Source organism: Arthrobacter sp. 147(2020), assembly GCF_013116715.1.
Taxonomy (GTDB): domain Bacteria; phylum Actinomycetota; class Actinomycetes; order Actinomycetales; family Micrococcaceae; genus Arthrobacter_D.
On record NZ_JABFOM010000007.1, the window covers coordinates 1 to 113,882 of the forward strand.

A 113,882-nucleotide genomic window follows, 5' to 3' on the forward strand; every position below is an offset into this window, starting at 1 on the left:
GGGTCGGCACCGGTGTGGTCTCGGTTGGTGTGGGAACGGGCGTCGTGAGCGTCGGCGTAGGGACTGGGGTGGTGACCGTAGGGCTGGGCACCGGGGTGGTCAACGTTGGTGTAGGCACCGGGGTGGTCACCGTAGATGTAGGCACCGGGGTGGTCACCGTAGGAGTGGGAACCGGCGTCGTCACCGTAGGGGTGGTCACCGTAGGAGTGGGAACCGGCGTCGTCACTGTAGGGGAAGGCACCGGCGTCGTCGTCGTCGGTGATGGGACGGGCGTCGTAGTCGGCGGGACGGTCGCCGTGATGCATTCCGAGCTGGTGAAGACGTTGTTGTTCAGGGTTACAGCGCCATCGCGGGCAAGTGCACGCCCGTCGATAGTCGAAGCACTATTCACAGTGATCGAGGTCTGCGCCAGAATGGTCCCCGCAAAAGCTGAGCCGGAGCCCAGGGTCGCCGAGCTACCGACCTGCCAATAGACGTTGCAGGCCTGGGCCCCGTTGATGAACTGGACGCTGCTGCTCGAACCGGTGGTGAGGGTCGATCCGGCCTGGAAGATAAATACAGCGTTGGGGTTGCCCTGGCCATTCAAGGTCAGCGCCCCGTTGAGTCCGAGTCCCGTAGCGTTGGTATATACGCCTTCCACCAGGGTGAGCCCACCCAATTCCGCCGCCACGCTGGCGGTACTCGGTTCAAGGGCAGCGTTGTTGTAGGCGGTGTCAAGGTCCGATTTTGCCTGAACTGCCGCGGGGTTCGCGATGTCTTCTCCGGCTGAAACTGGGGCACCGGTGACTGACATTCCCGGGCTCAGCCCGAGCCTGCGATTAAGGGTCGTTGCCCCGGTATTGGTGACTGTGGTGCCGGCAAGTACCGAATAGTTTGCCGCGGTGCTCAGCAGAGGAGCGTCGGCCGCAAAAGCAGCTGGCTGTCCGGTAAGTGCCCCCAGGAGCACCATGAACCCAGCGGTGGTGGCTGCGACGACGCCGACCACAGCCCGCGTTTGTGGATTGGCAAAGTTGCCATTTTTTCTGTGGGAATGACTGGTGCTCATGTGGATGCCTTTCAGCAGCGAGAGTGCGCCCAAGAGCGCGACCCTCGCCATGGCCCGATCCACAGCGAACGATCTCGATTTAGGTCACGAGAGAGAGTAGACACAATGCGAGATGATCAAGCGAGACTAGTAACCGAAGGGTACTTAGCTCTTCGGTTCCTTCTGTCAGAGTAACCCCTACGAGCGTAAAAAGATCCTCAATCGCGAACAATTAATTTATTTGTCAACCCCCTGTTCTCTTTTCACCGCTACTTCCGGAATTATGCCTTCATATTCGCCGGACCTGGCAGTAGTATTCCGGCATGGCAATTGCCCGCTACCCCAGTGTGGTCATCGACTGTCCCGACGCCTCGTCGCTCGCAGCGTTCTACGGCGAAATCCTTGGTTGGCGCTCTGACGTCAATGACGGATGGGTGGATATCCGCCCGGACGACGGAAGCAACTGCATCTCGTTCCAGTCGGTGGAGAACTACCGTGCGCCGGAGTGGCCCGGGCAGGACGCGCCGCAGCAGATGCACCTCGACCTGATGGTGCAGGACCTCGATCATGGCGAGTCAGTGGTGCTGGGGCTGGGTGGTACCAAGGCCGCCGTCCAGCCCGGAGAGACCTTCCGTGTCTACCTCGACCCCGCCGGGCATCCGTTCTGCCTGTGCCTGAGCTGACCCGGTGGAAGCGATCACCGATGGCTGATTCCCCCACTGGCCCGACGGGCGCAGAATCCACCGAGTTTGTCGCGGCCGTTGCACATCCCGTCCGGCGCAAGGACGCGGAGACCCTGCTGACGCTGATGGAGTCAGCAACCGGTGAGGTTCCCGTCATGTGGGGACCCACAATGGTGGGCTTTGGGCACTACCACTACCGGTATGACTCGGGCCGGACCGGTGATGCGTTCGCCGTCGGATTCTCGCCGCGCTCAGCAAACCTGATGCTGTACGGGCTCAGCTATGGCGATGACTCAGAACGATTGCTCGCCGAACTTGGCAAACACAAGCGGGGAAGTTCGTGCATCTATATCAACAAACTTGCCGACGTTGATCTGGACATTCTGGCCCGCCTGGTCCGGGAGGGCTACGAATATTCGACGACTGTCAGGGACAGTTCCTCAGCTGACTGATCGGTGAAATCCGGCCTCGAACCGGACGCCGTTTGAATCGCTGTATAACGGTTCGACCACGTAACCAAGTTGTGCTGTCAGATGGCGCGTCGCGTCTGTAATGTCCAAGACATCTACTCACCGTCTCACTGAAAGCACCGCCCGTGAAGAAGCTCTCGCCCTTTTTTGCCCTGTCTATCTCCGCCCTCCTCCTGACGGGGTGCGCCGCCAACGTTGGACCCGCGGCCGAGGCAACTGACTCAGACGCGAGCGCGTCCCCGGCAGCGACGGCGACGGTGTCGCCCAGCCCCGCCTCGAGTCCAGCAGGCTCCGCCGTTGCCGCACCGACCGCTGAGCCCGCGGCAGCTTCTCCCGCACCAACTACTGAGCCGACCACACCAGAACCGACAGCTGAGGCTACTCCTGCTCCAACCACCGAGCCGACCATGGAGGCTGAGCCAACCGAGGAGCCTAGCGAGGAGCCGATCACTGAAACCTCAGAGCCTCCGATTCCCGGGCTGTCGGGTAGCTATGACGACCTGGAACTGGTTTCCACCTGGGATGGCCAGCGGGTTGTCCGCCATGTGGGTACCACCTGGAACATCGCCGGCTCGGGCTACGCGCCGGGAGCAGAGATCCAGGTGATCTTCACACCCGTTCAAAGTGACTATTCGCTGATTGGTTACCCGGTCACCTACGCCGACGCCAACGGCAATTACACCTTCGAAATCAGCCTCGGACCCGATCTCGAACCCGGGGACTACGGGGTGATGGCTGTCCCCTTGGGGCTGAGCTCCGAGGAGACCGAGGCAGCCAAGCGGTTCTCCATTATCGAAGTGGTCTCCACCTGGGCACCCTAGCCGACCCGGCAAAGACCACCTCGATGGCTGCTACTGTTCCAGCTTCATCGCCTTCCGTAGGCTCAGCGCTCCGCCACCCTGCATGACTGCCCGGCGGTAGATCTTCTCGCCGAGGTGGAGCAGTGCGACGGCCGCGGCCAGTGCGATCACCAGTGACAGCAAAGGCTCCCACAGTGCCACGGGAGAGTTCAGCACCCGGATCGGCATTGCGACTGAAGACACCACCGGGATGTAGGAGGCGATCACCAGGAACTGGCCCGAGGCGAACAACCCGACAAAGAGTGCACCAAAGATCAGTGCCATCACCGGAGTCGAATTGTTGTTCAGGTCCTCGGGCCGGCTCGCCAGGGACCCGAGTACTGCCCAGATGGCGGCGAGGATCAGGAACCCAAAGAGGAAGAACACGAGGAACCAGCCGGAGGCAGGGATAATGCTGCCGACCAGGTCAGCGGTGTCCGTGAGGTTGAGCGCCAGCAACGCGGCGCCGCCGTAGAGGGCCAGCTGGACCATGGCCAGGATCGTGTTGCCCAATACCTTTCCATACAGCAGCTGACGGATCGGGATGGCGGTGGCCAGGATCTCCACGACCCGGTTCTGCTTCTCCTCGACCACCGAGTTGGCGATCGCCATGCCGAAGATGATCGACGCCATGTAGAACAGGAAACTGAAAACGAAGCCGGCGATGGTGGCAAGCAACTGGTTTTCGGCGCTGCCCTCCAGCAGTATCTGTTCCAGCTCGGCGCCGGAGAGCAGTTGCTCGGCTGTCGTGCCGACAGCTGCGGCATTGCTTTCCAGGACAAACGCGTTCAGCGCCTCGCCCACAAGCTGGGTGATTCCCGAGTCGATCTCGGTTTTCCCGGTGAGCTGCCAGGCGCCGTCGGACCCCTGCAGCAGCGCCGCATCGGCTTCCTCGGCCCGCACCAGTTCTACTGCGGCGTCATCGGAGTCCGCCTCGACGGCGGTGAAGGTGACGTTGCCGTCGTTGGCCTGACCCGCCTCATCGGCGAGCTGGACCACTGCTGTGGCGGAATCCGACTGGACCGCAACAGAGAAGTCGTCGCCACGGTTCATCATGAAGGCGTTGAAGACCACACCGCCAACAATCAACACCAGGGTGACCAGGGTGCTGATCGCATAACTGCGGTCCCTGACCTTGATCATGACTTCCCGCAGGGTCACGATCAGCCAGGGCGGCTGCGTCCCCGTGGACCGGGGGCGCGCATCCTGCGATGAAGGTGCGCTCCCCTCACGATCCTTGACACGTGTTTCGGTGCTCATTGGGAAACCTCCCGGTAGATTTCGCTCAGGCTTGGCCTGATCCGGCTAAATTCGTGCACGCTGCCGCGGGTCATTGCTGTGGCGAGCAGGCGTTGCGCGGTGTCATCATTGTCGAGTTCCACCACGGCGTCCTGGCCGGCGACGTCGATGACCCGCACTCCAGCTTCCTCGCGGACCCACCCGGCGTCGGGGGTGACCGTCAGCCGGTGACGACGGGGTGCCGACGCCCGGAGCTCCTCGCCCGAGCCTGATGCGACAAGCCGGCCCTGCTGCAGGACCACCAGGTTGTCGCACAACCGGTCGACGAGATCCAGCTGGTGGCTGGAGAACAACACGGGGACGCCCTGGGCGGTGCGATCGCGGAGGAGCTCGACCATCGAGTCCACCGCGACCGGATCAAGTCCGGAGAACGGCTCATCGAGGATCAGGACTGTCGGCCGGTGCAGCAGCGATGCGGCAATCTGGACGCGCTGCTGGTTGCCGAGGGAGAGGGACTCAAGCTTGTCCTTCCCGCGGCCGCCGAGCTGAAACCGGTCCAGCAGGTCCTGCGCCTGGGCACGGGCGTCAGAGGGGGTCATCCGGTGCAACTGGCCGAGGTAGACCAGCTGGTCGAGGATCGGCTGTTTGGGATAGAGTCCGCGTTCTTCAGGCATGTAGCCAAAGGTGGACCGGTCACTGGCGGTGATGGGCTTGCCGTCCATCAGGACTTCGCCGCCGTGGGCGGTGAGCACCCCCATGATCATCCTCATGGTGGTGGTCTTGCCGGCCCCGTTGGCGCCGACGAAGCCGGTCATCTTTCCGGACGGGATAGTGAAGCTCACGTCGTCGACGGCGAGGTTCTCGCCGAAGCGCCGCGTGAGGTTCTGGACCTGCAGCATTGTTTCCTCCTGGTTGTCTTCCTGGAGTCAAGCCTAGGCAGCAGGGCCGGGCACCGGATGAGCCAAAAGGCGGAACCTGTTACTCCCCCGGACGGATGAGTCCGCTCTCGTAGGCGAAGACCACTGCCTGCACCCTGTCCCGCACCTGGACCTTCGCGAGGAGTGAGGAGACGTGGGACTTCACTGTGGCCTCAGCGAGGAAGAACTTGCTGGCGAGTTCGGCGTTGCTGAGGCCGGTGGCCAGGCTGGCGAGGATTTCTTTCTCCCGCTGGGTGAGGGAATCGAGGCGTTTACGGTGTTCGCTGCTCGGCTGGGCTGCCGGCGTCGTTCCTGCAGCCTCAAGGGATTTGGCGAAGCGCTCGATCACCCGGACTGTGACCTCGGGGGCGAGCAGCGCGTACCCTCCGGCGACAGCCTGCACGGCGGCGATCAGGTCATCAGGGTCGGCGTTCTTCAGGAGGAAACCACTGGCACCGCCGCGGATCGCGTCGAACAGATAGTCCTCACGCTCGAAAGTAGTCAGGATGATGACCCTGCCCCGGTGCGCCCGGGTGATCAGCTCAGTAGCCTGGATGCCGTCCATCACCGGCATCTGGACGTCCATCAGGATGACATCGACGTCGTGCTGGCTGGCGAAGTCCACGGCTTCCTGACCGTTGGTGACCTGTCCCACCACCTCAATGTCGTCCTCGATGGAGAGCATGGTGGCGAACCCTGCCCGGACCAGGGCCTGGTCGTCGGCGAGCAGCACGCGGATGGAATCCATGGGTGTCCTTCAGCAGTTGGTTCAGCAGGTGGTCCAGATGGTCAGTGGAGCAGGAATCTGGCGCGAACCCGCCAGCCGCCCTCCGAGCGCGGCCCGATTTCTGCGGTGCCCCGGTGGAGGGCCACCCGCTCACGGATTCCCTGCAGGCCATACCCGGACCCGGTGTCGGAAGTTGCGCGTGGCATCCCATTGTCCACTGTTTCGAGCTCAACCCACCGCTGCTCCCCGGCGCGTCCGGTCCGCAGGGTCATCACCGCAGACCCGGCGGTTGAATGCCGCCGCACATTGGTCAGGGATTCCTGGGCCGTGCGGAACAGCGAGAGTGCCAGCGGCGCCGAGATTTCGGCGAGCGCGCCGGGAATGTCCTCCACCCGGCCGAAGCTGACGGTGAGCCCCAGCTCCCGGTGCTGGCGGGCCAACTCCTCAAGGTCGTCGAGTCCGGGCTCGGGTCGCCGGCCCCCGTCATTCGCTGCGCCGGCCTCTGAGCTTTCAGCACGGAGCACACCCAGAAGGTTCCGCATATCGGTCACCGCCTGACGGCTGGCTTGTTCGATGGTGCGCAGTGACTCGACTGCGACGTCGGGGCGTTTGTCGATTACCCGGCGGGCGGCACCAGCCTGCACCCCGATCACCGAGACGTGGTGCGCGACGACGTCGTGCAGTTCACGGGCGATGCGCAGGCGCTCCTCCACAACGGCCCGCCGTGCCAGTTCTTCCGCCTGGTCGCTGAGTAGCACTGCCTGTTCTGCCAGCTGGGTGCGCTGCAGCGCGTTGCGCCAGGAGGACATGCCCGCGAGGATGGCGCCGCCAAAATAGGCAAAGTTCACAACGAAGTTGTACAGCGCCACCGAGGTGAGTGGCTCGAAGATTCCGCCGGTGAACTCGGGGTTGTCCTCGTACTGGGCGAGGATGCCATCGAACGTGTTCGCCACCGTGAGGCCGAGGATAATCCACAGGGTCATCGCAACCACCACTACGGTGGTGCAGATCCATAAGGTTCTCCGATCTCTGGCCCAGGCGACGGCTGAGTAGAGGGACGCAAAGTAGGCCACCTGATAGGAGAGCTGGAGCGACACCAGGGGCGAGAGCAGGCTTAGGAGGATGAACAGGGTGGACATCACCAGCATGACGATCACCGGGTACTTCCGGCGAAGCACCAGCGGCAGGATCATACCCGCGAGCACCAGGTGCTGAACCCAGACCGGGTGGCTGTCCTCGGTGACCATCCCGAATCCACGGGTCAGTTCGAGCGTGAAGGCGCTGACCAAAGCAAAGACGAGCACCCCGAGGACATCTCTGCGCAGCTCCTCCCGGGTGGGGCCGGGACGTTCCCACCGGTTGTCGTCACTGTCGACGGTGTGGAGCCTGAGCCATGCGAGGAGGTTCACCGGTCGCGCCTTCGCGGTACTGGGCGCACGGAATCGATCATGGATGCCAGTGTAGTCAGCGGGCACGGGGGTCCGACTCCCCCGCCCGGTCTAGTCCGATCGGATGAGGCTTAGCCAGACCGGCCCGCCTCCCCCTTCGGATCGGGGCGAGGCGGGCTGCCGGACGGACGGATCAGAGGGTTGGCGCCTGCTTCGCGTAACCAGTGGCCTGCTCGAACCCGTACGCCACCTGCAAGAGGTCAACATCCCTTCCGTGGGGCATCGTCAGCTGCAGACCAACCGGGAGCCCGGTGGTGCTGAAACCGGCGGGGACCGAGACCGCGGGAAGTCCCGTCGCCGAGATGAGGCAGGCGGACCGCATCCAGTCGAGGTAGGTTTCACACTCGACGCCCTCAACCGCTGTGGGGTAGCGCAGCGTGGCATCGAAGGGCAACACCTGGGCCACCGGGCTGACGAAGACATCGAACCTTGTGAAGAAGTCGGCCACCTTCCCGGCCAACCGGGTCCGGGCAAGCGCGGCAGCGACCAGATCGCGGCCGGTCAACGCCTTGCCCTGTTCAACGTTCCACTGCACCTCGGGTTTGATTACCTCCCCGTGCTTCTCAAGGAGCGTCCCATAGGCCAGGAGGAAATCGAACGCCCGTGTGATGCCGAAGACCTGGTCAGCGTCCCGCAGGTCGGGCGCCGCCTCCTCGACGGTCGCGCCCAGGTCCACGAAGACCTGCAGCTGGGATTCCAGAACGCGCAGCACCTCTTTCTCCACGGGGACCCCCAACCCAAAGTCGGGCGACCAGCCGATCCTCAGGCCGGTGAGATCCCTGTGCAACGGGTCGCTGAACCGCTTGCTGCCCAGCGGATAGGGGTAGGGAACATCAGGATGCGCGCCGGCGACCGCGCTCATCCCCAGGGCGATATCCTCGACGTCGCGGGCCATCAGCCCGGTCCGCCCCAGCCAGGCCCACGCGTTGCGGGTGGGCGACATCGGCAGGACGCCCACTGACGGCCTGAAGCCCACAATGTTGCAGAACGACGCCGGGATGCGCAGTGACCCGCCCATGTCGCTGCCGTCGCTCAGCGGCTGGATGCGGGCCGCGATCGCGGCGGCGGCTCCCCCGCTGCTCCCTCCGGCGCTCACAGTGGCGTCATATGGGTTGGTGGTGGTCCCGAAGATCTCGTTGAACGTGTGCGATCCGGCGGCGAACTCCGGTACGTTCGTCTTCCCTGTGGTCACCACCCCGGCAGTCTTCAGCCGGCCGATCACCAGATCGTCGAACGTCGGCACATGGTCCTTGAAGATCACTGACCCCTGGGTGGTCCGCATCCCCTTGGTGTTGTTGGTGTCCTTGTGGGTCATCGGCAGACCGTGCAGTGGTGGCAGGTCGACCCCCGACGCCGTCAGCTCATCAGCTGCCGCAGCCAGCCGCTGTGCGCCGTCCCGGTCCTGGGTGATGACCGCATTGATCTTCGCGTTTACCGCGTCGATCCGGACGAAGTGCGCCTCGAGCGCCTCCCGGGCAGAGATGTCACGACGGCGGATCGCGCCGGTGAGCGCCGTCGCCGAGAGATCCATAGGTCCGCCGGTCATCGCGCAACTTTCGAGAGGATGGCTGTCATGGCGGCACGGACGCCGGTGGTGAGGGTCGGTTCGATGTCGGGGGCGAAGTGCGGCGAGTGGTTGCCGGGAAGGGGCGTGTCGGCGTCGAGCCGTTCCTGGTTGTAGGCGCCGAACATCCAGTACACGGACGGCACCCCGATGGCCGTCGCGAACAAGCCGAAGTCCTCGCTGCCCATGACCGGCGGAACCTCGTTGACTGAGTCCTCGCCCAGCGTCAGGTGGAACTCCTTGATCAGCGCATCAGTGGTGTCGGGGTCGTTGTAGCACTCCGGGAAGCTGGAGATTTCCTCGATCGACGGCGCCGGGGCGCCGGATGCGTCGGCCTCCGCCTTGATGATGCGGCGGAGGGAATCAAGCACCCGCTCCCGCACCTCGGGGTCGAAGGTGCGCACGTTGACCGAGAACTCGGCGGTGTCAGGGATGATGTTCTCCTTCAGCCCGGCGTGGAAGGTGCCGATCGTGACGACCGCCGACTTCATCGGGTGCACTTCCCGGGCGACGATCGTCTGGATCCGCACCACCATGTGGGCGCCGAGCACGATCGGGTCGATCGACTGATCCGGCTGGGACCCGTGCGCCTGCCGGCCCTGGACGGTGATTTTCCAGGAGTCCGCCATGGCCATCGCGGTGCCGCGGCTGATGTTCACCGTCCCGGCGAGGCCCGGCCAGACGTGCTGGCCGTAGATCACCTCGGGTTTAGGTGCCTTGTCCCAGATTCCGTCCTCCACCATGGCTTTGGCCCCGGCGGCTGTTTCCTCACCCGGCTGGAAGATGAACACCACAGTGCCCGACCAGGTCTGAAGCCCCTCGCTGAGCAGCCTCGCCGCCGTCAGTGCTGCGGTGATGTGCGTGTCATGACCGCACCCGTGCATCACCGGCACCTCGGTCCCGTCGGCGAGGTGCCCCCTCGCCTGGCTGGCGTAGTCAAGGCCGGTGTCCTCCTGCATGGGCAGGCCATCAGTATCGGCGCGGAAGCCGACCACCGGGCCTTCACCATTGCGGAGGACTCCGACGACGCCGGTTCCGCCGCACAGGTACGCTTCGATTCCCAGGTCGGTGAGTGCCTTCAGGATGAAATCGGCGGTCTGGGTTTCCTGCATGGACAGTTCCGGGTGGGCGTGCAGATGACGGTACAGCTCGTGCATGGCCGTGCGGTGATCGGCGGACAGTTCGAGCGAGGTGGTCTCGGTGGTCATGGGGTTCCTATCGTGGAGGTGGTGGTGAGGACGGCGGACTAGATGCCGGGGTGTTCCTGGACGGCGGCGGCGTCGGAGTTCCTGGACCGCAGGAACCAGGCGAGCACCGCGGTCAGCAGCACCACGATGCCAGTGGCTGGCTTCGCGAGGGCGGGAACGGCGGGCACCAGGACAAACAGGACGACGACGGCAACGACGACGGCGATCACCGTCACCCGGGGCTGCTTCATCGTCACGATGAGCTGCACCAGGACGGCGCCGATGATGCTCGGGAAGATGTAGAGCCGCGCGACGTCGACAATATCGGTGGGAATGATACTGACCAGCCAGGTGCCAAGCACTCCGACGAACAGGAGCATCGAGAAGACATGGACCATAGCGGCCCCACAGATGGCCATCAGAGCCGAGAACTCTCCGCGCTTGGTTCCTGCCTTTGCACCCACTGCGGCCTGGGCCACCAGGGCTGAGGGAAGCAGCTTGTTGGCGATATTGCCGATCATGAACGCCTGGTACATGGCGGCCGGGCCGAGGACCGGGTAGTAGGTGATCGGCTCGACGAACCAGAGGACGAAGAACGCGGCAGCGACGGCGAAGAACGCCGTCCAGATCATCCCGGAGGTGATGCCCAGGTCGGTGAACAGGACCAGGTAGATGGGGGCGGCAAGGGAGAACACGAGCGCGATGATCATGGTGATGCGTCCCCAGCGGGACGTGGTGCGGTCAAACTGGTCGACGGCGGCGGTCTGTTCAGCAATGGCTGTAAAGCTCATGGCATGTTCCTTTCGTGGAGGGTGCTGCTCAGGCCGCTGCGGGAGCGAGGCCGGCGGTGTGGGCGAAATAGGCGACCGCGAGGCCCACCAGGATGGCGATGCCGAGGCCCCATTCCCGGAGCCAGGCGGCGGACAGCGTCTTGGCGAGGAAGAGGCAGATACCCATCACCAGGGCCGACACGATCACTGTGATGATGTGCACCGGGGTTTTCCCGAGCTCGGCGATGCCCAGGCTGGCGAAGGCACCGATGAGCGCGGCGGCGGGCACGATGGCCATCAGTGCCGGGTTGACATGCCGCAGTTTGGAGTCTCCCCGCTTCAGCAGCGGGGTGAGGGCGAGGGTGGCGATCATCCACATGGCGCCGGACATGCTCATGGCCATGAAAGCGACAACGAAGACCGCCTGCGTGTAGTCCGGACCGCCCAGCGTGGCATCCATGGTGGCCGCGGCGAGCGATGCCGACGCCGACTCGGTGGCAGCGGATCCCACCAGGCCGATCCGGACCAGCACTGCAGGGGTTCCGAACAGGGTCAGGAGCGCGACGCTGACCAGGACCACCGCGAGGGAGGGTCCGATCGCTGCCACGGCGCCAGCCCTGAACGAGGTCTTCAGCTCGGCCTGCGAGATGTTGGCCGAGGGACCAGCCTTCTGGGCTGCGCGCATGTAGATCACTGATTGAAGGATGATCGCTCCGAAAACACCGATCGCCAGGATCCACAGGATGGGAATGTTGGCGATGGCGAGGATATCGGTGGATCCTCCGGGCATGACTGCGGTTTTCATGACTGCTCCAGGGGGAAAGGGGGACGGATCATTGGCGGGGATGGTCTAGGAATGGCCGGTGAGTGTTGTCTGGTCGAGGGCGATGAGTGTTTGGGTCAGGGCTGTCACACCCGTCGCGACATCGGCGAAGTCTGTCCATTCCTCGGGACAGTGGCTCTTGCCGGCTTTGGAGGGGATGAAGATCATGCCCATCGGCGCGAGGGTCGCCATGTGGACTGCGTCGTGAGTGGCGCCGCTGGGAACCGGCATCCAGGGGACGCCCAGGGTGTCGGCGACCCGCGCTGCGGTGTCGTGGACACCCGGGTGGGTGTGGACCACCTCGTTGTCAGTTGACCAGGTGAAGTCGACGTCCACACCGTGGTGGCTGGCCTGGCCGAGAATTTCCTGGGCGAGGCGGCCCTTCACGCCGGAGAGCCAGTCGGCGTCGACGCTTCGCACCTCGCTGGTCATCCTGACCAGTGAGGGAACCACGTTGGGTGAGCGGGACTCGGATTCGAGGCGGGTGGTGGTGGCTACGCCGTGGGTGGGCGCTCCGCATCCTTCCCGTCGGACGGCAAGGACCGCTTCGGCAGCGGCAACCATGGCGTCGGCGCGGTCGGTCATCGGCCTGGTCCCGGCGTGGTCGGGTGAACCGGTGAAGACCGCGAGGAGCCGCTGGATTCCCGCGATGCCCGTCACTATCCCGAGGGGAAGCCCACGCTGCTCGAGGGTGGGGCCCTGTTCGATGTGCAGTTCGAGGAACGCGTGCAATCCGGTCCTGCGGGCCCAGTGGGAGTTCAGGGTGGCCGCCGGGTCGAGACCGAAGCGTGAATAGCTTTCACCGAGGGTGACTCCCCGGTAGTCGGTACGGTCCAGGTCCTGGGCGGTCAGCTCGCCGGCCGCAGCCCGGCTGCCGAGGCAGCTCAGTCCATAGGGGTTGGATTCCTCGCCGAAGAAATCGACCACCAGGAGGTCCCGGGTGAGTGAGGTGCCACCTTCCCGCAGCTGCCGTACCGCGTCGAGCGCCCCCAGGACTCCGACAATTCCATCAAACCGGCCGCCGCCGTCGACCGTGTCCGTGTGGGAACCGGTGACGAGAGCGGGGGCATTGGGGTTGGTTCCGGGAAGCCGGCCCACGATGTTGCCGGCACCATCGGTGTGCACTTCGAGTCCGGCATCTTTCATGCGGTGAACTGTCCACTGCCGGGACTCGCGGTAGGCCTCGCTGAACACATCCCGGGTCCACCCCGGCCGTGAGGCCTCACGGTAGCCGGAGATCTCGGTAATTCCCGCTCCCAGCCGCTCGGCTGCCTCGATCGTGTGGCTCGAAGTGTGCAAAGGAAGGCCTTTCGTCGATCTTGGTCGGTGGAATACGAACTGCTTGTGCAATCGTTTGCATGCCGTTGCGAACACATAACGCTCGTACGAATATGGTCTACATCACACTACTCAGGCCTCGTTACGTCAAGGTTTCGAGGGAATTAACTTCTCGCCCCTGATCCCTCCCGGCGCGCGTAGGGACAGGTTCGCGCAAACCATTGCGCTGACGACTGCACGTGGCCGTAGACTGCGCTATAGAAGTGAAAGGGGCAAAGCTATCGCTGATCTGACAGGCGTTGAGCGCCAGAGACCGGTAACGCTGGCGACCGTTGCCCGGCATGCCCAGGTCCATGTATCAACCGTTTCGCGCGCCCTCAGCGAGGATCCCTCAGGGGTGGGGTCAGACACCGTCCGTCGGGTCCGGGAGCTGGCAGCCATGCTGGGGTACCACCGCGACGTCGGAGCGGCAGCGCTCCGCACCGGAAGTTCCCGACTTATCGGGGTTCTGGTGCCCCGCCTGACCGACCTTGTCCTGGCCACCATCTACGAGAGCATTGACGCCGCGGCGGGCACTGCCGGGTACACCACTGTCGTCTCCAATACTCTTGACGACCCGGCTCGTCGGCGCGGCCGGCTGGATGCCCTGCTGTCCCGCCGGCTCGATGGCGTGATCATCGGAGACTCGCACATCGGAGACACCGCTGCCTTCGAGTTGCAGCAGCGAGGTGTGCCGTACGTCCTGGTGATGCGTAAACTCGAGGGCCATCTGTCAGTGACCACCGACGACCACCTCGGTGGCCGCCTTGCGGCCGAACACCTGCTGTCGCTGGGACACCAACGGGTGGGAGTGATCGCCGGTGACCTCCTGGCCAGCACCGGCTTGCAGCGGACCCAAGGCTTCCGGACCGCTTTCGAGGCTGCTGGGTACCCGATCGAGGACCACTACGTGGTGAACTCCGGTTTCGGTGCCCGGGCGGGGAGGCTCGCCGGGGACCAGCTCATGAGCCTTCAGCACCCGCCGTCGGCAATCTTCGCTGTGGACGACCTGACAGCGGTTGGCGCCATGGGGGCCATTCGCGCCGTCGGGAAACACCTGCGGGAGGATGTGGCCCTGGTGGGCTACAACGACGTCGATCTGGCCGCCAACCTGCCGGTTCCGTTGACCTCCGTCCGCTCGGCGCTCACCGAGATGGGAGAGCTCAGCTTCGCCGCGCTGCAACGGCGGATCAATGGTGAGGAGACCGAATCGGTCCTCCTGAAGCCGGTGCTCATCCCCCGCGCAACGACTGTGGAACGGTGGGAGTAGGGTCTGTCGCGACGGTGTTCGCGGGAATTGCTGCGGCCATCACACCGTCTGCGGGCGCCCGGCGCACCCTGGTGGGCATCGACGGGGTGGACGGTGCGGGAAAGACCACCTTCGCCGATGCGCTTGCGGAGTACCTGCGATTGCAGGGCCAGACCGTCGCGCGGGTCAGTCTGGACAACTTCCACCACCGCCGGGGTCTTCGGTATCGGCTCGGACCCTCGTCCCCTGACGGGTTCTGGCTCGATTCCTATGACTACCGGAGCCTCCACGAGCGTGTGCTTGACCCTTTGGCCCCCGGCGGCTCGGGATGGTTCCGTCCCGCCGCCCACGACCTTCTCTCCGATGCACCGGTCACCCCGCCCTGCGAGTTCGCCCCACCGGGTTCCATCGTCATCCTGGATGGTCTGTTCCTGCACCGCGATGAGGTGATGCGCTCCTGGGACTTTTCGGTGTTCCTTGATGTCCCCTTCCAGGTAACGGCCCGGCGGATGGCAGTCCGCGATGGCTCCCCTGCCGATCCCGGCACCCGGGGATGCGCCGATACGTAGGGGGCCAGGAGATCTATTTCGCGCTGTGCAATCCCGCGGCCAGGGCAACCCTCGTGATCGACAACACCGATCCGGAATCACCGGCGGTGATCACCGCCGACGCCGCTTCCTACGTCCTACCGTCAGGGCTCACCCCTGACGGGTGAGCCTTGACCTGACCAGCCCGTGGTGAGATGAGGCCGGAAAGGTGGACTCATGTGCCGTTGGATTGCCTACTCCGGAACACCCGTCAATCTGGAGGACCTGCTGTACAAACCCGAGCGTTCCCTGGTGATGCAGAGCAAGCATTCGCGACTGGGAGCGGAAGCGATCAACGGGAACGGCTTCGGCATCGGTTGGTATTCAACGCTCCCCCGCCCAGGCCTCTTCCACAGCACCGATCCCGCGTGGAACAACATCAACCTGCGCGAACTCTCAGCTCTTGCGTGGTCGGGCCGGGTTTTTGCGCACATCCGGGCCTCAACCGGTACCGCGGTCCAGCAGACCAACTGCCACCCGTTCCGCTACGACCGGTGGCTGTGGATGCACAACGGGCTGATCAACGACTTCCCGAAGATCAAGCGTGACATGACCCTGGACATCGCTCCGGAGCTGTTCCCCCTGATCGAGGGGTCCACCGATTCCGAGCTGTTCTTCTACCTTGCGCTGACCTTCGGGCTCACTGACGACCCTCCCCGGGCTGTGGCACGCGCGGTCCACCGGATCGAGGAGATCGGCCGGCGCTACGGCGTTGAGCATCCCCTGCAGATGACGGTCGCGGTGACGGACGGCGAAACGACGTGGGCTTTCCGGTATTCCACCGAGGGAAGGTCGCGTTCGCTCTTCAGAAGCACCGACATGTCGGCGCTCCGCGCACTCCATCCGACCCACGAACTGCTGCAAGGCCTGTCCGACGACGCCCGCCTGATAGTGTCCGAACCGTTGGGAGACCTTGAGGGCGCGTGGCAGGAGGTCCCTGAATCCTCCTACCTTGTGGTGCACGGTGCCGACGCCGACATTTACCCGTTCTCGCCTGCTCCCGCCTAGCGGGCGTTTTGCCGCGGAACCACCACGCGGCGAACGATCAGGGTGATCGCCGCTGCCACTGGGGTCGCGATGAGCGCCCCGATGAACCCCATCAGCACGGCCCCGGCGGTAGCCGAGATGAGCACGGTAGCCCCTGGAATGTGCAGCGCCTTACCCATCGCCTTCGGCGTCAGGATGTACGCCTCGACCTGCATGTACACCAGCATCGCCACCAGCACGATCAGGCCCGAGACGGGCGAACTGAGGAACGCGAAGATGCTCATGAAAACGGTTGTCACCACCGTGCCGATCAGGGGAATCAGCGTGATGAAGAACGCCGCAAACGAGATGAGACCTGCGTAGGGAACCCTGGTGAGGGTCAGGATGATCAGGCTGAACCCGGCGTTGATCGCAGCGAGCACCACCATGCCGCCTAGGTAGCGTCCGATGGAGTCGGTGATCTGTTCAGTGAGGTAGATGGTGGTATGGCGTTTGGACCGGCTGACCAGCGAGTAGAAACCCCGCTTCATACTTTTGAGCGAGGCCAGGAAGTACAGGGTAAGCACGGCGGTGAAGAACGCGGAAGACACCCCGCCGGCAATGCCTCCGCCGATCGCCAGGGCGCCGCCGGCGACGACGGCCCAGAACGAGGGATGACCGACCAGCTCGTTGAGCCAGTCAATCGCAGCATCGGCACCACCGTTGGTCAAGGTATTCAGGCTCTGTACCACGGGCTGGTCCGCCAACCTGTCGATACTGCCCGGCAGTGCACGGGCCAGCGCGAGTGCCTGCCGGATCAACGGGGGCAGCACGAGGACCAGCGTGGTGCCGGCAAGCAGGGCAAATCCCAGGGCGACGACGAAGATCGCCCTGCCCCTCGATTGGCCCGCCCGCGTCAGCAGGTTGACCAGCGGGTTGAGGGCCAGTGCGATGAACAGTGCGGCGAAGACGGTGAACACCACTGACGACATCGCCACCAGCGACATCACCAGACCCAGCGCAACAATTGCGCCGAGGGTTACCGAAAACCCCAGCGCGAACGGCGACAGGGGCTGACGGTTCCGGCGCTGCGCGTCCCGCCGTGTGGAAGGCACCTCCCCCGTCGACGGTGGGACGGGCGTGCTGAGGTTGGGGCGACCCGGCTCGCCGACAAGATCCTTACGTGGTTGCGCGTTCATCATGACTCGATCCGTTGCCGGTGCGTCCTACGCCTACTGTCCCTCCCCTGCTTCAGGCACGGGATCACCCGCGCAGGGTGATTTGGCCTCCAACGCCCTGAGGAGAATGGCAGATGTGGACGGACAAGGGGAACCAGCAATCCGGACGCTCCTGGGCCTCTCACTCCCCGCGGCCGCAGTAGGTGTCGTCGCAGCCCTCGGACTATTCCTCGTCGAGGAAGCCGCCCACCTGCTCGAACACGTCCTCTGGGTTGACCTTCCGGGCGCCTGGGGCCTCTCCCCCGATTCCGGCTGGTGGATTTTCACCGTCCTCACCGCAACCGGGCTGGCGATCGGACTCATCCTGTCCTTTGTCCCCGGTCACGGCGGTCGGGATACGGCGACGGTCGAGCTCATCGCGCCGCCGCTGGCGCTCGCCGTCGTTCCCGGGCTTCTCCTGGTGACGGTCCTGATGCTGGCGGGCGGAGTCAGCCTGGGCCCCGAGTCCCCGATCATCGCAATCAATACCGCTGTCATCGTGGCCCTCGTCGGAAGGCTATGGCCACAGATCGGCGTGGAACTGGTGGTCTTGGTGACAGCAGCGGGAACCATCGGGGCGCTCTTCGGTACGCCCGTTGCCGCGGCCCTGGTGTTCACCGGGGTGGTCGCCGCAGCGAAGTCCGGCGGCGCGCTGTGGGACCGGCTTTTCCTCCCCCTCCTTGCGGCGGCCGCCGGATCACTGACGATGAGGGTGATCGATGGGCCCCAGTTTGGCGCGACGGGCATTCCCGCACTGGGGGCACCACGGTTGTCGGATCTGCTGGCCGCCGGTGTTGTGGCCAGCGTTGCGGCGCTAATCATCCTGCTGGGCGCGATCATTTTCCGGCCGCTCCATGCCGTCTTCAGGAAATGGGGGAAACCATGGATCTACACCACCGTTGGCGGGATGATCCTCGGCGTGCTGGGAGCGGTCGGAGGCTCGGTCACGCTGTTCAAGGGTGGTCAACAGATGGCGGACCTGATCCGGGGCGCGGAGGACTACTCAGCGACCCAGCTGGTCTTCATTATCGCTGTCAAGCTCGCAGCGTTGCTGGTGGCCGCTACTGCCGGCTTCCGGGGTGGACGGATCTTCCCCGCAGTCTTCATCGGGGCTGCGGTGGGTCTCCTGGCTCAGTCCCTCCTCCCCGGCATCCCTCTCGGTCTGGCCCTTGCCAGCGGAATTCTTGGGGCTGTGCTGGCGGAATGCCGGGACGGGTGGATTGCCCTGTTCATCGCGATCATCGTGGTCGGTGATATCTCCCTGCTTGCCGTCTTGTGCCTGGCTGTGCTGCCCGTGTGGCTTCTGGTGGCCCGCGCACCGAAGATGATGGTGTATTCGGCGGACCGTGGCCACGTCCCGGGGGCAAGCGTCTAATCCACCGCGACTCTGTCGGTCGGTCAGGGCGCGATCAGGGACTCTCGGTGCAGCCGTCCGGTTCCGAGTTCCCACTCACGGTAAAGTCCTCACAGGTAAGGAAGACCGAATGGTTTACCCCGAGGGCGTAGGCGGTAGCGGCGATGGAGGCCACCGCGGCGATCACCAGGGCCCGTCGTACCAGGGGCAGGTCGGAGCCCAATGCGGGCCAGACAACCCTGGCCAGCACCCACATGGTCGCCGGTATACCCACGATGGCGATGGCATTCCCCAGGAGGTCGGTCAGTACATCCAGCGGGCTCCCGTCGTCCCTGCCGACAATGACGAGGATCAGCCACACCGTGGGCAGGAAGAGGGCGATCGCCCGGCGCAACCGATACCGTTCTCCATCCCTGCGGAAGATGACAACGAGGAGGGCCGCGGTCGCCGCAGCCCAGACCGTCAGGACCTGATCAAAAAACAGCCGGCCCCAGGCCCCGAGGGTGAACGAGGGCCACCAGACCGCAACACACATGCCGACTGCGATCACGCCCTGGGTATGCGCGGGTGCGGTCGCGGCCGGTCCCTGGCCGTCTGGTGTTTCCATGCCCGGTGACGCCTTCTGCCCGCCGAAGCAGTTCCCTCCTAGGCGCTGAGGGCCTTCTGCTTGATCAGGGTGTACTCCTCATCAGTGATGGTGCCGGCGTCGAGCAGTGCCCGTGCCTTATTGATTTCGTCGCTGAGGCTGACACCTGAGACCGACCGGATGTACGCCGATTGGGCGTCCTGACGGGCGATCGCCTGCTCCTGGTTCCGGGTTGCCATTCCATCGCCCCGAACAATCAAGTACACGAGGATTGACAGGAAAGGAAGGAAAACCAGGCCGATGAGCCACACCGCCTTGTGCCAGCCCTTGAGGGCCTTGTCGCGGAAGAGATCGGCGATGACTGAGAAGAGGATCGTAACGAAGGCCAGTACCGCGTAGATCCAGAAGAGGAACCAGAAGATGTTCCAAAAACTGGTCCAGAAATCCATTGCTACTCCTAAGTGAGTGAAACTTGGTGGGTGAATTCCCCGGGTGGGGTCATTCCTGGGGTCATTTGGCTGACTACTGTGCGAGCGTCTGCCGCTTGATCAGCTCGTACTCTTCCGAACTGATGGTCCCGGCGTCGAGCAGAGCCCGGGCCTTTGCAATCTCATCGCTGAGGCTCGCCCCCGAGACGGACCTGATGTAGGCGGCTTGCTCCTCGCGACGTTCGTCGGCAAACCGCTGCCCGCGCGTCGCCATGCCATCGCCCCGGGCGATGAGATACACGAGAATCGATAGGAAGGGGACGAAGACGAGGAAGACCAGCCAGACTGCCTTAAGCCAGCCGCTCAGATTCCCATCCCGGAACAGGTCGGTGATGACCGAAAAGAGCAGGGTCAGGAACGCGATCAGGGCGTAGATCCAGATCAGTAGCCAGAAGAAATCCCAGACTCTCGACAGAATTTCCATTTTTCACTCCTTTGGGCGACATGCACTGGTGGTCGGGGACGTGGGTTAGCACGTCAGGTCGGACTCAAGATCGTCAAGGGATGATCCGACGTCGGATGCTTCGCTGCGCAGGTCCTCGACGGCGTCCGGCAGCGCCGTATCTTCGGGCACGTCGTCGACCGCCGATCGGAATTCCATGACACTGGCCTCCAGGTCGTCCATCCGGTCCTGGGCCACATCCTGTGCCTCTGCCATGAGCGTTTCATAGGCATCGACGACGGCGTCCCGTGCCGACCGGACTTCCTCGACCGTGGATTCGGCCGTCAGCGCTGTACGGAAGTCCTCGACCGCCGTGGCCAAGGCTTCGGCCTCGGTGCAGGCCTGCGACACATTTTCTTCAGGGGTGGGGGAACTGCACCCGGTCAGGGCCAGAGAAATCGCTATAACTCCGGCGGCTGCGAAACCCCCGAACCGGAGAGATCTGCGCTCCATGATGCTCCTTCATCGAACGACTCCCAACACCGCAGGCGGCGATGGATGCTTATACTCCGCCAGTGTCCTGCGGCAAGATTCCTGTCGCATCACCCAGACAGGATGAACCCTGACCGGGGATCTGCTGTAGGTTGTCCATAAGTCGTGCCAAGAAGCGTATTGGTTGGCTTCCGAACAGCAAGGTCAACATGTCATCAACCCGAGGTAGTGCCTCGCCGGGCAGCGTTGCCAGCTTCCTGAAGTGGATGCAGCGGACCCGTCCCTTCCCGTACTCGCGGGAAGTTTCGGCTGCCGCGATGGCCCTGTTCTATTTGGTCGGGGGCGTGACGATGTTGCTGGTGCTGTTGTTCCCCCCATCCGCCGACTCTCAATAACGCACTCCTGGCGGGCCTGGGAGTGCCGCTCGTCCTCGCTGGCATCACTATTTTCCTCCTGCGTCATCGGATTCCCGCGGCGGCTCAACCCTGGCTACTGGCGACCGGCACGGTCGTCGTCACTATCTTCACGGCTACCGGGGGAAGTACCTCGGCGGTGGTTTCTTTCAGCTTCTTCTACCTATGGATCGTCATCTACGCCCTGCTGTTCCTGAATCCCCTGGTCGCGGCACTCCAGATAGGGTTTGCCGCCGTCACCTATCTGGGGGTGGCTGTCCTCTTGGTCCGGGATGAAGCCACTCACCTGACGGTTTTCGAACCGATTGCACTGATCACCGTGATCTCGACGACTGGCGGCGTCATCATGTGGCTGTCCCAAGCCCGCGAACAGAGCGAAATCGACCCGTTGACCCTGATCATCAATCGTCGGGGCCTGGACCGAATTCTTCACGCCGCGCTGAGCGGGGATGGCACGCCGCGCCGTTCCCTGGTGGCGGGGCTGATCGACGTCGACCATTTCAAGGAGGTGAACGATCTTCAGGGCCACGCAGCTGGAGATCAGCTTCTTGAGGAACTCACCAGTAAGTGGCAGCAGGCGCTGCGGGCGGAAGACACCCTCGGCAGGCTCGGAGGCGACGAGTTCGTGGTTCTGCTGCCCGGTTGCGCCCCCGCAGACGCGGACCTGATCCTGGAGCGCCTCCGTTCCGTTGCCTTGCAATTCAAAGTCTCCTGCTCAGTGGGGGCAGCGCTGGCCGAACCCGGCGATAGCGCGTCAATGCTTCTTGGCCGGGCGGATACCGCCCTCTACCAGGCGAAGAACCTTGGTCGTAACCAGGTCGCCTGGGCGGCGAGCTAGCAGGTTCGCTACCGAAACGTGACAGACCTGTTGCGGTTTTGTGCTCCCCCGCCAAATACTCCCGCGCCACAATGGGCCCCATGAGACTGGTGAACGGATTCGTTGGGACATCCTGGCAGTGGCTTCGCATTAATCCAGGTGCCCTGCCCTCCATCATCGCGCTGGTTGCCGTCACCGTGTTCTGGGTCGTCGGTCTCGCTGGTGGGATGTCCCTGCTCAGAGAACATCAACCCCCTCTGACCACGCTGATCGGGTTGTATCTCATGCTCGCGCTGGCCGCCTTCTCGATCATCATCGCTGTACTCGCCGCTTCCGATCTCGCCGGCCGCCTGGCCGGGAAAAGGCGTGGATACCGTCGGATCTAAGGATCCATTCGATCGGCCAACTTGGTCATATACTCAGTGCATGCCGATCACCAGCCTTACCTATGGCTTCCGCGCCCTGCACTCCTCCACGTTCCAGTGTGGGGGCGCCCTGTGAGCGGCGGTCTTGTCGCACTGCTCGACGATGTCGCGGCCCTCGCCCGGATTGCTGCCGCGTCTGTGGATGATGTCGCAGCCGGCGCTGCCAAGGCGGGAGCCAAAGCAGCGGGCGTAGTGATCGACGACGCCGCAGTAACGCCTCAGTACATGTCCGGGGCCGACCCATCCCGCGAACTGCCAATGATCAAGCGAATCTTCTGGGGCTCCCTGCGGAACAAGCTATTGATCATCCTTCCCGCGCTGCTACTGATCAGCGCCTTCATCCCGTGGATCATCCCGTTCATCCTCATGGCGGGTGGTACGTACCTCTGCTACGAGGGTGCGGAGAAGGTCTGGCACAAGCTCCGTGGCCAGCATGCGGCCGAGAAAACTCCCGCTGTCGACCGCGGTCCTGAAGCGGAGGCGAAGGTCACCAAGGGTGCCATCACCACCGACTTCATCCTGTCGTGCGAGATCATGGTGATTTCCATGAACGAGGTGGCCGACGAGTCGATCTGGGTCCGGGCGATTATCCTGGTCGTCGTGGCGATCGCCATTACCGTCATCGTGTACGGAGCGGTTGCACTGATCGTCAAGATGGACGATATCGGCCTGCACCTGACGACCAAGGATTCCGCAGGGTCCAAGCGTTTCGGTGAAATGTTGGTCAAAGGAATGCCGTCGGTCCTGGCCACGATCACGCTGATCGGGACCGTTGCCATGCTGTGGGTTGGTGGTCACATCATGTTGCAGGGTGCCTACGACCTCGGCTGGCACGCCCCCTATGATCTGGTGCATGTCCTTGAGGCGCCCTTCGCTGGAATCGCCGTCGTCGGCGGTTTCCTTGCCTGGCTTGTGAACACCCTGTGCTCAGCGGTCCTCGGACTCATCTGGGGCCTCATCGTGATGGCCATCGTGCACCCGGTCATCAAGGCGCTGCCGTTCGGCAAGAACAAGGGTGGCCACGAAGAAGGCGACCTCCGCGCCGCGATCGCTGGACACCGGCCGAAGCACGACTCGGAGCGGGCCTCCTAAATTCGGGCACCCACCCAGCAAACTGAATCATTGTCCCGGGAGGGCCCAGGCCAAAGTCGGCCATTACTCCTCAGTCGGCACGGCTGTCCCGACGGCATGATCGACGACGACGCTTTCCGACTCTGTGGTCAAGGCGAGCTGCCGCTCCCGCTTGGCTGCAGAACGGTCCGCCAGATATCCGGCGACAATCAACACCGCCGTGCCAGCAGCCATCCACCGTCGCGGCTGCTGCGCTCCGAACTGGCGGAGCTTCTGCTCCAGCCGCCGGTCGATTGCCTCACTGGCAGTAGCGAAGCGAAGCGTCGCAACACCTGTGGCGAACCCTGCCAAGACCCTCAGGGGAAGTTGTTTACCTCCTGAGGTGACTCCCACGTAGAAACCCGACACTACGGCGGATACTACCCGCATCGTGCGGCGGTCCCGATCATTCAGCTTCGCATCGTCAACAAGCGTCAGCCCTCCCATAACGCCAACAGAAGCTATGCCAAAGACCGGCGATGCCGGGTCGGTCAACGCACTACGCAGGTGGATCGTCACGAATTGTCCTCACATGTCGCCGGAGACAAGAGCTGGCTCCGTATCTTTCAGAAACCTTTGGGTCTTGCGGAAGTGCCAGATCATCACAACGAGCAGGCAAGCCGAAACGAGTGCGAGGAGCGCCCAAAATAGCCGGAACGTAGACCCAAGGTAGATTCCGCCGGCAAATATCATCAGCTGGCCGCTAGCGATCGAGAGTTGCAGCGCCAACCCCTGCAGCATCTGAATGGCGACTCCGCGGGCTACCACTACCTGATCATCCTGAACCGGTGCGGCTCCATTGATCTGCTTCCTAATACTCCGGGAGTCGTCCTTATGGAGCAAAATGTTCACCGACGCACGATCAGGAGTGACCAGCGGATTCACCTTCTTGCTGGCGTAGACAAACCCGTAGACCAGGGTCAAAATACCCGATACCTGCAGCGCGCCGGATGCTGTGGTTGTCCAGGCTAGGGGTTCGTCGAAGACCAGGACCACGATTACGGCGACGGCGACGCCGATCAGCAGGATCACTGGGGTGACCGTGGTGTAGTAGCGGCGAACGGCTACGCCCACTCCTCCGTCGGCGAGGCCAAGGGCAGCCCGTTCCGCGCGGGCCCACTTCGTCGATCGATCATCGGTCACTGTTTCCCCCACGCCGTCCGTTCTCAACGCATTGCTTGTATCGTACGTGCGGCGGGAGACTTTGGCGGCGCAGTCGGGGGGTGAACTGCACGTACAACCAGCAGTGGGTCGGCGGGGTAAAGAAAAATCCGCTGAGACGACGGCTACAAGCCGTTGTCCCAGCGGATTATTGGTGGAGCTAAGGGGATTCGAACCCCTGACCCCCTGCATGCCATGCAGGTGCGCTACCAGCTGCGCCATAGCCCCAATTCCTTGGTGCCACCCCGCCGAACCGGCCGGAGCAACTTGTTTAGTTTAGTCAACAATCGGCCCCCTGCAAAATCGGCCGGTTTCTGGCCGGTCAGTAAGGGCAGCTAGCCTTCCAGCGGCGTGGATGGCATCGATGCCAACCCCACATTGTGCTCGGTCAGCTGCCACTTGTTTCGGGCTTTCGGACCCTGATCCAGCTCCTCGAGAACCGACCAATGGCAGTTGGAGACCCCCGAAAGGGACGCCCAGAGTTCCGGTGGCAGTCCCATCAGCGCAGCAAGCCCCGCCCGGATCGATCCGCCGTGGCTCGTCACCACCAGGGTCTGCCCAGGGCCAAGATCCGCCACGGCCTCGAGGGTACCTTCAGCCATTCGCCGGCCCACGTCCAGACGGCTCTCGCCGCCCCCGGCAAGCATCGTGGGGTCCCCGCCATGCCACGCGGCCTGGTCGGCAGGAAACCGTGACGCGATCTCGGCGAAGGACAACCCCTGCCACTGCCCCGCGTAGGTCTCCCGCAACCGGGGATCCAGCTCCACGGTGACGCCGGTCAACGACGCGAGCTCATTCGCGGTGGCAACAGTTCGGGCAAGGTCGGAGGAGTAGATACGCGAAGGCGCCAGGTACACCAGTTCAGCAGCGGCCTCCCGTGCCTGCTGTTGACCCAGCTCGTCGAGCGGGATGTCCTCCTGCCCCTGGAACAATCCCCGGGCATTCCAGTCGGTCCGCCCGTGCCGCCAGAACACGATCCTCCGGGCGCCCGCCGATCCGGCGGCGTTGAACCTCACCCGGCGTCAGGAGAGGTGGCGTCGTTGGCCAATGAAGGACCTGCTGCAGGGGTTGACGACGTAGGCGCAGCGGGGGCGTCTTCCAGCTGCAGGTCAATGACCGGGCAGTCCCCCCACAGGCGCTCCAGCGCATAGAAGACACGGTCCTCTTCATGCTGGACGTGAATTACGACATCCAGGTAATCCAGCAGAACCCAGCGGCCTTCGCTGCGTCCCTCCCGGCGGACGGGCTTGAGATCCCGCTTGGCAAGTTCCTCTTCGATGCCATCGACAATCGAATTGACCTGCCGTTCGCTGGATGCCGAAGCAACCAGGAAGACATCGGTAATCGCCAGCCGTTCGCTGACGTCAATAGCCACAATGTCCTGGCCAATTTTGTCCGAGGCTGCATGTGCAGCCGCCCGGGCAATTGCGATGGACGTTTCGTTAGCGCTCACGTATCTCCTTGTGTGTAGTCAGCCGTCAGGTTCAATTGAAGACCCCGGTGATCATAATGACCCCGGTGATCAGCGCCAGGGCGCCCAGACTGACAATCGAATATTGCAATAGCGGCAGGCGCTTGACCCGCCCCAGCCCCGCCGTCATGGCATCGAGTGGTTCGAGACCGTGCGCAGTGCGTGCGCCGATCGGATCGGCCCGCTCCGGGGCGGCGTTCCCGGGTTCCGGCGTCGTCATTGACGTGGAACCGGGCGTCGTCGCGCCTGGTGGTTGGAAGGCAGCGACCGGCAGCCCGACGAACCTGCCGGACGAGAAGATCGAGAGGTTGTGGGCGGCCGTCGGGTCGTCAACGCCCGGCTCGGAGCCGAGACCCACCAGGGCGTGCTGCGTTTCCTCGATGGAAGGTTGCTGCACCGTCAGGGCGCGGGTGTTCAGGGCTGCCGCCCGGTCCGCAAGGGCTTTTTGCTGCTTCAGAATTTCCGGATCCACCGCAAAGGGATCATCGTCCCCGGACTCCTGCAGCAGGGCGACATGCTCCTGCGCCTGAGCCTGGATGGAGGGTTCGTCACTACGACGACGGCGGTCCCGCCTTCCTCCTTCGCGGACCGGTCCAAGACCGGTCACGGGACGGTCGACGTCGGCGTTCGTCCCGCGCAGATCCCGTCGCTTCCGCTCGTGCGCGGAATCGTTGCCGTTCGTCATTGGTTTCTCACCCAGTAGTAGATTTCAGTTCGTTGTGTCGGACGGGATGTTCCAGACGCTGCCCGGCCACTGCCTCATCCCGGTAAAGACCGTGCTTGGCAATGTACTGGACCACGCCGTCGGGCACCAGGTACCAGACCGGATCCCCGGCAGCCACCCGCAGCCGGCAATCAGTCGAGGAAATGGCCATGGCTGGCACTTCCAGCAAACTCACGTCCCTGCCTCCCCCATCGAGTTCGTGGCCTGGTCGGGTGACCCCTACGAAATGGGCGAGGGACCACAGTTCGTCGGCGTTCTTCCAGGACAGGATCTGAGCCATGGCATCGGCGCCGGTGATGAAGAACAGTTCAGCCTCGGGCCGGGCCGCCTTCAGGTCGCGCAGCGTATCGATGGTGTAGGTGGGGCCGGGGCGGTCAATATCCACGCGGCTCACCGTGAAGTTAGGGTTGGACGCCGTCGCCACGACCGTCATCAGGTAGCGATGCTCAGCCGGGCTGACTGCCCGTTCCGCTTTTTGCCACGGCTGCCCGGTGGGCACGAACACTACCTCGTCGAGGTTGAAGACTGCAGCCACTTCGCTGGCTGCGACAAGGTGCCCATGGTGGATGGGGTCGAAGGTACCGCCCATCACCCCAAGTCGCCACGGGCGGCCGTCCGCGTGTACCCTATCGGCTGGATTCACGTCCCGTGGCTAGCGGCGCGTGGCTTCGCCGTGGTCATGCTTGTTAGGGTGCTGCTTGTGCGGGTCAGCGTGTTCCTCAACGGCGTCGTGACGGTTCCCGAGGCTGGTGAAGGCCAGGGTGATGAACATCAGCGCCAGCAGCGCTCCCATGATGATGACCCCGTACAGTACGGGATCCATCGGAAGTTCGACGTGTACCGCGTGTCCGCCGGTCTCGGCAGCGACAACTGCGGCATCGAGAAACTGAGAAAGCATAAATTCTCCCCTTGAAATCAAGTTAGTTCGTGGCCGGTCAGCACAAACCGGCGGATAGGTTCCCTACCATGTTACGCGCATTGGGGCGCTGTCCTAGGCCCGGACCTGCCCATCGCCCTGAAGGATCCATTTGGTAGTGGTCAGCTCACGCAATCCCATTGGCCCGCGCGCATGCATCTTCTGGGTGGAGATTCCCACCTCGGCGCCTAGTCCCAACTCTGCCCCATCGGTGAACCGGGTCGAGGCGTTGACGATCACTGCCGCCGAATCGATACCGGCGATGAACTGCTCAGCGTTGCCCAGGTCGTTGGTGACGATCGCTTCGGTGTGGCCGGTGGTCCACCGTCGAATGTGCGCCATGGCCTCATCCAGGGAATCCACTGTCGCCACCGCGAGGTCCAGGTCCATGTACTCCCTGGCCCAGTCATCGTCGGTGGCCAGGTTGGCGCTGACTCCGTCGGGCAACGCGTCGAGGGTCCGTTGGTCCGCGTGGATGCGCACCCCGGCTGCCACGAGCGCCCGCAGCACGTCGCCGGTGGCGTCGGCGTCGCGGTGCACCAGCAGGGTCTCGACGGTGTTACAGACACTGGGGCGTTGGGTTTTCGCATTGAGGAGGATGTCCACGGCCATTTTAGGGTCGGCACTGCGATCAACGTAGATGTGCACGTTGCCCTCCCCGGTCTCGATCACCGGTACTGCCGAGTTGGTGACAACCGTCTGGATCAGGTCGTGGCCACCACGGGGAATCAGCACGTCCACCCGCCCGCGCGCCTTCATCAGAACGTTGGCGCCCTCACGTCCATACTCGTCGACGCTCTGCACGGCGTCGGCCGGCAGGCCCGAGGTCACCAGCGCGCCCCGGATGATATCGAGCAGCGCCAAGTTGGTGTGTGCGGCGGCGCTGCCACCACGGAGGATGACCGCGTTGCCGCTCTTGAGCGCCAGCCCGGCGATGTCGACGGTCACGTTGGGCCTTGCCTCGTAGATCGCGGCCACGACGCCGAGGGGTACATGGACCTGGCGCATCCGGACACCGTTGGGCAGAGTCTGTCCGCGCTCAAGTGAGCCCACAGGATCGGGAAGTCCCGCGAGGTTCGTCAGGGCTGCCGCCAGCCCCTCAATGCGTTCATTGGAGAGGCTGAGACGGTCAAGGAGCGCCTTCGAGGTGCCGTTCGCGTGCCCTGCCTCAACATCGAGTGCGTTGGCGGCGAGGATCCCGGCACGGTTGGCTACCAGGGCCTCACCGATCGCGAGGAGTGCCTGGTCCTTGGCGGCCCGGTTGGCGGCGGCTAGCTGCCGTGCCGCCACGCGCGAGCGGTCAGCGATGGCGTGCACCGCAGTGGTCACATCTGTCTGCTGTTCGGTCACGGAAGTCATTGACCCAGTCTAGCGAAGCACCACGAGGTCGTTGACGTGGACCACTGAACGCTCATATTCGCGGCCCAGCTCCTTGGAGAGCTCACGGGTGGTCCGGCCCAACATCCTGGGCAGTTCGAAGGAACTGTAGTTGACCAGTCCATGTGCGACGACGCCGCCCTGCGGGTCCAGCATGGCCACCGGGTCGCCGGCTTCGAAGTCGCCGCCGACCGAGACAATGCCGGCGGGCAGCAGGGAGCGCCGCCGTTCGCCGACGGCCTTCGCGGCGCCGTCGTCGAGGGTCAGGGTGCCCCGGATGTCTGCCAGGTGGGCCAGCCACAGGAGGCGAATCGGCTTGCGTCGGCCGTTGGTGCTGAACCAGGTGCCGACGTCGGCGCCGGCCAGTGCTGCCGCCGCGTTGTCGGTTGATGTGACCAGCGCAGGGATTCCGGAGCTCGCGGCAATGGTCGCCGCCTCCACCTTCGTCACCATGCCACCGGTACCGACCCCGGCCTTGCCGGTGCGGCCGATCTCGACGCCCTCGAGGTCCTGTGGACCCCTGACCTCGGGAATGCGCTGGGCGCCGTCCTTGGGCGGTCCGTCGTACAGGGAGTCGACGTCGGAGAGCAGCACCAGCGCGTCAGCCTTCACGAGGTGCGCCACCAGGGCCGCCAGGCGGTCGTTGTCACCAAACCGGATCTCGTGGCTGGCGACGGTGTCGTTCTCGTTGACGATGGGAACAACACCGAAATTCAGCAGCCGCTCCATAGCCCGATGGGCGTTGGCGTAGTGGCCGCGGCGGATCAGATCCTCGGCGGTAAGCAGTACCTGGCTGACCGTGACGCCATGGGCACCGAACGCGGCAGTGTACCGGGCCATCAGCAGGCCCTGGCCAACACTCGCGGCGGCCTGCTGGGAGGACAGCTGGTTGGGCCGTCGTTTCAGCCCGAGCGGCGCCAGGCCGGCCGCGATGGCACCGCTGGACACCAGGATCACCTCGGTGCCCTCGTTGCGGCGGGCGGCGAGGACGTCGGACAGGCCTACTAGGGCTTCCTCGGACAGACCACCGGAGATGGAGGTCAGCGAGGATGATCCCACCTTCACGACAATCCGCTTCGCCTTTGCGAGGCCCGAACGGGTTCTCAGGGGACGTTTAGCCGTCATCGTCACCTCAGTGTCCGGTTTTTTCGTCATCCGCTGCTGGTGCCGGCTCATCAACCTGCGGCTGATCAGGATCGGCCCCCGGTCCGGTACGGGTCTTATAGTTGACCGATTCGGTCCAGATCCCGGCCTTGCGCTCGGTCTCCAGATCGGCCCGGGCCGCGGCGCGTGCATCCTTGCGGTCCTGGTAGTCCTCGCGCTTTTCATCGCGGGTGGGTCGCACGAACTCCGCCAGGCGGATATCGGTGCCACGCGGTGACGCGAGCAGCTCCGCGCCGCCCATCATGGTTGGCTCCCAGTCGAAGACGACGCCGTCGTCCTCGCCGATCACCACAGTGTCGCCGGGCTTGGCGCCGCTCTTGAACAGCTGTTCCTCGACACCGAGCTTCGCCAGCCGGTCCGCCAGGTAGCCGACGGCTTCGTCGTTGTTGAAGTCGGTCTGCTTGACCCAGCGCTCGGGCTTCTCACCGATGACACGGAACAGCGGCAGGAGGTTTTTCTCCTCGTTCCGGATGATGAAACCGCGCGAGTTGACGGCGCGGGGGCGGAGCACGGGCGGGGTGATCTTCGGCGGGGTGGCCTTGAGCTCGGCGCGGGCGGCGGTCACGATCTCGCCCATCGCGAAGCCGAGCTGCCGGAGCCCCTCGTGGCTGGAAGCCGACACCTCGAAGACGCGGTACCCGCGTGCCTCGAGTTCGGGCCGGACGAAGGACGCCATGTCCTTGCCATCGGGGACGTCGACCTTGTTCAGGGCAATCAGTTTGGGGCGCTGGTTCAGCGGGACGACGTCGCCGTCGGGGCCCGCGAAGCTCATGTCGACCGCGTACTTTTCGAGCTCGCGCTCGATGATGTCAAGGTCATTGAGCGGGTTGCGGTCGGACTCAAGCGTGGCGCAGTCCAGGACATGGACCAGCGCGGCACAGCGCTCGACGTGGCGCAGGAAGTTGTGGCCGAGGCCCTTGCCCTCGCTGGCACCCTCGATCAAGCCGGGCACGTCGGCGATCGTGTACCGGACATCGCCGGACTCCACGACGCCAAGGTTCGGCACCAGCGTGGTGAAGGGGTAGTCAGCAATCTTGGGGCGGGCCGCGGACATGGCCGCGACGAGGCTGGACTTGCCGGCGGAGGGGAAACCAACCAGCGCGATATCGGCAATGGACTTCAGTTCCAGCACAATGTCGCGGGCGTCGCCGGGGATACCGAGCAGCGCGAAGCCGGGTGCCTTGCGCTTCTGGGAGGAGAGCGAGGAGTTGCCGAGTCCGCCCTGGCCACCGGAGGCAGCGACGAATTCGGCGCCTTCCCCGACCAGATCGGCGAGCACTTCGCCGTCCTTGGTCTTGACGACGGTGCCGTCAGGCATGGGGAGGATCAGGGTCTCGCCCTGCTTGCCTCCGCGCCAGTCGCCCATCCCGTTGCCGCCGTTGGTGGCGTGACGGTGCGGGGCGTGGTGGTAGTCCAGGAGGGTGGTGGTCTGCGAACTAACGCGCAGGATCACGCTTCCGCCGTCGCCACCGTTGCCACCATCGGGCCCGCCCAGCGGCTTGAACTTTTCACGCTTGACGGAAACGCAGCCATGACCGCCGGTACCGCCCGACACATGCAGAACCACCCGGTCAACGAAGCTTGCCACGTTGAACTCCTTCAGAATTTTTGGATTTGGTGCCGAGTCTATCCCGGCTTAAAAAGAAAGTGGGGCGAGCCGGATCGGCTCACCCCACCTCACTGCCTAATGCTTGGTTGCGCAGAAACTACTCTGCGACTGCGCCGACGATGTTGACGACGCGGCGTCCACGACGGCTACCGAACTCTACCGAGCCGGCCTCCAGTGCGAACAGCGTGTCGTCTCCGCCGCGGCCAACGCCAGCGCCGGGGTGGAAGTGGGTGCCACGCTGGCGGACGATGATCTCGCCGGCCTTGACAACCTGCCCACCGAACCGCTTGACGCCGAGGTACTGGGCGTTCGAATCGCGACCGTTGCGAGTGGAACTCGCACCCTTCTTATGTGCCATCTGCTTTGCCTACCTTTTGATAAAGAACGAAGAGGTTACTTGATGCCTGTGATCTTGACGCGGGTCAGTTCCGAACGGTGACCCTGGCGCTTCTTGTAGCCGGTCTTGTTCTTGAACTTCTGGATGACAATCTTCGGTCCACGAAGATTCTCAATGATCTCGGCAGTGACAGCGACCTTGGCCAGGTCATCTGCTGCTGAGGTTACCTTGTCGCCGTCGACCAGGAGGAGGGCGGGCAGCTGAAAGCTGCTGCCGGCCTTACCGGTGACGCGGTCAAGGGTTACGAGGTCTCCCACGGAAACCTTTTCTTGCCGGCCGCCTGCGCGGACAATCGCGTACACCACTTGGGAACTCACTTCTCTCGACAACTATGCTTGGAAAACTACTGTGTGCGTACTTACACCGGTAAACCATACTATTTGGTCCTACCGCTGACGCTGTGCATCGACGCCCCGGATAACCGGTTAGAAGGCGAACGCACCGAAGATCAAGATTACGCCAGAGCGGCGGTTTCCTGCAAATCCTCCCAGGGTGGGCGAGTCGCGGGAACCTACGAACCGGGACGAGCCGCTCCCCCACCCCTGGCCCTCCCGTGGGAGGGCCAGGGGTGGGGGAGCAGCCCACCGCTACAACTCGGAGGCGGGAACCCCTACCCCAAGGATCATTGGCTCATCCTTGGCTGGCACTGCTGCCGGGGACTTTCGGGGTGCCACGACGGTTGCGACGAACCGTGCCACCGGCTGCTCGGCGATCTCTGCGGCATCGGGCTGCTTCCGCTCGATGGTGGCGGTCGCGGCAGTCCCCTGGGGGCTGCCGGCACGCCGGCGGTTACGGCGGGGGCTGCGAGGCTCCTCTGCAGGGCTCACCGGTTGCTGCGTGGGACCGGACGATCCGGTCTCACGCGACACAGCACGCGCCGGCTGCTGGGCGGCGGCAGTCCGTTCGTTGGTCGACTGCCGGGACCGTCGTCCACTGGCCGGCTGTTCGTTGCCCGGCCGTTCAGAAACCGGCTGTTCGGATGAGGGTTGTTCGGACACCGGCTGATCATGAGTCGGCTGTTCGGACGTGGGCTTGCGGTCGAACGCCTGGGTGAGGCTGTCGAGGGTCAGGCGACGTGCTTCCTGGACCTCGGCGTCGCTGCTCTCCGCGCGGGGGAGGCTTACCGTTTCCCCGTTGATGGTGAGCACCACTTCGGCGGCCTCGTCAGCCGCAGGGTGGCCCTGAGCCTCATGGGCAGCGTGGGTGGCTGCGGCGATGCTCGCGAGGGCCACCCGGGCCGCTTCAGCCCGTGCCTGCCGCTCGGCGTCGTTCTGCGGCGCCTCGGGAGCCTGCTGCTCCTCGTCGGCAGGTGAAGAGGACCGGCTCCGGTTGCGCTTTCGCTCGCTCCGGGACACCTTCTCCTGCCGGAGGTGCTGCTGGTGGTTGTCCGGCGAGACAACATGCCGTTTGTGTTCCACCGGCTCGTCGTGGGTGACGACTCCGCGCCCACCACAGTGCTCGCAGTTCTCACCGAAGACCTCCAGCAGGCCGGTTCCCATCCGCTTCCGGGTCATCTGGACCAGCCCCAGCGAGGTAACTTCGGCAACCTGATGCTTGGTGCGGTCACGGCCCAGGCACTCGACCATCCTACGGAGCACCAGGTCACGGTTGGCTTCCAGGACCATGTCTATGAAGTCAATGACGATGATCCCGCCAATGTCGCGCAGGCGCAGCTGGCGGACCACTTCCTCCGCCGCCTCCAGGTTGTTCTTGGTGACGGTCTCCTCGAGGTTTCCACCGCTGCCGGTGAACTTGCCCGTGTTGACGTCAACAACCGTCATCGCCTCGGTGCGGTCAATCACGAGTGACCCGCCGGAGGGGAGGAACACCTTCCGGTCGAGTGCCTTGTGGATCTGTTCGTCGATCCGGCTGGCGAAGAAGATATCCTCGTTGCCGGTCCACTTCTCCAGGCGGCCCACCAGGTCCGGGGCCACGTACATGACGTAGGCCTCGATGGTGTCCCAGGCTTCATCACCGGAAACGATCAGCTTGGAGAAGTCCTCGTTGAAGACGTCGCGGACCACCTTGATGGTCAGGTCCGGTTCCCCGTAGAGCAGCTCGGGTGCGAGGGACTTGGTGGAGCCGGACTTGGCCTCGATGTTCTCCCACTGCGACCGCAGCCGGTTGATGTCATGCGTCAGCTCTTCCTCGCTGGCACCCTCCGCAGCGGTGCGCACGATTACCCCGGCATTGTCGGGGAGGCGATCCTTGAGGATGCGCTTGAGCCGGTTGCGTTCCACATCGGGAAGCTTGCGGGAGATTCCGGTCATGGAGCCGCCCGGCACGTACACCAGGTAGCGCCCGGGCAGGGAAATCTGGCTGGTCAGGCGTGCACCCTTGTGGCCGACAGGGTCCTTGGTGACCTGCACCAGGACGGTGTCGCCGGACTTCAGGGCAAGCTCGATCCGGCGGGGCTGGCCGTCCAGGCGGGAGGCATCCCAGTTGACCTCGCCGGCATACAGGACGGCGTTGCGGCCACGGCCGATGTCGACGAACGCTGCCTCCATGCTCGGCAGCACGTTCTGGACCTTGCCCAGGTAAACGTTGCCGATCAGGGAGTCCTGCTGGGTCTTCGACACGAAGTGCTCGGCCAGCAAACCGTCTTCGAGGACAGCGATCTGGATCCTGTCGTCGCGCTGCCTGACGATCATCTGCCGGTCCACCGATTCCCGGCGTGCCAGGAATTCCGCTTCGGTGATCACCTGGCGACGGCGCCCCGTGTCGCGGGATTCACGCCGGCGCTGCTTCTTCGCTTCCAGCCGGGTGGAGCCCTTGACGCTGGTGACCTTGTTCGAGGGTGCAGTTTCCTGAACCTGCCGGGGTGCTCGCACCCGGGTCACGGTGTTGGGTGGGTCATCATCCTGGCCGCCGGTGAGTTCAAGGTCCTGATCTCCGCGGCGGCGACGACGACGGCGCCGTGAGGTCACTCCCTCGTCGCTGTCGCTGTCCGAACCATTATCGGCAGCCGGGCTGTTGTCGTTGCTGCCGGCGTCCTGGTCGGCGCGGCCCTTGCCCCGGCTGCGGCGGTTACGACGACGGCGGCGCCCACCGGTCTCGGTGTCACCATCCTCGTCGTCCTCGGCGGTGTCCTCGTCGGTGGAGGATGGTGCGGGAGCGGTCTTGCGGGCGGGAGCTGCAACAGCCTGCAGGTCGGGCGCGTGGAACAGCGACGCGGGGATGGCAAAAGGGTCCGCTGCCGACAGGGTCGGTGGGACCTCGGGGGTTTCGGGCACCTGGACCGCTTCGGGGGTTTCCGCAGCGTCCTGCACGGCTTCGCTGGAGGCATCCTGGGCCGTGGCTTCGTGGGCAGCCTCTTCCACCGCTGGGGTGGCCTGCGCGGCTGCAGCCTCCTCGGCCGCGGCTTTCTTCTGGGCTACGGTGAGCCGGCGGCGCGGGGCCTTCTTGACAGGGGTCAACTCAGCGTCTGCCGGCGGCGTACCTGCCTCGGCATCTCCACTCGCAGCGTCTCCATTCGCAGCGTCGTCGCTGGGTGCGGTGGTCGCGGCGTCAGCCTTGCGGGTGGACCGGCGGCGGGCCGGTGCCTTTGCCTTCGGCGCGTCGGCCGGGTCTGCAGGATCAACGGCTGCCGAGTCCGGCGTCGTCGAACCGGTGGGTGGGGTAGACGGCGCGTCGGGAAGGACGATATCGCTAGTCGCTGCCTTGCGGCTGCGCGAGGCACGACGCTTCGGCGCAACTGGCTCGTCGACCGCCGCAATGTCGGTGGCGGCGGTGTCAGTAACCGCTGCGTCGGTGGGTGACTCCTGCGGTGTCTCGACTGCGGGCTCCACCTTCTTGCGGCGGGTCCTCGGAGCCTTCTTCACTGCAACATCGAGCTGTTCCTGCGTGGGGTCTGACGGATTCTGCTCTGTAGGGTTCTGCTGAGTATCCATATGGTGTTTTGCTCCAGCGCCCCTGCGGCGTCGGCCACATTCCGACGCCCCCGGGGGCAGTATGTCGGTTGTTCGCGGACCTTGGCGCCTCGCGTTTACCGGAAGTCGTCTAAGTGAGCTTCGAGGTCGCACCATCCGTGGGGTGCGGCATCACTCGAAGACCAGTGGCGCTTTTCCTTATCCGTTGCTTTCCCAACGGGTGGCCTGCACAGCGGATTCCCGGCACCCCATCCGTCAGGATGTTTTCACGATGCACGCGGAAGCGTCGCCGGCAGAGCCGGAAGCCTGTCACTGGACCGGCCGGGGAATGTGGTTCCCCTGCCAGCCACGTTCATTGTCTCACAGACTGTTTCTGACACTCCGCTTTTCGGCGGCCTAGAGTTTGGGCAGCTGCCCCGTGACCGGTGAATCCTGACCGGGGAGCGGGCGTGCGACGGGAACACGGGTGCCCAGCACCTGTTCAACCACGTCCTGTGCCACCTTGCGCGCGGTCAGTCCGACGCGTTCGAGCACCTCGCTGCGGGTGCCGTGGTCGAGGAACTCGACCGGCAGTCCTACCTCGTTCAATGCGGTGTCCACACCGACGGCACGCATTTCCTGCCGGATCCGCGACCCGACTCCACCCGCCCTGACACCGTCCTCGATCACGATGACAATCCGGTGCTCAGCGGCCATGTCGATGACCGAGCGGCGGACGGGGAGGACCCACCGCGGATCGATGACCGTCGAGCTGATCCCCTGGGCACCCAACCGGTTGGCGACGTCCAGGGCGAGTTCGCTCATCGCGCCGACGCTAACAATGAGGACGTCGTTGCTGCTCGACCCGGTCGGGCGACGAAGCAGCACTTCGACGCCGTCGTCGAGCCGTTCAATGGCGAGCACCTCGGCGCCCACCGCTCCCTTGGAGTAGCGGACCACACTCGGGGCGTCGCCGATGGCGACAGCCTCCCGAAGCTCCTCACGCAGCCGGGTAGCGTCACGTGGAGCGGCCAGGTGCAGCCCGGGAATGATCTGGAGCATGGCCATGTCCCACATCCCGTGGTGGCTTGCGCCGTCGGGGCCGGTGACCCCGGAGCGGTCCAGGACCACAGTGACCCCAGCCTTGTGCAGTGCGACATCCATCAGGAGCTGGTCGAAGCCGCGGCCCAGGAAGGTGGCGTAGAGGGCAACCACCGGGTGCAGTCCGCCAAACGCCATCCCGGCGGCGCTGGTGAGCGCATGCTGCTCGGCGATGCCGACGTCGAACACGCGTTCCGGGTATTTCTCAGCGAACTTGTGCAGCCCCACAGGGATGAGCATGGCGCCGGTGATCCCGACGATGTCCTTGCGCTCGTCAGCGATCGCCGTGATCTCGTCGGCGAAGACCGACGTCCAGGACTGCGGTCCGGCGGCGCCGACCGGCTGACCGGTTTCGGGATCAATGATGCCCACCGCGTGGAACTGGTCGTCAACGTGGGCGCGGGCCGGCGCGTAGCCGTACCCCTTCTCGGTCATCGCATGCACGATCACCGGGCCCTCATAGTTGCGTGCCTGATGCAGTGCGTGCTCGACGGCTGCCATGTCGTGGCCGTTGATCGGGCCGATGTATTTCATCCCGAGGTCCTCGAACAACCCCTGGGGGGCCCACCAGTCCTTGATGCCCTTTTTCGTGGCGTGCAGGCTCTTGTAGGCGAAACGGCCCAGGGGGCCGCCGTTCTGGAGGCGACGCTTGGACCAGTCGAGGGTGCCCTCATAGACGGGATGGGTGCGGACGGTGTCGAGGGTGGGCCGCAGCGAGGCCAGGTAGTCGGCAACTCCCCCGATGGTCGGCGCGTAGGACCTGCCGTTGTCGTTGACGACGATCACCACGCGGCGTCGTTTGTCGGCGGCAATGTTGTTGATGGCCTCCCAGGCCATCCCGCCGGTCAGGGCGCCGTCGCCCACCATCACGACTGTGTACCTGTCGCCTTCACCGGCGATCACCCGGGCGCGGGAAATGCCGTCGGCCCAGGACAGGGAGGAGGACGCGTGGGAGCTCTCGACGACGTCGTGCTCGGATTCCGCGCGGGACGGGTACCCGGACAGTCCACCCTGCTGGCGGAGGGTGCTGAAGTCCTGGCGGCCGGTGAGGAGTTTATGCACGTAGGACTGGTGTCCGGTGTCGAAGATCATCGCGTCGCGCGGCGAGTCGAAGACCCGGTGCATCCCGAGGGTCAGTTCGACGACTCCCAGGTTGGGACCGAGGTGCCCTCCGGTCCGGGACACGTTGGTGATCAGGAAGTCACGGATCTCCCCTGCCAGGCGCACCAGCTGGTCGTTGGTGAGCCGGCTGAGGTCCTGGGGGTGGCGGATGGTTTCCAAGAGTCCCATCGGTGCCTCCTTGCGTTGGTCAATCCCGCCGGACGTCCACCCGCGGGTCATTAACTCTAACGCGGGATCTCCGCCAAGGGTGCCCGCCGCCAAAACGCCACGGTACCCAGCGGCGTCCTGGAAGACCGGCCGGGAGCACCGTTTCAGGTGGCCGACCAGTCATCGGACCTAGCCGGCAGCCGGGCGCAGCACCGCGAAGGACTCCATGTGGTGCGTGTGGGGGTACAGGTCGAACACGCGCAGGGTGTCCAGTTCCCAGCCGGCCTGCTGGAAGTATCCGACGTCGCGGGCAAACGATGCCGGGTCGCAGGACACGTACCCGACTGCCCGCGGACCGGCGGCGATCACCTCGGTGATCGCTGCCTGACCGGCGCCAGCACGCGGCGGATCCAGCACCACCACATCGAGTGAGGGTTTCCGCTCCTGGAGCACCCGGTCCACCTTGCCCTGCACGATGTCGACCTGGGTGCGGCCGTGCAGGTTGCGCTTTGCGTCGCGGGACGCGCCGGGAGACCCCTCAACCGCGAGGACACTGCCCGTGTCGCCCACCGCGTCGGCGATCGGCGCCGTGAAGAGCCCGGCCCCCGCGTAGAGATCGGCGGCCCGCTCCCCCGGCTGAATGGCCAGGCCATCCAGGACGGCGCCCATCAGCAGCTCCGGGGCACCCCGGTGAATCTGCCAGAACCCGTCGCCGGTAATCCGGTAGGTGTAGTCCCGCACCGTCTCAGCGAGCCAGGTCTTGCCGCGGACCCGCTCCACTGTCCCCTTTTCGGGGTCCCAGAAGGCCACTGCTGGTCCGTCGAACTGGTGGACGACTACCGCGGTCTGTTTGCGCCGCGCGCCGGGTGCGGGGACCAGCAGCACGAGGGGCGGTCCGCCCGCTGAGCCGACCGCCACCTCGACCCGCTGGATGCCGGTGAAGTCGATGGTCCACAGCTGGAGCTCGTTGATCGCATCAATGGCCAGGGGCATCTCGGCGACCGGGATCAGTTCGTTGGACCGGTGGGCGTGCATGGCGAGGTGTCCGTCCGGTGCGACGGCGAAGCTTGCCCGGGTGCGCCACCGCAGACCGTCCGGGGATTCGCCGGGAACCGGTTCCACCTCGACCGTCCGCTCCACTCCTGCCAGCCGGCTGAGCTGTTCGCTGAAGACAGTCCCCTTGAGCTCGCGCTGGGCGGGCAGGGCGATGTGTCCAAACTCGGCACCACCCACGGGAGCCACGCCCCGCTGGGCGGCCAGCAGCGCGTCGGCGAGGGGCCACGGGTGGTTGACCCGGTGCTCGGATGCCTCCAGCACCTCGACCACGTCCGCGCGCCAGAATTTCGCGCCGTCGTCGTGCTCGGTGAGCCTGACGCGCACCCTTTCGCCGGGCAGCGCATGGCGCACAAAGATCACCCGACCCTCATGGCGCGCCACGCAGTGGCCACCGTGGGCCACCGGGCCGATGGTGAGGTCGAGGGTGGCTGACGGCTGGTCTGTCACTGTGGGTCCTTAATTACTGCTGGGATAAATACTGCTGTGGATCTGCGGAACTGGTGTTTCCCTGAAAGGTCACTGCAGGTCCTGGAATTTTCGTGCGGCGTCGGAGGATGCGAGCTGCCAGGGGACACTTGCCACCATAACCCCCGGCTCGAAGTGCAGCCGGGTCTTGATGCGGAGGGCGGTCTGATTGTGGACCAGCTGCTCCCACCATCGGCCCACCACATACTCGGGGATGTAGACGACGATCAGGTCCCGTGGGGAGTCGCTGCGGATACTCCTGATGTACTCCATGATCGGGAGGATGGTGTCCCGGTAGGGCGACGCCAGCACCGTGATCGGCACCGGAATCTCGTACCGGTCCCAGTCGCGCAGCGTCCGCTCCGTCTCCTCCGGGTCCACATCCACCACGATCGCGTCCAGCTTGGACGGCCGGGACGCGCGGGCAAAGGCGAGGGCGCGCAGCACCGGCTTGCGGACGTGGGAGACCAGGATGACTGCGTGCACGCGGGACGGTAGTGCACGGGAGAAGGTGGAGTCGTCAAGGGCCAGTTCGCTGGCTACCTGGTCGTAGTGCCGCTTGATGCTGTGCATGACGGCGAACAGGACCACCATCGCCAGCACGGCCACCCAGGCTCCGTACTCGAACTTGGTCACCAGGACCACCACCAGCACTGCGGCGGTAAGCACGAAACCGACAGTGTTGATGGCCCGGGACTTCTTCATCCGCCACCGCCGCTTCTTGTCGGCGGTGCTGCGCAGCTCGCGGGTCCAGTGTTTGATCAGTGCGGCCTGGCTCGCGGTGAAGGACACAAACACGCCGACAATATAGAGCTGAACCAGCTGGGTGACATCGGCGCGGAAGACAAAGATCAACAGGATGGCTCCCGCGCCGAGGGCGAGGATGCCGTTGCTGAAGGTCAGCCGGTCCCCGCGGGTGCGCAGCTGGCGGGGCAGATACCCGTCCTTGGCGAGGATTGAGGCAAGCACTGGGAAACCGTTGAACGCGGCGTGACCGGCCAGGACCAGGATGAGGGCGGTGGCGCCCACCACCAGGATGAAGGGTATCGCCGCGTCGCTGAAGATGGTGCGGGCCAGCTGGCTGACCACCGGGTTCTGGATGTAGTCCTCGGACACGGGGTTGCCGTCCAGCAGCAGTTGCTCCTGCGGGTTCTGCACCACGTGCACCTTCACCGCGTTGGCGAGGTAGATCACCCCGGCCATCATGGCCGACGCGACGACGCCGAGAATGAGCAGGCTGGACGCTGCGTTGCGGCTACGGGGGGCCTGGAAGCTCGGCACGTTGGCGCTGGGGACCTCGACACCCGTGAGGGCTGCCGCCCCGGCGGAGAAGGCGCGGAGAATCAGCAGCGCACCCGCAAGGCCCACCAGCCCGGCGTCGAGCGCGGGGTCGGGGATGATCTCGAACCGGGCGCTGGGCGCCTCCCCCAGCGTTCCGTTGAGGCGCTGGATGATGCCGACGGCGCACATGCCAAGGATTGCGGCCAGGAAGACATAGGTGGGAATGGCAAGGGCCAGGGTGTTCCGGGACACGCCGCGCAGGTTCAGCAACACCAGGACGACGACGCCGGCCACCGCCATCACCGTCTGGCCGCCCGCGAGCCCCGGCGCGAGGGCAATGAGGTAGTGGGCAGCGGCGGACACCGAAACGGCGACGGTCAACACGTAGTCCACCATCAGGGCGGACGCCACGGTCAGTCCGGCCGAGCTTCCCAGGTTGCGGCGGGCGATCTCGTAGTCGCCACCCCCGGTGGGGTACGCGTGGACGGCCTGCCGGTAGGAGGCGATCACTACCAGCAGCACCACCAGGACGGCTAACCCCACCCAGGGCGACACCGACACGGCAGCCAGCCCGGCCAGGGCCAGGGTGAGGAGAATTTCGTCGGGTGCGTAGGCCACCGAGGACAGGGCGTTGGCCGAGAACACCGGCATCGCGATCCGCTTGGGCAGGGTCTGATGCCGCAGCCGGTCGTTGCGGAACGGTTTGCCCACCAGCACCCGCTTGACGGCTTCAAAGAAAGTCAGCACAGCCCACAGACTAGCGCGTTTGTTGCTGCCACACTCCATTAGGCTGGGTGCAGCGGACGCAGGCCCCCAGCGAGTGGAGCGCGTTGACACGTAGGTTGGCAATCGGTTGGAACGGCAGGTGGCGCGAGTGGCGCATTTTGTAATTATGGGGTGCGGCCGGGTGGGCGTCAGCCTCGCCCATACCCTCGACGAGTCGGGGCACACGGTGGCCATCATCGACCAGGACGACCGCGCATTCCGCCGGCTCAGGGGCTCGTTCGGTGGCCGGAAGGTCACCGGCGTCGGTTTCGACCGGGACACGCTGAAGAACGCAGATATTGAGAACGCCTACGCCTTCGCAGCGGTGTCCAGCGGTGACAACTCGAACATCCTGGCTACCCGGGTGGCCCGTGAGATCTTCCACGTGCCGCACGTGGTGGCACGTATCTACGACCCCGGACGCGCTGAGATCTATCAGCGTCTGGGCATTCCCACGGTTGCCGCGGTCAGGTGGAGCGCCGATCAGGTGCTGCGCCGCATCCTGCCCGAACAGAGCATCAACGGGGATTTCCGGGAGACCTCGGGACGGCTGATCCTTGGCGAGCTCACCCTGCACGACGGCTGGCTGGGGCGGTCGCTTGCCGATATCGAGGCTGCGTCGGGGATCCGCGTCGCCTACCTCACGCGGTTCGGTGAGGGCATGCTGCCCACCTCGGAGACCAGCTACCAGGAAGGCGACATTGTGCACGCCATGATGAAGACCTCCGCAACCGACGAGATAGGGCGTATCCTCGCCAAGAAACCTGTGGAGGAGTCGGAGTGAGAGTAGTCATAGCGGGCGCTGGCAGCGTGGGATCCTCGATTGCCAAGGAGCTGCTCTCGAACAACCACGAAATCCTGCTGATCGATGAGAAGCCCGAGGTGATCGGCCGCAGCGGGCTCAAGGGAGCCAAATGGCTGATCGGTGACGCCTGTGAGCTGACCACGCTCAAGGACGCCCGGCTGGATGAGGCTGATGTGGTGGTCTCCGCGACTGGGGACGACAAGGTCAACCTGGTGGTGTCCCTGCTGGCGAAGAGCGAGTTCGGGGTGGGCCGGACGGTGGGCCGGGTCAACAACCCGAAGAACGACTGGATGTTCGACGACTCGTGGGGTGTCGACGTGGCCGTGAACACTCCCCGGCTGATGACGGCGTTGGTGGAAGAGGCAGTCGAGATTGGTGACCTGGTCCGGCTGCTCACCCTGCAGAGCGGTGTCACATCGATCGTCGAGTTCACTGTCCCCCAGGAATCACCGATCGTGGGCCGCACCCTTGGTTCGCTAATCTTGCCGGAGGACTGCACGGTGGTGGCAATCCTGCGGGACGACGCGTCGATTACGCCCAGCCCCGACGACGTGGTGGAACCGGGAGACGAGCTGTTCCTGATCGCAGCGATCGCCGCCGAGGACGCGCTCCGCAGCGTGCTCCTCGCCGTTCCTACTGACGATGACGACACCGGTGCGCCCGTGGACGCGCCGGGCCTGCCCTGACCGGCTACCTGTCTGTCGCGCCCGCTGGGAGCTGGGCGGGCGGGCGGGACACGAGCCACGCGAGCCACAGCCCAAGTGCGTAAAGCGGGAGTCCCATAATCAGTCGGGTGGTCCCGAGCGCCACGAAGTTCTCGGCGAAGTATAGGGGCATCTGAACGGCCAGCCTTAGCCCGAGGACCGTCACGATGATCCAGGTGGCAATGGTGTACGCCTTGACCCGCAAAGGGTCCTTCCGCCATTCGACACCCTCACCCCTGATGAAGCCGAAGAGCAGTCCGGCGATCGGCCACCGCGCCGCGATGGAGATGACCATCGCGATGATGTAGGCGCCGTTCGTGAAGAACCCGGGGACGAAGAAGTCTTCGGCATTGCCGGTTCGGTTGGCAACAAAGGCACAGATCGCCACGCCGATCAGGCCCGATAGCGCCTGCGTGAGGGGGGTCCTGGAGACGAGCCGGATGACGGTGAAGATGGCGGCCACACCCAGCGCGGCGATGAGTGAACTCGCCAGGTCCCGGTTGATGGTGAAGACCACAGTGAAGATCAGGCCGGGCAGGATGCTCTCGGCGAGCCCTCTGACCCCGCCAATCGACTGCAGGACATCGATCTGGCCGTTCTCCGAGCGTTGCATGCCGGACCGGGCGGCGTACTGTTCCGCCAGTTCGGCGGCAGTGGGTCCCTGGCGCGGAGCCGGATCGGGCTCAGGCTCGGTGCTGGGTGGTGGTGGGGTGCTCACTGCTGTGCCTCCGGACGGCCGATGATTTCGTAACGAGGATTGTAGATCGTTGGCATCCCGTCCACCGGGCTGACCATACCTTCAAAAGCTATCTGGGTTCCCGCTTCGATGCCCGGCACCCGCCGCTGTCCAATCCAGACCAGCCGTACCTGGGCCCGTAGGCGGGCCACACTGTCGCGGCGGTCGGATCCGGTGGTCACCGGCGGGGCGTCGTCGGACACGACCGCGGCGAACTGGGGTGCTGAGCTGCGGGGCAGGACGGTGATCCGCGAGATGTAGCCCCGCGCCCTGGCCCGCCCACGGGTGGGCAGCCCACCGACAGTTGAAGCGGCGCCGGGGTGCACCCCGGCGCTGTCCACTCCCGGTCGGTCAGCCAATGTGGGTGATCTCGGGACCGCGCTTCAGCGGATCGGTGAGATCAGGAGCCGGTGGCACGGGCTCGGTGGGGCGGGCCGACGCCGATTCCTTGGGCAGCCGGAGCTGCAGTAGTTCACGTGGCGGCAGCGGGTGGTCTCCCCTGACCACGACGACCTTGCGGAAGAGTTCCTCGATCGGTGCGGCCGCTTCCTTGTTGATTGCCGCGGGTCCGCCGATGACACCGCGGAGGAACCAGCGGGGGCCGTCGACGCCGAGGAACCGGGCCACCCGGAAGCCGGGCTGCCCGTCCGCCGTTTTGGCGGGGAGCTTGGCTACCAGTTCGGTGCCGAAGGTGCCGACACGATCCTGGACCGTGCCACCCTGCGAGCCGACGGAGACGCCGATCTGGGCCCGGATTTCGTCCCACAACCCATCGGTGCGGGGTGCGGCAAACGCCTGCAGTTGCAGGTTGGATCCGTTCAGGTCGAGGGTCACAGCGATGACCCGCTTGGTCTTCTCTTCCACTTCGAGGCGAAGCTGGAGACCCTCGGCTGCTCCGATGCGCAGCGCACCGAGGTCGATGTAGCCGGCGTCGGAGTCGTGTTCCGAGACGTCGAACGGCCCGTTGTCACGGGAGACGACCACGCCCGGGGCCGGGGCCGCGGGTGTTGAGGGGGCAGCGGGGGTTAGCTCGGCGTCGTCGTCGGCTGCGACTGGCGCGGCGGTGCCATCAGCGGCCGTTGCGGGTTCCGGGGCATCAGTGGGGGTGGTCGCCCCCTCGGGGATGGTATCCGCGGTGGTCGTATCCTCGGTGGTCGTATTCTCGGTCGCAGCGGCTGACGCTGGCGCAACCTGTTCCTCGACCGGGCTGGCGGCGGGTTTCGCCTCTTCTGCCGGGAGGTTCTCTTGCTTCTTCTTCAGGCGCCCAAAAACCATGATTGGGTTCCTTTCCTTGGTGTGTGGGACCCGTCGTGCCGGGTCCCGTAGCTGGATATCCTCTAGGTTATGCGTGGGTTGGATGCGCTGTGGGTTCGATGCTGTAACCCCCGGTGGATCCGAAGCCCGCAGCGCCGCGCACCGATTCCGGAAGCTCCTCCACCACTGTGAAGTTAGCCTGTTCCACCTGCTGGATGACCAGCTGGGCGATCCGGTCACCCCGTTTGAAGCTCAGTGACTCAGTTGTGTCGGTATTCAGCAGGGTGACGGCAATTTCCCCCCGGTAGCCGGAGTCGATGGTCCCCGGTGCGTTGACCACTGTCACCCCGTGCTTCGTCGCCAGACCGGACCGCGGATGGACCAGGCCCACATATCCTTCCGGAAGGGCAATGGCCACGCCGGTGGGCACCAGGGCCCGCTCCCCCGGTGCCAGCCGAAAATCGATGCGGGTCCGCAGGTCTGCGCCAGCATCACCCGGCTGGGCGTACGCCGGGGGTGTCATCGCGTCGTCGAGCAGTTTGATCTGCACGGGAAGTCTCCGCTGTGGGTCCAGCACGTTCTTACTCCAGCTGCGTCGTGGGTGATCGGGGTAGGCCTTCACTCTAGCGCCTTAACCTTGGTGGCTGCCGGGTGCCGACGATGCTGCGTGCTGGGATGAAGTACCCCGAAAAATCTGTCAGGGTAGGGGTATGTCAACCCCCGCTCCAGCACCATCCGCCAGCCCCGTCATCTACGAGGAGCGGCTGTGGCCTGCACCGTGGATCTGGCTGGTTGCGGCCGGCGCGGCGGGAGCCTCAGTGGTCACGTTCGCCCCCATCAACCTGACCACCGGGTTCATTGCGGCCACCGTCGTCGCAGTGGTGCTGGTCACGCTCCTGGTGTTGTCCACGCCGCGCATCGTGGTGACGTCGTCGCACCTGACCGTGGGACGGGCCACCATTGAGCGGCAGTTCCTCGGGGAGGCGACGGCGTACACCGGTGAGGACGCGACCGCCCAGCGCGGGCCGCAGCTGAATGCGACCGCGTACCTGTGTATCAGGGGATGGATTTCCCCGGTGGTCCGGGTGGCAATCACCGACCCGGCGGATCCCACTCCCTACTGGTTGACCTCCACCCGTCGCCCCGAGCAGCTCGTCGCGGCCCTGGTCAGCTGACCAGATCCTGACGACCTACCCCTCGCAGTCACTGCAGTAGGCCAGTGCACCGACCTGACGGGCGATCTGGGATCGGTGACGCACCAGGAAACAGGATGCACAGGTGAATTCATCGGCCTGGGCGGGGAGGATCCGCACCTGGATTTCCTCGCCTGAGAGGTCGGCTCCGGGCAGTTCGAACCCGTCAGCCGCTTCTATCTCGTCCTCGTCGATCACCGGGGACTGGTGGTCGGGTCGTTGCGCTTTCAACTCGTCGATCGAGTCAGCGTCAGAGTCGTCCTGGGTGGTGCGCGGCGTATCGTAATCGGTCGCCATAATCGGTTGTTCACTCTCCGGTGTTCTGTGGTTGTGCTACTCGAAACTGTCCAACGTTCACGTCGAAACTGTTCAACGTCGAGTCCAACGCTGACTGACCGCAGTTTGTGCCCGTACGCCAGCGATTGTTGCCCACGCCGCCGGGATAGTCCAATTCCGCGTCGTCCTGGCCCGTCCGACGGCGAAAGTTCCGCGCCACACCACGGGTGTAGTAGGCATGTGGGCCAACAGGTGGCAAAGTTTCACGGTAAGGAAGCAATGTCGGCTCGGAGGATTTTCATGCAGGAACTACGGCTGGTAGGTGTTCACGAGGACGGCGGACACCTGCACTTGAACGGCGAGGACGGCTCGAATTACAGCCTGCCGGTCAACGAGGCGCTCCGCATGGCGGTTTCCCGCCCCATGGAACAGCACAAGATCACCACCCCCCCGCCTCCCGCGGGCAAGCCGGTGGTGCCGTTGTCGCCCCGGGACATCCAGGCGAGGATCCGCAGCGGCGCAACGGCCCAGGACATCGTTGACGAGACCGGCCAGGAACTGGCACACGTGCTCCGCTATGAGGGTCCGGTCCGCGCCGAGCGCGACTACATGGCCATCCTGGCCCAACGCGTCGAGGTGTCCTCTCCCCTGCCGTCCCACGATGGCTACCGGTCAGCGTTTGGCGAGAACCCGGCACAGCTGGGAGAAATGGTCGATTACCGGCTGCAGGCCTACGGGGTGGATCCGAGCGGCGTCGAATGGGACGCCTGGCGCCGGCCGGACGGACTGTGGAATGTCGTCGCCCGATTTGAACTGGCATCCGACGCCCGTGTGAGTGTGGGCGAGGAGCCACCGGCCCAGTGGACGTTCAACCCCAGCCGCAAGACAGTCCTCAACACCAACCGGTGGGCCCAGCTGCTCAGCGAGCTTGAACCCCTTGACGGCCCTCTGCCGACGCGTCGGCTCAGCGCCGTGGCCGATCACGTCTTCGACTTCGAGGCCCAGAAGGCGCCCGAGGTTGCCGCCGAAGAGGCCTCCGACAACCTGTTGGACGTGCTCCGGTCCCGGCGCGGGCAGCGTCTCGGAGTGGATGAGGAGGGCGACGACGCCCTCGCGCACCTGCTGGCCAAGGGCAGTATCCCCGCAGCCCACCCCCGCCCCACCGAGGGGGACGAAGAGGCGGACGCCACCGGTTCTGCCGAGAGCATCGACGACGCCGAGGAACCGCAGCGGTTCGCTGGTCTCAGTCTGGCCCCGTCGATGCGACCCGACGACGAGGACCAGGAACCTCAGACCTACAGCGATGGCTCACCCCGCCTCTCCGAGGATGTGAGCACTGACACCCGTGAGATCAGCATCTTCGCCCGGCCCGGGCGCCCGGCACAGCCCTCCGCCGAACCGGCTGAGGCTACAGATGACCGCCCGGAGCAGGACCCGGTCCCCGCACGTTCACCGAAGGTGGCCGACGAGCCCACAGATCGCAAGATCCGGCCGAAGCGGTCCAGTGTCCCCAGCTGGGATGAGATCGTCTTCGGCACCAAGAGCGACTAGCCGACCTGAGACAAGCCGGTGTCCTGGGAAAGCCAAGCGTCGGCACACCAGTTCCTGCCTTAGGGCGAGAACGGCAGCAGCATTTCGTTGCTCTTCATCGCGTTGGCCGTCCGCAGGGTAACCCGCCGGGTGTGATGGCGCCGGCACAGGGTTTCGTAACCCGTCACCGGCGGGTGGGGAGCGTCGTCTGCGGCTCCTTCGGCAATCGGCAGTTCAGGCTGCAGCGGGTCCCGCTGCACCTGCTGGAGTTCCACATCGCCTACCACCACCTGGTCACCCTCGACCACCATGACACCGTCGATGGTCCGCGCATTGTGGGTTGCCCGGCGGCCGCACCAGCAGAGCGCCTCCACCTGGAGCACCTGGACCCGGTCCGCGAGTTCGATGAGCCGCTGCGAGCCAGGAAAGAGCCTGGTTCTGAAATCCGAGGTGATCCCGAATGCAAACACGTCGACGTCCATCTCATCGACAATGCGGGCCAGCTGGTCGATCTGCTCGCCCGTGTAGAACTGGGCCTCGTCGCAGATCAGGTAATCGACCCGCTCGGCGGCCGTGCGACGTCGGACAATCTCGGCCCAGAAGTCGGTGCCGTCGGTAACCTCCACCGCTCCCGTCTGAAGGCCGAGCCGGCTGGAGATCATCGCCTCGCCCGCCCGGTCGTGGGAGCTGAAGAGCAGGCCAGCCCGGCCCCTGGCCCGATGGTTGTGATCCATCTGCAGGGCCAGGGTCGATTTGCCGCAGTCCATGGTTCCGGAAAAGAAGATCAGTTCAGCCACGGGAGACCTTCCCGCCCGGGCGGCCCAGCGTCAGCAACGGCACTTCGCGTTCGGCGCGGGTCAGGGACCCATGCTGCCCCACAACTTCCATCGCTGATTCGCTGGTGCGGCGGCGGTCGTACAGCGCGATGGGTTCCCGTGCCGCGACCAGGAGGTCACCGATGCGGGGCAGGACCCGCTCGTCGACCTGGCCGAACAGCCCTGCCTCGATGGCCTGCTCGCGGGTAAGGATCCACGCGTACTGCCCGTAGGCCGCCTGCCAGGCCGCGACGAGGCTCTCGCGCCGGTCGGTGGACAGGCCGGGTTCCAGGTACAGGTGCAGCATCCGCGGCTCGCCGGCTGTGTGGGCGACTCCGTCGATCAGCGTGGGGTCGGTCGAGAAGTCGTAGCGGTGCGCCTCGTCGACGTCGACCATCCCGTGGTCGGCAGTCAGCAGCAGGAGGGTGTCGGAGGGCACGCGGGCGGCGAGCGTTTTGACGGCACCGTCGACATCCTCGAGCTGGGTTCCCCACTGGGAGGAACCGCAGCCGAACCGGTGGCCGGCCTTGTCCATCTCGTTGAGATAGAGGTATACGAGGGACCGCTTCGTCGCGGCGAGCTGTTCGTGTGCACTGCGCACCCGCGCTTGAAGGGTTCCGGCTGCCACGTAGCTGCCGCCCCTGAGCGCGGCGCGGGTCATGGCGGAATCGGCGAACTTCGGGAGGGACACGCTCACCACGGGGACCTGGGCGGAAACCTGTTCAAAGACAGACGGATAAGGCTGCCACCGCTGGGGGTCCACTTTCGCGTCCCAGCCGCCGAGCATGTTCACCACTTTGTCCTGCTCGGGGTCCAGGACGTCGTAGCCCACCAGGCCATGCCTGCCGGGAGGCAGGCCGGTGCCAAGGCTGGCCAGTGACGCGGCGGTCGTTGACGGGAACGCCGATCCGATGGTGCGGGCACTGTCCAGGTGCCGGCGCAGGAACGGCGCGTGCCCCCCACGTTTCTTCAGCAGCGCCGACCCGAGCCCGTCGACCACCACCACGCAGATACGGGACGCGGCCGGGAGGCCGAGGGCGTTGTCGAAGGGGCCGGTGGTGGAGGTAAGGTCCAGGGCCGCGGCAGCGCTGGTGAACACCTCGGCGATGGTGCTGCGGCCATAGGCGGGTGCCGCCGGAAGAGGCTCCCGGTGTCCGGTGATCTGATCCACTGAGGGCTAGCCCTGGTGGTGGGTCCGGCTGAACCGCGCACCGAGACCTGGCTGCCTGCGCGGCGCCGGAGCCAGCGTGCCGGCGGCGACGGGCGTGACCGGGTTGGCCGTGTTGACCTTCCGCAGGGCGCGGGCAAATGACTTCGCGTTCTGGACTGCCTGCATGCCGTCGGCCTCGGCACTGACGCGCAGCACAATGTCCTCCTGCGAAATGGTGCCGGTGTAGCCGTGGTCGGCGTCGCACTGCGGGTCGCTGCAGCCGGCTGGCCCCATGTCCAGACGCTGACCGCCGGACCAGGCAATTGCCAGGGTGAGCTCACGGGCCTGGTCGGAGGGCTTGTAGTCCTGCGGCTGGGCGTAGAGGTAGCTGAGCACCACCGACCGGATCTGGCTGACCGGGACGGATTCGGTGGAGACCTGGGCCATCATCTGCTGCCCATCCTCGTCCAGCTGCTGGTCGTCGACGTGGGTGATCACCAGCATGTCCTCGGTGAGGACCAGCACAGTGATGTGGCGGTGCACCTCGTTCCGCTCGAAGTGGGTCTCCAGGTGCACCACGTGGGAGAGCGGTTCCCTGCCGTCGAGGGCATCGTGCACCGTGTCGGCGACCAAGCGAGGGTAGAAACCAGCCCGTTCCAGGGAGGCGTCGAGGCTGCGGCGTTCAGCGGAGAGCGATGAGGTCATACATCCAGTTTCCCTTATTCGGGCGCCCGCCGCCTAACCCGGTGTCAGTCCCGCATGGCGCGCCGGGCGCTGTCGGTCCGCCGCTGCGGGTTGCCCACCAGGATGTCGGTGCTCAGGATGACCAGCCCGCCCGCCGAGACCAGCACGGGGTTGAACTCCAGCAGAGCAATCTCGGGGTGGCGGTCCTTCAGGACGGCCACCCGTTTGATCAGGTTCTCGATGGCCGCGATATCGGTAGCCGGAAGACCCTGGTACCCGAACAATTTGCGGGAGGCCCGGGGTGCACGGACCAGGTCCGAGACGTCAACGGTGGAGAGCGGCGGAATGCTGTGCGCCCAGTCGTCGAGGAGGTCGACGGCGTCGCCCGCCAGCCCGAAAGACAGCACCGGCCCCAGCAGGGGGTCCTCGATGGCACGGAGGGTGCACGCCTGACCGGAGGGTGCCATCGTTTGCACTTCCATCCCGCTGACCCCGAAGGGCGCAAGCACCTTCTCCATCTGGGCGATGTTCAGCCGGAGCGAGTCGGCATCCTCGATGTTCAGCCGGACGCCCCCGAGGTCGAGCCGGTGCCGGAGGTGCTCGTCAACGGTCTTGATGACCACCGGCCAGCCCAGCCGGTCGGCGGCCGCCACCGCCTCATCGGCGGTGGTGAACCGGACAGCGGGAAGCAGGGTGATGCCGTAGTGGTCCAGCAGGGTGGCAGCTTCGCCCGGGTCCAGACGGGTCAGCCCGTCGCCGTCGACCCGTTCCAGCGCCTGATGGAGCAGCTCCGACGCGGCGTCCGGATCGATATCCGCCGGCTCGTCGAACCCGCCGTTGTCCCGTGCCCGCCACCGGGCGTACGTCACGACTGCTCCCAGCGCGGCGACCGCCGCTCCTGGGCCCGAGTAGCACGGGATTCCCCGCTGGCCGGTGGACTCCCCCATCGGATTGTCGGGGACAGCGAGCAGCCCCTCGGAGCGCACCATCGGATCCAGAATGCCGGCGAAGGAAGCGACCAGCGGCTTGTTGGCCGTTTCGGCGCAGTCCCTGAGACAGGCCGCGATGGCATCGACTGTCAGGCCCGGGGAGGGCAGCAGGGCAACCACCGCCGAGTGCACCTCCTCATCCGCTAACGCCTCCAGGACCGCCGCGCGGAGGACGGGCAGCGCAACCGACTGTCCGGTGTCCAGTTCGATGTCGGTGACCAGGCGACGCACGTCCAGGGACTGGGCGGCAGCCGCGTCGGCCACCACCTTGCCCAGCGCCAGGGAGTTGCTGAACACCGCGAGGCTGGGACCTGCGGGCAGCGGCTGGCTGACGAGGATCTGGGCAATGTCCACCAGCTGGGCGGTGGTCTCGACCCGGATCACCCCCGACTGTTTGAGCATCGCATCGAGCGCACCCGACGGCGCCTGGGTGGTGCGCACTGCGTGTCCCGGGGGCAGCTGAAGGCCCATCACATCGGACTTCGCCACGATAACGGGTTTTGTCTTGGACAGGCGGCGGGCAATCCGGGAGAACTTGCGGGGGTTGCCGACCGATTCGAGGTACAGCCCGACGGCCCGGGTGGAGGGATCGTCCTCCCAGTACTGCATGGCGTCATTACCGGAGATATCAGCCCGGTTCCCGGCGGAGACGAAGGAGCTCAGTCCCAGCCCGCGCCGCCCGGCGGCCGCGTAGAGCAGGACGCCGATCGCCGCCGACTGGCTGAACAGGCCCAGGGCGCCGGCAGCGGGCAGGGCGGGAGCCATTGAGGCGTTGAGTCTGATCGCTGGGTCGGTGTTCACCAGTCCGAGCGACGCCGGTCCCACCACCCGCATCCCGTAGGCCCGAGCCCGGTGCACGAGGGTTCGCTGCCGGGCCAGGCCTGCGGCGCCGTCGTCGGCAAATCCGGCGGTGGCGACGAGCAGTCCCTTGACGCCAGCCTCCCCGCACTGGTCAACCACCGCTGCCACCTGGTCGTAGGGCACGGCGATGACCGCGAGTTCGACTGGCCCCGGCACCTCAGCGATCGATGCGAAGGAAATCATTCCCGCCAGTTCGAAGGCCTCGGGGTTCACCGCGTACACGTCGCCGGTGTAGCCGCCGTCAATGATGTGTTCCAGGAAGGAGTACCCGACGGTCCCCCACTCGCGGCTGGCGCCGATCACTGCCACCGACGACGGCGAGAGCAGGTCGGCGACGCTGCGGGCCTCAGCACGGTGCTCGCGGGATTCCATCACTGCCCGGGATTTCTCGGTGGGGTCGATGTTGAACTGCAGCATCACCACGCCGTCGTCGAAGCGGCGCTGCACCTCATACCCGGCCTCGGCGAAAACGGTGATCATCTTCCGGTTCTCCGGGAGGACCTCGGCGGAGAACCGGCTGATTCCGTTCTCCCGGGCCGCTGCCGCCAGGTGCTCCAGCAGGATGGACCCCAGCCCCCGGCCCTGATGGGCGTCGGCAATGTTGAAGGCGACCTCCGCCTCGGTCGGGTCATCGAGCCGGTCGTACCGTCCGATGCCCAGGATGTCGGTGCCCCGGGTGATCACGAAGGCGACCCGGTCGCGGTGGTCCACCTCGGTGAACCGTTTGAGCTCTTTGGTGCTCAGCGACGACTTGTAGGTGAAGAACCGCAGGTAGATGGAGTTCTCGGACTGCTGCATGTGAAAGTGCTGGACAGCATCCGCGTCGTCGGGCGAAATGGGCCGCAAATGTGCGGTGGCGCCGTCCCGCAACACGACGTCGGCCTCCCAATATTCCGGGTAATGTCCGCCAGCAGCCATAGACTCACCCTAGTGGGCGTTCGGCGCCCACGTCATTACTGTTGGCAGCACACCCCCTTCACGACCCGAGGACCACCCGATCATGGCCAGGCGCCAAACCACAGCAGCCCCGGTGGATTACACCGAGAACATCATCGATATCGACGTCACGTCCGAGATGGAACACTCGTTCCTGGAATACGCCTATTCGGTGATTTACTCCCGGGCCCTGCCCGACGCGCGGGACGGGCTCAAGCCCGTCCAACGGCGCATCCTCTACATGATGACCGACATGGGTCTGCGGCCGGACCGCGGGCATGTGAAGTCCGCCCGTGTGGTGGGCGAGGTGATGGGAAAACTCCACCCCCACGGTGATGCGGCAATCTACGACGCGATGGTGCGCATGGCCCAGGACTTCTCCCTGCGCCTGCCCCTGATCGACGGTCACGGAAACTTTGGCTCGCTCGACGACGGCCCGGCCGCCCCCCGGTACACCGAGGCCCGGCTCGCCGCCGCGGCGCTCACCATGACCGACCACCTGGACGAAGACGTGGTGGACTTCGTCCCGAACTACGACAACCAGCTGCTGCAGCCCGAGGTACTCCCGGCCGCGTTCCCCAACCTGCTGGTCAACGGCGCCACGGGCATCGCCGTCGGCATGGCCACCAACATGGCACCCCACAACCTCGGCGAGGTGATCGCCGCCGCCCGGCACCTGATCAGCAACCCGGATGCGGGTCTTGATGACCTGATGCGTTTCATTCCCGGCCCGGACCTCCCGAGTGGCGGCAAAATTGTCGGTCTCGACGGGGTGCGCGACGCGTACGCCACCGGCCGGGGGTCGTTCAAGACCCGCGCCACGGTAGGTATCGAGCAGCTCTCCGCCCGGCGGACCGGCCTGGTGGTGACCGAGCTTCCCTACACGGTGGGCCCGGAAAAGATCATCGAGAAGATCAAGGATGCCGTCACTTCCAAGAAGCTGCAGGGCATTTCCGACATCGTGGACCTGACCGACCGACGCCACGGGCTCCGGCTGGTCATCGAACTGAAGAACGGTTTCAACCCGAACGCGGTGCTCGCCCAGCTGTACCGGTACACGCCGATGGAGGATTCCTTCGGGATCAACAATGTGACCCTGGTGGATGGGCAGCCCAGGACGCTCGGCCTGGTCGAGCTGCTGCAGGTCTACATCAAGCACCGGCTCTCGGTGGTCCGCCGGCGCACCACCTACCGGCTGGGCCGCAAGAAGGACCGGCTGCACCTGGTCGAGGGCCTGCTGATCGCGATCGTTGATATCGACGAAGTCATCCAGATCATCCGCTCCTCCGACGAGTCGGCGCAGGCCAGGGAACGCCTGATGTCGATCTACGACCTGTCCGAGCTGCAGGCCAACTACATCCTCGAACTGCGCCTGCGCCAGCTGACCAAGTACTCGCGGATCGAGCTGGAGAAGGAACAGGACGAGCTGCGCCGCGAGATTACGCTGCTGGAAGAGCTGCTCGGCTCCGAGGAACGGCTGCGGGCCCTCCTGTCGGAGGAACTTGCCCAGGTGGCAGAGAAATTCGCGACGCCGCGGCGAACGGTCCTCCTGGAGTCCGAGTCCAGCTCCCCGCTGAAGGGCACGGTCATGCCGGCGGCTGTGGCAACCGGCGGTAAGGCGGCGCCCCTGCCGCTCGAGATCGCTGACGACCCCTGCTGGGTCATCCTTTCCACGTCAGGTCAATTGGCGCGCACCTCCAGCCAGGAACCTTTCGGTGAGGCAGGGCAGCGGGTCAAGCACGATGTGTTCCGCTCGGTGCTCCCCTCCACTGCCCGGGCAGAGGTAGGTGCGGTGACGTCCGCCGGCCGGATGCTGCGCCTGCAGGTGATGGACATGCCGGCGCTGGCCCCCACCGCCGGCATTCCGAACCTGGCCGGTGGAGTCCCCGCGCAGGAGTTCATGACGCTGCTCCCGGGCGAGGTACTGGTGGGGTTGGCTCCCCTGGACACCGTGATCGCCCTGGGCACCGCGCAGGGCGTGGTGAAGCGGGTGGCTCCTGAGTACCCGCTCAACCGGGACGAGTGGGAGGTCATTTCCCTCAAGCCCAAGGACAAGCTGGTGGGTCTGGCGACGGCCGCCGACCACGATGCCCTGGTCTTCATCACCGCGCAGGCACAGCTGCTCCGTTTCCCCGCGTCGACGGTCCGGCCGCAGGGCCGCACCGCTGGCGGGATGGCAGGCATCAAGCTGGGAACGGGCGACTCGGTCATTCACTTCGGTGCCGTGACCACCGACGACCCGGCAGCCGTCGTCGTCACCGTCGCAGCAGCGAGCGGGGCGCTGCCCGGCACCTCCGCGGGTTCGGTGAAGGTCACCGAGTTCGCCGAGTACCCGGCGAAGGGCAGGGCCACTGCTGGCGTGCGTGCCCACCGGTTCCTCAAGGATGAGGACGGGCTGGTGGTCGCCTGGGCCGGTCACGGACCGGCGAAGGCGGCCTCCTCGAGCGGCGTGTCCCGGGCGCTGCCCACTGAACACGGCCGGCGGGACGGTTCAGGAGTGGCGCTCAACCAGACAGTGGAGGCGATCGGGCCCAGCCCGGTCTGAGGCTAGATCGCCAGTTCGTAGACCCTAGTCCGGTGGGTGGGTTCGTAGCCGAGGCGCTCGTACAGCCCGAGCGCCCCTGACGGGTTCTCGGTGTCCACGCCCAGCCCGGCGTTCTCGATGCCATCCGCTGCGAACCGTCGCATCGCCTCGACAAGCAGCGCCGGGGCCAGACGGAGCCCCCGCCAGTTCCGGCGCACCCCAAGCAGATCGGTGTAGGCCTCCGTGTATCCCAGGATCTCCTTCGAGCCGGGATCGAAGCTGGCCAGCTGGTAGGCGGCCACCTCACCGGTTTCCTCGTCGACCACCGCCAGGCTCCAGTCAGGTCTGAACTCGGGGTGCGTCACCGTGTACCGCCAGGATTCCTCGTCCCGCGGCTCACTGCCCCAGTGGTCCTGGAACGCCTCGTTGTGGGCCAGCCGCACCGCCTCGGAGAGTTCCTCAGAAAACGTTGCGATCCGCAGTCCGGCAGGGAGCTGGACCGCCGGGATCTCCGTCCCCAGGGGGCGGGTCATCTCGGTGAAGTACCGCGCCACAGTGTTCCCGGTCGCATCCATCAGGGCCAGCTGGGAGGGAACCCGCTCCTCCGCGTAGGTGCGCAGCACCCCTTCCGCTGCGCCGTCCTCATCGAGGCGCCGTCGGGCGCGCGCCGCCTGCCAGCCGTACAGTGCGGTCCCGATGCCGCGGCGCCGCCAGGCCGGATCCACCCCACCCATCGTGTGGATCAGGGTCGAGCCATGATTCTTCTGGATGGCTCCGACCGCGCGGGGGACGCCGTCGGCGTCCAGCCCCAGGATGGTGTCCTTCTCCGGGTCTGTCTTTGACGATTCAAGGATCTGCTCCAGGTCGGCGCGTTCCTCGACCCAGTCCGGCTTGTCCTCCTCGGCCATGCGCTTGATGAGCTCCAGCCACTGCCCGATATCGTCCGGCGTGATAGGCCGCCACTGCAGGGGCGTACCGGTGGGAAAGTAGTCCGTCACTGACTTAGTCATGGCAAAAGAGTATGGCACGCGGTCGGGTGAAGCATTTCGCCGTCGCCGATGTGACCTGTTCTACCGCATGTAGAACATTGCCCAGAAAGGGAGTAGATTTGTTTAGTAACTCACAACTGAAATGAAGGACTTGCATGGCCACCCTCGGAGAACTCGAACGCACAGTGATGGACCTGCTGTGGGGCACCCCCGGGGCTTTGACAGCCAACGCGTTGCGCGATCAGCTGGCCCTGGCCACGCACGACGCCGTCGGCAAGGAACTCGCTGTCACCACGGTCCTGACCGTCCTGTCACGCCTGGAGAAAAAGGGCCTGGTGGAGCGGGAACGCGAAACCCGCCCGCACCGCTACCGGGCCATCACCAGCCGTGAGGAACACACCGCCGAGCTGATGCACGAGGTCCTGGTCACCGCTCCGGACCGGGAGGCCGTCCTGGCACGGTTCATCGGAAGCGTATCGGACAGCGAGGCACAGGCGCTGCGTAAACTGCTCGGCAGCTGAACGGATGTTTTGGGCCGCCCATCTGCTGGCCGGGCTCGCCGTCGTCCTTGCCTGGCCGGCACCGGTAGCGCTATCGCGGGCGAAGTGGCCCACCCGGGCACCCGCTACCGCGATGATTCTCTGGCAGGCCATTGCCCTGGCCGGTGGGCTCTCGATGATCGGGGCCATGCTGGTGTGGGGGCTCGATCCGCTGGGAGACAACCTGGTGGAGGCCCTGGGCCGGCTAGGCACGATGGCCATCAGCAACGAGCCTGCCGCTGAGCTGGGTCTGGTGCATGTGTTCGCGCTCAGCGCCGCGGGGCTGCTCAGCGCCCACCTGATCTTCACGCTGCTGTTGACCTACGCCAAGATCCAGGGCCAGCGTCGGCGCCACCGGGACATGCTGAACCTGCTCAGTTCACCCGCCGCGAACCGTCCGGCCACCCTGGTGATCAACCACCCCACCCCCGTCGCCTACTGTCTGCCGGGCGGTGCCCGCTCAGTCACTGTCCTGTCGGACGGGTTGTTGGATCTCCTGACCGCTCAGGAGCTCGACGCCGTCCTGGTGCACGAGCGTGCCCACCTCCACCAACGCCACCACCTGCTCCTGTGGGCATTCGCCGCCTGGCGGTCGGCGCTGCCGTGGTTGCCGACCTCCCAGCTGGCACAGCGCGCAGTCAACGAGCTGATCGAGATGCTGGCGGACGACGAGGCGCTGAAGACGGTCCGCGAGCCGGTTCTCGCCCGGGCGATCGCCATTGTGGCATCCGGGCCGCTGGCCGACTCTGACGGGGTCTACCCATCCGACGCGCTGTCCACCACCACGCTGACGCCCGGTTCCCCGAGCGGGCAGGACACCGGGTCCACGGTGAACCGGATCCACCGGCTCCTTACCCCGCAGCCGACCCTTTCGCCGGTGCAGCAGGGCGCAGCCCTCGGCACCTCTGGCCTGCTGCTGGTGGCCCCGACCCTGCTCCTGATCGCCCCCTGGGTGCTGGGCTGACACATCGCGCCAGGAGCCGCTGTGGTGCCTGCCGGTCAGGCGTCGATCTGCTCCCGGTCCAGGGACGCGGCGCCCGCCACGATGAAGTCCTTGCGCGGGGCAACGTCACTGCCCATCAGCAGGTCGAACACCCGCTCAGCTGACTCGGCTTCTTGGATCCGGACCCTCCGGAGGGTCCGGTGCCGCGGGTCCATGGTGGTTTCAGCCAGCTGCTCGGCGTCCATCTCCCCCAGGCCCTTGTAGCGCTGGATGGGTTCCTTGTACCGCTTGCCCTGCTTCTCCAGGGCGGCCAGGAGCCGGTTCAGTTCCTGCTCCGAGTAGGTGTAGATCGTCTCATTGGCCTTGGACCCGTGGTTGACCACCTCCACCCGGTGCAGCGGCGGTACCGCAGCAAAAACCCGTCCCGCGTCGACCAGCGGACGCATGTACCTGAAGAACAGTGTAAGCAGCAGAGTCCGGATGTGGGCGCCGTCGACGTCGGCGTCGGTCATCAGGATCACTTTCCCGTAGCGGGCGGCGTCCAACTGGAAGCTGCGGCCGGAGCCTGCGCCCACCACCTGGATCAGGGCACCGCACTCGGCGTTGGCGAGCATGTCCCCCACCGAGGCCTTCTGGACGTTCAGAATCTTCCCGCGAATGGGAAGCAGTGCCTGGTAGTCGGAGGAGCGTGCCAGCTTCGCGGTGCCAAGAGCACTGTCACCCTCGACGATGAACAGTTCGGAGCGCTCGACATCGTCAATCCGGCAGTCAGCCAGCTTGGACGGCATCGACGAGGTCTCGAGGGCGTTCTTCCGCCGCTGCGTTTCCTTGTGAACCCGCGCGGAGATGCGGGACTTCATCTCAGCGACAACCTTTTCCAGCAGCAGCGCGCTCTGCGCCTTGTCGCCGCGGGCCGTCGAGTTGAGCTTGGCGAGGATTTCCTTCTCGACCACCTTCGCCACAATGGCCCGGACCGCGGACGTGCCGAGGATTTCCTTGGTCTGTCCCTCGAACTGGGGTTCCGCCAGCCGCACCGTCAGGACGGCTGTCAGTCCCGCGAACACGTCGTCCTTTTCGATCTTGTCGCTGCCGGCCTTGAGCTTCCGGGCGTTCGCCTCGATCACCTTCCGGAAGGATTTCAGGAGGGATTGTTCGAAGCCGCTCTGGTGGGTACCACCCTTGGGCGTCGCGATAATGTTCACGAAGCTTTTCACTGTGGTGTCGTAACCGATTCCCCAGCGCAGGGCAATGTCGACCTCGCAGTCGCGTTCCACCTCGGCAATCTCGCTGTGCCCGTTTTCGCCGAGCACCGGCACCGATTCCTTGAACCGACCTGAGCCGTGCAGGCGCCACACATCGGTCACCGCGCTGTCGGCGGCGAGGAAGGTGGTGAACTCGGAGATCCCGCCGTCGTGCTGGAATACTTCCTCCACTGGACCGGCCTCGGCGGCGGTGCCAGCGAGGCGGCGTTCGTCGCGCAGGGTGATCCGCAGACCGGGAACCAGGAAGGACGTCTGGCGGGCCCGGGACTGCAGCTCCTCGTAGGAGAATTTCGCGTCGGGGGTGAAGATCTGGCGGTCAGCCCAGTAACGGATCCGGGTACCGGTGACACCGCGCTTGGTGGTGCCGACCACCTCGAGCCGGGAGCTTTCGAGGAATGGCTCGAACTTCGCGGTGGGCGAGGGGGTCTTGGCGTCGAGGAACCGGCCGGGCTCACCGCGTCTGAAGGACATCTGATAGGTCTTGCTACCGCGGTCCACCTGAACATCGAGCCGGGCGGACAGCGCATTCACCACGCTCGCGCCCACACCGTGCAACCCGCCGGACGCCGTGTAGGAGCCGCCGCCGAACTTTCCGCCAGCGTGCAGCTTGGTGAAGACCACCTCCACACCGCTGAGTCCGGTTTTTGGTTCGGCGTCGACGGGAATGCCCCGGCCGTCGTCGTGAATCTCGACTGAACCGTCAGGGTGAAGGATGACCTTGATGCTCTGCCCGTGCCCGGCGAGGGCCTCATCCACCGAGTTGTCGATGATCTCCCAAAGGCAGTGCATCAACCCGCGGGAATCCGTGGAGCCGATGTACATGCCCGGCCGTTTGCGGACAGCTTCGAGGCCTTCCAGGACGGAGAGGTGGCGGGCGTTGTATTCGGTGCTTGGTGGCGCCACGTTGGGTGAAACTCCTTGGCAGGTAGGACAGGGTGGAGGCGTCACCGGTAGCCGGGCGCCGCGCCGGGGACCTCCGGCCGCATTCTTCCAGCATATTCCCCCGGCCAGACGGTTCGGCGTAGGCGGGCCGCACGGTCCGGCACCAAAGGTGTGACGGCGTCGGACTATGCTACGCGCTCAGCGAAAGAACACCCAGCTTGCGATGGATCGGCAACGAATAGTGGTTATATGAACTACAGGAACCACTAAGGAGGCAATCATGACAACAGCAGTAGCAACCCGCGAAATGACCGCGCTGGACCGCTGTGACCGCTGCGGAGCCCAGGCCTATGTGCGCGCAGTACTTCAGTCCTCCGGTGGTGAGCTGCTCTTTTGTGGCCACCACGCGCGTTCCGTTGAGTCGAATCTGAGGCCGCTGACGTCCGAGTGGCAGGATGAGACCAACCGTCTGCATGCAGCACCCGGACCGGTAAGCGAAGACTAGAAGCGTCACCCGGGCCGCCAATCGCGGCCTGAAACCAGAAAGGACCCCCACACCTGAGGTGTGGGGGTCCTTTCTGGTTGGAGCCGGTGTTCGGAAGCCCAGGGCTTGCTAGTCGAGGTAGTCGCGCAGCACCTGCGACCGGGACGGGTGACGCAACTTGGACATTGTCTTCGATTCGATCTGGCGGATCCGCTCGCGGGTCACACCGTAGACCTTACCGATTTCGTCTAACGTCTTCGGCTGTCCGTCAGTGAGGCCGAAGCGCATCGCGACGACGCCTGCCTCCCGTTCCGACAGCGTGTCGAGCACCGAGTGCAACTGTTCCTGCAGCAGGGTGAAGCTGACGGCGTCGGCGGGTACCACGGCTTCGGAGTCCTCGATCAGGTCACCGAACTCCGAGTCGCCGTCTTCACCCAGCGGGGTGTGCAGCGAGATCGGCTCGCGACCGTACTTCTGGACCTCGACAACCTTCTCGGGTGTCATGTCCAGTTCGAGCGCGAGTTCCTCAGGCGTGGGTTCGCGACCCAGGTCCTGAAGCATCTGCCGCTGTACCCGGGCCAGCTTGTTGATGACCTCGACCATGTGGACAGGGATACGGATCGTCCGTGCCTGGTCGGCCATGGCACGGGTGATGGCCTGGCGGATCCACCAGGTGGCGTAGGTGGAGAACTTGAAGCCCTTGGTGTAGTCGAACTTCTCGACCGCACGAATCAGGCCCAGGTTCCCCTCCTGGATGAGGTCAAGGAACAGCATGCCGCGGCCGGTGTAACGCTTGGCCAGGGAAACCACCAGACGGAGGTTCGCTTCCAGCAGGTGGTTCTTGGCGCGCTTGCCGTCGTGGATGACCCATTCCAGTTCACGGCGCAGTTTCGGATCCAGCGGCTTCGCGGCGTCCTTGTCTGCAGCGAGCTTTTCCTCGGCGAAGAGGCCGGCCTCGATGCGGAGGGCAAGATCGACTTCCTGCTCCGCGTTCAGCAGAGCCACCTTGCCGATCTGCTTCAGGTAGTCCTTGACGGGGTCCGCGGTCGCGCCGGCAGAGATAACCTGCTGGGCGGGGGCGTCGTCGTCGGCGTCCGAGTAGACGAAGCCTGAGCCGGCCTTGGTTTCAGCCTCGGCGGCTGCGCGCTCGGTGGTCTCAGCGGGCTCGACGGGGTTTCCCGCGGCGTCGATCTCCGGGCTGTCGTCTTCAACCTCAGCGGCGGCGGCGTTCTGCGCTGCCGCCTTCGCGGCCCGTGCTGACAAGGGCTTCACAGCAGCGGTCTTCGGTGCCGCCTTCTTGGGGGCGGCCCGGCGTTTGGTGGTCGTTGCCCCGGGTTCTGTTACATCCGGTGCAGTTGTCTTCTTGGCCGACACAGAGAACCTTTCATACGGCGTCTGTGATGCTGCCAAGGGGGCAACACCACTATGACCCTGTCAAGTCCGTGATTGAATTCAAGGAGATTGACGGGGCTTTCCTTACTGAAGAGGAACCGTCCCGCCGCCTGCACTATTCCCCAACCATCCACCAAAGGATGGCCGGTTGAGATACAGACCACTTCTTGACACACGAACCCGACCGGGTCTCGACTCCCATTGTCGCACGATTCGCGGGCTTCGATAAATCCTCTGCCCATCCGAAACCGCCCTCGCGCCGCCGCTTAGGGGGCAGATGGGTTGCCGTTCCGCCACGCCAGATTCTTGTCCCTTGACCATTCTGCGAGCATGCCCCGCGCCACCACCTCCTCCAGCAGTTCAGCGAGCCTGTAGCCGGGTTCGACCGTCAACGCCCGCTGGAAATAGAGGTGCGCCCGGGAGCCCCTGCCGCGTGCCCACTCGATCCACCCGAGCATGGTCAGCAGGGCGGCAAGCGGCTCCCCCTCGGCAACGGCGGACAACCGGGTCAGATGGTGGTGTGCTGCATCAATGCGTTGCCATTGCAGCTGGCCACGGTACTGGCCGATCAGGACACCGCAGTAGTTGTCGGCGGCTGCCCGCTCGGATGCGTCCCGGTCGGCGTCGGCCTGGGCTGTACCGGCGAGCCCAGTACCCCTGAGGAGACCGAGCCCGGCTGCCCCCTGCAGGGCCACTGACTTCCCCAGCCCAGTGAGCACCAGTACCGAGTCCCGCAGGGTGCGGCAGGTGAGCGATGCCAGGAGGTGAGTGATCGTTTCGAGGTCCGGGGTGGATTCCCCGGTGTGATCCTCCAGGAGGTGGTCCGCGGGTGCGGGGGGCGACGGCGCCGCAGGAACTGCAGATTTGGTGGTGAGCAACTCCTCCCAGAGCGCGAGGGTGGCAGTGAATTGGGAGGTATTCCGCCACCGCCGTCGCAGACGGGATTCCTCGGCCCGCCACCGGCGGGTGAGGTCCGCCCGATCCGTCCACGGTTCGTGGCCGCCAACTCCGACGGCGGCGGTCAGCGAGTCAGCATAACTGCTCCCCCGGTAGACCAGTTCCGCGTTCAGCGGGCTGTCCTGGACGCTTCCGAGGGGGTGCCCCGGCCAGGGGCAGCACTTCGGGTCCTCACAGAAGTAGTCCCGCCAGCAGGTCTCGTTCACCAGCCAGCCATCGCGCAGGGCCAGCCCCACCTCGTCGAGTGACTGCCTGAGGCGGCCGACGATCTCGTAGTGGGGTGGTGGCCCGTGCCGGTCCCACGGCTCCCCCGTGTAAAGGATCATCAGCGTGCCGTCCGCGGAGGTGTCGGCGGTAAGAATTGAGCAAAGGCCAGTCGCATAGGCAACCGGGTCAGCATCCGGATGGGGCAGGTCAACCCGCAACGTTGCCCCAACCCGCTTCCCGGACATCGTGAGCAGGACTAGGCTTGATTCCGGCTGGAAACCCAACGTATGCAGGATGTAACTGAGGATGTCGGCTGGCGACGTGACCTTGAAGGGGGGCTCGGGCGGGGCTGGTGCGGATGTCATTGGTTGAGCATGCCCTCGGCCCGGCCAAAGCGGAGGCCGGGCCGACTCTATGTGCGTAACCCCAGAACGAAGACCCCTGTGGAGGAAGGTTGGGAAACCTTAGCGGCCGGCTTCGCCCTCGGGCTCGGTATCGGGATCCGGCGTTTCGCCGGCCTTCCGGTCCTCTTCCAGCAACTGCTCGGACTCGTCGGCAGCCTGCGGGCTGGCCAGGTAGGCTTCCACCGCCGCGCCGATCTCGTCCGCGTCCGCCAGCTCGCTGTTTTCCTTCACCAGCAGTGATCGGCGTTCGGCGGACCCGGCGCGCTCGTCGTAGCGCTGTTCAAGCGTGGTGACAACTCCCCGGACGTCGGCGGAACCGTCGACCTGCCGGGCGATCTGCCGTTCCACGTCACGGCCGGCTTCACGCAGCCGGTCGGTGGGCAGCACCAGCGACGCGGACGCACCGAGGTACTCAAGAGCAGTGACCGCGGCGGGCGGGTATTCGGCTTCCGCGAGGTAGTGGGGCACGTGCACCACGTAGCCGACGACGTCGTGCCCGGATTCGATCAGGCGGAGCTCAAGGAGGTGGCCTACTGAGGCCTGCAACTCGGCGGTGGGCCGCCAAGTGTTCATTCCCTCGATCAGGTCCGCGCGGTTCCCATGAACTGTCACGCCGAGCGGGCGGGTGTGCGGGACGGGCATCGGCACCGAGTTGATCCAGGACACCAGGGGCACCTCGAACCGGTCGACGAGTCCTGTCACGGCACTGATGAACCGTTCCCACTGCAGGTCCGGCTCAAAACCGGCAAGGAGCAGGAACGGCACTCCCATGCCGTCGTACACGCGGTGCAGTTCAAGGCGGGGCGGGTGGTAGTCGGCGAGGTGGTCCTCGGCGAACGTAATCCTGGGGCGCCGGCTGCGGTAGTCGATCAGCTGGTCGGCATCGAACACCGCCACCAGCTCATGGTCAAGGGTGGTCAGCATTTCCTCGATCACCTGGGACACCACATGCCCCGCGTCGACAAATCCGGTGAAACCAGCAAGAAGAGGAAGCCCCCGCAGCTGCTGGCCGTCGATCAGGTCGGCGTTTGAGTTGAAAAGAGTTTCAGGATTGAGCATCTCCCCTCCTAACAGGTTCGTAGCTTTCTTCAGATACCTAGTCCAACGCCGGAAGGGAGCAGATTCATTCCGCCCGACGGCAGGTTCTCTAACAGACTACGATCGATAGTGGAACGGCGCGTCATTGAGCGCCCAGCCACCAATCTGTCCAGCACATGGAAGTGAGGAACACACCCAGTGAATATCGCCAGCGAACTCAAGCTGACAGCTGTCACCAAGGACTCCAAGAAGACCGCAGGTGACGCCCTGGTAATCGGCGTCGGCCAACAATCCGGAGCGCCCGTCCTGCTCGACTCCCCGCTCCCGGCCAAGGATGCGAAGGCACTTGCCGATTCCCTGCCGATGCTCGGTATCACCGGCGCAGCCGACGAGGTACGCCGGCTCCCGGGCCTCGAAGGGACCGCTGCTGAAGTGCTTGTCCTCACCGGTGTAGGCCGCCTGCCAGCGGATGGAACCCTTACCGCCGAAGCGCTGCGCCGCGCCGCGGGGGCGGCAATCCGCCAGCTCATCGGACTCGACTCGGTGACCATTGCCCTGCCTGCGGCCACAGTGGCCGACGCCGCAGCAGTGGCCGAGGGCGCAGCGATGGGAGCCTACTCCTACGATGAGCACCGGTCTGCCCGCGCAGCCAAGGACGGCTCGCCGGCCAAGCAGCCGGTCAAGAGCGTCACGATCGTGACCCCGGTGGCGCAGGACCGTCAGCTGAAGGCCGCGCTGAGTCGCGCCACCATCCTCGGCCGCGGCGTCAACATCACCCGGTCGCTGGTTAACCAGCCCCCGAGCCACCTCTACCCGGAGACCTTCGCCCAGGCCGCCAAGGACCTGAGCAAGGGCCTGCCCATCAAGGTCACAGTGCTGGATGAGAAGCGCCTGGAGAAGGACGGCTACGGCGGCATTCTCGGCGTCGGCAAGGGATCATCCCGGCAGCCGCGGCTGGTCAAGGTGGAATACTCTCCCGGCTCCGCAAAGAAGAGCCTCGCCTTCGTCGGCAAGGGCATCACCTTCGATTCCGGCGGGCTGTCCCTGAAGCCGGCCGCCGGCATGCAGACCATGAAGCTCGACATGGCGGGTGCCGCCGTCGTGCTCAGCGCCGTCCTGGCCATCGCCGAACTGGGCTTGCCCGTGAAGGTGACCGGCTGGCTGTGCCTCGCCGAGAACATGCCGTCAGGATCGGCCCAGCGCCCGTCGGATGTTATGACCACCTATGGCGGACGCACCGTCGAGGTGCTCAACACCGACGCCGAGGGCCGCCTCGTGATGGCCGACGCACTGGCAGCCGCCAGTGAAGAGGCCCCCGACGCGCTGATCGACATCGCCACCCTCACCGGCGCGCAAATGATTGCCCTGGGTCGACGGGTGTCGGGCGTCATGGGCGACGACGAAGTGGTTGACGCGGTGAAGGGTGCCGCCGACCGTTCAGGCGAACTGTTCTGGCCGATGCCCCTCCCCGAGGAGCTCCGACCGAGCCTGGACTCCCAGGTCGCCGATATCGCCAACATCGGCGAGAAGTTCGGCGGCATGATGACCGCCGCGGTGTTCCTGCGGGAGTTCGTTGGCGAAGTCAACGGACGCAAGATTCCCTGGGCACACCTTGACATTGCGGGACCTGCATTCAACGAGGGCGCCCCGCACGGCTACACGCCGAAGGAGGCCACCGGCGTCGGTGTCCGCACCCTGCTGGCGTACGCCGAAGACGTGGCCGCCACAAAGTAAGCCTGCTGGGCAGTCTCGCTTCCCACCCGGGGGTGAGACTGCCCACAAAGGGGCGAACATTGCCCTTCATCAAGTGGATGCTGGTGTGATCTGGGGATAGGGTGAATCCAGATCACACCAAGCATTCCGCCAAAATCATCAACCGACGGGCCCCCTGGTCCGTCACAGATTACGCGAGGGAGCGTCCAAGTGGCCGATACGGCAGCTGCGCAAGAATTCGACATCCTGGTACTGGGTGGGGGTAGTGGTGGCTATGCTGCCGCACTCCGAGCCGTCCAGCTGGGATTCACCGTGGGACTCATCGAGAAGAGCAAGCTGGGTGGTACCTGCCTGCACAACGGGTGTATTCCTACCAAAGCCCTGCTGCACTCGGCTGAGGTTGCCGACACCGCGCGTTCCTCCGAGAAGTACGGCATCAAGGCGACGTTCGACTCGATCGACATGCCAGCCGTCAATGCGTACAAGGACGGCATCATCGCCGGCAAGTACAAGGGCCTGCAGGGACTGATCAAGTCCAAGGGCATCACAGTGATCGAGGGTGCTGGCAAGCTCACCTCCACCAACACCGTCGAGGTGGACGGCACGTCCTACACCGGCAAGAACATCATCCTGGCGACCGGCTCCTACTCGCGCACCCTTCCCGGCCTGGAAATCGGCGGCAAGGTCATCACCTCCGATCACGCGCTGAAGATGGACACCCTTCCCAAGAAAGCAATCGTGCTCGGCGGCGGAGTCATCGGCTGCGAGTTCGCCTCAGTCTGGAAGTCCTTTGGCGTAGACGTCACCATCGTCGAGGGCCTCCCCTCGCTCGTTCCCAACGAGGACGCCACAATCATCAAGGCATTCGAGCGGGCCTTCAAGAAGCGCGGCATCAACTTCAACACCGGCACCTTCTTCGAGAAGGTTGAGCAGAACGACGACGGCGTCGTCGTCACCCTCGTGGACGGCAAGACTTTCGAGGCTGACCTCATGCTGGTCGCCGTCGGCCGCGGCCCCGTCACCGACGGTCTGGGCTACGAGGAAGCCGGCGTCACGATCGACCGCGGCTTCGTCATCACGAACGAGCGCCTGCACACCGGCGTCGGCAACATCTACGCCGTCGGCGACATCGTTCCCGGGCTGCAGCTCGCGCACCGCGGGTTCCAGCAGGGCATCTTCGTCGCCGAAGAGATCGCCGGACTGAAGCCGGTGATCGTCGAGGACGTCAACATCCCGAAGGTCACCTACAGCGAACCCGAAATCGCCTCCGTCGGGCTGACCGAGAAGGCCGCCAAGGAAAAGTTGGGCGACGACAAGGTCCTCACCCAGGAATACAACCTTGCCGGCAACGGCAAGACCTCCATCCTCGGCTCTGGCGGACTCGTCAAACTGGTCAGCGAGAAGGACGGACCGGTCATCGGGGTGCACATGATCGGCACCCGGATGGGCGAGCAGATTGGTGAAGCTCAGCTGATCGTGAACTGGGAAGCCTACCCGGAGGACGTGGCGCAGCTGATTCACGCCCACCCCACGCAGAACGAAGCACTCGGCGAGGCGCACCTCGCCCTGGCGGGTAAGGCACTGCACGGATAACCGTGCACTAAGCTCGCACTAAGCGTTCCACCAGCATTACTCGCAACCTTGGCTCGAAGGTGTCGGGTCCCCAAAGGGATCCGACACCGCACAGCAAAACCTAATCAGGAGAAACGGGGACACTATGTCTGAATCCGTCAACTTACCCGCCCTCGGCGAAAGCGTTACCGAAGGCACCGTCACACGCTGGCTCAAGGCGGTCGGTGACCGTGTCGAGGTTGACGAGCCCCTGCTCGAGGTGTCCACCGACAAGGTTGACACCGAGATCCCTTCGCCTATCGCCGGGGTCATCGAGGAAATTCTGGTAGCCGAGGACGAGACCGCTGAAGTGGGTGCACCACTGGTGCGCATCGGCGACGGATCCGGCGGCTCCGATGAGTCGGGCAGCTCGGACGACGCTGATGCGTCGGAGGCTGCCGAGGAGCCAGCAGCTGAGGAACCGGCAGCCGAGCCCGAAGCCGAGGAGAAAGCCCCCGAGCCGGAGGCCGCCGCCAGCGATGAGTCGGGCGATTCATCGGGCGAGAGCACCGAAGTGACACTTCCTGCCCTGGGCGAGAGCGTCACCGAGGGCACCGTGACCCGCTGGCTGAAGGAAGTCGGCGACGACGTCGAGGTCGACGAGCCGCTCCTGGAGGTGTCCACCGACAAGGTTGACACCGAGATCCCCTCCCCCGTGGCCGGCAAGCTGCAGGAGATCCGCGTCGCCGAGGACGAGACCGCTGAAGTGGGTGCCGTCCTGGCACTCATCGGTTCCGGAGCATCCGCGCCCGCCAAGGCCGAAGGCGGCGCCGAGCCGGTTGCCGCCGCTCCGTCCGAGGAACGCGAAGAGCCGGTCGCCGAGCCCGAGAAGGCCAAGGCAGAACCTGCCAAGGAAGAATCCGCTCCCAAGGAAGAGGCCAAGCCGGCAGCTCCCAAGGTCGCCGAGAAAAAGCCTGCAGACAAGCCAGCCGAGAAGAAGCCAGCCGAGGACACCTCGGGCGGCTCCGACGCGGCCTACGTGACTCCCCTGGTGCGCAAGCTCGCAAACCAGCAGGGCGTCGACCTGCAGTCCGTCAAGGGCACCGGCGTCGGCGGTCGCATCCGCAAGCAGGATGTCCTCGAAGCCGCCGAGGCGGCCAAGAAGACGTCCGAGCCGGCCCCAGCAGCAGCACCCGCCGCAGCTCCGGCAGCGCCGTCCGCCGAGGCCTCAAAGCTCAGGGGAACGGTCGAGAAGGCCCCACGGATCCGGCAGACGATTGCCCGCCGGATGCGCGAGTCGCTGGAGGTGTCAGCCCAGCTGACACAGGTCATCGAAGTGGACATGAGCAAGGTGGCGCGGTTGCGTGCCTCGGCGAAGGACAACTTCCAGGCCCAGAATGGCGCCAAGCTGACCTTCCTGCCGTTCATTTCCAAGGCGGTCACCGAGGCCCTGAAACAGCACCCGAAGCTGAACGCCTCGTTCGATGAGGAAGCCAAGGAAGTCACCTACCACGACGCGGAGCACCTCGCGATCGCCGTTGACACCGAGAAGGGCCTCCTGGTTCCGGTCATCAACGACGCCGGGAACCTCAACCTCGCCGGGCTGGCCAAGAAGATTGCCGACGTCGGGTCGCGGACCCGCAGCGGCAAGATCGGACCCGACGAACTGTCGGGCGGCACCTTCACCATCACGAACATCGGGTCGGTCGGCGCACTGTTCGACACCCCGATCATCAACCAGCCCCAGGTCGGTATCCTGGGCACCGGTGCGATCGTGAAGCGGCCCATCGTGGTGACCGCCGACGGTGAAGACACCATCGCGATCCGCTCCATGATGTACCTCAGCCTTACTTACGACCACCGCCTGGTGGACGGAGCCGACGCCGGCCGCTTCCTGCAGTCGCTGAAGTCCCGTCTGGAAGCCGGCGCATTCGAAGCGGATCTCGGACTCTAACCCGCTCCACCCGAGGTCAGACACCAACCCGAAGGAGAACAGTTATGGCTACATCACGTTCAGCCCACACCGTCTGGAGTGGCAACCTGCAGTCCGGCAGCGGACAGGTCAGCCTCGACACTTCCGGAATCGGCACCTACGACGTCACCTGGAAGGCACGCTCGGAAGAGGCCGGAGGCAAGACCAGCCCGGAAGAGCTGATCGCTGCCGCCCACTCCTCCTGCTTCTCCATGGCATTCAGCCTGGCGCTCAGTGAGGAAGGCAAGACGGCCGACCGGATCGAGACCAAGGCCGAGGTAGATTTTGTGCCCGGCGAAGGAATCACCGCCATCCGGCTGATCCTCAGCGCGTCCATCCCGGACATCGACGACGCCGACTTCCAGCGTCTCGCCGAATCAGCCAAGACCGGCTGCCCAGTGTCACAGGCACTGGCCGGGGTCAAGAGCATCACCCTTGAGGCGACGCTGCAGTCCTAGCTCCCGGTAGAGCAGACAGCAAAGGCGGCCACCCGGTAACGGGTGGCCGCCTTTTTCATGCCGATTGAGGACTAGCCCTGCTGTGGCCGCGTGGGCAATTTTCCCGGGTTCAGCAGCGGGTAGTTGGTCCGCACGGGTGGCACGTCGGTGGGCGCCGTCGTGATCATTTCCCTGAGGACTTCCATCCCACGCTTCAGCTGTGGGTCCTCCCCCGCCGCGTGGGCCTGTGGAGGGAACGGCACCTCGATGTCAGGATCCACGCCGTAGTTCTCCACTCCCCACCCCACACCGCCCGTCATCCAGAACGCGTACCGCGGCTGGGTGACAGCCGTGCCGTCCGCGAGGGAGAACCGGCCGTCGATTCCGACGACGCCGCCCCAGGTACGTGCCCCGATCACCGGGCCGATTGCCCTGAGCTTGGACACCTGCGTGATGATGTCGCCGTCGGACCCGGCGAACTCGTCGGTCAGGATGACCACCGGTCCGCGGGGCGCGTGGGCGGGATAGGTGCCGGGCTGCTCGCCCCGGGGGAAGGACCAGGCGGTGACCTTCCGGCCAATGAGCTCGGCCACCAACTGGGAGGTGTGGCCCCCACGGTTGCTCCGCACATCCACCACCAGTGCGTCGCGTGCGGTTTCCCGGTCGAGGTCGCGGTGCAGCTGCGCCCAGCCCCTGGCCACCATGTCCGGAATGTGCAGATACCCGAAGCGCCCCTCCGAGGCCTGGTGCACGAGTGCCCGGTTGGCGGTCACCCAGTTCTGGTAGCGCAGCCGTTCCTCACTGCGCAGCGGCACGACGGCCACCCGTCGGACCTGCGGTTCGCCCTGCTCCGGGTTCCTGACCACCGTCAGTTCGACGGTCTTGCCAGCGGCACCGGTAAGCAGCACCGAGGGTCCGTGCGCCGTCGGGACGGGGACTCCGTCGACGGCGGCGATGATGTCCCCCACCTCCACTGCCACGCCAGGGGCAGTGAGTGGGGACACAGCCTGCGGGTCGGAGGACTCGCCGGCGAAGATGCGCTGGACCGCCCAACCCTGCTCGACCGGTGCCAGTTCGGCACCGAGGAAGCCCTGTGCGCCCGTTCCCGGTTCGCCGAACAGGAGTGGGGTCACGTACGCGTGGGAGGTTCCCAGTTCGCCATGTACCTCCCAGAGGACATCCACCAGGTCATCGTGTGACCCCAGGCGTTCCACCAGCGGACGGTAGCGGTCCCGGATGGCAGGCCAGTCGAGGCCGCCCATCTCCTGATCCCAGAAGAAGTCGCGCTGCAACCGCCAGGTTTCATCGAAGGCCTGTCGCCAGACGCTGACGGGATCGAGCAGGACGCGGATCCGGCCCAGGTCGACTTCCACGTTGTCCGGGGAGTCCTTGTCGACCTTGCCCTTAGTGGGGACTGCCGTGACCTTGCCGGCATGGATGACGACGACAGTGGCGCCGTCACCGCTCACCTCGAAGCTGTCCACCTCCGACACCAGGGTGTCGGCGGCGCGTTTGGCGAGGTCAAAGCGTTCAAGGCGTTTCGCCGGGTCCTTCGCCGACGTGGTAGCCCGCCCGTCGCCGGTCACACCGACACTCTCGGTCGCGGTCCACAGCAGCGCGCCGTCGACAGCGCGGAGCCCCTCGTAGTCTCCCTGCGGGACCGGTACGGCGATGATCCGCTCGGCCAGTCGTCCAGGGTCAACGGTGACGCTGACGTCCGGTTCGTCGTCGGCCTGGTCAGCGCCCAGGGTGGCAGCCGGCGCGGGATCTGCCTGGTGCACCGACGGCCCGAACGGTGACGGCGTGTCAGCCGACAGCGCCACCAGGAAGGGCTTGGTGGACACGGGGAAGCTGAGGTCAAACCGGTGGGTGTCGTACACCGGATCAAAACTGCGGTCGGAAAGGAGGGCGAGGAAACGGCCGTCGCGGGTGAACACCGGCGAATGGTCGCGGAACCGGCCATCGGTCACATTGTGGATCTCGGCACCGGGTTCCGTCCTTGCGAGCCGGACCTGGGTCCTGGCCCCTTCGCCGGTGACCGGTTCGGCCCAGGTCAGCCACTGGGAATCCGGAGAGAACGCCAGATCGTCCACCGCCCCGTGGTGGGTTGAGGCCAGGGTGAACAGGGTGCCGCTGTCGAGCAGCAGGATAAGGATCTCGCCCATCTCACCGGCGACCGCCACCCGGGTGCCATCTGGGCTGGTGGTGAGGTTGCTGGCACGGAACGGCCCGTCGAACGCCCACCGCGAGACGCCCGAGGTGGCTGCCGTGTCCTGCGCGACGACGGTATCCTCGGCTGCCGTTCCGTCGGTCGGAGACATAGCGGACGCCGCTGACTCCAGGGATGAGCCCGACGAAGGAACTGCTGTCCTGGACCGTGGGCCGGGAACGCCGGTGGCGAACACGTCCCGGATGAACAGTGACTCCTCACCGCCATGGTCAGCAATGTAGGCCACCTGGTCGGCACCGAGCGGCCGGCCGAGCCGGGCCCGGACCCCGGCGGTGGCTTCAACCACGCGCGACGGTCCGTCCTTATGGGTGAGCCAGTGCAGGGTGCCGTGGCTTTCGACGATGCTCGCTGTGCCGGTGGGCACCGGGGTGGCGGCCGCCAGGTGCCTGACCACGTTCAGTGGCTGGGGGCGGCGTCCGGTCGAGGCGGAGCCGAGGGAGATCTCCAGCCGGACGGGCTCGGCGTCGAGCGAGTCCATCAGCCAGAGAGCCCCGGCGGATTCGAAAACCACCCGCGTGCCATCGGTGGTGGCGTGCCGTACATAGAAGTCGGAGTGGTCGGTGTGTCGCTGCAGGTCCTGTCCCTGGACGGTGACCGAGTACAGGTTCCCGTAACCCTCATGGTCGGAGAGGAAGGCAAGCCGGTCTTTCACCCACAGGGGGTCGGAGATGTTCCCGTCGAGTTCCGGGAGGAACCGGGCGAAGTCCCCGGATCCGTCGGCGTCGATCCACAGCTTCCCGGCGGTACCGCCACGGTAACGCTTCCACCAGGCTGGCTCGCGGGTCAGGACGCTGGCGATGACGACCGGCTGGGTGCCGCCGGTCACCGGGCCCTGGACCAGCGCGTCAAGGGGACCATAGGGGTAGACGGTCTGCGCTGATCCGTCGAGGGGAACACGATATCCCCAGGCGTGCCGCGGGTCCTGATGGCGGAACGCACTGGTCGCGATGACATCACCCTCGGCGGTGAACCCCCGGACCTTGGTGCTCTGATGACCCCAGTAGGTCAGGCGGCGGAAATTGCCGCCCTCGGTGTCCGCCGCCACCACTTCCGGTGCACCCGCCTGGGTGACGGTCCAGGCAATGGTGGTCCCGTCCGGAGAGAACCGGGGTCCGCGGGCAGGAAGTTGCATGGCTGAAATGCGCCAGGCCCGCCCACCCGTCAGAGGGGCGACCCAGACATCGTTTTCAGCGACAAAAGTGACCAGGTCACCGTGGACATGTGGGAAGCGCAGATAGTGTGAGGGAACCATCCCACGATCATAGTCACTGGGTACCCTGCGTCGGCCGACTGGACGCCTGCGGGAAATCCCCGGGACGCCACGGGCGCCACCTGTTCCTTTTGGACGGGGCTGGGTGGTGGGATAGGGGTATGAGAATTCTGATCTCCGGTGCGTCCGGAACCATTGGCAAGGCCTTCATGCAGCAACTGGCCCCAGGGCCCCATGTGGTGACGCGACTGGTCCGCCGGACGCCGTCCGGCCCGGATGAGATCAAGTGGGATCCCACGGCGGGCGGCCTGGACCCGGCGATCATGGACGCCACCGACGCCGTCGTGAACCTTTCAGGCGCCGGGATAGCCGGGGCGCCCTGGACACGCGGCTACAAGGAAACCCTCTACTCCTCACGCCTGACCGCCACCCGCACCCTGGTGGACAGTATACAGCGGGCCGAATCACCGCCAGCGGTGTTCCTGAGCCAGTCGGCGTCGGGATACTACGGGGACCGCGGATCGGAGGTGCTGCCGGAATCCGCGGCGTCCGGCGACCTGCTGCTCTCCGACATCTGCCGGCGGTGGGAAGCCGAGGCGTTGCGGGCACCCGAATCCGTCCGCACCGTCCTGATGCGCACCGGTGTGGTGATGTCCACCAAGGGTGGCGCCCTGCCCAAGCTCCTGGTGCCGCTGCGGCTCTTTGTCGGCGGACCGTTGGGGTCCGGGAAGCAGTGGTGGCCATGGGTGACCCTCGACGACCAGGCCCGGGCGATGGCTTTCCTGCTGGAGGCCGAGGTCAGCGGCCCGGTCAATATAGCGTCGCCTTCCCCGGCGACCGTCGCTGAACTGACGGAGGCGCTGGGTGCCGCCCTGAACCGTCCCAACCGGTTTCGGGTGCCGGAATGGCTGCTGACCGCGGTGCTGGGACAGTTGGCGCGCGAGCTGCTCCTGCCCAGCGCACGACTCGATCCAACGGTGCTCCGGGATGCCGGATTCGAATTCCGCCAGGACTCGCTGGACGACCTTGTCCAGTGGGTCAGGGAATCCCGGCGCGCCTAGGGTTCCCGCACCTCCCGGATCAGCCACCGGTCAGCGATCCGCTGCAGGACGAAGACCAGCTGCTGGCTGACTTCCTGGGGGACCTCCCGTTGCGTCCGGCCGCCGACGGTGGCCTCTGCATAGCCGGAGGTGGTGGCCGTCGCTGCGATCGCCACCGTTCCAGTGTTACCCGTTCCAGTGTTACCTGCGGCGGTGTCCTTGGCGTCGCCAGGAGGGATGTCGATTCGCTCCAGGTTGGCCAGGTCGCTGCTGAGCCCGGTCAACACGTGTCCGCGGGCAGCCAGCTCGACGACCACTTCCTCATCGGCGGCCATTGCCGCTGATTCAGGGACGAAGACGTGCCTCAGCAGGGCCGGATCGGCCGTTTCGAAGGCCCGCTCCCGGACCCGGGACAGGTGCGGCAGTACCTCCAGCGGATCAGTCCCCGCGAGGGCCTCAGGTAGGACATCGGGCGCCGTGTCGCTGGCACGCGCCGTTGGTCCGACCGCCGAAGCTGGCCTCGGTGGGGCCGTTGTCGGTGACGGTATTGGTGGCGGTCCTGACGGAACTGTCCCACTCGGGAGGTTGACAGCTCCCCCTCTCCCTGCCTCCACAGGGTCGGGTGCACTGACCGATACGGCCCCAATCGCGACGACACCCAGGGCGAGGGCAATGAACAACCCGGCCGTCACCCCGCGGACCCGGCGCTGGGATGGCGGGGCGGCCCGGCGTCCTGGACTTCCAGCGGGAGCTGCGGAGCGTGAGGTGGACCGTCTGGGAACAGGGGCGACGACCGAAGCCGGGCGTCGCCGCCGTCGTCGTTTCTTCTCAGGTTCTTCGCCCGGGTCGGGCCGCCGGGTCATGAGGCTTGGCGCGACGTCGGGGTGGACGGCCGCCACCAGGTCCAGCGGTGCTGCGGTCGCCGTTCGCTGCACTGCCCGCGCGAACTCGATCGCGGTGGGCCGGTCTTCCGGCTCTGACTCCAGCCCCCAGCTAATGAGCTCAACAAGCGCCTCGGGGGTGTCCGGCACCAGCAGTGACAGCGGCGGGCGTTGACTGGCCGGGCCGGGGATTCTCCCGGTCAGGGCAAACCAGCCCACAGCGGCGAGGGCGAACAGGTCCGCCTCGGTATTCAACCCGTTGTGGTCCCGCGTCTCCTGGAATCCCGGGGTACCCGTCGCCACGTGGCTGCCTTCCCCGAGCAGGCGCGCGATTCCCAGGTCGGCGAGGAGGGGCTTGCCCAGCTCGGTGAAGAGGATGTTGCCGGGCGCCACATCACCATGAACGGCTCCCTCGTCATGCAGGTAGGCGAGTACCTGAGCCATCGGCGTCAGGACGGTCACCACCTCGCCCGGCGACAGCGGCCCCCGCACCGAGACAAGGTTCAGTAACGATCCGCCGGCCGCGTAGTCCATCCGAAGTGCGGTGCCCTGCGCGGTCTGGACCACCTCGTGGAGGGCAAGGAGGTGCTCGTGGGTAAACCGGGACAGCATCAGTTGCTCGCGGCGGACCACGTCCACGCCGAGGTCACCGCGACCAGCCGAATCCAGCACCTTGAGCGCATAGGACGCTCCTTGATCGTTGCGGACCAGCCAGACTGCTGCGCTGCCGCCAGTGCCCAGGAGACGTTCGCACCGGTAACCAGGCACACTGGGTGGATGGGCGCTTGAGTCGTTCAGGGGTCCCTCGCCGGTGGGTGTACTGTCCATGACCCAGTTGTAGTGGATGACTAAGAAACCTGCAGAAGTTTTCCACAGGCATCCGGCGCCGCTCGACAGGGGCTGTGAACTTTGGTCCCCGCGCAGGTCTACCCTTAAGCCATGACACTTCAGTACTCGCGTATTGGGCTGGACCCGGAGTTTGTCGACTATGAGACCGGCTGGGACCTGCAACGTGAACTCCACGCCGGCGTGGTGGCTGGCACGGCGCCGAGCACCGTGCTGCTGCTGGAACACAGCGCCGTGTATACGGCGGGGCGCCGCACCGAGGACCATGAGCGCCCCTTCGACGGAACCCCCGTTGTCGCGGTGGACCGGGGCGGGAAACTCACCTGGCACGGTCCCGGCCAGCTGGTCGGCTATCCCATCCTTGCGCTGCCGGAACCGACGCGGGTGGCTGGCTATGTCGCCATCCTCGAGGACGTGATCATCGCCGTACTGCGGGACTATGGGATCGCGGGGATCAGGATCGAGGGCCGGTCCGGAGTTTGGGTTGCGGCGGACGACCGCGGGCCGGACCGCAAGATCGCCGCCATCGGGATCCGCATCAACCGTCGGGTCACCATGCACGGGTTCGCTGTCAACTGCAGCAACGATCTGGCCCCGTTCGAGCAGATTGTCCCCTGCGGAATCAACGACGCCGGGGTGACAACGATCTCTGCAGAAACAGGCACATCGGTGACCCCGTCGGACATCGTTTCGCGGATTGAAGAGGAACTGCGCAAGAATGAACCGTCACTGGTTGCCGAGGCGGCAGAGGTTTCCCGCCCGTCAAGCACAGTCAACCCTGCCGGTGCCCACCGGTCGGAAGGAGCATAACCCGTGAGTCTAGCCCCCGAAGGACGACGCCTTCTCCGAGTCGAGGCCCGCAACGCCGCGATCCCGGTGGAGCGCAAGCCCGACTGGATCAAAGCGAAGGTGAACATCGGCCCCGAGTTTGTGGCCATGAAGAACCTGGTGAAAAAGGAAGGCCTCCACACGGTGTGTGAGGAGGCCGGCTGTCCCAACATCTTCGAGTGCTGGGAAGACCGGGAGGCAACCTTCCTGATCGGCGGCTCCGAGTGCACCCGCCGCTGTGACTTCTGCCAGATCGACACCGGCAAACCCCAGCCGTTGGACCGGAGCGAACCTTTCAAGGTTGCCCAGTCGGTGAAGTCAATGAACCTCCGTTACGCCACGGTGACCGGCGTCGCCCGCGACGACCTCGCTGACGAGGGCGTCTGGCTCTACGCGGAAACCATCCGCCAGATCCACAGCATGAACCCCGGCACCGGCGTCGAGATCCTCATCCCTGACTTCTCCGGCAAACCGGAACACATCCAGGCGATCTGCGACGCCGCCCCCGAAGTCTTTGCGCACAACGTTGAGACGGTCCCCCGGATCTTCAAGCGCATCCGTCCCGCCTTCCGGTATGAGCGCTCGCTCGACGTGATCACCCAGGGCCGGGACCTCGGGATGGTCACCAAGTCCAACCTGATCCTGGGCATGGGCGAGACCCGGGAAGAAATCTCAGAGGCGATGCAGGACCTGCACGACGCCGGCTGCGACCTGATCACGATCAACCAGTACCTGCGACCAAGCGAACGCCACCTCCCCGTGGACCGCTGGGTGAAGCCTCAGGAGTTCGTCGAATTGCGCGAGGAGGCGGAGGAGATCGGTTTCCTCGGTGTCATGAGCGGGCCATTGGTCCGGTCCTCGTACCGTGCCGGCCGACTCTGGGCACGGGCCATGCGCAAGAAGGGACTCGAACTTCCTCCCGCGCTGGCCCACATCGAGGACTCCGGCTCGACGCTCCAGGAGGCGTCAAGCCTCGCCCCCACGGGCTAGCCCGCCGGGTCAGCCGTGCACCCCGGTCTGACGACCGGGGTGCTTTCGGCACGTCCACCCGCCATTTGAGGATCACGTAGAATTGAAGCACTATGGCCAACAGCATTGAATCAGACGGATCATCCACCCCCAAGCGGCGCCTTTTCTCCCGGAAGCCGAAGCCCCAGAAGGGGCCGAAGAAGACCGGGCGGATGAAGCAGATCTCCGAGGTCTTCAAGATGACCCGGCGGAACGACCCGAATGTCGTCTGGGTCATGCTGCTGGCGTTCCTCGCGATCGTCGCCGTCGGCCTGGTCATTGGTTTCCTCATCCAGAACTGGATCACGATGCTCATCATCGCGATCCCCCTGGGCTTCCTCGCGGCAGTGTTTATCCTGTCCCGGCGTGCCGAACGTGCTGCGTTCTCCCAGATAGAGGGCCAGCCGGGAGCCGCCGGGGCTGCCCTCAGCGTGCTGCGCCGTGGCTGGATCCTCCAGGATCAGCCGGTTGCCATGAACCCCCGCTCGCAGGACGCCGTGTTCCGCGCCATCGGCCGTCCCGGAATTGTCCTCGTCACCGAGGGTCCTTCAGCCCGGGTGAAGCCCCTGATCGACGCCGAGCGTCGCAAGATGGCAAGGATTGTGCCCAACGTCCAGATTCACGTCATCGAAGCCGGACGCGGCGAGGGCCAGCTTCCCCTGGCGAAGGTGGCCAAGAAGGCGCAGAAGCTTAAGAAGACCTTGACCAAGCAGGAAGTCCAGGCCGTCAACAAGCGCCTTACGGCCCTGGGTACCAAGCTCCCCATCCCCAAGGGTGTCGATCCCTTTAAGGCCCGCCCGGACCGCAAGGCCATGCGCGGACGCTAGACCGCCACTGTCGATTGGTGGCACCATCGGGGCATGACAAAATACCTCATCTCTTTCCCGAGCGAAGCCATGGTCGTCACCGACGAGGAGTTCCCCACCGTTGTCGCTGAGTCACATGCGGTAATCGAGGAAGCCAAGGCGGCCGGCGTGTATGTGTTTGGCGGCGGAATCAACGAGGACGTTGCGCCAGTCCTCGTTTCCGCTGACGGCTCAGTGAAGACCGATACCTACCCTGGCAGCGAGCTCAGGGGCGGGTTCACGGTGCTGGAACTGCCGACGCGCGATGACGCGGTCAAGTGGTCGCAAAAGATTGCAGCTGCCTGCAGGTGCTCGCAGGAGCTCCGGGAGTTCATGTACGACCCGGCCAGCTAGCTCCGAAACCTGGCTAGACCCGGACGGGCTAGATCCGGACGAGGACCGTCTGGACAGCGCGGTCGTGCACGCCGCGTTGATCCCGGTCCACAATGAGCGCTGGGACCACCAGGCAAATCAAAAGGGTTCGTATTGCGGCCTTGGCGAACCCCGCCGGGCGACCGCTGAGCGTCTGCACCTGCATCCCCATCATCCGGTGCCCGATGCTGTAGCCGAAGAAGCCGACCAGCAGGATCTGGGTCACCGCGAATACGCCCAGCGTCGCGAAGCTGTTGTAGTCGAAGAACAGGTAGGAAATGAGCGAGCTGAGGGCCCAGTCAAGCAGCAAAGCGCCGACACGTCGCGCTGGCCGGGCAATCGATGCTGGCCCTTCCTTTGGCCGGCCCATCCCCTGCCCCGGCCAATAGTTGGTGTGGTTCGACGGCGAACCGCCGAGCCATGAGCCAATGTCATTTCTATCTACCACCGTCCAATCTTAACGCCTCGGCATGTCCCGGATTCCCGGCGTCGTCGTCGCACCCGGGTGCCCTTTCCGACCCGCGAGCGTAAATCAGGCTAGGCTAAAAGAGCCCTAGTCACCCGACCATCCTTAAGTAACGTGCCGGAAACAATTGCGACACCAGTGGGAAACTGCAATCTCCTACAGTTGTAACTATTGCGGCGGAGCGCTCAATGCTACTGATCTGCGCCCGGTCGTTATCCCCCACATGCGTTAGGAGCATAAACGATGTTCAAGAATGCGGACGAAGTCCTCAAGTTCATCGCTGACGAAGACGTAAAGTTTGTCGACGTCCGATTCACCGACCTTCCCGGAGTGCAGCAGCACTTCAACGTTCCCGCAAAGTCAGTCGATGCAGACTTCTTTGTGAACGGGCAGCTGTTTGACGGATCATCGATCCGCGGCTTCCAGGGAATCGCCGAGTCGGACATGCAGCTGATTCCGGACGTCACCACTGCGTTCATTGACCCCTTCCGCATTGAGAAGACGCTCGCACTGAGCTTCTCGATTGTTAACCCTCGGACAGGCGATCCCTACCACCGTGACCCACGGGGTGTGGCAGAGCGCGCCGAGGCTTACCTCAGCTCAACCGGCATCGCTGACACCGCGTTCTTCGCTCCTGAAGCCGAGTTCTACATCTTTGACAACGTGCAGTACGAATCCCTCCCCCAGGGCAGCTTCTACAAGGTTGACTCAGTCGAGGCACCCTGGAACAGCGGCCGCGAGGAAGAGGGCGGAAACCTTGGCAACAAGACTCCGTTCAAGGGTGGCTACTTCCCCGTGTCCCCCGTCGACAAGCAGGCCGACCTCCGCGACGCCATCTGCGTCGAACTGGACAATGCCGGCCTTGAGGTCGAGCGGTCGCACCACGAGGTAGGTGGCGCGGGCCAGGCGGAGATCAACTACAAGTTCACCACCATGACTCACGCAGCTGACGACCTGCAGAAGTTCAAGTACATCGTCAAGAACGTCTCCGACGCGTGGGGCAAGTCGGCAACGTTCATGCCCAAGCCGGTCTTCGGTGACAACGGTTCGGGGATGCACTGCCACCAGTCGCTGTGGAGCGCTGGCGAGCCACTGTTCTATGACGAGCGCGGCTACGCAGGACTGTCCGACATGGCCCGCTGGTACATCGGCGGCCTCCTCAAGCACGCCTCTGCTGTGCTGGCATTCACCAACCCGACGGTTAACTCCTACCGCCGCCTGGTCAAGGGCTTCGAAGCTCCGGTCAACATGGTCTACTCGCAGGGCAACCGCTCGGCCGGTATCCGCATCCCGATCACCGGTTCCAACCCGAAGGCCAAGCGCATCGAGTTCCGCGCGCCGGACCCCTCGTCCAACCCGTACCTGGCCTTCGCAGCACAGCTGATGGCCGGCCTTGACGGCATCAAGAACCGGATCGAGCCAGCTGACCCGATCGATAAGGATCTCTACGAGCTCCCCGCCGAGGAAGCCAAGGACATCCAGAAGGCTCCAGGCTCGTTGGAGGAAGCTCTGCTCGCCCTCGAGGCGGACAACGAGTTCCTGCAGGCCGGTGGCGTCTTCACCCAGGACCTGATCGACACCTGGATCGAGTACAAGCGTGAATTCGAGATCATCCCGCTGTCGCTACGCCCGAACCCTTACGAGTTCGAGCTCTACTACGGCGTCTAGCTAGAACAGAGGGCTGTAGGTGGTTTAGTCCGCAGACAGTCCGCAAGAATCCTAGCTCCGTCGATCAGGGGCCCCTTCCACGACCAGGTGGAGGGGGCCCTTTCCTTGTATCATCACTCTTGCCAATGCAGGCGTTCTTACAGTGGCAGGATCAGCCCTGATGTATGAAGGAGAAGCGTTTACCGAATGTCCCTAGTACATTTCGCGCTCACCAAGCCAGACGCTTCTGTCCCTTCAGAGATTGAGCTCAGCGTCGCTGCGATTGGACTCCTTGGTGTCCTTCTCGGTGGACTTCTTCAGATTCTGTTTCAACTGCGACGTGATCGCGCCAGCGCTCGGGATCAGATAAGGCAAACCGTCCTGGATGGAATCACCCAGACCATCAGGGCGCTGGCGGTACTGTATGAGCTCGCCTCGACGGGCCAAGCAAGATTCGCCGGTCCCGGTGGTATTGCCCCAACTGTCGTACCCCCGGCCTCTCCTGAAACAAGCAAAAGCGAAAAGGCTAAGACAGCCCACGCAGAAGCCGACGCTGCATTAGGGCGCTGCGCTGCAATATCTGATCGCCGCGTTGCATTGCAGGCTCAAGACATTCGGTACGAGCTGGTGTCCCTTTTCTCCACTTACGTCAACCACTTCAATGCCGGGACGCTTGACGATGAGACATTCTCAAAGTTTGACGCCCGTAAAGAGGACGCCGCTTTCTCTGTCAGTGTTCTTCATACCATGATCGAACCAAGGTGGTACGAGAGGCGACCAACCTTCCGGTCGTACAAACGCTCGAGGCGGATAGCCCTCAAAGAGAAAGTCCGCTTCGATTCCAAAGCGATCGCCGGGGATCCTACCCCAACCAAAAAACCTGGCTTCCGTCAGCGAATACCTGCGGCTTTGCGTGTGTTGCTGGGTAAAAGCCCTATAGGAGATTCCTCAACCGACTGAGATCGAACACTTGTTTGACAGCTCAGGCGGTAATAACCAGTCTGCTCGACAACACGGCAGCGATTGCAGTCCTCGAGGAGTCGTCCTTATCGGGCCAAATGTGTCCATAGGTATCGAGTGTGGTCTTTGCGGACGAGTGCCGAAGTCGAGTCTGCACGACCTTCACATCCAGACCAGACGCTATGAGCAGCGAGGCGAAGTAGTGCCGGAGATCATGGAACCGGAAACCGTCGGGCAGCCCCTCCACCTGGACACGGGCCCGCCGAAACTGAGTCTCGATCGTATAAGGGGCCACAGAGCGACCCCACTCCCCCGTGACGATGGTTTCGGATCCCCACTTGGTCGGGTTGTGGTTGAGCTGCAGCGCGAGCTCCCGCGGGATTGGGATGGGCGTCTTGGACATTTCCGTTTTGAGCGGCTCGGCAGGATACTGGATCGTGGGATTGACGAATCCCCGCATGAAATCGACATCCTGGACCCGTAGCGCTGCGACCTCCGCGACCCTTAGCCCCGCAAAAGCTGCCAGTAGGATTGCCGGCCGCATGCTTTCAGCCATCAGGTCGTGGAGCGCCCAAACCTGCTCAGTCGTCGCCACGTAGGGGCGTTGCTTGCCGGCGCCTGGCGAGGTCCGACGACTAACAGGAGATTTCGGGATTAGTCCATCATGGACGGCGTCCGCGAATAGATGAGACAGACGTGCATGCAAAGCGTAGACGGTCGAGTCGGCATAACCCTCCGCCTTCAGCTTTGCGGTCCAGGACCGCACCTCAGACGGACGCACTGACGCCAGCTCCTTCGTCCCAAACTCAGCCTCAATGTGTTTCAGATGGGACCGTGCCTGCTTCACCGTTGATGGCCGCTTGTTCTCGTACCCCTCCATCCAGGAGACGCACCACTGGGCCACGGTCGTCTTCGCGGTCTTCGGATCGACGTATGTACCGGTAACGACTGATGTGGTCACTTCATCGAGCCATCGTTGCCCGTCTAGCTTCCTAGCGAAGTGTCGCGAGTGTTCCTTGCCTGAAGCGTCCCGGTAGCGGGCACGCCAGCGACCATCAGGACGCTTCTGGATCGATGCCATTGGCTTCGTCCTCCAAAAGCATGTCCTGAAGATCATTGGGGCCATCGTCTCCTTCGACTATCTCCCGAACGCCTGGGTGAAACCTCAGGGTGGCATCCTCGCCGAACATCTTTTTTGCCTCACGAATGGCATCTGCGCGTTCATCCATGACTTCCTCGAGTGACTTGGACGAAATCCTCCGCAACGTTTGCGCCAGATACGTGAGCATCTCATCATGATCAACGCCACTCTCTTCGAGCTCCAACAGAACCTCGTCGGCTAAAGCCAGAGATTTGGTTCGGGCAAGCGCGTACTGTTCCACTGCTTCGGCGGCAGCTATCTCTAGAGACTGAATTTTATGCATGCTCCGCAATACGACTGCCCGGGTTTGAGTTACGACAGTCTCGCCGAAGAGGTTTTGCACACGCGTATTGAGCACAGCGGCAAGCGCCTTTGCCTCCTTTGCTTTGAGTGATCGCTTACCCGACTCGACCTCCCAAACAGTTGTTTGAGTCCACCTGAATCCAAAGGGTTTCATTCCGTCCGCAATCGTTTTTTGGGATCTAGTCCCTCTGAGCACGGCTATGTTCTGACCTATCTCCAAATCAGTGAGCCCGATATCGATGCTTCGGTGCGTGATGCTTTCCATTTCGATAGCGTACAGGAAAACCCAATACTTCAGATCCAACTACCGTGAAAATCATGTTGACTCTGCAACGGAACCGGACTACGGTTCATCACAGGGAAACCCCGTAGGTGTTTCGATACGTACAGTAATTTACAGTAGCGGAGGAACGATGGAGACAGTCAAGGCTATGAAGCTATTAACGCTGGATGAGGTGGCGGAGATGCTACGCAAGTCCCCAGCTCAGCTCAGGTTTATGCGTCACGCGAATACTGGGCCAAAGTCAGCGAAGTTGGCTGGGCGCGTGATGTACCGGGAACAGGATGTTATTGATTGGGTCAACGAAGCATTCGCGTCCGACCGGTAGTAAGACCCGCGCCCGTACCGGGCACCCATCATTTTCCGACTAGAGCCACGGCACTAGCGCAGAGATTAGGGGACAGCTATGTCCGAAATAGGTTTCACCGGTTACAAGCGCCGCATCCGTGAGTACGCGACAGAGCATCACCACACGATAGGCGACTCGAAGATCAGCCGTCTCGCGTCGAAGTTGTCCAAGCGGCAGGAACGAATGAACGACGAAACATTGGAGCGGATCTTCACTCACAGTGACCCGACTCCGCTCCAGGCAATCCTCAACATCGAAAACAGGAGAGTGACCACGTGAACCAGATCGCCAGCACCGTCATCAAGGAGACGACCGAGAACACGGCAGAGATCGCCGAATGGCCAGACACCGTTCAAGACCTCATCAGGCTTGCGAATGAAAGAGGCCTAAAAGCGTCCGACCTTCTGGAGCAACTGGAAGAGAACCTCGGAAATCCAAAGCAACATCCAAGCTGGTGCGACCATGCGGACTGCGAGTTCTACAAAGGCGCATGGGACCACTCAGCACTGATCAAGTCAGGACTTGTCGACTCCGAAGGCATTTCAATAGAGGCCGGCGTCAACATCCTCGATGGGAAGCCAGTCATTGCTCTCTACGGAATCAATGAAGACTTCGGGCAGTCCGTACAGCATGTAAAGGCTGTTGCTAAGTTCCTGGCAGAAGTTTGCAGGACGGTAGAGGCCGAATGACCGCGACTGCTGCTGCGGTGATTGCTGAGATGCAGCCATACGCGGCCTCGTCCGGTTCAGTCCGCACAACCCATCGCATGCTATGTGATGCCCAGCACTGGAACCCGAAGAGCCTGCACCACCAAATGGCCCCGCCTGCAGGGCAAAAGGAAACGGCCTGGACACTCCCGCCAAGAAGTCAGTCCAGACCGTCACACGCAATGCCTACAAGAAAGAAGCAATCGCAATGTTTGTATCGTACTACACCGCCACGACTTGCCGAGGTATCAGCGCAAATCACGACCATAAGTACCCAACCGACGCCGTTCAGATCGAAGGCTCAGTTCATGTCTCGCTTTCTCCTCGTGCTGTGAAAGCGGACCGATCCTACGACGGTAAATTGGTGCGCCGGTTCGCCTCAATCAACTATTGGCCGGCGACGGGAGACATGCTGGTTACCGTCTATGCCGGTGCCACATCCGCTGAGATTGACGCGGCGCTGTGCACAGCCGAAGCCCCAGCGCAAGATCCCCGCACTTGGTTCAAGCATCCATGCGAGCCGGAACGTCTCCGGATTAGCCTGCACCGCTACGTGGACGATCACTATGTCAGCGAAGTCGCCGAAGCGGTCTTCGCGGACCTCGGGAACATCGGGAACATCGGGAACATCGACCAGGATCACCAGCTTCAAGTGAATCACCTCCCGCTGTCCATCAACGCCGATGCGACGGAGGCCGCAAAATGACGGATCACACGAAGACCGCACCCCAGGCCAACAAGAAAGAGAACAGATTGGACCCCGCCCATATCTTCTTGGGCGAAAGCACCTATCCCCCGATCTACGGTGCCAAAGTCCCCACCCGCTGCGGAAAGTTGTTGGAACCTCGAAGCCGTCCAGGCGACAAGGAATTCCCCACAACACCATTCGCCAAGGATGAGCTTTGCGATACCTGCACGCTAATGTCCTCCATCGGCGCAGTTCTCCCTCCGGAAGAACCCGCGATCAAATCATCTAAGACTGAGGAGACCAAATGACCCGCGACGAATTGAATGGCGTGCTGGCCAAGCTCGGCCTTCTCGAAGGACGTAGCTTCACCACCGCTCAAGGAGACGCCTGGTACGAGATCCTCAGCGCACGGAAGGCAGATGACGCACACACGGCCGTTCTCCAATTCCACTCAACGCCATTCAAACGAGTGGCCTACCCAGGGGACATCAACGGGATCGTGGAAGACATTGAGCGGTCACGGGTCGCCTCGATCGGATCCCTAGAGCCGACTCTCGCAGATCTGGAGTCCACCAGTAACCGAAGGTGGCTCAACAAGGAGCTTTACAGGGTCGTTCGGCAGGGCGAGCTTAGCCCAGCAGGATACCGGGAGTACCAGCGCTCACGGATGACCCTCAAGGCCTTCATGGCGGAACAGGCGGTTCTAACCAGTGCCTAGGGAACGAGCGAACCTGAGGGTGGACATGCTCGCGGATGACGACTTCCGCGGGCTGTCCGTCCCAGCCCAACACCTGTACATGATTCTCATGATCCACCCGACCCTGTCTTACGCCGGCGTTGCGGACTGGAGGAAGGGTCGACTGGCCGGCATGAGCTCCGGGGCCACCCCCGAGTCAGTCAGCTCAGCCGCACGCGAGCTTCAGGCGAGCCACTTCATCTACGTCGACGAGCAGTCCGAGGAGGTCTTCATTAGGTCCTTCGTGAGGCACGACGGGCTCCTCAAGCAGCACCGTCTGCCGATCTCCATGGCGAACGACTACGCGGCGATCTCCTCACCTCAGGTCAGAACCTACTTCGTGCATGAGTTGAAACGACTGCACGAGGAGATCCCGAACGAAAAGTGCTGGGAGAACGAGCGTGTCAGGAAGCTTCTCCAAGCACCTTCGAAGGACATGAAAACGGCTACCCATGCCGACATCTATGCCAAGGACTATGGCAAAGCCTATGCCGAGGGTTATGCCGACACCTTTGCCGAATCGTCGGGCGACGCTTCTAGATGCCCTACTACTACAGCTACTACTACAGCTACATCTTCTAAAGAAGATAAAACCTTCTCGTCGGAAATCGCTGAAGCGATTCCACGACCAGACGTTGAACAGCTTCTGGATCTCCTCGAAAAGCTCATCATCGAAAACGGATTCAAAAAGCCATCGAGGAACAAAGCGAACACCTCGGCGGCTCGGCTTCTCATCGACCGGGACGGGTACACCGTTCCGCAGATCGAGTGGATGATCCGATGGGCGACCAACGACGAGTTCTGGCGGAAGAACATCCTGTCGATGTCGAAGCTGCGGGACAAGTTCCCTCAACTGCTGGCGAAGGCAGACGTGAACCGTTCGAAACCGCAGGCAGGCTTCAACGGAGAGATCGACGTGGATGCCGTGCTGGGTCTCGATACGTGGGTGCTCGGTGACCCGCCGTCCGGGCTCTCCATCCCAGAGGAAGCTGCCTGGAAGAAGTCCCAGGTTGATGCCCACCGTGCGGATCGCCTCAAGAAGGCCCGGAAGCGTCTGGAGGTTTCCAGTGCAGCCTAGGCACGATTTGGATGCGGAGATGATCGTCCTTGGGTCGGCGATGCTGGACAGCCGAGTCATCGACGATTGCGTGATCGACGCGGAAGACTTCTACCGGCCAGCCCACGAGCAGCTCTGGACCTTGATCCTCACCGAACACCGCGCTGGTAATCCGATCAACCCGGTGACATTAGCTCAGAAACTCCTAGGGTCTCCCATCAAGGGCTTGACCGATGTGTATCTCCACGAGTGTCTGGCCACGCCTACAACGGCGCGCCAAGCGCCGCACTACGCCTCGATGGTCCGATCCATGGCACGGCTGAGGAGGATCGCCGATGTCGGCACGGCGCTGGTTCAAAGCTCAAGCGAGGCTGACTGGGCAACCGTGGATGAGGTCCTGGAAGCCAACAGGGCGAGGCTCGACGGTGTCGTTCAGATGGAGGGCACACAGGCGCGGGTGCGGACCTTCGCCGATGCTCTGAAGCTGGCTGTCGACCGTTGGGACAAGCCGAAGCCACGTGCCTTCCGAACAGGTTGGCCGGAGCTTGACGACATGCTCAACGGCGGCTGGAGGCCAGGTCAGCTCACCGTCATGGGCGCACGACCCGCTGTAGGTAAATCCTTGGTTGCGGGGTGCGCGGCCGTCGCTGCAGCCGAGTACGGATGCGGGTTCTTCTCACTCGAAATGAGCGAAGAGGACATGGTCGATCGTCTGGTTTCACATGCCACCGAGGTCAACCTGGCCGCAATCAGCAATCACCGCCTGAAGGACGATGACTGGTCCCGCATCAGTGACCTTGTCCAAAAATCGGCGGACTGGCCGCTCTACGTCGAAGAGGCCTCACAGTTCTCGATGGCGCAGATCCGGTCGAAAGTCCGAACCTGGACACGACGCGGACCAGTCCCGTTAATCGTCATCGACTACCTGCAGCTCGTAACGCCGGCCAGCCGTTCCGATCAAAGGGAGCGCCAGGTCTCGCGAATCGCCGAAGACTGCAAACACCTCGCGAAAGAGTTCAACACCCATGTGCTCGCCCTCGCCCAGGTCAACCGCGGATCCACTCAACGCGAGATCAAAACACCCACCATGAGCGATCTCAGGGAGTCCGGCGGGATCGAAGCCCACGCAGACAACATCATCCTCCTGCACAGGGAAGGCACCGCAGAGGACTCCATCATCGAACTCATCATCGCGAAGAACCGACATGGCAAAACCGGCAACCTGCAACTCAACTGGAGACCCCACGTCGCCTCCGTAAGCGGCAACCACCGCAACCCTTACGAACGCTACGAACTGTACCAGACCGCGTGACCTACCTGCCGGCCCCAAAACCACACCTAACCCCCCATCGAACTGGTTGGAGCGAAATGACCGCTACAGAACAACTCCTCAACGACCACATCCACCGCCTCACCCGCGAACACCGAGTCACCTACACCGACCCAGAAACCGGCACCACGTCGTATCCCACAGAAATGTCGCTCTTCGACCAGCTACGGCTTGAACAAGCATCAGGCCGGCGTAGCACCGGAGGCAGCGGATCAGGGTCACGCTCCCCTATCGCAATCCAGGCAATGATCCTCTGGAACGAAATCCGGGAAGCTCTCAACACCAGGCACATCCAACACACCGCGGCCGACGAGCCTGAGGTCAGTCACGAGTCAAAACTTCAGAAGTGGGGCGTCCGAGCGCTTGCCGACCCAACCGGTGCAGCACAAGAGAACTGCCTGCGCACCGCGGTCGGTTGGGCCAACGCCATCAGCAACCTCATCAGCCCCGTCCGCAAGATTGAGATCGTAGGGACATGCCCCGTCGACGGCTGCCACGCCACGCACGCCTGGACATGGAACGAAGACGAATGGATCCGAAACACTGCGATCACTGCGGCTGGGGTTCAAGCCCATTGCGGCGCGTGTGGAACCATCTGGGCTGGTGCCGAACTGCATTCCCTTCCCGCGCTCATGGAAGCCGCCGCAAACGTCACCCCAGAAATGTCAGTGGCGAATGACTTGGTGATCGCATGAAGAACCCCGGACTTCACCTCGCGGCACTCAAACACTTCAAGAAGAGGAAGGAGCCAGGCTGCGTCGGCTGGCAAGTAACCCTTCCCGAGAAACCCGGAACCGTGCACTGCGTTCGAAAGAACCGGCGCACCGGCAACATCAGCGACGCAATCTACCTAGAGGACCCGCTCGACTATGAGTACGCACTCTGCGGGGAGAAAGTAAAGGTAATCCTTCCAACAGCGTTCGCTAACGCAGGTGAGGACGAGTGCTCGCGCTGCGAAGAGCTATTGCGGGTCGATGAGTTCAATGGCAGAAGCCATCCTGAACCTAGGTTTCCAATTCCATGGGCCACCAGAGCGGAGAGAATGCGGTCCAAGATGACACGCTTGTAAGTCGCCGCCTGGTGGGTTAATCTGGAGGCACAGAGCATAAGTGTCTCTCCGACACGACGAAAGGCCACCATCGACCCCCAATGATGGTGGCCTTTTGCGTCGCCTAGCAGCTACCCGAAATTCCGCCTCTTCGCTCCGCCGCGCCGAGACACACAGGTAGTTGCGGAGATAACCGGCAATCCCTCGTTACTGACAAGGAAGCTAGCGAAACTTTGGGCTGAAACACCGACGTGTAGACTCCTATCAACTTTGGATAAAGCGACGATGGGGATACGCGTGGGGTTAGATGCTGAGCCTGTTCAGCAAAAGGGCATCGATGGCGTGGCTCTCGCCAAAAGGGGTCTCGAGAGCACGACGTGGATCGAACTACCATTCAATGCCTATAGAAATGACCTTGTCTGCAGAGTGCCACTACTAGTGGGGAGCAAGCTCTTTGATATGTTCGGGTTCATTTTCGGTGAGCAGAATGTGCCGCTTTACGTAGAAGCGAAGAACTACGACGGAAGTCCTGGGAAGCTTGAGGAGCACTATAAAGAATTCCTAGCTAATGCTTACAGCGCCACAGCCTTGGCCAATAAGAATAAAGCTTCGGAACGAGCCGAATTCATGTTTGTAACCACGCACCCCTTTGGTCTGGGGAAATGGGTCGACAATTACAGGCCGTCTCGTATTCGGGAGGCGCTAACGGACCATATGGGCCTGCTTGGGGAGGGCGGCGTCATCGATGACAATGTCCTACATGAAACTTCCAGCCTTATTCATCTCCTCATATTGAATGAGCGCCAAGAGCGATTCATGCTTACAGCGTCTGAACTGACCCGCATAGAAGATGTTCTAGGGAGGAAAGCGCGATGACGGATCAAGGAACGTTCAAGGGGTCTCTTATCCATGCCCTCAATTCCCCCGACCCGCACGAAATTATCTCTGGGGTGAAGTCGGTCATCGCAGAGGAACTTCATAATCTCGATGATCGTGTCGACGTCGAATTCACAAGTTATTTCAATCACTCGTATATGCCGGACATGGTTCTGACCTGGCGCGAGGGCGGGAAGCGCAAGGAGAGGCCCCTTTTTGTCCGTACCGGGGTGGACCCAGGGGCCATAGCAGCTGATCTTCATGGCCTTGTTCCTCAGTCCCCTCTGGTCATCGGTGTCGATGAACTGAGCTCCGGACACGTGGCAAGGCGCGCACTCGATGACGAACAATCCCGTCGTCGAGTGGACTTGCTGATGACCGACGCAGATTCCATAGCTGCCTTGTCTCCAGCCGGAGACAAAAGATCGTCGGGTTATGACTTCTCTAAACTGGTGGGAGGAAACTTCCTCAGCGGGGGCCGAGGCTTCGTTGGAGAAGACGAAGCCAACCTCCTCATTGAGGCCGTCCAAATGAACGATGGCCAAAGCGTCCTACCGGATTTTGAGACAACCGTGGACAGATTCTTCATGGAGGATGCTGCTCTCAGGCTGAAAAGATCCACCAGTTTGGTTCAACAAGTTCTTAGTGGGAATCTAAACGACCTGGCGCTCTCCGGCAGATTTTCGCATGCCGAACTGCGCACGGTGCTCCCTCTCCTCCTGTCCAACCCATTGGCCCGGGAGACTAGTCGCCTTTGGTCAGAGTTGGGTGAGGTCATGGGTCTCACCGATCTATTTGAGATTGCATCCGACCTTGAGTCCCTAGACGTTTCTCCGCTGTTGAGTGCCAATGCCGATAGGTGGACTGCCAAGCGCAGCCAAGTCGTGATGGCAGTTGCCGATCCTGAGAACGATAACAGCAGCGACGGAGAAGAATCCGTCGCCGAACCGGTCTGGGCCCTGTGGCGAGGGCTGCTCACGTTGAACGTAAAGGATTGGAAAGTTCTATTCGCGGATGATGCACGAAAATTGAAAGGTCGGGGTTCCGACGGCACAGTGCCACAGTGGATAGATATCAGCAATGTCTTGCCCTCGTTCGACGTGAAAGCAGTCAATCTTAACGGGCTCGCACGGAGGGTATCGATATCGGCGGAGCAGTCGGGAGACATTTACGATGATATCGCTACTGTAACCCGAGCACTCGACGAGTCGTTTTATGTTCCACGCATAGATCTGGCGACTACCCAAGGCGAGAAGACCAATCATTCGTCAGTCGAGTTCTCGGAAATGCTGGTAACGAGTAGCCCATCGGAGACGTTAGCGAATCACACGAGTATGGCTCTAAATCTGTTGCTCCATGGGAAGCGTGTGGCTATTGATTCCCTTCCCAATTCGCTTGTGGAACATATCCGACTGGAACCACCACTAATCAGTTGAATGACCTCCTGCACCTCACAAGTAGGTGCGGGGCTTCTCTGTTGGTACACAGACCTAGCAGGAAAACTCATTCACTAGGTACCCAGAGATGCCGTCCGGATATCGCGAGCAATCGATTGACGAGGACAACGGCGCACACGGTAGGACCATCTCCCCGTGACGGCGAGGTTGATGACATGGCCTGGGATACATCCAATCGCTCGAAGCGCCTGCCGTCTGACTGGTCGAAGCTAAGGCGGACTGCCCAGCACAGGGCCGGCGGCATATGCGAATGGGTGACCAACGGCAACCGTTGCACCACCACGGGTAGCGAATGCGACCACACCACCCCGGGCGACAACCACGCACTGTCCAACCTCCAATGGCTATGCACACCACACCACGCCGAGAAGACCCGGCAAGAGAACGCGGCACGCAACACAGCCAACGCTGAACTCAGGCGCCGCCCCACTGAACCACACCCAGGGAGAACACCATGACCACAGTCACCCTCACCAAAGCAATCGGCGGGCACACCAAAGGCGCGACCATCAACGTCACACCAGGCGTCGCCGCCTACCTCACCAACACTGGACACGTCGAAGAGACCAGCGCTCCAATCGAGGAGACGGACGCGAAGCCGGCAGGCAACGCAAGCGTAGAAGCATGGCATGACTACGCACTCCGCAACGGACACACCGAAGCTGAACTCGACGGACTCAAGCGCGACGACATCAAGACACTCATCGGATAGACTCAACCCACCGCGAGGTCGACGGCCAACCCCACTGGGGGTGCCTCCCCCGCGGAAAACCCCTCTACCGCCGGATAGCAATTCTCGTCCTGCGTGCGCTCTTTCTGGCTTTTTGGGTGGGGCTGGGAGCTCCCTGGCTCTCTCTGTGCCAGCCTTTCGATGGCTTGGTGGGCTTGAATATCCCCCGCTTCGGGAGATCGGCTCCTACAGATTCGCCCTCTAGTGAACCCTTGTGATTACCCTAGATTTAGCGGATTATCCGTAACATCTACGGTAGACTAAAAGCATGACTAAGAGGTTGTGTGAGTACTGCGGGGAGAGCATCAATCTCTTGCGTGCCGGCGCCCGGTTCTGTTCCACGAAGCACCGCGTTTATGCGTCTCGGAAGCCTGTTTTGCCGGTGGAAATGACGAATAAGGTGCGTTGGATGCGGTGGAAGCCGGTTCGGCGAGGTGGTCGGGTGACTAAGATGCCCATCACCATCGAGGGCAAGCAAGCGTCTTCCACGAATGCGGCTACGTGGTGTTCCTACCAGGAGGCTCGCTTGTCCGCCCAGGGCACCGGCCTTGGGTTCGCACTTGGTGAGGGTATCGGCTGCATTGACTTGGATCACTGCATCATCGACGGTGTGGTCGCCGACTGGGCCAGCGCCATCTTGGACTCATGCCCGCCGACCTACATCGAGGTCTCCCAATCCGGTGAAGGCCTGCACATCTTCGGCCTGTTGCCTGAGGGTTCCGGTCGGAACATCCGATCGGGAGAGAAGGCGATCGAGTTCTACTCCGCCGGCCGGTACATCGCCGTAACCGGCAACAGCTTCGAGGGTTCCCCTGCGAGGCTCGCAGATTTGTCCGGGGTTGTTGCCTCGGTCGTTTAGTGCCCCTGGTGGGCGCGCACAGCGTCCCGGGAGGACATCATGGCAGCTACAGCACCGCGTGGCCTGGAGGCGAAGGGTAAGCGCTTGTGGAAGGACATCACGTCCAGCTACGAGCTCCGCGCCGATGAATTGGACACGCTTGAGGATATCTGTCGGGAGGCTGATCTGATCGTTCGCCTTGAGGCAGAACTTGATGGGGCGGAGCTGATCACGACCGGTTCACAGAGGCAGGATGTCGCCAATCCGATGGTGTCGGAAATTCGGCAGCATCGGGCAACGAAGAAAGCCTTGTGGGCGAGTCTGAAACTGCCTGACGAAGGGACTGCTGGCAACCAGCAGCGGGAAGCAGCACAAACACGTTGGGCCCAGACCCGTGGCAAGGTCTCGTAGCTCCGCGGCTCTCATCACTTCTGCCGAGTCGGACTTCGCGGAGATTATCCGTTGGTACGAGGATCAGCTCGCGTCTGCTTTCCCTCCTCCCGGGCTGTTGTGGGAGCCGGTGAAGATCGGTCCGACCTGGCAGTACGAGAACGGGTGGACACTCCCCCGTTTCACTCTCGGTTGGCGGATCCTCGCTTGGTGCGGGTATTGGCTGAAGGACAAGCATGGGAAGCCGTGGGCGTTCACCGCTGAGCAGACCAGGTTCATTCTCTGGTACTTCGCTGTTGAAGAGTCCGGTGACTTCCTCTACCACTCGGGCGTTCTGCAGCGGTTGAAGGGTTGGGGTAAGGATCCGATCGCTGCGTGTCTGTCGATGGCGGCCATGTTTGCCGAGGTGACCTTCGACCACTGGGATGGCGACACCCCGGTGGGACGCGAGCAGTCGAACGCGTGGATCCAGATCGTCGCCGTGTCACTCATTCAGACGCAGAACACGATGAAGCTGTTTCCGTCGCTCATCACCGCGGAGGCCAGGAAGCACTACGGCATCCAGGTCGGCAAGCGGAACGTGTGGGGTGCCGGCGATGAGCGGCAGATCGAGGCGGTCACGTCGTCGGTAATGTCCATCGAGGGCGGCCGTCCTACATTGGTGATCCGCAACGAGACGCAGAACTGGAATTCCTCGAACTCTGGCCATGAGATGGCTGGAGCAATCGAGGGTAACGCGGCGAAATCCGATAAGGATTCGCCAGCGAGGATGCTGGACATCTGTAATGCGTACCGGCCGGGTGAGGACTCGGTGGGTCAGCGTATGAGGGAGGCCTACGAGTCGACGTTGGGCGACGAAGCGGAGTTTGCCGAGTTCGGTGTCATGTATGACTCTCTCGAAGCTCCCCCAGAGGCGCCGTTGACGCTAGCTGCTGCCCCTGATGTAGTGCGTGCGGTGCGCGGCGATGCGGTGTGGTTGGACGCAGAGGGGCGCATCAGAAAGTCGATCGCGAACCCGGCGAACACACCGAGTGAGTCGCGGCGTAAGTGGTACAACCAGATCACCGCGGCCGAGGACTCGTGGACGGAGCCGTTGGAGTTCGACCCGCTGAAGGATCCCGAGAAGATCCTGGAACGCGGCGAGGAAATCGCCCTGTTCTTGGACTGCTCGAAGTCCGACGATGCCACTGCATTGGTGGGCTGCCGGATGTCCGATGGGCATGTGGTGACGCTCGGCATGTGGCAGCGTCCGCCTGGAAAACGGGGGGACGGATGGTTGGCGCCCCGGGAGAAGGTCGACCAGTCTGTGCGCGAAGCGTTCGACGAGTTCACTGTGGTGGGCTTCTTCGGGGACCCGTCGCATGTGAAGGACGACGAGACGATGGACCGCTACTGGGATCCGCTGTTCAACGACTGGCATCTGCGTTACCGGCACAAGCTCCGCGTGTGGGCGTCAGGGAAGAAGGGTGGTGCCGGCCATGCGGTCATGTTCGACATGTCGGCCCGGGACAACACCCGTTCTTTCGCTTCTGCGGTCGGCTTCACCCTTGAGGAGATCAAGTCTGCCTCGTTCACCTGGGACGGCGACGCTCGGTTGCGTCGACACGTGCTGAACGCCCGCCGATATCCGGTTGACGGGTACGTGTCCATTTCGAAAGACAAACGCGAGTCGAAGAACAAGATCGACCTCGCAATCTGCATGGTCGGCGCCCGCATGGTGCGCCGGCTGATCTTGAACAGCGGCAAGAAGGGTGGTGGGCAAGTATGGTGATGCGAAAAAATGCTGTACTGGAGCTCGCCAACGACGTTCTTGTCCCTGGCTGGCAGCAGGAACGCCAGAAGCTAGACAGGATCGACAATTGGCTTCGGTGGACCCCTGAAAAAGTTCGAGTGCCGACTTCAGCCGACCAAGAAGAGAAGTACCTTCGAGATCTCGCTGAAACCCCGTGGCTTAGTTTGGTCGTCACGACGGTTGCGCAGCAATTGGTTGCCGAGCTGGTTCGGTCTGCCAAGTCGCTGAATGTGGATCAGCTTTGGGAGCCGTGGGTTCGGAACCGCATGCCATCACGGCAGCGGGCCATTCACCGAGCAGCCCTTGGTTACGGGTACGCATACACCACGGTTCTCCCCGGCGACTCGGGTGCTGTTATTCGCGGTTACTCCCCAAGGGATATGTTCGCGGTCTACGCGGATCCGGTCGAAGATGAATACCCGCAGTATTACTTGCGGGTGCGTGGCGATCACCGCTTTGTCGTGGATGAAGAGGCGGTGCACATACTTGGCCTTGAGGATGGGAGGCTGACTTACATCGAGCAGCGGATTCATGACGTCGGTGTAGCGCCGGCGATTAGGTACTCCAATCAGATCGATCTTGAGGGCCGCACCCCTGGCGAAGTTGAACCATTCATCCCAGCCGCGCAACGTATCAACAAGACGACATTCGACCGGCTGCTCGTTCAGCATCACTCGTCGTGGAAGGTCCGCACGGCCACCGGCCTCGAAGACCCCAAGAGCGACGAAGAGAACGAGCGCCGCAAGCTGCTACTGCGCCAGAACGACATCCTCACGGGCGGTGAAGGCGTCGACTTCGGCACTCTCGATGAGACGAGCCCGGAGGGTCTGATCAAGGCAGAGGAAGCGGACATTGAGACACTGGCCGCGGTCTCTCAGACGCCGGCGCACGCGCTGACGGGCAAGATGATCAACTTGTCCGCTGATGCGATCACTGAGGCGCGCGCCATGCTCGACCTGAAAGCCGGGGAACGCAAGGTCGGTTTCGGTGACTCCCACTGCCAGACGTTGCGGCTCGCTTCCCATATCGAGGGTCGAGAGAATGACGCGAACGACTTCAGCCTGGTCATTGACTGGGCTGACCTCGAATCGCGTTCAATGTCGCAGGCTGCGGACGCTCTCGGCAAGATGGCGTCGATGCTCGGCATTCCTCCGGAGAAACTGTGGGATCGTATTCCCGGCATCACTCCGGATGTGGCGAAAGGCTGGCTGGACTACAAGCGCGAGAATCCTTCCGCTGAGGCCCAGTTGGCCAACTCCCTGATGGCTCAGTCCAATGGCACTGACGGCTGAGGGCCGGGAACTCACCGAAGCTAACCGTCTCGCCCAGCTTGCTATCGCGGCCCGCGCTATGGCCGTATCTAGCATCCTCTGGGATGGCGTCGACGTGGGTCGATTGGATCAGTCCACGGCTCGGTGGATGCCGGCCCAGTTGGCGGTGCTGCGCAGGTTCCACAACGACTCCAACCGGGTTGCTGGAGAGTATCTACGTCAGTACCGGCTAGCTGAGGTGGGGCAAGCTGGCGAGGTTGTGCCGGGTGGTTTCGATACGGCTGAGATGCGCAACACTATGTTGCTGGCTGGGCCGGTTCGAACGAAGCTGCTGATCGCTAACGGCATGGCCCCGGATGAAGCGAAGGCCGGCACGTTCAACAAGCTTGGCGGAATGGTCCGCCGGCAGGTTTTGGACGGTGGGCGTGGGTCGGTCAATCGGACTGAGCGCGGCGACCGGAGAGCCAAAGGTTGGCGGCGGGTTAGTGATGGGGACCCCTGCACTTTCTGCGCGATGCTTTGCGCCCGGGGTCCTGTCTACGGGTCTGAGCAGAAGGCTAACCAAGTGGGCGGCTCCGGACTCCAATTCCACGGCCACTGTGGGTGTACCGCCGAAATTATTTACGGCGAGTGGACGCCCACGGAGACCGAGCAGACATTCGTAGATGCCTATGACGCCGCGGCAACGGAGGCCGACGCCGCAGGTCAGTCACGCATACAAAGCACCATCCTCTACAGGATGCGCCGAGATGGATCCTTCAAGGACTCCCCCAAAATCCGCAACGCGAACAGCGATGCGTAAGAGCTGCCCTGGTGGCGGCGCCAGTACGAGAAGCCCCAGGAGGGCACATGTCAGAACAGCCAGCCGAATCCACTGAATGGACCGAGGAGAATACGGAGGAAACCAAAGCCCAGGAGGCGAAGGGGACCGAAGAAGAAACCACGGAAGAGGTATTTGACGCAGAGAGGGCTCGCGAGAAGATCCGCAAAGCCAATGGCGAAGCGAAGAACCTCCGAGATCGCGCCCTCGCTGCTGAGGAGAAGGCGAAGGACGCCGAAGGCAAAGACACGAGGATCACGACCCTGGAGGCCGAGAACCTGCGTCTGCGCGTTGGCGTCAAGCACGGACTGCCCGAAGCGCTTATAAAGCGCCTCTCGGGAACCACCGAGGAGGAAATTCTCAAGGATGCCGAAGAGCTCATGGAGTTGTTCGGCCCCAAGAAGCCTCCAACGAACCGCCCGAGCGAGAAGCTCCGCGGCGGCGGTGACCCAACTAGCGAACCCGAAGAGCGGGACCTCGACAAGTTGGCGCAAGGCATTTTCCGTTAGACCGTGCGTCTCCGCCACGGAGGTCGCGCCAGTAACTACACACTAGGAGGCCCCCGTGGCTAACACTCTTTACACCCCGGAACAGGCGGCGCGGGCTACGCTCGCATCCCTGCGCTGGCTGACCAACCTTCCCCGCACCGTCCGCCAGGACTTCTCCAGCGACTTCGTTGCCGGCCGGGGTCAGACCGTGAACGTGCTCGGCCCGGTTAGCGCCGGCACCGCGAAGGTCTACACCAAGGCCCAGCGTGACGCCCGCGAAGCGATCCAGTTCAACGAGCTGGATCAGCAGTGGTTCCCAGTCACCCTGGACAACCAGGTCTACAACGCACTGCGACTGCCGGACGACTTCGCAACATTCACCCTGACCAACCTCGCCCAGCAGGTCCTTCGACCTCAGGCTGAGTCGGTCGTGGATGAACTCGCCGCGCCACTGATCGCGGAGATGTCGACCATCGCCACGGACGCCTCGATACCCGCCGTGGCTCCGGATGGTTCGAACATCATGCAGGTCCTGATCAAGTCCCGGCAGGTACTCAACGAGCGTCGCGTCCCTACCGACAGCCGCACGTTCGCTGTCGGCGCGGACATCGAGGCTGCGATCCTGTCGTTGCCCCAGCTTCAGAAGGTCAACGAGGCCGGGACTTCGGAGACCCTGCGGAACGCGACCATCGGCCGCCTGTTTGGTTGGACCATCGTGGCTGATGCCGCGCTGCCATCCGACTTCGGTATCGGCTACCACCGGGACGCGTTCGCCCACGTCACCCGTCCATCGCGTCAGCCTGAGGGTGCCGCGAAGTCGGCGACGGTCGCACAGGATGGGTTCGCACTCCGCTGGATCCAGCACTACAACCCGCTGCAGCTCGAAGACCAGTCCGTGGTGGACACCTTCTACGGCGCCGCCACCCTGGACGCCAACCGGGCCGTTTCCGTCTCGCTCGCGACAGGCGTGTAATGGCGACCCCGGCAACTCTCGCCGGGGTCGAAGAGCTCGCCGATTGGCTTGGTGAGCCGATCCCAAATGGTACGACTGAGTCCAAGCGTGCGGTGCTCTGCCTGCGTATTGCGTCCGCCCTGGTTCGTAAGGAATCGGGGCGGACGTGGACCACTGACACCGGGACTCTTGTCGCAGATGTCCCCGAGGATGCGGTCATGGTCACTCTCTACTGTGCTGGCCGGGTGTTTGATAACCGGTCAGCACAGACGCGGGGTTCCATTGACGACCGGGACGAGGCATGGCGGGTCGATGAGTCGGGCGCATACCTGACCGACTCCGAGAAGCGGATGCTGTCCGCCTTCAAGGCCACATCTTTGAGGGGTCTTGGTGTAGTTGCGACGACTCGCATTGACACTGACCCCGCCTCCCAAGGGTGGGTTCCTACGGGTACGCCCGAGGTCCAGTTTCCTTGGTACTAGGGGGTACTCATGCGTCTTGGAGCTCTGCTCAAGAGTGGGCAGCGTGCGGCTGAACGGCTGATGGTTGATCGGTGCAAGGTTGCCCGCACCACAGGTGAGTCGGTGTTCGACCCGGCGACGGGGAAATACGAACCTTCAATGACCACCGCCTACGAGGGTAGATGCCGGTTGCAGGCTTCACGCACGCAGGCGGCCAACCCTGAGGCGGGCGGAGCAGTGTTCACCGTCGAAAGGCTCGACCTGCAACTGCCGGTCACGGTTGAACTTTCGGTCGGTGAGGTCGCCGAGCTGGTCGAGTCAATCAATCCGGTGATCGTGGGGAACAAGTACCGCGTCACCGGGTTGGCGGGCAAGACTCACGAGACGAAGCGGACCTACAGTGTGGAGGTTGTGTCGTGATCGACTCCTCAGAGCTCAACGGTTTGGCCGCGGACTTCTCGCGTGCGGGAAGTGTTGCTGTCGGGAAGGTTCGCCCGATTGTTTCCAAGGGTGCACTGAACATCAAGAACCGGATGCAGAAGGACGCTAGCGCCTCCCGTCACTTTGGGCAGATCGCACCGACCATCGACTACGACATCAACGCCACTGGCGAAGGTATCGAGGCCGAGATTGGCCCGAACAAGGCTCAGGGCCCGTCAGCTTCACTGGCTGGGTTGGCCTACTTCGGTTCATCTCGACCCGGCGGCGCCACTGTCATGGACCCCATCCACGCTTTGAACGACGAGGCGGGAAGCTTCGTACAGAATCTAGCTGAGGCTGCGGGGTTCATCTTCGAATGATCCGTGAACACTACCTAGCAGTCCGCGACCTCATCCCCGAGGGGTTGGGGTTCACGCGCTACTTCGGCTCCGTTCCCGCTAACCCTTCCTACCCGTACGTGGTGGTGTGGGGCGACTTCGGCACGGAGCATTCGGAGTCTTTGGCCCGCGTTCCGGACCAGGTGGATCTCCGCCCGCGTGTGACCTATGCAGGCGTGGGGTATGAGCAGGTGATGTGGCTCGCCGACACGGTGCGCCCACACCTGAACCGGGCATCCCCTGTGGTGGCCGGTTGGCACGCAGGGAAGATGAATGTCTCTCCGCTCCGCCCACCCGAAGAGGACCAGGACGTGACACTCCCCGGGTCGAACACCTACCCGTGGGCGGCTGTCGATGAGTTCCCGTTCACATCAGCCCGCAACTAACAATCCCCGGCCCCATTGAGGGCCATTTTTTATGCCCGAAAGGTGATCATCATGGCCCTCATTGAGGTCTATTCCAAGACGACCGGGGAGAAGCAGCACGTCCCCGAACACTTCCTGGCTTCGAAGAATCCGAAGCTGAACAACTTCCGCAAAACCCCAGCAGCCCCAGTCCCTGCGGCAGCAGAAACCCCGAAGAAGAAGGAGTCCTGACATGCCACGGATGATTGGTGATGGAAAGACGAAGTTCACTCTCTGCATGGAGAAGCCCATCAACCCTGCCGCGCCTACCGCAACCGAACTGGAAGCGGGTATCGACGCTTCCTTCAAGATCCTCGGTTCGGACTTCGCCTGGTCACCTACGGATTCCACCTCGATCGCTGAAACCCCGTTGGGTGCTCAGCTGGAGTCCGCTGTACCCGGCAGGAGCAACTACACAGCCGGTGTCACCCTGTGGCGCTACTTCGCCCTCGCCGGCGGCGCCGACCCAACCGAAGACGAAGTGTTCGAGGCCCTACGGGCAAAGGGCACAACCTTCTGGGCCTACGCACGGGAAACCGACAAGGATGCCGAGGACGAGTGGGAGGCCGGAGACGAGATCTATCTTGGTGCCGAGGTGGTCAATGACCTGCCACAGCGCCTCGACGGAACCGGGTTCATCAAGCGGCGTGTTCCGCTGATGATCCAGCGTGGCTACGACAACATCACTGTTGCCGCGGCCTAGTCATCCCTGACTGGATGGGGGCGCGTGCTTAGCCTCCGCGCCCCCATCCGCACCACCACCAAACTACCGAGGCTAACCATAAATGGAGGCTAAACCATGACTGATTCACCAGAAGAGTTCGACCTCGACGGTTGGGTGAAGGGCATCAAACGCCCTGAGCGGTCTGTGACCATCTATCAGCGCCCCGACATCATCGCCGAGCTTGATGAATTGGAGAGGCAGATCAAGACTGCCCGCCGTGTCGCACAGGACGACGAAGGAAGCCTCGGCTCCAAGCGTTCGCTGCGCGCCCTTGAGGGCGAGTACCAGCGGATGGCTCAGGAGTTCTCCAACTCGGCCCTCACGATCCGTCTCCGGTTGGTTGATGCGGACGAGAAGAAGCGGATCGTCGCGAAGTCCAAGAATGGCGATATGGCCGATTTCGCAGGCCGCATGTGGTCAGCGGCGATGATCTCCCCGAAAGTCACGCCAAAGCAGGCGCTGGCCCTACTGAGCAGCATCGATGAGGTGCAACTCGCCGCCGTGCAGGAGAAGTTCGACGCCATGCACGCGGACATGCCATCTGTGAGCGCCGATTTTTTGCCGAAGTCCTCTGGACGGGGAAGTGGCACGGAGTAGTCCAGATACTCAAGACGTGTGAACGGTTCGGCCGTCCGCCGTCCGCTTATATGGGGGGCCCAGAGTGGGGCGAGAAGGACCATCTGCTCACTCTCGCCTACACCGTTTATCTGGATGGGCTGAACGAGATGGGCTTCCCGCTCAGCCAGACCCGCCACTTCGATAACGACGGATACTACGAGGCTGAAACCATCCAGGATCATTCGCTGGCTGCGGTGGATCAGTTCCGTAAGGACAACAAAGAGTCGGCCCCGGGTGAGCGTGTGGTGGTCAGGTACACCCGGCCAGAGGGTAAACCGTTACCGGCGCTCGACGTCGGCAAGAATGCGCTGCGCAAAGCCAATACCCGCAAGAACAAGCCCCACAAGAATGATCCACCAAGCGCGGGCGTCTCCCCCGCCTAGCACCGCCAAGACCACGATCAGTAGGCCGAGTCCCGCGATGAACAAATCAGCGGCGGTCAATGCTTTGCCCGGCGTCTTCTTCTTCTGAGTCCCCACAGTTTCAGCCATCCGACCATTGAACAGTACCCAAGGGGGTTCCGCTATGGCTGATCGCAATGTTGTTGTGCGCCTAACAGCCGAGATTGCGGGCTTCAAGCAGGCCATGGATGAGGCCACACGGGTGACGAAGCAGACCCAGAAGGCTACCGAGGACGCTGGGAAGTCTGCGGACACAAACCTTGGCCGGATGGTTCAATCTGCGCAGAAGAACCGTCAGGCATGGGATCAGACCGGGGCCACATTCCTGAAGACAGGCGCCGTCATTGGCGGCGGCCTGGCGATGGTCACGAAAGCTGCTATCTCATGGGAGTCGGCATGGGCCGGTGTCCAGAAGACCACCGACGGCTCACCCGAGCAAATGGCTGCTCTTGAGAAGGAGCTGCGCGGACTTGCCAAGACTCTGCCGGCCACGCATGAGGAAATTGCCGGCGTGGCTGAAGCTGCGGGCCAGTTGGGTATTCAGCGCGAGAACGTAGCGTCCTTCACCAAAACGATGGTCGACCTTGGGGAATCCACCAACCTGTCATCTGAGGAAGCGGCTACAGGTTTGGCCCGGTTCTCCAACGTCATGGGCACAAGCCAGGACGACGTCTCGCGTTTGGGCTCCACGCTGGTGGGGTTGGGCAATAACTTCGCCACCACTGAGTCCGAAATCCTGGCGATGTCCATGCGCCTCTCCGGTGCTGGCGTGCAGGCTGGGCTTTCTGAGGGCGAAGTGATGGGTCTCGCGGCTGCTATGTCCTCAGTGGGCATTGAGGCTGAGGCTGGCGGTAGCGCCATGTCCATCACCATGAAGCGGATCAGTAAGGCCGTCGAAGAGGGCGGCGGGTCACTCGACCTGTTCGCCAAGACCTCAGGAATGACCTCCGAGCAATTCTCGGCGGCTTGGGAAAATGACGCAGCCGGTGCCCTGACTACATTCATTGCTGGTCTTTCTGAGACTGAAGCGATGGGCATGTCCACCAACGCTGTCCTCACCGAGTTGGGCATCACTGGTATCCGTGAAGCCGACGCACTTCTGCGCCTGTCCTCAGCGCATGAGGTCACTGCTGCGGCAATGGCTCAAGGTAACACCGAGTTCGAGCGGAACACGGCACTGCAGGAGGAAGCAGCTAAGCGGTACGAGACCACAGAGTCGAAGATCAAGATCGCGTGGAACAACATCAAGGATGCTGCCATTGAGGGCGGCGCCGTGATCCTCCCCGTGATCGCTGGTATCGCTGAGGGTGTCGCTGATATGGCGCAGTGGTTCGGGAATTTGCCGGGCCCGGTGAAGGGTGCCATGACCGGTATCGCTGGAATTGCCGGTGTTGGTGCGCTCGCCGCTGGCGCTTTCCTCACCTTGTTCCCTCGGGTAATGGACACGGTTGGTGCGTTCCGGACACTCGCAACCGATGCCCCGCGGGCAGCTGCCGGCATGGGGAAGGTTGCGAAGGCCGCCGGAGTAGCGGCCGTTATCGGCGGCGTGGTCACGGCCCTGGCTAAGTGGTCCGAGTCCAGCTACATGGCTGACATCGACACTGGCATGGGCAAGGTCTCAGACGCGCTTGCCGACATCACCACCAAGAGCCCCGGCGCCGCAACCGCCCTCGACTCCCTCTTCCAGGATCGTAATGGTGGGGATCTGATCGGGAATGTTGACGATCTCGGGTCAGCTGTCGACCGGACGTTCAACAAAACCGCCGGCCGGGCGTTCAACGACTGGGGCGAGTCAATGGTCAACATGTTTGTTGACGTACAGGGCTCATCCCGAATCCTTGAGGACTCGTGGAAGCGCCTGGATCAGGGTCTCTCCGATCTGGTCACCTCCGGGAATCTTGACGGCGCCGATGATGCGTTCAAGAGCATTGCGGATCAGGCTGAATCTCAGGGCGTTTCACTTGAGGAACTGACAGCCAAGTTCCCTCAGTATGCGGATGCTCTCGCCGCAGCTTCGGCCGAGCAGAAGGAAGCTGAGTCGTCGGCTGAGGCTGCTGCAGATGCTATCGAGGCCGAAGCCGAAGCAGCGGAAGCCGCCGCTGTGGCGTCGGAAGAAATGCAGGAGGCGCTTGCCGAGATTGGCTTGTCCGCTGACGGTACGATCGCGTCCCTGAACACCTTCATCGGCGTGCTGCAGGAGTCGGGTCTTCTGACACTGTCGGCTCGGGATGCTTCCCGTAACTTCGAGGCGGCGATCGATTCGATCCAGCCAGCCATTGATGCGCTCATTGAGAAGCATGGCGGTCTGGGAGAAGTCCTGAACGACACCGCATCAGGTTTCCGTGACGACACGGAGGCTGGCCGTGAGGCTGGGTCGGCTTTCGACTCAGTGGCTTCCGCTGGGGCGAATATGGCGCAGTCTATGGCTGACGCTGGCGGCACCCAGGAGGAGCTCCAAGCTCAACTTGGGACTACCTATGATTCACTGATCAACGCTGCCGGCCAGTTCGGTATCACTGGTGAGGCCGCGGACCTGCTGGCCCGAGATGTGATGGGCATCCCCGCTGAAGCGAACATCGAAACGTGGATGTCCGATGAAGCCCTGATGCGGGCTGAGGCCACGACCGCGGCCATGGATAGCATCCCGGGCGAAGTCGACGTCCACGCCTTCATGAGCAGTGATGCGAATGACATGGCGCTGACCACGAAGGCATCCGCCGAGGACGTCCCGGATCAGGTAACCATCGACTCCTGGATGTCCGACGCGGCGTTCACCGAGGCGCTGGAAACCAGGGCGGCCGCACTGAACATCCCACCGGATGTCGTAGTCGCATCGTTCATGTCCTCCGCGGCGCGCAATGAGGCTGACAGCACGACAGCGCAGGTGCTCAATATCCCCAAGGGAACGTCAATCAGTTCCTACATGGACGCCTACGCCCGGTTCGAGGCCCAGAACCTGAACGCCGAACTGGATCGCGCAAACGGCCGGATCGTGACCTCCTACATGGACGTCATCACGCGGCGGTCGGTGGTCGACATGGGGGCCCGCCCGGGGCAAGCACTCAAGCCTGGACAGATCGGTTTGGGCGGCTACACGGGCGGTCGGGTCAAGGACATCATGGGGCTCTACACGGGCGGAAAGGTGCCCGGCATTGCCCCGTCAGACCCGCGTGAGGACAACATCCTTGCCATGGTCAATGGTGAGCCCCTGAAGGTCCGCTCCGGTGAGTGGATCATCAATGAGCCATCCTCCCGGAAGCACGATCCGCTACTGGCTGCGATCAACCGTGACGATCCTTGGCTGTCGAACTTGCAGGGGTTCGCTGGCGGCTCTCGGATGTCCCGGGAGTACTCGGCGGCACCGGCCTACGCGGGCGGTGGCGGCGGGAGTATGACGGCGACCGTGGACGCTGCGGCAATTGCTGCAGCTGTCGGTTCGGCCATCGGCTCTTATCGGCCAGTCGTCAACATCGGAGGCCGTGAGTTCCACGGGGTCATGAAACAGACAACTGAAGAGTGGGGCGGTATCTGATGGAATCTTATCTGGGCCCGTTCGGGTCGATGATCCCATTCAAATGCCCGTCCGCTTTGGCTGTCTCAGCGGCCGAGCGTTCGACGCTGACCCGGCTACTGGGCGGCGCTGTGTACGAGCAGCGCGGGCCTCGTGGTCGGCGTCAGTGGTCGGTCGATATTGGGACTACCACCCCCAAGGAAATCGCGCATCTAGGCGCACTGGTGGATGGGTTCTACGGCCCGTCGCCGTGGGTTTTCGTCGGCCCCATGCAGATGGTGACGAACCTTTTCTCACCTGAGCAGGCGCTACTAGATCCGGGCACTCATTCGACGGGTGCGACGATCACGCCGGGTGGCGCAGGGTTCACCTCGGATGGGCTGCGATATGGCCGTTCGCTGAACGTTTCGGGCGGTGCGGAGGTTGCTTTACACCGCCGTGATGGTGCCACAGAGCGGCTACCAGTTCGCCCCCTCGTGCCTGTCACCGCTTCGATCTACGGATCCGGCGGGGCGGCTATCCGGCTCGACTGGATCAATAACACTGGTGGGTTCATCTCCAATGTGACTAGCGCTGCTGGTTCAGGGAACTGGACCCGTCGCGTACTCAAAGCCACACCACCCAGTAACGCTGCCGGCGCGCAAATGATTGTCGTCGGCGCCACCGGCTTCACCATGCCCGCGTTCACCTGGACAACCGACACTCCCCCCTGGTCACCCGGTAAGGGTTCCAACGCCGTGACGGTTGACGGGCTCGCCGAGGCCGTCCAAATGGCCGTCCAAGATGCTCCGAACATGCGGCGCGGTTCGGCCTCGTTCACAATACAGGAGCTCAATTAGATGCAGACGATCGCGGGGTATCCCACCAATCTGACCAGCTCGAAGCCTACTGTGACTGTCAGTTTGAATGGCACCCCGCGCAAGGTTGCATCAGTGAATGTCACTCGCGAGCTTCCCTCCGAACTTCCGGAGCAGGTTTCTGGTGGCTCAGGGATTGTGGCAGCAACGGGCGAAGTGGTGTGGTCCACCGAGGAGGTTTCCCGGTCGAAGCGCGTAACCCCATGGGGGTCGGGTGCCTTCCCTCCGAGGACCTGGGAGACGATCACCGTCGATTCAGGTTATGGCGGCGTGGAGGCGCGGTTGTTGACGGGCCAGGTCCGCGGCGGTTCCGGTTCGCTATCGTCCCGCTTCGTGTCGTCGGCGGTTATCGACTCGATCCACATGTTGAACCAACCCGTCTCGATTCAGCCGCTCCTGAAGGATATGCCGCCGCTGAATAGTGGCGGTGATTACCGGTATATCGGGATCACGCCAACGTATTTCACTGACCGGATTTTGCGGGCGTGCGGGTTCTACTCGACGCCGGCTCAGGAGAATGGGTGTGTGTTCTCGGCCCCTCTGATGGGGTCGGCGTGGCCTGAGCGTGGGTTGTGCGTGTCGTCTTCGGCTGCGGATACTCTGGGTTCGCCGTCGTGGGTTGAGGCTCCGTGGGGGCAGTCGGCGTTCAGTCTGGATGCTTCTTATACGGGCGCTTTTACTCCGGCTTATGATGGCCGGCTGAATCAGACGATGCAGATGTCGCTTGTGGTGGATCGTTCGTATGCGTTCGCTGGTACGGCGTCGGGAACGTTCACTACTTGGTGGGATGCGGATTATGTGCGTATCGGCATCAGTTCGACGGGCGCGATCATCGCTCTCAAGCGTGTTGGCGGCGTGGAGTCTGAGGTTTGCCGGCTGACCATTGGTTCGGGCCGTGTGTTCACTCTGCGGGTTACGCCTGCTGGTGTGTGGACGATTGTGTCTTCCGATGGCCGCACTATCTCGGGTACGTCTGCCCTGTCGTCTGGGATGACCTCGACGCCGTTCACTTCGGTTCAGGTTCGTTCTGGGCATCAGGCGGCTTACCCGATTGGTGGCGCTCAGGTAGCTTTCACCAGCGTCTACACGGCGATCAACCATGCGCGGAACACGTCACTGACACCTGCCGCTTACCGGTTCAGCCTGGATGCGTCACCTGCCATTGAGAACCGCAACGCCCTCGAATTGCTGAAGGAGCAGGCGGCGGCTGAGTGTGCGGCTATGTGGTTGAACGAGTACGGGACTTTCACTTGGGTGAACCGTGACCTGCTGACACCTGCTGGCCCGGTGTCTGAGTCGATCACACCGTCCACGAAGATGGTTGACCTCGACTGGGAACACAACTGGGGTAGCGTTCGGTCGAAGGTCATCATCAACTACAGGCTTCCCACGACAGCTAAGGCGTCGAAGTGGGTCAATGATCTGGCGTTTCGTGGTGGCGGGGATTCGATGGAGTCCGGGCAGGAGAAAGTCGAGTTCATTACTCCCGGCTCCGATGAGGACTGGATCATCATTGATGAGACACCTGAGCGGATTGGTGACGCTGGGACGACATCACCGTTCAACCGTGGGCAGGGCTCTTTCTATGGGGGCACGGTCACTGATGGTGACACGCTGGACCGGCTGGCCTCACCTTCCGAGCTGACGGTCACGGTGCAGCGACTCGGCGTTTCGACACTGAAGGTGACGACGCAGGTTGGCACGCTTCCTGCTGGGACAACTCTTGAGTTGCGCATGCCGGATTCCGTGACAGGGATTTGGCCGCAGCATTCCAGGGCAAACCTCCCCGTGTTTCACGCCAACCGGCTTCTTCAGTGGACCGGGCAGAGCAAGACTGGCGCTAATTTCGGGCCGGTCAACGCACCAGTCCTTGAACATGATACGGGCTGGTGGGTTCACCCTGACGGGATCCAGGCACTCGCTGACTGGCTCTCCGCGCAAGTGTCGCAACCTCACCCGGTGATCCGTTCACTCGACGTGCTCCCTGATGATCGCAGGCAGCTCGCGGACATTGTTCAGGTCGAGTTCGATCTGGTCAGCCTCCGCTGCTTGGTGGTTGCAATTAATGACACTACTTCCATGTCTGGACAGGCGATCAGTAAGTCACAGAAGCTCTCACTCCGGGTCATCAGCGCCAATAGCGGCGAAACCTATAACGACCTCGACGCAGCCTACGGGTACGCAACATACAACCAGTTCGATTCCGCATGGGGCGCGGAAACGTACAACGAACTGGACTCCGACCCTCTACAGAAGGCGTAACTAATGGCTCTCACACCCGTTGGATCTAGGGGACTACTCACGCTGGATGGCGTTGATCTGGTCAAGTTCGTTTCGGACATGAACGCTATCCAAGTGGCAATCGACACCGCGCTCGGGAATGTCGAGGGGCAAGCAGTATCTACCTCGAACACGTACACGAACACGCAGATCGAAGCCACCCGTTTCGACCGCCCGTTCATTCCTGACGGTGCGGACTTCAACGATTACACCGCGACCGGATCCTATGCTGTCCGCTACCCGAACCAGGCTGGGATGCTCAACGCACCCTCAACGGCTGCCGGCCGGCTGATCGTCGGTAATACGAACCACCCGACTCTCCCAGCCGCAACACATTTGTTCCTCGGATACGCGGGGGCCGGCGTGCTGTACCGGTCGCAGGGGTCTAGTGGGGCGTGGACGGCATGGGATCGGCTCGACAAGTTAGACGCTGGGCAGGCGCAAGCTCATCGGGCGATGCTTGTCTCAGCGTTCAAGGCGCGTCGTGGTGGGGTGGTTGGCACTAGCGGGAAGATCCCTGTCAGCCTCCGGTTCGATCACGGGCTGGCGAAATTCGGCACAAAGATCCTGCCACTCTTGCAGAAGTATGATCTGCCGTGGTCGCAGGCCATCAACTCGAACCAGATGGGAAACGCGGGCAACACCACGACGTTCGCCACATTCTCTCAATGGTGCATTGATAACGGTGGGGAGGCTTGGAACCATGGGCGGGATCACATCAGCGCTACTGGGCCCGCACCGATACTCCAGCAGATCGTCACCGCACTAGCATCGCTTCAGTCCAACCTCCCGGCGCTTTCCATTGAGGGTTGGGCACCTCCTGGGGTTACTGCTGGCGGGTTCGACGGTTACTCACCGATGACCAGCGCGGAGCAGCATTGGAACACTTACGCGGGGCAGCTGGTTCTCGCTTACCACGCCGCTGTTGCCGGGTACCTTCCGGGGCTTTACCGGTCGTTGCCCGCTGACATGCCTATTGGGTTGGGGCACACGACCATTGAGGCTCAGACCCCGGCATGGGTGTCTGGCGTCCTCAATGGTGCAATCAACTCGGGGATGGGTGTGCAGCTCATGTTGCACCCCGCCTCGATTGATACTGCCGGGTTCATGACGACAGCGAATGTTGAGACGGTGTTCGCTGACCTCGCCGCCCGTCGAGTTGCTGGGACCATCGAAATACTCACCCCAACCGGCTCGCTCTTGGCGGACCCGAACAGCAACCACCGCGACGACCTGATTACCAATGGATCCTTCCGCAACGGTTTCACTGGATGGGCCAACACGCTCAACTGGACGACAGCCGTTTCGGGGAATGTCACTTACGCGACCACCACCACGGGCACGCCACTCACCCAAACGATCAGCCTAAACCGCCGTGAAGCACTCCTCGGTGGGACTAGGGAACTCGTCTACCGGGTACGCGCAACCACTGGCGCTGTCGTCAGAACCAACATCCTCGGAACCGGCATGGACGCACGCAAAGAACACACACTGTCGGCATCACCGAACTGGGTGGAAGTCCGCAAACCCGTGACCATCCCCGCCAACTTCACCGGGGAACTCATTGTCGCCGCAGGCCGCGTGTCGGGCGGCACGGTAGACATCACCAACGCACGGCTACAGAGCATTTAAGGGGACAACATGGTAAGACGCATTAGCACGTTCCAGGAGGCTCTAGCTGGCAATGTTCGTCTCGATGTAGGCGACGGCATCCACGTCAACGTCGGGGGCGCTGGGGAGCCAGGCGCGGACGGTCAGCCCGGCCCGCCGGGTGCTGGCGTACCCGCTGGCGGCGACCCGCTACAGTTCATCCGCAAGAACGCGGAAGGCACCACTACTGAGTGGGTGACACCCACACCTTCAATGCTGCAGCTCGGCAACGTCAACAACACATCCGACGCCGATAAGCCCGTCAGCACTTCACAAGCGACCGCACTCGCTGGCAAGGTATCGAAGGATGAAATACTGATCAACGCTAAGGACTACGGAGCGACTCCTGGCATTGACGTGGACCAGTCCGCCGCGCTGAATGCCGCGAACGCGGCGGCCGAAACCCTTGGGGCGCGGATGTTCGTGCCATCCGGCACGTACCGTATTGATTTGACCGTCGAATTTCGTGCTTCCACGGATGCATCATTAGCGACGTTCAATTTCCACGGCACGGGCGTGGCGCTAAAGGTCGGCAAAGATGTCGGCGTAATATCCAACCGCGCTTACTGGTTACCAAGTGTCCAGCACAGTGTAGGTGCTGTCTGGGATGGCGTAAGCGTCGGCATCGAAATGGTCAACCTAAACACCTGCCAAGTGTATTGCGTCGGGTTTGTCCGCAACTTTGAGTACGGCTACAGGTTCATCGGACGAGGAACAGGGTTCGCCTACAACACGGTAATCCTCGGCTACACAAACCAGAACCGTGTCGGGCATCACCTCACACAGAACGAGTCCGGCTGGTGCAACCAGAACACCTTCATCGGCGGGCGAACACAAGTCGTCTCCGCTCGGGGTGCTGTAGCTGACGACCCAGGGTGTCACTACTTTCTATTTGAGGGAAAATCAAACTCGGTTTCTGGGCCGAATAACAACACCTTCACCGGCTGCACAATGGAGGGGACGAACTTCTCCTATTACAGGATGAAGTTTGTTGGCTCCCGGTATAACCTCTTCACCAATTGCCGGTGGGAACGGTACGGCTCCGTTTATCGGATCCAGTACCTGCAAGGTCCAACAGCAGGTTCAGGTTCGGCGTGGAACGTCATCCAGTACGGATACGACGCGTGGCAGATCGTGGAAGAATACGATGCTGCCTCATCTCCTGGCGGATTGTTCGACGGGGTAGGAGGTGTCCTATCGGCTCGCACTGGTGGGACTACAACAGCACCGAACAACGTAGCTACGGTCGTCAAGTCGTGGGCCACTAGAACCGTTAATCGAGGCGAATACAGCGCGGACACTGGCGCTTGGACCCCCCGTGCCGGTGTGTGGAACATTCGGGCTAAGGCCACGTTCAACGGCACAGCGGCTACGGGGACATGTCAGGCTACATTGAGGACTCTTGCTGGTGTCGTGTTGGACATCGCCAAGGTCCCAGCCACCACTACGGGCGCAACGGTGACACTGGGCGCGACCTATAGGGTGCCGAAGGGTGAATCTATCGTCGTGGAGATCCTGCAAACAACAGGCGCTGATCTAGCAACCAACGGTTTCACCGGCTGGACAACCTTTGATGCAGTAATGGTCAACGGGTAAGCGATTCCAGAAACCGACGATGCCGTTCCCTCAGGGGCCAAGAAACCAGCG

The 113,882-nt window shown here is 63.6% G+C and carries 112 protein-coding genes, 1 tRNA gene and 1 pseudogene; 63 read left to right on the plus strand and 51 right to left on the minus strand.

Annotated elements, in window-relative coordinates:
* Positions 1 to 305: pseudogene (locus tag HMI58_RS14640) on the minus strand (hypothetical protein); the annotation flags it as partial.
* Positions 306 to 1,347: 1,042 nt separating this feature from the next.
* On the opposite strand from HMI58_RS14640, the gene HMI58_RS06870 reads away from it, so the two are divergent.
* The 3 genes from HMI58_RS06870 (at position 1,348) to HMI58_RS06880 (ending at position 2,998) form a co-directional block, all read left to right on the plus strand.
* On the plus strand, positions 1,348 to 1,707 hold the full coding sequence (locus HMI58_RS06870) for a VOC family protein (RefSeq protein WP_171585261.1): 360 nt from the start codon (positions 1,348 to 1,350) through the stop codon (positions 1,705 to 1,707).
* A gap of 20 nt (positions 1,708 to 1,727) precedes the next feature.
* On the plus strand, positions 1,728 to 2,159 hold the full coding sequence (locus tag HMI58_RS06875; RefSeq protein WP_171618621.1) for a DUF1801 domain-containing protein: 432 nt from the start codon (positions 1,728 to 1,730) through the stop codon (positions 2,157 to 2,159).
* A 143-nt stretch (positions 2,160 to 2,302) separates the two neighbouring features.
* Complete coding sequence (locus HMI58_RS06880) at positions 2,303 to 2,998, plus strand: hypothetical protein (RefSeq protein WP_171618622.1); 696 nt, start codon at positions 2,303 to 2,305, stop codon at positions 2,996 to 2,998.
* 30 nt (positions 2,999 to 3,028) lie between these two features.
* On the opposite strand, the gene HMI58_RS06885 is transcribed toward HMI58_RS06880, so the two are convergent.
* From HMI58_RS06885 to HMI58_RS06925, 9 genes are all read right to left on the minus strand, one after another.
* Positions 3,029 to 4,276, minus strand: coding sequence for an ABC transporter permease (locus tag HMI58_RS06885; RefSeq protein ID WP_171618623.1), 1,248 nt, complete (start codon positions 4,274 to 4,276; stop codon positions 3,029 to 3,031).
* Positions 4,273 to 5,154 carry an ATP-binding cassette domain-containing protein gene (locus HMI58_RS06890; RefSeq protein ID WP_171618624.1) on the minus strand — a complete coding sequence of 294 codons (882 nt, stop codon included), beginning with the start codon at positions 5,152 to 5,154 and terminating at the stop codon, positions 4,273 to 4,275. Before HMI58_RS06890 ends, HMI58_RS06885 begins: the two co-directional genes overlap by 4 nt.
* 79 nt (positions 5,155 to 5,233) lie before the next feature.
* A complete protein-coding gene (locus HMI58_RS06895; RefSeq protein WP_171585266.1) occupies positions 5,234 to 5,920 on the minus strand; it encodes a response regulator transcription factor in 687 nt (228 codons plus the stop codon).
* A 41-nt stretch (positions 5,921 to 5,961) separates the two neighbouring features.
* Positions 5,962 to 7,308, minus strand: coding sequence for a histidine kinase (locus HMI58_RS14935; RefSeq protein WP_171618625.1), 1,347 nt, complete (start codon positions 7,306 to 7,308; stop codon positions 5,962 to 5,964).
* 172 nt (positions 7,309 to 7,480) lie between these two features.
* Positions 7,481 to 8,893: an amidase family protein gene (locus tag HMI58_RS06905; protein WP_171618626.1), complete on the minus strand. Its 1,413-nt coding sequence runs from the start codon at positions 8,891 to 8,893 to the stop codon at positions 7,481 to 7,483.
* Positions 8,890 to 10,119 (minus strand): amidohydrolase, encoded by a 1,230-nt coding sequence (locus HMI58_RS06910; protein ID WP_171585269.1) that lies wholly within the window; start codon positions 10,117 to 10,119, stop codon positions 8,890 to 8,892. The genes HMI58_RS06905 and HMI58_RS06910 overlap by 4 nt, the downstream gene beginning before the upstream one ends.
* Before the next feature lie 38 nt (positions 10,120 to 10,157).
* Positions 10,158 to 10,889 (minus strand): hypothetical protein, encoded by a 732-nt coding sequence (locus HMI58_RS06915; RefSeq protein ID WP_171618627.1) that lies wholly within the window; start codon positions 10,887 to 10,889, stop codon positions 10,158 to 10,160.
* A gap of 28 nt (positions 10,890 to 10,917) precedes the next feature.
* Positions 10,918 to 11,673, minus strand: coding sequence for a DUF5058 family protein (locus HMI58_RS06920; RefSeq protein ID WP_171585271.1), 756 nt, complete (start codon positions 11,671 to 11,673; stop codon positions 10,918 to 10,920).
* Positions 11,674 to 11,718: 45 nt separating this feature from the next.
* Entirely contained in the window at positions 11,719 to 12,990 is a 1,272-nt protein-coding gene (locus HMI58_RS06925; RefSeq protein ID WP_171618628.1) for a M20 family metallo-hydrolase, read from the minus strand.
* Between the two features lie 301 nt (positions 12,991 to 13,291).
* Between HMI58_RS06925 and HMI58_RS06930 the strand changes: the two genes are divergently transcribed.
* Genes HMI58_RS06930 through HMI58_RS06940 form a run of 4 tightly spaced genes read left to right on the plus strand, consistent with a single transcriptional unit; the run spans position 13,292 to position 15,852 of the window.
* A complete protein-coding gene (locus HMI58_RS06930; protein ID WP_225668436.1) occupies positions 13,292 to 14,278 on the plus strand; it encodes a LacI family DNA-binding transcriptional regulator in 987 nt (328 codons plus the stop codon).
* Positions 14,269 to 14,826 (plus strand): uridine kinase, encoded by a 558-nt coding sequence (locus tag HMI58_RS06935; protein WP_205207984.1) that lies wholly within the window; start codon positions 14,269 to 14,271, stop codon positions 14,824 to 14,826. The genes HMI58_RS06930 and HMI58_RS06935 overlap by 10 nt, the downstream gene beginning before the upstream one ends.
* Positions 14,811 to 14,972 carry a hypothetical protein gene (locus HMI58_RS14530; protein WP_205207985.1) on the plus strand — a complete coding sequence of 54 codons (162 nt, stop codon included), beginning with the start codon at positions 14,811 to 14,813 and terminating at the stop codon, positions 14,970 to 14,972. The genes HMI58_RS06935 and HMI58_RS14530 overlap by 16 nt, the downstream gene beginning before the upstream one ends.
* 49 nt (positions 14,973 to 15,021) lie before the next feature.
* A complete protein-coding gene (locus tag HMI58_RS06940) occupies positions 15,022 to 15,852 on the plus strand; it encodes a class II glutamine amidotransferase (RefSeq protein WP_171618629.1) in 831 nt (276 codons plus the stop codon).
* On the opposite strand, the gene HMI58_RS06945 is transcribed toward HMI58_RS06940, so the two are convergent.
* Positions 15,849 to 17,012: an AI-2E family transporter gene (locus tag HMI58_RS06945; RefSeq protein ID WP_171618630.1), complete on the minus strand. Its 1,164-nt coding sequence runs from the start codon at positions 17,010 to 17,012 to the stop codon at positions 15,849 to 15,851. The two genes, HMI58_RS06940 and HMI58_RS06945, sit on opposite strands and share 4 nt — an antisense overlap.
* A gap of 103 nt (positions 17,013 to 17,115) precedes the next feature.
* Between HMI58_RS06945 and HMI58_RS06950 the strand changes: the two genes are divergently transcribed.
* Positions 17,116 to 18,402: an ion channel protein gene (locus HMI58_RS06950; RefSeq protein WP_171618631.1), complete on the plus strand. Its 1,287-nt coding sequence runs from the start codon at positions 17,116 to 17,118 to the stop codon at positions 18,400 to 18,402.
* 34 nt (positions 18,403 to 18,436) lie between these two features.
* Here the strand turns inward: HMI58_RS06950 and HMI58_RS06955 are convergent, their stop codons facing one another.
* The 4 genes from HMI58_RS06955 to HMI58_RS06970 form a co-directional block, all read right to left on the minus strand.
* A complete protein-coding gene (locus HMI58_RS06955) occupies positions 18,437 to 18,988 on the minus strand; it encodes a hypothetical protein (protein ID WP_225668424.1) in 552 nt (183 codons plus the stop codon).
* A gap of 38 nt (positions 18,989 to 19,026) precedes the next feature.
* Positions 19,027 to 19,416, minus strand: coding sequence for an SHOCT domain-containing protein (locus HMI58_RS06960; RefSeq protein ID WP_171585276.1), 390 nt, complete (start codon positions 19,414 to 19,416; stop codon positions 19,027 to 19,029).
* Between the two features lie 73 nt (positions 19,417 to 19,489).
* Positions 19,490 to 19,879: an SHOCT domain-containing protein gene (locus tag HMI58_RS06965; RefSeq protein ID WP_171585277.1), complete on the minus strand. Its 390-nt coding sequence runs from the start codon at positions 19,877 to 19,879 to the stop codon at positions 19,490 to 19,492.
* Positions 19,880 to 19,924: 45 nt separating this feature from the next.
* Positions 19,925 to 20,350 (minus strand): hypothetical protein, encoded by a 426-nt coding sequence (locus HMI58_RS06970; RefSeq protein ID WP_171585278.1) that lies wholly within the window; start codon positions 20,348 to 20,350, stop codon positions 19,925 to 19,927.
* Positions 20,351 to 20,538: 188 nt separating this feature from the next.
* Here HMI58_RS06970 and HMI58_RS06975 point away from each other — a divergent pair, with 188 nt between their 5' ends.
* From HMI58_RS06975 to HMI58_RS06990, 4 genes are all read left to right on the plus strand, one after another.
* Positions 20,539 to 20,724, plus strand: coding sequence for a hypothetical protein (locus HMI58_RS06975; RefSeq protein ID WP_171618632.1), 186 nt, complete (start codon positions 20,539 to 20,541; stop codon positions 20,722 to 20,724).
* A 22-nt stretch (positions 20,725 to 20,746) separates the two neighbouring features.
* Positions 20,747 to 21,580: a GGDEF domain-containing protein gene (locus HMI58_RS14940; protein WP_171618633.1), complete on the plus strand. Its 834-nt coding sequence runs from the start codon at positions 20,747 to 20,749 to the stop codon at positions 21,578 to 21,580.
* An 80-nt stretch (positions 21,581 to 21,660) separates the two neighbouring features.
* The gene (locus HMI58_RS06985) at positions 21,661 to 21,945 is read left to right on the plus strand and encodes a hypothetical protein (RefSeq protein WP_171585260.1); all 285 of its coding nucleotides are present in this window, start codon (positions 21,661 to 21,663) and stop codon (positions 21,943 to 21,945) included.
* Positions 21,946 to 22,056: 111 nt separating this feature from the next.
* Positions 22,057 to 23,076, plus strand: a complete 1,020-nt coding sequence (locus tag HMI58_RS06990; protein ID WP_171585280.1) for a DUF808 domain-containing protein — start codon at positions 22,057 to 22,059, stop codon at positions 23,074 to 23,076.
* Positions 23,077 to 23,139: 63 nt separating this feature from the next.
* Here the strand turns inward: HMI58_RS06990 and HMI58_RS06995 are convergent, their stop codons facing one another.
* The 17 genes from HMI58_RS06995 to HMI58_RS07075 form a co-directional block, all read right to left on the minus strand.
* Entirely contained in the window at positions 23,140 to 23,613 is a 474-nt protein-coding gene (locus HMI58_RS06995; protein WP_171618634.1) for a hypothetical protein, read from the minus strand.
* A 9-nt stretch (positions 23,614 to 23,622) separates the two neighbouring features.
* The gene (locus HMI58_RS07000; protein WP_171618635.1) at positions 23,623 to 24,237 is read right to left on the minus strand and encodes a hypothetical protein; all 615 of its coding nucleotides are present in this window, start codon (positions 24,235 to 24,237) and stop codon (positions 23,623 to 23,625) included.
* A gap of 170 nt (positions 24,238 to 24,407) precedes the next feature.
* A tRNA-Ala gene (locus HMI58_RS07005) sits at positions 24,408 to 24,483 on the minus strand.
* A gap of 107 nt (positions 24,484 to 24,590) precedes the next feature.
* Positions 24,591 to 25,271, minus strand: coding sequence for a histidine phosphatase family protein (locus HMI58_RS07010; RefSeq protein ID WP_171618636.1), 681 nt, complete (start codon positions 25,269 to 25,271; stop codon positions 24,591 to 24,593).
* The gene (gene rsfS / locus HMI58_RS07015) at positions 25,268 to 25,708 is read right to left on the minus strand and encodes a ribosome silencing factor (RefSeq protein WP_171618637.1); all 441 of its coding nucleotides are present in this window, start codon (positions 25,706 to 25,708) and stop codon (positions 25,268 to 25,270) included. The genes HMI58_RS07010 and rsfS overlap by 4 nt, the downstream gene beginning before the upstream one ends.
* 31 nt (positions 25,709 to 25,739) lie before the next feature.
* Positions 25,740 to 26,411, minus strand: a complete 672-nt coding sequence (locus HMI58_RS07020) for a hypothetical protein (protein WP_171618638.1) — start codon at positions 26,409 to 26,411, stop codon at positions 25,740 to 25,742.
* A 7-nt stretch (positions 26,412 to 26,418) separates the two neighbouring features.
* The gene (nadD, locus tag HMI58_RS07025) at positions 26,419 to 27,042 is read right to left on the minus strand and encodes a nicotinate-nucleotide adenylyltransferase (RefSeq protein ID WP_318779248.1); all 624 of its coding nucleotides are present in this window, start codon (positions 27,040 to 27,042) and stop codon (positions 26,419 to 26,421) included.
* 60 nt (positions 27,043 to 27,102) lie between these two features.
* A complete protein-coding gene (locus HMI58_RS07030) occupies positions 27,103 to 27,348 on the minus strand; it encodes a hypothetical protein (RefSeq protein WP_171585286.1) in 246 nt (81 codons plus the stop codon).
* A 93-nt stretch (positions 27,349 to 27,441) separates the two neighbouring features.
* Positions 27,442 to 28,725, minus strand: coding sequence for a glutamate-5-semialdehyde dehydrogenase (locus HMI58_RS07035; protein ID WP_171618639.1), 1,284 nt, complete (start codon positions 28,723 to 28,725; stop codon positions 27,442 to 27,444).
* A 9-nt stretch (positions 28,726 to 28,734) separates the two neighbouring features.
* Complete coding sequence (proB, locus tag HMI58_RS07040; protein WP_171618640.1) at positions 28,735 to 29,868, minus strand: glutamate 5-kinase; 1,134 nt, start codon at positions 29,866 to 29,868, stop codon at positions 28,735 to 28,737.
* Positions 29,869 to 29,875: 7 nt separating this feature from the next.
* Positions 29,876 to 31,495: a GTPase ObgE gene (gene obgE, locus HMI58_RS07045; protein WP_318779247.1), complete on the minus strand. Its 1,620-nt coding sequence runs from the start codon at positions 31,493 to 31,495 to the stop codon at positions 29,876 to 29,878.
* A 118-nt stretch (positions 31,496 to 31,613) separates the two neighbouring features.
* The gene (rpmA, locus tag HMI58_RS07050) at positions 31,614 to 31,874 is read right to left on the minus strand and encodes a 50S ribosomal protein L27 (protein WP_081743419.1); all 261 of its coding nucleotides are present in this window, start codon (positions 31,872 to 31,874) and stop codon (positions 31,614 to 31,616) included.
* 35 nt (positions 31,875 to 31,909) lie between these two features.
* On the minus strand, positions 31,910 to 32,218 hold the full coding sequence (gene rplU, locus HMI58_RS07055; RefSeq protein ID WP_019482657.1) for a 50S ribosomal protein L21: 309 nt from the start codon (positions 32,216 to 32,218) through the stop codon (positions 31,910 to 31,912).
* Between the two features lie 282 nt (positions 32,219 to 32,500).
* Positions 32,501 to 35,803 carry an Rne/Rng family ribonuclease gene (locus tag HMI58_RS07060; RefSeq protein WP_171618641.1) on the minus strand — a complete coding sequence of 1,101 codons (3,303 nt, stop codon included), beginning with the start codon at positions 35,801 to 35,803 and terminating at the stop codon, positions 32,501 to 32,503.
* 375 nt (positions 35,804 to 36,178) lie between these two features.
* Positions 36,179 to 38,152, minus strand: coding sequence for a 1-deoxy-D-xylulose-5-phosphate synthase (dxs, locus tag HMI58_RS07065; protein ID WP_171585290.1), 1,974 nt, complete (start codon positions 38,150 to 38,152; stop codon positions 36,179 to 36,181).
* 168 nt (positions 38,153 to 38,320) lie between these two features.
* Complete coding sequence (locus tag HMI58_RS07070; protein ID WP_171618642.1) at positions 38,321 to 39,634, minus strand: class I SAM-dependent RNA methyltransferase; 1,314 nt, start codon at positions 39,632 to 39,634, stop codon at positions 38,321 to 38,323.
* Between the two features lie 69 nt (positions 39,635 to 39,703).
* On the minus strand, positions 39,704 to 41,680 hold the full coding sequence (locus HMI58_RS07075; RefSeq protein WP_171585292.1) for an APC family permease: 1,977 nt from the start codon (positions 41,678 to 41,680) through the stop codon (positions 39,704 to 39,706).
* 127 nt (positions 41,681 to 41,807) lie between these two features.
* Here HMI58_RS07075 and HMI58_RS07080 point away from each other — a divergent pair, with 127 nt between their 5' ends.
* Together HMI58_RS07080 and HMI58_RS07085 are read left to right on the plus strand one after the other, a co-directional pair.
* The gene (locus tag HMI58_RS07080; RefSeq protein WP_171585293.1) at positions 41,808 to 42,482 is read left to right on the plus strand and encodes a TrkA family potassium uptake protein; all 675 of its coding nucleotides are present in this window, start codon (positions 41,808 to 41,810) and stop codon (positions 42,480 to 42,482) included.
* Positions 42,479 to 43,189, plus strand: coding sequence for a TrkA family potassium uptake protein (locus HMI58_RS07085; RefSeq protein WP_171585294.1), 711 nt, complete (start codon positions 42,479 to 42,481; stop codon positions 43,187 to 43,189). The genes HMI58_RS07080 and HMI58_RS07085 overlap by 4 nt, the downstream gene beginning before the upstream one ends.
* A 4-nt stretch (positions 43,190 to 43,193) precedes the next feature.
* Here HMI58_RS07085 and HMI58_RS07090 read toward each other — a convergent pair whose 3' ends face one another.
* The 4 genes from HMI58_RS07090 to dut form a co-directional block, all read right to left on the minus strand.
* Complete coding sequence (locus HMI58_RS07090) at positions 43,194 to 43,925, minus strand: DUF3159 domain-containing protein (RefSeq protein ID WP_171618643.1); 732 nt, start codon at positions 43,923 to 43,925, stop codon at positions 43,194 to 43,196.
* A complete protein-coding gene (locus HMI58_RS07095) occupies positions 43,922 to 44,302 on the minus strand; it encodes an OB-fold nucleic acid binding domain-containing protein (protein ID WP_171585295.1) in 381 nt (126 codons plus the stop codon). The genes HMI58_RS07090 and HMI58_RS07095 overlap by 4 nt, the downstream gene beginning before the upstream one ends.
* The gene (locus HMI58_RS07100) at positions 44,295 to 45,218 is read right to left on the minus strand and encodes a DUF3710 domain-containing protein (protein ID WP_171618644.1); all 924 of its coding nucleotides are present in this window, start codon (positions 45,216 to 45,218) and stop codon (positions 44,295 to 44,297) included. The genes HMI58_RS07095 and HMI58_RS07100 overlap by 8 nt, the downstream gene beginning before the upstream one ends.
* Before the next feature lie 67 nt (positions 45,219 to 45,285).
* Entirely contained in the window at positions 45,286 to 45,774 is a 489-nt protein-coding gene (dut, locus tag HMI58_RS07105) for a dUTP diphosphatase (protein ID WP_171618745.1), read from the minus strand.
* A 133-nt stretch (positions 45,775 to 45,907) separates the two neighbouring features.
* On the opposite strand from dut, the gene HMI58_RS07110 reads away from it, so the two are divergent.
* Entirely contained in the window at positions 45,908 to 46,372 is a 465-nt protein-coding gene (locus HMI58_RS07110; RefSeq protein ID WP_171618645.1) for a DUF3093 domain-containing protein, read from the plus strand.
* 15 nt (positions 46,373 to 46,387) lie between these two features.
* Here HMI58_RS07110 and HMI58_RS07115 read toward each other — a convergent pair whose 3' ends face one another.
* The gene (locus tag HMI58_RS07115) at positions 46,388 to 46,687 is read right to left on the minus strand and encodes a DUF4193 domain-containing protein (protein WP_171618646.1); all 300 of its coding nucleotides are present in this window, start codon (positions 46,685 to 46,687) and stop codon (positions 46,388 to 46,390) included.
* A 279-nt stretch (positions 46,688 to 46,966) separates the two neighbouring features.
* On the opposite strand from HMI58_RS07115, the gene sepH reads away from it, so the two are divergent.
* Entirely contained in the window at positions 46,967 to 48,217 is a 1,251-nt protein-coding gene (gene sepH / locus HMI58_RS07120) for a septation protein SepH (protein ID WP_171618647.1), read from the plus strand.
* 59 nt (positions 48,218 to 48,276) lie between these two features.
* Here the strand turns inward: sepH and HMI58_RS07125 are convergent, their stop codons facing one another.
* From HMI58_RS07125 to HMI58_RS07140, 4 genes are read right to left on the minus strand one after another with little or no spacing between them, the layout of a single operon-like run.
* Positions 48,277 to 48,993: a thymidine kinase gene (locus HMI58_RS07125; RefSeq protein ID WP_171618648.1), complete on the minus strand. Its 717-nt coding sequence runs from the start codon at positions 48,991 to 48,993 to the stop codon at positions 48,277 to 48,279.
* Positions 48,986 to 50,182: an alkaline phosphatase family protein gene (locus HMI58_RS07130; RefSeq protein ID WP_171618649.1), complete on the minus strand. Its 1,197-nt coding sequence runs from the start codon at positions 50,180 to 50,182 to the stop codon at positions 48,986 to 48,988. The genes HMI58_RS07125 and HMI58_RS07130 overlap by 8 nt, the downstream gene beginning before the upstream one ends.
* 6 nt (positions 50,183 to 50,188) lie before the next feature.
* A complete protein-coding gene (locus HMI58_RS07135) occupies positions 50,189 to 50,866 on the minus strand; it encodes a DUF5998 family protein (protein ID WP_171618650.1) in 678 nt (225 codons plus the stop codon).
* Between the two features lie 44 nt (positions 50,867 to 50,910).
* Positions 50,911 to 53,613 carry a GNAT family N-acetyltransferase gene (locus HMI58_RS07140; protein ID WP_171618651.1) on the minus strand — a complete coding sequence of 901 codons (2,703 nt, stop codon included), beginning with the start codon at positions 53,611 to 53,613 and terminating at the stop codon, positions 50,911 to 50,913.
* 82 nt (positions 53,614 to 53,695) lie between these two features.
* On the opposite strand from HMI58_RS07140, the gene HMI58_RS07145 reads away from it, so the two are divergent.
* Positions 53,696 to 56,176: a DNA topoisomerase (ATP-hydrolyzing) gene (locus HMI58_RS07145; RefSeq protein WP_171618652.1), complete on the plus strand. Its 2,481-nt coding sequence runs from the start codon at positions 53,696 to 53,698 to the stop codon at positions 56,174 to 56,176.
* Between the two features lie 2 nt (positions 56,177 to 56,178).
* Here HMI58_RS07145 and HMI58_RS07150 read toward each other — a convergent pair whose 3' ends face one another.
* The gene (locus tag HMI58_RS07150) at positions 56,179 to 57,165 is read right to left on the minus strand and encodes a GNAT family N-acetyltransferase (protein ID WP_225667976.1); all 987 of its coding nucleotides are present in this window, start codon (positions 57,163 to 57,165) and stop codon (positions 56,179 to 56,181) included.
* A 134-nt stretch (positions 57,166 to 57,299) separates the two neighbouring features.
* Between HMI58_RS07150 and HMI58_RS07155 the strand changes: the two genes are divergently transcribed.
* The gene (locus HMI58_RS07155; RefSeq protein ID WP_171585306.1) at positions 57,300 to 57,665 is read left to right on the plus strand and encodes a BlaI/MecI/CopY family transcriptional regulator; all 366 of its coding nucleotides are present in this window, start codon (positions 57,300 to 57,302) and stop codon (positions 57,663 to 57,665) included.
* Positions 57,666 to 57,669: 4 nt separating this feature from the next.
* Positions 57,670 to 58,647 (plus strand): M56 family metallopeptidase, encoded by a 978-nt coding sequence (locus tag HMI58_RS07160; protein ID WP_171618653.1) that lies wholly within the window; start codon positions 57,670 to 57,672, stop codon positions 58,645 to 58,647.
* A gap of 35 nt (positions 58,648 to 58,682) precedes the next feature.
* Here the strand turns inward: HMI58_RS07160 and HMI58_RS07165 are convergent, their stop codons facing one another.
* Entirely contained in the window at positions 58,683 to 60,791 is a 2,109-nt protein-coding gene (locus HMI58_RS07165; RefSeq protein WP_171585308.1) for a DNA topoisomerase IV subunit B, read from the minus strand.
* 259 nt (positions 60,792 to 61,050) lie between these two features.
* Here HMI58_RS07165 and HMI58_RS07170 point away from each other — a divergent pair, with 259 nt between their 5' ends.
* Positions 61,051 to 61,275 (plus strand): hypothetical protein, encoded by a 225-nt coding sequence (locus tag HMI58_RS07170; RefSeq protein ID WP_171585309.1) that lies wholly within the window; start codon positions 61,051 to 61,053, stop codon positions 61,273 to 61,275.
* 108 nt (positions 61,276 to 61,383) lie between these two features.
* On the opposite strand, the gene HMI58_RS07175 is transcribed toward HMI58_RS07170, so the two are convergent.
* From HMI58_RS07175 to HMI58_RS07185, 3 genes are all read right to left on the minus strand, one after another.
* On the minus strand, positions 61,384 to 62,628 hold the full coding sequence (locus tag HMI58_RS07175) for an RNA polymerase sigma factor (RefSeq protein ID WP_171618654.1): 1,245 nt from the start codon (positions 62,626 to 62,628) through the stop codon (positions 61,384 to 61,386).
* Positions 62,629 to 62,912: 284 nt separating this feature from the next.
* The gene (locus HMI58_RS07180; RefSeq protein WP_171618655.1) at positions 62,913 to 64,175 is read right to left on the minus strand and encodes a DUF4192 domain-containing protein; all 1,263 of its coding nucleotides are present in this window, start codon (positions 64,173 to 64,175) and stop codon (positions 62,913 to 62,915) included.
* Positions 64,176 to 64,274: 99 nt separating this feature from the next.
* Positions 64,275 to 65,273, minus strand: coding sequence for a PAC2 family protein (locus tag HMI58_RS07185; protein ID WP_171585312.1), 999 nt, complete (start codon positions 65,271 to 65,273; stop codon positions 64,275 to 64,277).
* A 177-nt stretch (positions 65,274 to 65,450) separates the two neighbouring features.
* On the opposite strand from HMI58_RS07185, the gene HMI58_RS07190 reads away from it, so the two are divergent.
* The 4 genes from HMI58_RS07190 (at position 65,451) to HMI58_RS07205 (ending at position 70,946) form a co-directional block, all read left to right on the plus strand.
* Positions 65,451 to 66,986, plus strand: a complete 1,536-nt coding sequence (locus HMI58_RS07190) for a leucyl aminopeptidase (protein WP_171585313.1) — start codon at positions 65,451 to 65,453, stop codon at positions 66,984 to 66,986.
* Between the two features lie 189 nt (positions 66,987 to 67,175).
* Positions 67,176 to 68,558 (plus strand): dihydrolipoyl dehydrogenase, encoded by a 1,383-nt coding sequence (gene lpdA, locus HMI58_RS07195; RefSeq protein ID WP_171585314.1) that lies wholly within the window; start codon positions 67,176 to 67,178, stop codon positions 68,556 to 68,558.
* A 124-nt stretch (positions 68,559 to 68,682) separates the two neighbouring features.
* On the plus strand, positions 68,683 to 70,470 hold the full coding sequence (gene sucB / locus HMI58_RS07200; RefSeq protein WP_171618656.1) for a 2-oxoglutarate dehydrogenase, E2 component, dihydrolipoamide succinyltransferase: 1,788 nt from the start codon (positions 68,683 to 68,685) through the stop codon (positions 70,468 to 70,470).
* A 44-nt stretch (positions 70,471 to 70,514) separates the two neighbouring features.
* Positions 70,515 to 70,946 carry an OsmC family protein gene (locus tag HMI58_RS07205; RefSeq protein ID WP_171618657.1) on the plus strand — a complete coding sequence of 144 codons (432 nt, stop codon included), beginning with the start codon at positions 70,515 to 70,517 and terminating at the stop codon, positions 70,944 to 70,946.
* A 71-nt stretch (positions 70,947 to 71,017) separates the two neighbouring features.
* Here HMI58_RS07205 and HMI58_RS07210 read toward each other — a convergent pair whose 3' ends face one another.
* Positions 71,018 to 74,407, minus strand: a complete 3,390-nt coding sequence (locus HMI58_RS07210; RefSeq protein ID WP_171618658.1) for a S41 family peptidase — start codon at positions 74,405 to 74,407, stop codon at positions 71,018 to 71,020.
* A gap of 119 nt (positions 74,408 to 74,526) precedes the next feature.
* Here HMI58_RS07210 and HMI58_RS07215 point away from each other — a divergent pair, with 119 nt between their 5' ends.
* Complete coding sequence (locus HMI58_RS07215; RefSeq protein WP_171618659.1) at positions 74,527 to 75,426, plus strand: TIGR01777 family oxidoreductase; 900 nt, start codon at positions 74,527 to 74,529, stop codon at positions 75,424 to 75,426.
* Here the strand turns inward: HMI58_RS07215 and HMI58_RS07220 are convergent.
* Positions 75,423 to 77,114, minus strand: a complete 1,692-nt coding sequence (locus HMI58_RS07220) for a serine/threonine-protein kinase (RefSeq protein WP_171618660.1) — start codon at positions 77,112 to 77,114, stop codon at positions 75,423 to 75,425. The two genes, HMI58_RS07215 and HMI58_RS07220, sit on opposite strands and share 4 nt — an antisense overlap.
* Positions 77,115 to 77,225: 111 nt before the next feature.
* Between HMI58_RS07220 and lipB the strand changes: the two genes are divergently transcribed.
* From lipB to HMI58_RS07240, 4 genes are all read left to right on the plus strand, one after another.
* A complete protein-coding gene (lipB, locus tag HMI58_RS07225) occupies positions 77,226 to 77,942 on the plus strand; it encodes a lipoyl(octanoyl) transferase LipB (protein ID WP_171618661.1) in 717 nt (238 codons plus the stop codon).
* 3 nt (positions 77,943 to 77,945) lie between these two features.
* A complete protein-coding gene (gene lipA, locus HMI58_RS07230) occupies positions 77,946 to 78,950 on the plus strand; it encodes a lipoyl synthase (protein ID WP_171585321.1) in 1,005 nt (334 codons plus the stop codon).
* 92 nt (positions 78,951 to 79,042) lie between these two features.
* Positions 79,043 to 79,795, plus strand: coding sequence for a DUF4191 domain-containing protein (locus tag HMI58_RS07235; RefSeq protein ID WP_171585322.1), 753 nt, complete (start codon positions 79,043 to 79,045; stop codon positions 79,793 to 79,795).
* A gap of 33 nt (positions 79,796 to 79,828) precedes the next feature.
* A complete protein-coding gene (locus HMI58_RS07240; RefSeq protein WP_171585323.1) occupies positions 79,829 to 80,167 on the plus strand; it encodes a transcription initiation protein in 339 nt (112 codons plus the stop codon).
* Positions 80,168 to 80,195: 28 nt separating this feature from the next.
* Here HMI58_RS07240 and HMI58_RS07245 read toward each other — a convergent pair whose 3' ends face one another.
* The gene (locus HMI58_RS07245; RefSeq protein ID WP_171585324.1) at positions 80,196 to 80,633 is read right to left on the minus strand and encodes an RDD family protein; all 438 of its coding nucleotides are present in this window, start codon (positions 80,631 to 80,633) and stop codon (positions 80,196 to 80,198) included.
* A gap of 261 nt (positions 80,634 to 80,894) precedes the next feature.
* Here HMI58_RS07245 and glnA point away from each other — a divergent pair, with 261 nt between their 5' ends.
* Together glnA and HMI58_RS07255 are read left to right on the plus strand one after the other, a co-directional pair.
* Complete coding sequence (gene glnA, locus HMI58_RS07250) at positions 80,895 to 82,319, plus strand: type I glutamate--ammonia ligase (protein ID WP_171585325.1); 1,425 nt, start codon at positions 80,895 to 80,897, stop codon at positions 82,317 to 82,319.
* Between the two features lie 186 nt (positions 82,320 to 82,505).
* On the plus strand, positions 82,506 to 83,258 hold the full coding sequence (locus tag HMI58_RS07255) for a hypothetical protein (RefSeq protein ID WP_171618662.1): 753 nt from the start codon (positions 82,506 to 82,508) through the stop codon (positions 83,256 to 83,258).
* A gap of 22 nt (positions 83,259 to 83,280) precedes the next feature.
* Here the strand turns inward: HMI58_RS07255 and HMI58_RS07260 are convergent, their stop codons facing one another.
* Both HMI58_RS07260 and HMI58_RS07265 read right to left on the minus strand, forming a co-directional pair.
* Positions 83,281 to 84,339, minus strand: a complete 1,059-nt coding sequence (locus HMI58_RS07260; protein ID WP_171618663.1) for a site-specific integrase — start codon at positions 84,337 to 84,339, stop codon at positions 83,281 to 83,283.
* Complete coding sequence (locus tag HMI58_RS07265) at positions 84,314 to 84,967, minus strand: hypothetical protein (RefSeq protein WP_171618664.1); 654 nt, start codon at positions 84,965 to 84,967, stop codon at positions 84,314 to 84,316. The genes HMI58_RS07260 and HMI58_RS07265 overlap by 26 nt, the downstream gene beginning before the upstream one ends.
* Before the next feature lie 166 nt (positions 84,968 to 85,133).
* Between HMI58_RS07265 and HMI58_RS14820 the strand changes: the two genes are divergently transcribed.
* From HMI58_RS14820 to HMI58_RS07425, 32 genes are all read left to right on the plus strand, one after another.
* Positions 85,134 to 85,310, plus strand: a complete 177-nt coding sequence (locus tag HMI58_RS14820) for a helix-turn-helix domain-containing protein (protein ID WP_171618749.1) — start codon at positions 85,134 to 85,136, stop codon at positions 85,308 to 85,310.
* 78 nt (positions 85,311 to 85,388) lie between these two features.
* The gene (locus tag HMI58_RS07275) at positions 85,389 to 85,610 is read left to right on the plus strand and encodes a hypothetical protein (protein ID WP_171618665.1); all 222 of its coding nucleotides are present in this window, start codon (positions 85,389 to 85,391) and stop codon (positions 85,608 to 85,610) included.
* Positions 85,607 to 86,020, plus strand: coding sequence for a hypothetical protein (locus HMI58_RS07280; protein WP_171618666.1), 414 nt, complete (start codon positions 85,607 to 85,609; stop codon positions 86,018 to 86,020). Before HMI58_RS07275 ends, HMI58_RS07280 begins: the two co-directional genes overlap by 4 nt.
* Before the next feature lie 349 nt (positions 86,021 to 86,369).
* The gene (locus HMI58_RS07285; protein ID WP_171618667.1) at positions 86,370 to 86,744 is read left to right on the plus strand and encodes a hypothetical protein; all 375 of its coding nucleotides are present in this window, start codon (positions 86,370 to 86,372) and stop codon (positions 86,742 to 86,744) included.
* Between the two features lie 286 nt (positions 86,745 to 87,030).
* Positions 87,031 to 87,444 carry a hypothetical protein gene (locus tag HMI58_RS07290; protein ID WP_171618668.1) on the plus strand — a complete coding sequence of 138 codons (414 nt, stop codon included), beginning with the start codon at positions 87,031 to 87,033 and terminating at the stop codon, positions 87,442 to 87,444.
* Positions 87,437 to 88,540 (plus strand): hypothetical protein, encoded by a 1,104-nt coding sequence (locus HMI58_RS07295; RefSeq protein WP_171618669.1) that lies wholly within the window; start codon positions 87,437 to 87,439, stop codon positions 88,538 to 88,540. Before HMI58_RS07290 ends, HMI58_RS07295 begins: the two co-directional genes overlap by 8 nt.
* Positions 88,541 to 88,559: 19 nt before the next feature.
* A complete protein-coding gene (locus tag HMI58_RS07300) occupies positions 88,560 to 89,831 on the plus strand; it encodes a DnaB-like helicase C-terminal domain-containing protein (RefSeq protein ID WP_171618670.1) in 1,272 nt (423 codons plus the stop codon).
* Between the two features lie 56 nt (positions 89,832 to 89,887).
* Positions 89,888 to 90,544, plus strand: a complete 657-nt coding sequence (locus HMI58_RS07305) for a hypothetical protein (RefSeq protein ID WP_171618671.1) — start codon at positions 89,888 to 89,890, stop codon at positions 90,542 to 90,544.
* Entirely contained in the window at positions 90,541 to 90,918 is a 378-nt protein-coding gene (locus tag HMI58_RS07310) for a hypothetical protein (protein WP_171618672.1), read from the plus strand. Before HMI58_RS07305 ends, HMI58_RS07310 begins: the two co-directional genes overlap by 4 nt.
* 249 nt (positions 90,919 to 91,167) lie before the next feature.
* Entirely contained in the window at positions 91,168 to 91,773 is a 606-nt protein-coding gene (locus HMI58_RS07315; protein ID WP_171618673.1) for a hypothetical protein, read from the plus strand.
* Positions 91,770 to 93,209, plus strand: coding sequence for a hypothetical protein (locus HMI58_RS07320; protein WP_171618674.1), 1,440 nt, complete (start codon positions 91,770 to 91,772; stop codon positions 93,207 to 93,209). Before HMI58_RS07315 ends, HMI58_RS07320 begins: the two co-directional genes overlap by 4 nt.
* Positions 93,210 to 93,684: 475 nt before the next feature.
* A complete protein-coding gene (locus HMI58_RS07325) occupies positions 93,685 to 93,942 on the plus strand; it encodes a hypothetical protein (RefSeq protein ID WP_171618675.1) in 258 nt (85 codons plus the stop codon).
* 460 nt (positions 93,943 to 94,402) lie between these two features.
* Positions 94,403 to 94,819, plus strand: a complete 417-nt coding sequence (locus tag HMI58_RS07330) for a bifunctional DNA primase/polymerase (RefSeq protein ID WP_205207989.1) — start codon at positions 94,403 to 94,405, stop codon at positions 94,817 to 94,819.
* Between the two features lie 39 nt (positions 94,820 to 94,858).
* On the plus strand, positions 94,859 to 95,209 hold the full coding sequence (locus tag HMI58_RS07335) for a hypothetical protein (protein ID WP_171618677.1): 351 nt from the start codon (positions 94,859 to 94,861) through the stop codon (positions 95,207 to 95,209).
* The gene (locus tag HMI58_RS07340) at positions 95,193 to 96,959 is read left to right on the plus strand and encodes a terminase (protein ID WP_318779166.1); all 1,767 of its coding nucleotides are present in this window, start codon (positions 95,193 to 95,195) and stop codon (positions 96,957 to 96,959) included. Before HMI58_RS07335 ends, HMI58_RS07340 begins: the two co-directional genes overlap by 17 nt.
* On the plus strand, positions 96,953 to 98,272 hold the full coding sequence (locus tag HMI58_RS07345; protein WP_171618678.1) for a phage portal protein: 1,320 nt from the start codon (positions 96,953 to 96,955) through the stop codon (positions 98,270 to 98,272). Before HMI58_RS07340 ends, HMI58_RS07345 begins: the two co-directional genes overlap by 7 nt.
* Entirely contained in the window at positions 98,256 to 99,053 is a 798-nt protein-coding gene (locus tag HMI58_RS07350; RefSeq protein ID WP_171618679.1) for a hypothetical protein, read from the plus strand. Before HMI58_RS07345 ends, HMI58_RS07350 begins: the two co-directional genes overlap by 17 nt.
* 47 nt (positions 99,054 to 99,100) lie before the next feature.
* On the plus strand, positions 99,101 to 99,580 hold the full coding sequence (locus HMI58_RS07355) for a hypothetical protein (protein ID WP_171618680.1): 480 nt from the start codon (positions 99,101 to 99,103) through the stop codon (positions 99,578 to 99,580).
* A gap of 55 nt (positions 99,581 to 99,635) precedes the next feature.
* Positions 99,636 to 100,532 (plus strand): P22 phage major capsid protein family protein, encoded by an 897-nt coding sequence (locus HMI58_RS07360; RefSeq protein WP_171618681.1) that lies wholly within the window; start codon positions 99,636 to 99,638, stop codon positions 100,530 to 100,532.
* On the plus strand, positions 100,532 to 100,993 hold the full coding sequence (locus HMI58_RS07365; protein ID WP_171618682.1) for a hypothetical protein: 462 nt from the start codon (positions 100,532 to 100,534) through the stop codon (positions 100,991 to 100,993). Before HMI58_RS07360 ends, HMI58_RS07365 begins: the two co-directional genes overlap by 1 nt.
* A 9-nt stretch (positions 100,994 to 101,002) precedes the next feature.
* Positions 101,003 to 101,392 carry a DUF6093 family protein gene (locus HMI58_RS07370; RefSeq protein ID WP_171618683.1) on the plus strand — a complete coding sequence of 130 codons (390 nt, stop codon included), beginning with the start codon at positions 101,003 to 101,005 and terminating at the stop codon, positions 101,390 to 101,392.
* Positions 101,389 to 101,772: a hypothetical protein gene (locus HMI58_RS07375; RefSeq protein WP_171618684.1), complete on the plus strand. Its 384-nt coding sequence runs from the start codon at positions 101,389 to 101,391 to the stop codon at positions 101,770 to 101,772. Before HMI58_RS07370 ends, HMI58_RS07375 begins: the two co-directional genes overlap by 4 nt.
* The gene (locus tag HMI58_RS07380) at positions 101,769 to 102,176 is read left to right on the plus strand and encodes a hypothetical protein (RefSeq protein ID WP_171618685.1); all 408 of its coding nucleotides are present in this window, start codon (positions 101,769 to 101,771) and stop codon (positions 102,174 to 102,176) included. The genes HMI58_RS07375 and HMI58_RS07380 overlap by 4 nt, the downstream gene beginning before the upstream one ends.
* 51 nt (positions 102,177 to 102,227) lie before the next feature.
* Positions 102,228 to 102,386 carry a hypothetical protein gene (locus tag HMI58_RS07385; protein ID WP_171618686.1) on the plus strand — a complete coding sequence of 53 codons (159 nt, stop codon included), beginning with the start codon at positions 102,228 to 102,230 and terminating at the stop codon, positions 102,384 to 102,386.
* A gap of 1 nt (position 102,387) precedes the next feature.
* Positions 102,388 to 102,897: a hypothetical protein gene (locus HMI58_RS07390; RefSeq protein ID WP_171618687.1), complete on the plus strand. Its 510-nt coding sequence runs from the start codon at positions 102,388 to 102,390 to the stop codon at positions 102,895 to 102,897.
* Positions 102,898 to 102,993: 96 nt separating this feature from the next.
* Entirely contained in the window at positions 102,994 to 103,515 is a 522-nt protein-coding gene (locus HMI58_RS07395; protein ID WP_171618688.1) for a hypothetical protein, read from the plus strand.
* A 50-nt stretch (positions 103,516 to 103,565) separates the two neighbouring features.
* Complete coding sequence (locus tag HMI58_RS07400; protein WP_171618689.1) at positions 103,566 to 103,919, plus strand: hypothetical protein; 354 nt, start codon at positions 103,566 to 103,568, stop codon at positions 103,917 to 103,919.
* Between the two features lie 142 nt (positions 103,920 to 104,061).
* Complete coding sequence (locus HMI58_RS07405) at positions 104,062 to 107,469, plus strand: phage tail tape measure protein (protein WP_171618690.1); 3,408 nt, start codon at positions 104,062 to 104,064, stop codon at positions 107,467 to 107,469.
* A complete protein-coding gene (locus HMI58_RS07410) occupies positions 107,469 to 108,287 on the plus strand; it encodes a hypothetical protein (protein WP_171618691.1) in 819 nt (272 codons plus the stop codon). Before HMI58_RS07405 ends, HMI58_RS07410 begins: the two co-directional genes overlap by 1 nt.
* The gene (locus tag HMI58_RS07415) at positions 108,288 to 110,567 is read left to right on the plus strand and encodes a hypothetical protein (protein WP_171618692.1); all 2,280 of its coding nucleotides are present in this window, start codon (positions 108,288 to 108,290) and stop codon (positions 110,565 to 110,567) included. It abuts the gene before it with no gap.
* Positions 110,568 to 110,645: 78 nt separating this feature from the next.
* Complete coding sequence (locus HMI58_RS07420; protein WP_171618693.1) at positions 110,646 to 112,217, plus strand: hypothetical protein; 1,572 nt, start codon at positions 110,646 to 110,648, stop codon at positions 112,215 to 112,217.
* Between the two features lie 213 nt (positions 112,218 to 112,430).
* A complete protein-coding gene (locus tag HMI58_RS07425) occupies positions 112,431 to 113,831 on the plus strand; it encodes a glycosyl hydrolase family 28-related protein (protein WP_171618694.1) in 1,401 nt (466 codons plus the stop codon).
* The last annotated feature ends 51 nt before the right edge of the window (positions 113,832 to 113,882 follow it).

Bases quoted from the DNA above. Each gene is read 5' to 3' on its own strand.
- HMI58_RS06870 (WP_171585261.1), top strand. From the start codon at position 1,348: ATGGCAATTGCCCGCTACCCCAGTGTGGTCATCGACTGTCCCGACGCC.
- HMI58_RS06875 (WP_171618621.1), top strand. From the start codon at position 1,728: ATGGCTGATTCCCCCACTGGCCCGACGGGCGCAGAATCCACCGAGTTT.
- HMI58_RS06885 (WP_171618623.1), bottom strand. From the start codon at position 4,276: ATGAGCACCGAAACACGTGTCAAGGATCGTGAGGGGAGCGCACCTTCA.
- HMI58_RS06890 (WP_171618624.1), bottom strand. From the start codon at position 5,154: ATGCTGCAGGTCCAGAACCTCACGCGGCGCTTCGGCGAGAACCTCGCC.
- HMI58_RS06895 (WP_171585266.1), bottom strand. From the start codon at position 5,920: ATGGATTCCATCCGCGTGCTGCTCGCCGACGACCAGGCCCTGGTCCGG.
- HMI58_RS06905 (WP_171618626.1), bottom strand. From the start codon at position 8,893: ATGACCGGCGGACCTATGGATCTCTCGGCGACGGCGCTCACCGGCGCG.
- HMI58_RS06910 (WP_171585269.1), bottom strand. From the start codon at position 10,119: ATGACCACCGAGACCACCTCGCTCGAACTGTCCGCCGATCACCGCACG.
- HMI58_RS06915 (WP_171618627.1), bottom strand. From the start codon at position 10,889: ATGAGCTTTACAGCCATTGCTGAACAGACCGCCGCCGTCGACCAGTTT.
- HMI58_RS06920 (WP_171585271.1), bottom strand. From the start codon at position 11,673: ATGAAAACCGCAGTCATGCCCGGAGGATCCACCGATATCCTCGCCATC.
- HMI58_RS14530 (WP_205207985.1), top strand. From the start codon at position 14,811: ATGCGCCGATACGTAGGGGGCCAGGAGATCTATTTCGCGCTGTGCAAT.
- HMI58_RS06940 (WP_171618629.1), top strand. From the start codon at position 15,022: ATGTGCCGTTGGATTGCCTACTCCGGAACACCCGTCAATCTGGAGGAC.
- HMI58_RS06945 (WP_171618630.1), bottom strand. From the start codon at position 17,012: ATGATGAACGCGCAACCACGTAAGGATCTTGTCGGCGAGCCGGGTCGC.
- HMI58_RS06950 (WP_171618631.1), top strand. From the start codon at position 17,116: ATGGCAGATGTGGACGGACAAGGGGAACCAGCAATCCGGACGCTCCTG.
- HMI58_RS06955 (WP_225668424.1), bottom strand. From the start codon at position 18,988: ATGGAAACACCAGACGGCCAGGGACCGGCCGCGACCGCACCCGCGCAT.
- HMI58_RS06960 (WP_171585276.1), bottom strand. From the start codon at position 19,416: ATGGATTTCTGGACCAGTTTTTGGAACATCTTCTGGTTCCTCTTCTGG.
- HMI58_RS06965 (WP_171585277.1), bottom strand. From the start codon at position 19,879: ATGGAAATTCTGTCGAGAGTCTGGGATTTCTTCTGGCTACTGATCTGG.
- HMI58_RS06970 (WP_171585278.1), bottom strand. From the start codon at position 20,350: ATGGAGCGCAGATCTCTCCGGTTCGGGGGTTTCGCAGCCGCCGGAGTT.
- HMI58_RS06975 (WP_171618632.1), top strand. From the start codon at position 20,539: ATGTCATCAACCCGAGGTAGTGCCTCGCCGGGCAGCGTTGCCAGCTTC.
- HMI58_RS06985 (WP_171585260.1), top strand. From the start codon at position 21,661: ATGAGACTGGTGAACGGATTCGTTGGGACATCCTGGCAGTGGCTTCGC.
- HMI58_RS07020 (WP_171618638.1), bottom strand. From the start codon at position 26,411: ATGACGAACGGCAACGATTCCGCGCACGAGCGGAAGCGACGGGATCTG.
- HMI58_RS07030 (WP_171585286.1), bottom strand. From the start codon at position 27,348: ATGCTTTCTCAGTTTCTCGATGCCGCAGTTGTCGCTGCCGAGACCGGC.
- HMI58_RS07035 (WP_171618639.1), bottom strand. From the start codon at position 28,725: ATGACTTCCGTGACCGAACAGCAGACAGATGTGACCACTGCGGTGCAC.
- proB (WP_171618640.1), bottom strand. From the start codon at position 29,868: ATGACGGCTAAACGTCCCCTGAGAACCCGTTCGGGCCTCGCAAAGGCG.
- rpmA (WP_081743419.1), bottom strand. From the start codon at position 31,874: ATGGCACATAAGAAGGGTGCGAGTTCCACTCGCAACGGTCGCGATTCG.
- HMI58_RS07060 (WP_171618641.1), bottom strand. From the start codon at position 35,803: ATGGATACTCAGCAGAACCCTACAGAGCAGAATCCGTCAGACCCCACG.
- dxs (WP_171585290.1), bottom strand. From the start codon at position 38,152: ATGGGACTCTTGGAAACCATCCGCCACCCCCAGGACCTCAGCCGGCTC.
- HMI58_RS07100 (WP_171618644.1), bottom strand. From the start codon at position 45,218: ATGGTTTTTGGGCGCCTGAAGAAGAAGCAAGAGAACCTCCCGGCAGAA.
- HMI58_RS07110 (WP_171618645.1), top strand. From the start codon at position 45,908: ATGTCAACCCCCGCTCCAGCACCATCCGCCAGCCCCGTCATCTACGAG.
- HMI58_RS07115 (WP_171618646.1), bottom strand. From the start codon at position 46,687: ATGGCGACCGATTACGATACGCCGCGCACCACCCAGGACGACTCTGAC.
- sepH (WP_171618647.1), top strand. From the start codon at position 46,967: ATGCAGGAACTACGGCTGGTAGGTGTTCACGAGGACGGCGGACACCTG.
- HMI58_RS07135 (WP_171618650.1), bottom strand. From the start codon at position 50,866: ATGACCTCATCGCTCTCCGCTGAACGCCGCAGCCTCGACGCCTCCCTG.
- HMI58_RS07140 (WP_171618651.1), bottom strand. From the start codon at position 53,613: ATGGCTGCTGGCGGACATTACCCGGAATATTGGGAGGCCGACGTCGTG.
- HMI58_RS07145 (WP_171618652.1), top strand. From the start codon at position 53,696: ATGGCCAGGCGCCAAACCACAGCAGCCCCGGTGGATTACACCGAGAAC.
- HMI58_RS07150 (WP_225667976.1), bottom strand. From the start codon at position 57,165: ATGACTAAGTCAGTGACGGACTACTTTCCCACCGGTACGCCCCTGCAG.
- HMI58_RS07155 (WP_171585306.1), top strand. From the start codon at position 57,300: ATGGCCACCCTCGGAGAACTCGAACGCACAGTGATGGACCTGCTGTGG.
- HMI58_RS07160 (WP_171618653.1), top strand. From the start codon at position 57,670: ATGTTTTGGGCCGCCCATCTGCTGGCCGGGCTCGCCGTCGTCCTTGCC.
- HMI58_RS07170 (WP_171585309.1), top strand. From the start codon at position 61,051: ATGACAACAGCAGTAGCAACCCGCGAAATGACCGCGCTGGACCGCTGT.
- HMI58_RS07180 (WP_171618655.1), bottom strand. From the start codon at position 64,175: ATGACATCCGCACCAGCCCCGCCCGAGCCCCCCTTCAAGGTCACGTCG.
- HMI58_RS07185 (WP_171585312.1), bottom strand. From the start codon at position 65,273: ATGCTCAATCCTGAAACTCTTTTCAACTCAAACGCCGACCTGATCGAC.
- sucB (WP_171618656.1), top strand. From the start codon at position 68,683: ATGTCTGAATCCGTCAACTTACCCGCCCTCGGCGAAAGCGTTACCGAA.
- HMI58_RS07205 (WP_171618657.1), top strand. From the start codon at position 70,515: ATGGCTACATCACGTTCAGCCCACACCGTCTGGAGTGGCAACCTGCAG.
- HMI58_RS07210 (WP_171618658.1), bottom strand. From the start codon at position 74,407: ATGGTTCCCTCACACTATCTGCGCTTCCCACATGTCCACGGTGACCTG.
- HMI58_RS07215 (WP_171618659.1), top strand. From the start codon at position 74,527: ATGAGAATTCTGATCTCCGGTGCGTCCGGAACCATTGGCAAGGCCTTC.
- HMI58_RS07220 (WP_171618660.1), bottom strand. From the start codon at position 77,114: ATGGACAGTACACCCACCGGCGAGGGACCCCTGAACGACTCAAGCGCC.
- lipB (WP_171618661.1), top strand. From the start codon at position 77,226: ATGACACTTCAGTACTCGCGTATTGGGCTGGACCCGGAGTTTGTCGAC.
- HMI58_RS07235 (WP_171585322.1), top strand. From the start codon at position 79,043: ATGGCCAACAGCATTGAATCAGACGGATCATCCACCCCCAAGCGGCGC.
- HMI58_RS07240 (WP_171585323.1), top strand. From the start codon at position 79,829: ATGACAAAATACCTCATCTCTTTCCCGAGCGAAGCCATGGTCGTCACC.
- glnA (WP_171585325.1), top strand. From the start codon at position 80,895: ATGTTCAAGAATGCGGACGAAGTCCTCAAGTTCATCGCTGACGAAGAC.
- HMI58_RS07255 (WP_171618662.1), top strand. From the start codon at position 82,506: ATGTCCCTAGTACATTTCGCGCTCACCAAGCCAGACGCTTCTGTCCCT.
- HMI58_RS07260 (WP_171618663.1), bottom strand. From the start codon at position 84,339: ATGGCATCGATCCAGAAGCGTCCTGATGGTCGCTGGCGTGCCCGCTAC.
- HMI58_RS07265 (WP_171618664.1), bottom strand. From the start codon at position 84,967: ATGGAAAGCATCACGCACCGAAGCATCGATATCGGGCTCACTGATTTG.
- HMI58_RS14820 (WP_171618749.1), top strand. From the start codon at position 85,134: ATGAAGCTATTAACGCTGGATGAGGTGGCGGAGATGCTACGCAAGTCC.
- HMI58_RS07275 (WP_171618665.1), top strand. From the start codon at position 85,389: ATGTCCGAAATAGGTTTCACCGGTTACAAGCGCCGCATCCGTGAGTAC.
- HMI58_RS07290 (WP_171618668.1), top strand. From the start codon at position 87,031: ATGACCCGCGACGAATTGAATGGCGTGCTGGCCAAGCTCGGCCTTCTC.
- HMI58_RS07300 (WP_171618670.1), top strand. From the start codon at position 88,560: ATGATCGTCCTTGGGTCGGCGATGCTGGACAGCCGAGTCATCGACGAT.
- HMI58_RS07305 (WP_171618671.1), top strand. From the start codon at position 89,888: ATGACCGCTACAGAACAACTCCTCAACGACCACATCCACCGCCTCACC.
- HMI58_RS07310 (WP_171618672.1), top strand. From the start codon at position 90,541: ATGAAGAACCCCGGACTTCACCTCGCGGCACTCAAACACTTCAAGAAG.
- HMI58_RS07320 (WP_171618674.1), top strand. From the start codon at position 91,770: ATGACGGATCAAGGAACGTTCAAGGGGTCTCTTATCCATGCCCTCAAT.
- HMI58_RS07325 (WP_171618675.1), top strand. From the start codon at position 93,685: ATGACCACAGTCACCCTCACCAAAGCAATCGGCGGGCACACCAAAGGC.
- HMI58_RS07335 (WP_171618677.1), top strand. From the start codon at position 94,859: ATGGCAGCTACAGCACCGCGTGGCCTGGAGGCGAAGGGTAAGCGCTTG.
- HMI58_RS07345 (WP_171618678.1), top strand. From the start codon at position 96,953: ATGGTGATGCGAAAAAATGCTGTACTGGAGCTCGCCAACGACGTTCTT.
- HMI58_RS07350 (WP_171618679.1), top strand. From the start codon at position 98,256: ATGGCACTGACGGCTGAGGGCCGGGAACTCACCGAAGCTAACCGTCTC.
- HMI58_RS07355 (WP_171618680.1), top strand. From the start codon at position 99,101: ATGTCAGAACAGCCAGCCGAATCCACTGAATGGACCGAGGAGAATACG.
- HMI58_RS07365 (WP_171618682.1), top strand. From the start codon at position 100,532: ATGGCGACCCCGGCAACTCTCGCCGGGGTCGAAGAGCTCGCCGATTGG.
- HMI58_RS07370 (WP_171618683.1), top strand. From the start codon at position 101,003: ATGCGTCTTGGAGCTCTGCTCAAGAGTGGGCAGCGTGCGGCTGAACGG.
- HMI58_RS07380 (WP_171618685.1), top strand. From the start codon at position 101,769: ATGATCCGTGAACACTACCTAGCAGTCCGCGACCTCATCCCCGAGGGG.
- HMI58_RS07385 (WP_171618686.1), top strand. From the start codon at position 102,228: ATGGCCCTCATTGAGGTCTATTCCAAGACGACCGGGGAGAAGCAGCAC.
- HMI58_RS07390 (WP_171618687.1), top strand. From the start codon at position 102,388: ATGCCACGGATGATTGGTGATGGAAAGACGAAGTTCACTCTCTGCATG.
- HMI58_RS07395 (WP_171618688.1), top strand. From the start codon at position 102,994: ATGACTGATTCACCAGAAGAGTTCGACCTCGACGGTTGGGTGAAGGGC.
- HMI58_RS07400 (WP_171618689.1), top strand. From the start codon at position 103,566: ATGGGGGGCCCAGAGTGGGGCGAGAAGGACCATCTGCTCACTCTCGCC.
- HMI58_RS07405 (WP_171618690.1), top strand. From the start codon at position 104,062: ATGGCTGATCGCAATGTTGTTGTGCGCCTAACAGCCGAGATTGCGGGC.
- HMI58_RS07410 (WP_171618691.1), top strand. From the start codon at position 107,469: ATGGAATCTTATCTGGGCCCGTTCGGGTCGATGATCCCATTCAAATGC.
- HMI58_RS07415 (WP_171618692.1), top strand. From the start codon at position 108,288: ATGCAGACGATCGCGGGGTATCCCACCAATCTGACCAGCTCGAAGCCT.
- HMI58_RS07420 (WP_171618693.1), top strand. From the start codon at position 110,646: ATGAACGCTATCCAAGTGGCAATCGACACCGCGCTCGGGAATGTCGAG.